The organism is Pseudomonas sp. TNT2022 ID642 (assembly GCF_028656995.1).
In the GTDB taxonomy this organism is placed as follows: Bacteria; Pseudomonadota; Gammaproteobacteria; order Pseudomonadales; family Pseudomonadaceae; genus Aquipseudomonas.
Genome location: NZ_JAMDGW010000012.1, coordinates 55,776 through 171,118, shown reverse-complemented (window position 1 = coordinate 171,118; position 115,343 = coordinate 55,776). Strand labels below are relative to the sequence as shown.

Genomic DNA, 115,343 nt, shown 5'->3' with positions numbered 1-115,343 from the left:
TCGAGCATGGCGACGATTTGCTCGCGAGAGGCCTTTTCCAGCGGAGTCAGGATTTCCCGGCCCAGATCGGTTAAGTGCAATTGCGCAGCGCGGGCATCCGTGGGCGACGGGACTTTCTGAATCAGGCCACGCTTCTCGAAACCACTGATGATGCGACTCATGTAGCCAGCGTCGAGGCCGAGCATCTGGCGCAGATCGGCGCTGGTCAGGTCACCGCGCGAGGCCAATTCATACAAGATGCGCAGCTCGGTCAGCGAGTAGTCGCTTTGCAGCAAATGCTCCTGCAATACGCCGATCTGATGGGTGTAAAAACGATTGAAGCCGCGCACGATGTCGGCTTGCTCAAGAAGATGGTTGCTGGACATGGCGAATGCTCAGATGGTTGCCTAAGGCAACTATATATTTGCCTCAAGCAACCATGTCAATAGAAAGCTATCGGCACTTCGCCAACACCACCTGACAGGTATCCGGCGTCCCCCCGGAGCGACCGGCATAACGAATACAGTTGTTCATCGACTTCTGTCGGGCCATGTTCAGACTGGAGCCCCAGGCCAGACCGCCCTCGCCGACCGACGGCAAGGCTTTCGCGTAGCAGGCATCGCCCACACTCGACGGTGGATAGTGTTTTCGGCTGGAGCAGCCTGCGGTCAGCGCCAGGCTTAGGCCGATCAAGGTGAGCACGCCCCAGAGCGAGCATCGGTTGAGCATCGTATTTCACCTGCCGCCAAAGGGATCGTGACCTACAGAGTCTAGCCCCCTCAACTGCACAAATCTTCTAAACGCCCTTCACCGTTGCGCGGTATTTTATGGGGCCGCACCTTTCATTGGCGAACTCTGGAGCCTTCGTGGATAAACGCAACTGGATCGAGCTGTCCCAGGATGTCGACACCGGGATTGAGTCGATTCGCGCTCACTTCGAGGGCCATGCCTACGATCCGCACTGGCATGACAGTTTTCTCGTCGGCGTCACCGAGCAAGGTGTTCAGCAGTTCAATTGCCGCCGCATGCGCCATCGCAGTACGCCGGGCAACGTGTTCCTGCTGGAGCCGGGGGAAATCCACGATGGGCAAGCCCCGACCGAGGAGGGTTTTACCTATTCGATGCTCTACCTCGATCCGCATTGGCTTGAGCGTGAAATGCATGCGCTGTTCGAAGACGCACCGTCCGACAGCCAGCCCGGTTTTGCCGACACGCTGAGTCAGGATCCGCGTTTGGCTACTGCGATCAGTCACGCTTTCCATGCGTTGCATGACGGTGATCTGCGCATCGTCCGGCAGACCGCCGTCGATGGCTTGCTGAGCTCGCTCACGCGCCATCTCGACTGGCGTAAGCGCCAGGCTTTCGATCCGCGCCTGCCGTTGGTGGCGCAACTGGCGCGGGATTATCTCCACGCGCACACCTATGAAGATATCGGTCTCGATGATCTCGCGCGGGTCTGCGGAGTGGACCGTTTTCGTCTCAGCCGCGCCTTCAAGTCTGCTTTTGGCCTGGCGCCGCACGCGTACCTGATCCAGCTGCGCTTGGCCAAGGCGCGGCAGTTACTGGCTCGGGGTGAAACGCCGGCGCAGGTCGCCAGCGTGCTCGGTTTTGCTGATCAGAGTCACCTTGGGCGCTGGTTCCGCCGGGCCTACCAACTCACTCCCGCCGACTACCGCAAGCGCTGCTCAAACCTTCCAGACTGACGCACGTCAACTGGCGATCATGGATGCCTGTTTTCATTTTCAGGGAATCCGGATCATGGCGTCATTACTGCCCTTTCTGCTGTTTGCTTTCGTTGCCTCGATCACGCCGGGGCCGACCAATATTCTGGTGTTGAGCCACAGTTCGCGCCAAGGCCTGCTCGCCACGTTGCCGATCATTTTTGGCGCCTGCGCGGCGGCGGCACTGATTGTATTGGTGGTCGGCCTCGGTGCCGGCGAAACCTTGCTGCGCTACCCGCGCGTGCAGCAAGCCATGGCCTGGGGCGGTGTGCTCTGGTTGAGCTGGCTGGCGTGGCAGATCTTTCGCGGCGCGCCGCCATCGCTGAATCCGGACGATGCACAGGAGGAAGGTTTCAGCGTGCTGGGCGCGGCCATGTTGCAACTGGTCAACCCCAAGGTGTGGATGATGGCCGTGGCGGTGGTCAGCGTGTTTGTCGGCGGTGATGACAAGACCTTGCGGCTGCTGGTGCTGTCGCTGGCGTTTTTGCTGGTGTCATTGCCGTGCATGACGTTGTGGGCGTTGCTGGGTGTGGGCAGTGCGCGGTTGATGGGATCGCCAAAGGCGTTCAAGCGGATGAACGCAGTACTCGCGCTGTTGTTACTGCTCTCGGCATGGCTGACTGTCCTGAAGTAACTCCACTGTAGGAGCTGCCGAAGGCTGCGATCTGTTGATCTTGATCTTAAAAAACAGAATCAAAAGATCGCAGCCTTCGGCAGCTCCTATATAGCGCTTCAATACCATTTCATCAGGGTGAGGTGGCCTGCCGATACTCACGCGGAGTAAACCCGGTAGACGCCTTGAACTGGCGGGTAAAAGCGCTGTGATCGGTGTAGCCGCATTGCAGCGCCACATCGGTAATCGGCAGGTCGGTGTGCAGCAAGCGGTGCGCGTGTTCGAGGCGTACTTTCTGGATCATCTGCCGTGGTGTCAGGTGGAACACGCGTTTGCAGTAACGCTCCAGTTGCGCGACTGAAATACCGGCGATGCGGGTCAGTTCACCGAGGGTGACGCGTCGATTGAAATTCGCGCGGATGTGCTCATCGACTGCCGCCAGCCGCTCGAACGCCGGATGGGTTTCACTGGCCGATTGCAGGTCCACCGAAATGCCCGCCAGACCAATGATCACCCCGTCACGGTTGTACAGCGGCTGCTTGTGCGTCAAGCACCAACCCGGTTCGCGACTGCCATACAGATGCAGTTCGAGCTGATCCTCCAGCACAAAGCCCTCCTCCAGCACCTTGCGATCCTGCTCGGTGTAGCCCGGCCCGAGTTGCGCCGGGAACACCTGCGCGCTGGTCTTGCCCAGTAACGGACGCAAATCCTTCAAGCCACAGCGCTGCACCAGCGTGCGATTCGCGAGCACGTAACGGGCCTGCACATCCTTGATGAAAATCGCCGCGTTGGGGATCACATCGAGCATCGGCAACAACAGCGCCGCACCGGCCAACAACTCCTCCAGCGTCTGCGGACGATGCCCATCAATGCCTTGAGACAGGATCGAGAACGCCTGTTGCATCAAACAATCCCCTCGTAACGTGAATGGACGAAGCGCCCGCCATGGGGCCTTCGCGTGCAGATTGCAGCATCGCTCAAGACCTGTCGAGGGCCACGTTTCGCCAGCGCTATTGTGCTGATTTCGTCATCGAAGCCACCACAAAACATCAATCGCCACACCGTTGATGAGTTCAAAGTCTGGCCGTCCGAGTGACACAACTGCCTATCCAATAACTCACAAGAAGGCGATGCCATGTCAGGCCAAGGCAAGTTCAAAAAACAGCTTTCACTGATCGACCTCACATTTATCGGGCTGGGGGCAATCTTCGGTTCCGGCTGGTTGTTCGCGGCCAGTCATGTGTCCGCCATCGCCGGGCCGGCGGGAATTTTTTCCTGGCTGCTGGGCGGTTTTGCCGTGTTGTTGCTGGGCATCGTCTATTGCGAGCTGGGCGCTGCATTGCCGCGAGCCGGCGGTGTGGTGCGCTATCCGGTTTACTCCCACGGGCCGCTGCTCGGCTACTTGATGGGCTTCATTACCCTGATTGCGTTTTCCAGCCTGGTGGCGATCGAAGTGGTTGCCTCACGCCAATACGCAGCAGCGTGGTTTCCCGAGCTGACCAAAGCTGGCAGCGGCGATCCGACGATTCTCGGCTGGCTGGTGCAGTTCGGCCTTCTGTGCGTGTTTTTCCTGCTCAACTACCGCAGCGTGAAGACCTTCGCCAAGGCGAATAATCTGGTCAGCGTATTCAAATTCATCGTGCCGTTGCTGGTGATCGGTGTGCTGTTCAGCTTCTTCAAACCGGCCAACTTCCACGTGCAGGGTTTCGCCCCGTTCGGCTTGTCCGGTATCGAAATGGCAGTGTCGGCGGGCGGCGTGATTTTCGCTTACCTGGGGCTGACGCCGATCATCTCGGTGGCCAGTGAAGTGAAGAATCCACAGCGCACCATTCCCATCGCACTGATCCTCTCGGTGCTGCTGTCGACGCTGATTTATGTACTGCTGCAAATGGCCTTTCTCGGCAGCATCCCGACGGAAATGCTCGCCAATGGCTGGGCCGGTATCAGCAAGGAATTTTCCCTGCCGTACCGCGACATCGCACTGGCACTGGGTGTGGGTTGGCTGGCCTGGCTGGTGGTCGCCGATGCGGTGATCTCGCCGAGCGGCTGCGGCAACATCTACATGAACGCCACCCCCCGCGTGATCTACGGCTGGGCGCAGACCGGCACCTTCTTCAAGGTCTTCACCCACATCGATGAAAAGTCCGGCATCCCGCGCCCGGCGCTGTGGCTGACTTTCGCCCTGTCGGTGTTCTGGACCTTGCCGTTCCCGTCGTGGGAAGCGCTGATCAATGTGGTTTCCGCTGCGCTGGTGTTGAGCTACGCCGTGGCACCCGTGTCGGTGGCCGCGCTGCGCCGCAATGCGCCAGACATGCCGCGCCCGTTCCGGGTCAAGTGCATGGGTCTGCTCGGGCCGGTGTCGTTCATCATCGCCGCGCTGATCGTCTACTGGTCGGGCTGGAACACCGTGTCGTGGCTGCTCGGCCTGCAAATCCTGATGTTCGTCGTCTATCTGCTGTGCGGCCGTTTCGTGCCGACCGCTCACCTCAATCTGGCCAGCCAAGTGCGCTCCTCGGCGTGGTTGATCGCCTTCTACGCGGTGACCATCGTGCTGTCGAAACTCGGCACCTTTGGTGGCCTGGGCATCCTCGCTCATCCGTTCGACACCATCGTCGTCGCTGCTTGCGCCACCGGCATTTATTACTGGGGCGCAGCGACCGGTGTACCGGCGCATCTGCTGCGTCTTGAAGAGGACGATGAGGAAAGCGAAGTCGCCGCCCCCGCCTCGACCGTGGCTGCGCGCCCTGCCGGCGCCTACTGAAATCATCCAAAGGGACATGTTCATGAAACGAGTACACGTGATTGATTCCCACACCGGCGGTGAACCGACACGCCTGGTGATGAACGGCTTCCCCGAGCTGCCCGGCAACAGCATGGTAGAAAAACGCGATGCCCTGCGCACTCAGCATGATCAATGGCGCCGCGCCTGCCTGCTGGAACCGCGCGGCAACGATGTGCTGGTCGGCGCCCTGTATTGCGAGCCGGTCTCAGCGGATGCCACCTGCGGGGTGATCTTCTTCAACAACGCCGGTTATCTGGGCATGTGCGGCCACGGCACCATCGGCCTGATCAATTCGTTGCATTACCTGGGGCGAATCGAACCGGGCGTGCACAAGATCGACACGCCCGTCGGCCCGGTCAGCGCCACGCTGCATGAGGACGGATCGGTGACTTTAGGCAACGTACCCGCCTACCGCCATCGCAAACAAGTGCCGGTGGATGTCCCGGGTTACGGCCGCTTATTGGGCGATATCGCCTACGGCGGCAACTGGTTTTTCCTCGTCTCCGAGCACGGCCAGACGCTGACCATGGACAACGTCGAACACCTCACCGCTTACACCTGGGCGATGCTCAAAGCCCTCGAAGACCAAGGCATTTTCGGCGAAGACGGTGCCGTTATCGATCACATCGAACTGTTCGCCGATGACGATCAGGCCGACAGCCGCAACTTCGTCATGTGCCCCGGCAAAGCCTACGACCGCTCCCCGTGCGGCACCGGCACCAGCGCCAAACTCGCCTGCCTCGCGGCCGACGACAAGCTGCAACCCGGCGCCACCTGGGTGCAGGCGAGCATCACCGGCAGCCAGTTCGAAGGCCGCTTCGAATGGGACGGCGAGCGAATCCGCCCGTTCATCACCGGCCGCGCTTACATGACCGCCGACAGCACCTTGCTGATCGACGAAGCAGACCCGTTCGCCTGGGGCATTTGAGCCACCGCGCTGACTTTTCACCTCAATTTGAATGATGTGCCAAGGAGTTAAAACAATGAGCGACAACATCTTCACCGGTTGCATGCCGGCCCTGATGACCCCGTGCACCGCCCAGCGCAAACCGGACTTCGACGCGTTGGTGGCCAAAGGACGCGAGCTGATCGATATCGGCATGAGCGCCGTGGTTTATTGCGGCTCGATGGGCGACTGGCCGTTGCTCACCGAGGCTGAGCGTCAGGAAGGCGTGGCGCGTCTGGTGGCCGCCGGAATTCCAACCATCGTCGGCACCGGCGCGGTGAACTCACGCGAAGCGGTTTCCCATGCGGCGCACGCAGCGAAAGTCGGCGCGCAGGGTTTGATGGTGATTCCGCGCGTACTGTCCCGTGGTGCTTCGGCGACTGCGCAAAAAGCCCACTTCGCCGCGATTCTGCAAGCCGCACCGAACCTTCCAGCAGTGATCTACAACAGCCCTTACTACGGCTTCGCCACCCGCGCCGACCTGTTCTTCGAACTGCGCCGCGAGCACCCGAACCTGATCGGCTTCAAGGAGTTCGGCGGTGGGGCTGACCTGCGTTACGCCGCCGAAAACATCACCTCCAAGGACGATGACGTGACCTTGATGGTCGGCGTCGACACGCAAGTGGTGCACGGTTTCGTCAACTGCAACGCCACCGGCGCGATCACCGGTATCGGCAACGCCCTGCCCCGCGAAGTGCTGCAATTGGTGGCGCTGAGCAAGAAGGCCGCACAAGGAGATGCCAAGGCCCGTCGTCAGGCGCGGGAGCTGGAATCGGCACTGGCGGTGTTGTCGTCGTTCGATGAAGGCTGCGATCTGGTGCTGTATTACAAACACCTGATGGTGCTCAACGGCGACAAGGAATACACCCTGCACTTCAACGAAACCGATGCGTTGAGCGATTCGCAACGGCGCTATGCCGAGAAGCAGTATTCGCTGTTCCGTCACTGGTACGAGAACTGGTCGGCGGAACAGAACTTCGCCTGACACCTCAGCCTCACCTGCCGCGATGCGTAGTGCTACGCGGCAGGCATTTCCCTTTTCATCAGGAAGACACCATGACTCTGACGGGCCACATGCTGATCGGGCAGCACTCGGTTGCGGGTAATCGCGAGGCTATTCGCGGGATCAATCCGGCCACGAATGAAGCGCTGGAACCGGCGTATGCCGGAGGATCGACGGAGCATGTCGAACAGGCCTGCGCGCTGGCTTGGGCAGCGTTCGATGTTTATCGCGAAACTACCCTGAGTGTCCGCGCCGAATTTATTGAAAGCATTGCCAAGGAAATCGAAGCCCTCGGCGATGAACTGATTGACCGTGCCCATGCCGAAAGCGGTCTGCCGCATGCACGGTTACTGGGCGAACGCGGGCGTACGTGCCAACAATTAAGAATGTTCGCCCGCACGGTTCGCGCCGGTGAATGGCTGGACGTGCGCGTCGATAGCGCGCAGCCGCAGCGCCAACCGCTGCCGCGCGCGGATCTGCGTCAACGGCAGATTGCCCTAGGGCCGGTCGCGGTATTTGGTGCGAGCAATTTTCCGCTGGCGTTTTCAGTAGCGGGCGGTGACACCGCATCGGCACTGGCCGCCGGTTGTCCGGTGATCGTCAAGGCGCACAGTGCCCATCCCGGCACCAGCGAACTGGTCGGCCGCGCGGTCGCTCGGGCGGTAAAAGCCTGTGGCTTGCCGGACGGTGTGTTTTCCTTGTTGTACGGTTCTGGCCGTGAAGTGGGCATTGCGCTGGTCACGAATCCACGGATCAAAGCAGTGGGCTTCACCGGTTCGCGCAGCGGTGGTCTGGCGTTGATTCAAGCGGCGCAGGCCAGACCCGAACCGATTCCGGTGTATGCGGAAATGAGCTCGATCAACCCGGTGCTGCTGTTTCCGACGGCGCTGGATAATCGCACGCAGGCGCTGGCTGAAGGGTTTGTGGCGTCGCTGACACTGGGCGCAGGTCAGTTCTGCACCAATCCGGGCTTGGTGATTGCCTTGAAAGGACCGGCGCTGGACAAGTTTATCGCCGCCACCACCGAACTCATTCAACGCAGTCCGGCGCAGACGATGCTGACACCGGGCATCTTCAGTGCTTACGAGTCTGCCGTGAATGCACTGGCCGAGAATGCCAGCGCGAACATCGCCGGTGTTGGTCAGAGCGGCAACGGCCCGAACCAATGTCAGGCCCGTGTATTCGTGACCGAAGCCGCCGACTTTCTCGCCGATCACCGCCTGCAAGCCGAAGCCTTCGGTGCAGCTGCGCTGATCGTGCAATGCCGCAGTGAGGCTGAAATCCACCAGGTCACCGAACATCTGGAAGGCCAGTTGGCCGCGACATTGCATCTGGATGACCAAGACCTGGAACAGGCGCGTACATTGCTGCCGACGCTCGAGCGCAGGGCCGGTCGCTTGCTGGTCAACGGCTGGCCCACCGGGGTCGAGGTGTGTGACGCGATGGTGCATGGCGGGCCCTTCCCGGCCACGTCCGACTCGCGCACGACATCCGTCGGTACAGCGGCGATCCTGCGTTTTCTGCGCCCGGTGTGCTATCAGGATTTCCCCGACAGCTTGTTGCCTGACGCACTGAAACACGGCAATCCGCTGCAATTGCGGCGTCTGCTCGATGGGCAAAGGGAAGCGCAGCACCATGACCAATAACGTCTCCCACGACATCGCTGTAGTCGGCGCCGGCATCATCGGCGTCGCCTGCGCACTGCGCCTGGCTCGCCAAGGGTTGCGCGTGGTCGTCATCGATCAGCAGCAACCCGGCCATGGCGCCTCGTTCGGTAACGCCGGGCATCTGGCGACCGAGCAGGTGTTTCCGATTGCAGACGCGTCCATCCTCAAGCGCCTGCCGGCCATGCTGATGGATCCGATGGGACCACTGAGGCTGGACTGGAAATACCTGCCGCGCGCCCTGCCATGGTTTACGCGGTTGCTGCTGAATCTGCGCCCGGCGCCTTTTCAGAACACCGTAGCAGGCTTGCGTGCGCTCAATGAAAGCAGTCTTGAGGCCTGGCAGCGCCTGCTCGCCGACATCCAGCGGCCGGACTTGCTGAAGATCGATGGCTCGTTGCTGGTGTTCGAACGGCCGGAGTCGCGTCAGGCGATCCAGGCATTACAGGCCCGAATGCATCACCAGCAAGTGCCGGTCGACCTCTGGCAGGCCGGTGCCATACGCGACACGGCGCCGCAACTCAGCGAACAGATTCAGGGCGGCCTGTTCTTCCCGCGCACCGGGCATTTCATCGATCCGTATCGCGTGGTGTGGGAACTAGTCGAAGCGGCGAAGTCCAGTGGTGTGAGCTTTGTCCAGCAACAGGTTCAGGGCGGCTACGTGCAGGAGCACGGCGTCACGCTGACCACTGGCAATGGCGCTCTGACTGCAAGTCGCGTGCTGATCGCCTGCGGCGCACACTCGGCGAAACTCACCGCCGCCCTCACCGGCAAAAAAGTACCGCTGGACACTGAGCGCGGTTACCACCTGATGCTGCCGCAGGAACACGACCGACTGCCCTTCCCCGTCACCTCGCTGGAACGCAAGTTCATCATGACGCCGATGTCCGAAGGCTTGCGCCTGGCCGGCACCGTCGAGTTCGCCGGACTGGAAAAGCCACCGAGCATGGAACGCGCGTGGCAACTGCACCGGTTGAGTCAGGGCTTGTTTCGCAAGGATCTGAGTGCTGAAGCGGCGACGCCGTGGATGGGTTTTCGACCGTCGTTGCCGGATTCATTGCCGGTGATTGATCAGGTTTGTGAAGGCAAGGTGTTGCTTGCGTTTGGGCATCAGCATCTGGGGCTGACGCAGGCAGCGGTGACGGCGGAGATGGTGGTGCGGATGGCTTTGCCTGCGGCGGCAAAAGAGGCCTGCAGGCTACCACTCAACGAACATTACAGGCTCGATCGTTTCTGAAAGGAAGTCTCTGACCCACAAGCCTGCATTCCGGCGCAGGCTTGCAGCCGTGCACTGGCAGAACGAAAGACGTTACAAAGGCATTAACCAGTGTCGCTCAGTGGTCCATCCTAGAAAAACCCTTGCCCCCTCATCTTTCTGGCGACTCAGGGTCAGCCGATGCCCGGCCGCGGCAACACGCAAGCCAATCATGACAGGCAGAAACCTTTCGCGGAATTCGCTGGACTGCGCTGCGAAATGCGACTCGAGGCTGTCGAGCGCAGCACGCAACAACTCGCCATCCAGCATCGACAAGTAAAACATCATCTGACGCCAGGCATACGCCGTGTTCTTTAACATCACCAGACGTGCATGGTAATGCGTGATGTGCATTTGTTGCCGCTTGCAAATCCACTCGAAGCACGCCTGCGCCAGCGCGCTCAAACGATGATGCAGCAGTGTTTTCAGGTTCAAATCGCCGAACAGGAGCGCGAGGTTTTGCGTCGTCAGAATCTGCTGCTGTTCGAGGATCGTACCGTTGACCGCTGGCCGCCACGTGCCAAAGGTGGCGTTTGCCCGCTGTGCGCACAGCGTCGCCAACGCATCACGGCTGTTGCTTCTGCGCCGAGATCGGCGCTGATCGGGAAGGCCTGCCAGGCCATCCGTATCAATGTCGTAATAACGAGCGTAAAGCGTCCCGGCCATAAATCTGGCCGATTGCCTGGCCGCTCTCGCGAACTTGTTGGAGAACGCGCCCATGAAAATGTCAGCCGCCACCTCATCGACGAAAGGAAGATCCAGCTTCGCCGTTTCAGCCAGTGAAACAAACTCCTGCAGAAGCTTGTTCGGAAGAATGGCCTGCGGAAACGCCGACAGGGTCATTGCAGAGGCCTCGACCAACGCCTGCCTGGCACCCGTGGCGGAAATAGCACTCGCCTCACGCTCACCCTCTAAAGCCGCGACCCACGGCAGCTCGGCAATTTTGACCTGACTTTGCAGGTTAAGCAGCAGCAACGAGCGCCGACGACGGAAGGCGCGATACGTCGCCCCCGCCAACGACTGCAGCATCCCGTCCCGGTATACGCTGCTACAGATTTGCGCTGTCATTGCAGGCAGAACCTGCGCCACGGTATCGGCGGATGAGATCAAGCCATGATCAATCAACTCGGCGATGGTTCCCTTGCGGCAACGCTCAAGGCGTCGGCGAACAGCAGGCGGAATTATCACCCCAAGGGGCAGCCGGTGACGATTCGCCTCCTCATCGGTGATCGGTTCAAGCAACGGCGAAAAGTCACTGATGCCGTCCGAACCCGGGTAATTTGCCAGACGTGCCGAGACAGCCCGGGCGATCAAATGATGCCCGGGGGCCGCCACATGTTGGCGCTGCTCTGCTCGTTTAAGGGAATGTGCGGCGGACTCGGGATGCCCGTGTTTGGCCACAAAGTCATCAACAATGCGCCGGATGCGACCGACCTGGCGGCCCGTCAATGATGCTTGATCACGCAAACACTGACCGAGCAACGCAAACAGTTCCGCGGCCCGGGTCTTGAAGGGACCGTTGCTGCGGTATTCAGCACTACAGGTCCGATCGATCTGCGCGCCGAGTGCCGTTGCGCGTTCGAACCAGCCTTCAGGAAAATGTCTGCAAGGCCAGCCATCCTGACAGGTCAAAAGAAACAGTGAGACTGCAGCGTCGTAGAGAGGCAGACGATTTTCAACTACATGCTTCTGGACGGCCAGACGCGGTTGAGCCAGTTGCCGGTTCAGCCGCTGCCTGACACTGGCACTATCAAAAACATGCACCTCAGCCGTGGAAATCGGCGGCTCGTCAACGGCAGTCGGGAAGAAACGCAGGCGATCGAAGAAAGGCGCGATCTGCTCGATCAGCGTTCGCGCCTCGTCAGTACGCTGATGCCGCAAAAACCATGACACTGTCAGCAGCGCGGCTTCCTCCGCAACATCAATCTGATAGGTGCCTTTCGCCAAACGCTCTTGCAGCGTTGCGACGCCCACATCGGAGAGGTGCCAGACGTTGAGATCGAACCTTTCATGCCCGGCACGAATGCCGGGGATCGACACGGCTAACTGGCGCTCATAGGCAGTCAAAGCGCCACCGGCCAGAAGTTGCCCGGTGGCAAATCCACCCGTCGCCACGTCCAGCGTGACCCACGGCGGCAAATCGGCGAACGGCACGCGTGAACCGTATTGTGCGCTGCCCTGCATAAGGTGTTCGACCACCCGCTGCCAGCGCTCCACTCGCTTGCGTGCCTGAGGGTCAGCGTCGCGCTGTGTAGCAATCAACGCTCGTGAGAGCTGGAACACCGCATAACCGGCATTCACGCCATCTTGCTCGCCGAGCTCACCTTCGTCCCTGGACATACTTCCTTGTGACCCTGCAATGCAATGGGTCCGGGGGCTGGATTCGAACCAGCGCCCACCCGGTTAAGAGCCGAGTGTTCCACCGCTGAACTACCCCGGAACAGAGCGCGCATTGTCGACCAGCCACGAAGGAATGTGAAGCCCGGTGTCTGTTGCGAGACAATTCGCGCACAGGCTGAAACGCGCACTTCGTTACAGGCTTTGATTAATCGTAAAACGCCTCAACCAACACCCGACTACCGACAAAAAAACTGTCCGCCACCAACCGCAACGGCTGCACATCCAGGTCACTGGCCTTGTCGCCAATCAACTGCTGAAAATGCCGATACACCGCTGCGTACTCACCCTCCTCCGACACCGCCTGGCGCACACCGTCAATGCTCAACAGCGCACCACCGTTATCCAGGCGCAACACGCCTTCAGCGCAACGCACCTCGATACTCCACAGCTCATCATGGCCATGGTCGAAGTCGAACTCCGCACGCACATCGAGTTGATGCGCATCAGCCATTTTGATCGACGCAGCGATTGGCGATTGGCAGTTGTTCGGTACGCGCAGTTCAGCGGATTCGACAAACAGCGGCAGCTTCAGCAGATGGGTGACGATCGACAAGGCATTGATGCCCGGGTCGAATACGCCGAGGCCGCCGGGTTGCCAGATCCAGGTCTGCCCGGGGTGCCATTTGCGTACATCTTCTTTCCAGTCGATCTGCACGCTTTGCAGCGTGCGCGAGGCGAGCCAGTCGCGGGCCGCTTCGATACCGGGTGCATAGCGTGAATGCCAGGCAAACAAAGCACTGACGCCCTGCTCGGCAGCCTGATCGACCAAGGCCAGCGCTTCGCCCAAGGTGGCACACGGCGGCTTTTCCACCAGTACGTGTTTGCCGGCAGCCAGTGCTTGCTGCACCAGGGCGAAGCGTCCTTGCGGCGGTGTGCAAAAGGCAATCGCGTCAACCGGCGGGCCGTTTTCCAGCAATTCATTTAAGGATTGGAAGTTTTCCACGCCTGCGCAAGGCTTGCCTTGGGTAGCGACGGAAACCAAGTGGAAGGCGGGATTGGCGAGGATTGCCGGGACGTGTTGATCCTGGGCAATCTTGCCGTAGCCCACCAGACCGAGACGGATTGGTTGCATCAATGACTCCTGTTTTGATTTTGTTGTCGTCAGTGAACCGGGAGATTACCTGCAAACGCCACGAGCGTCTGTCCGCGCAATGTCACAACAACGCACAGGATCAGGCAAGGATTGCACAGGAATGCGCTAGTGCCCGCAGCGTTGGAAAAGAAACAATGCCTTACGACAAACCGATCGAGGATGTTCCCATGCTTGTACAAGCCTACGGTGCCCACGCGGGCGACAAACCCCTTGAGCCGATGCAGATCACGCGCCGCGCGCCGGCCGCTCATGATGTGCAGATCGACATCGCGTTCTGTGGCATCTGCCATTCCGATCTGCACCAGGTGCGCGCGGAATGGGCCGGCACGCAATTCCCGTGCGTACCGGGGCACGAAATCGTCGGCCGCGTTTCCGCCGTCGGCGCACATGTGTCGGACTACAAGGTCGGTGATCTGGTCGGCGTTGGTTGCATCGTCGACAGCTGCAAACATTGCGATGACTGCGAAACCGGGCTGGAAAACTACTGCGACGGCATGATCGGCACCTACAACTTCCCGACTCCGGATGCACCGGGCTGGACGCTGGGCGGCTATTCGCAAAACATCGTCGTGCATGAACGCTACGTCCTGCGTATTCGCCATCCCGAAGCGCAACTGGCCGCGGTCGCGCCGCTGCTGTGTGCCGGCATCACCACTTACTCGCCGCTACGTCACTGGAACGCCGGTCCAGGGAAGAAAGTCGGCGTGGTCGGCATCGGTGGCCTTGGCCACATGGGCATCAAACTGGCCCACGCCTTGGGCGCCCACGTGGTGGCGTTCACCACCTCTGAATCCAAACGCGAAGCGGCCAAAGCGCTGGGTGCCGATGAAGTGGTGGTGTCGCGCAATGCCGAAGAAATGGCCGCGCACGCCAAGAGTTTCGACCTGATCCTCAACACCGTCGCGGCGCCGCACGATCTCGATGCATTCCTGGTGCTGCTCAAGCGCGATGGTGCCTTGACGCTGGTCGGTGCGCCGGCCACGTCGCATCCTTCGCCGAACGTGTTCAACCTGATCATGAAGCGCCGCACGATTGCCGGTTCGATGATCGGCGGCATCCCTGAGACCCAGGAAATGCTCGACTTCTGCGCCGAGCACGGCATCGTTTCCGATATCGAACTGATCCGCGCCGACCAGATCAACGATGCCTACGAGCGCATGCTCAAGGGCGACGTGAAGTATCGCTTCGTGATCGACAACGCAACGTTGGCCGGCTAAGCGCAAACGCCGATTGGCAGCCTGGTGTTGCCAATCGGTTATTCAATTCCGTCGCCGGGATTTGACAGGCCCGGCGTTGCTCGCCAGAGTCGCACCCCTTTGCCTGCCATCAAGGGGTTGCCGTTGAACGAACAGACATTGTCCATGCGCCTCGAGCGGGTGGCTGCCCACGTACCTGCCGGTGCGCGACTGGCGGATATCGGCTCGGATCACGGCTATCTGCCGGTGGCCCTGATGCGCCGAGGTTTGATCAGTGCCGCGGTGGCTGGCGAGGTTGCGGCGACGCCGTTCCACGCGGCTGAACGCACTGTGCGCGAAAACGATTTGCAGCAGCACATCTGTGTGCGCAGGGCCGATGGTCTGGCAGCAATCAAACCTGAAGACGGCATCACCGCCATCACGATCTGCGGCATGGGCGGTGAAACCATCCGCGACATCCTCGACAACGGCAAGGCTCACCTCAGCGGCCAGGAACGTCTGATCCTGCAACCCAACGGCGGTGAACAACCCTTGCGCCAGTGGCTGATGGAAAACGGCTACCGCATCCTCAGCGAAGAGCTGCTGCGGGAAAACCGTTTCGACTACGAAATCATCGTGGCCGAAAGCGCTGAACCAGTGACCTATACCGACAAGGAACTGTACTTCGGCCCCTTGCAGATGCAGGCCCGCAGCCCCGAGTTTCTGCGCAAATGGCAGCACAAACTTCACCATAAGCAGAAGACACTGAGCCAGCTCGCTCATGCGCAACAAAGCCTGCCAGAGCAAAAGCTGCAAGACCTCAAACAACAGACACGCTGGATTACCGAGCTGCTGGCCTGAGCGCCAGCGTTTCTCACTGAGACAGCGCGTGCACAGGATGACTACTCGCGCGCCCTCATTTGATACACCGCATCACAAATGATGTACCTCAAGCCCCATTTATCAATTCCCGCCTGCCTCTTAAAGTCCTCTCCAACAGCTGCCCATCACTCCGACGGGCCAGCGACTGGAGATAGCCCAAATGCCTTTCATCAGCGTACGCATCACCCGTGACGGCGTGACCCGGGAACAGAAAGCCCAGGTCATCAAGGAAATCACCGAAACGATGCAGCGGGTGCTGCACAAGGACCCGAAACTCACCCACATCGTGATTGAGGAAGTCGACACCGATAACTGGGGTTATGCCGGTATCACCACCACCGAATATCGCCAACAGTTGGCGGACTCGCAGTCATGAGCCGGGCCGTGAAAATCGATTTCGTCTCGGATGTGGTTTGCCCCTGGTGCGCGTTGGGCGCCACCGCTCTGGAGCAAGCGATCAAGAATCTGGCGGACGAAGTCGATGTGGAACTGACCTACAAACCGTTCGAACTGAACCCCGACATGCCCGCCGAAGGTGAACACGCCATCGAGCACATGATGCGCAAATACGGGCGCAGCGCTGAGCAAGTGGCGGATCGCAACGCGATGATCATCGAACGCGGCGAGCAGATCGGTTTTCACTTCGACCTGGAAAAACGCAGCCATTTCCACAACACCTTCGATGCCCATCGACTGCTGTTCTGGGCCGCCACACAAGGACGTCAGCGTGAGTTGAAGCAAGCCTTGCTCAAGGCCTACTTCACTGACGGCAAGAACCCGAATGACCACGCCACGCTGGTGACACTGGCAGGCGCAGTCGGGCTCGACAGTCAGCGTGCGCAAGAGGTTCTGGCCAACGCAGAGTTCAGCCAGGCCGTGCGCGAACTTGAACGGTTTTACCAGCAGCGCGGCATCGATTCGGTTCCGGCCATGGTCCTTGATGACAAACAGGTCATCCCCGGTTCCCAGTCCGTCGCTTATTACGAGCAAGCGTTACGTCAAGCCGCGCAGATTGCGGCTCACGCCTGACACCCGAACTTCGTTTTTTCAAACCATTCAGATTGCATGAGGAAACATCATGAGCACGTCCAAAAAAGTTGTAGTGATCACCGGCGCCTCGCAAGGCATTGGCGCAGGCCTGGTCAAGGGTTTCCGTGAGCGCGGCTATCAGGTTGTCGCGACCTCGCGCTCGATCAAACCGTCCACTGACCCGGATATTCTCGCCGTCGTCGGAGACATCGCCGACCCGCAGACCGCCGAGCGCGTGATTCGCGAAGCCGTTGCACGTTTCGGACGTATCGACACGCTGGTCAACAACGCCGGGATTTTCGTCGCCAAACCCTTCACCGAGTACAGCCAGGCAGACTACGCACAAGTGGTGGCGACCAACATGAGCGGCTTCTTCCACATCTCGCAATTGGCTATTGCCGAAATGGAGAAAAACGCCAGCGGCCATATCGTCAGCGTCACCACCAGTTTGGTCGATCATGCGATTGATGGCGTGCCGTCGGTGCTCGCTTCGCTGACCAAGGGTGGCATCAACGCGGCAACCAAGTCGCTGGCCATCGAGTATGCCAAGCGCGGCATTCGGGTCAACGCGGTGTCGCCGGGCATCATCAAAACGCCGATGCACGGCGAAGAGACTCACGCCGCCCTCGGCAGCCTGCACCCGGTTGGGCATATGGGCGAAATCGATGACATCGTGCAGGCGATCCTCTACCTGGACGGCGCGAACTTCGTGACCGGCGAAATCCTCCATGTCGACGGTGGTCAAAGCGCTGGCCATTGATACCTCTCCACAGCACTGCCGGTGTGTACCGGTGGTGCCGCTTCATGAGATAAGCCTGAGAATGAACCGTCAGTTGATCCTCAGGCTTATTCCATGAAGCGCCACTTTGAAGACTTGCAGTTAGGCAGCATCGAACTCTTTTGCCTCGCCGCCGAGGCCGGCAGTTTCACCGCCGCCGCGCAACTCGCGGGGGTGACACCCGCAGCGGTGAGCCGGTCGATTCTTCGCCTCGAAAAGAGATTGGGTTCACGCTTGTTTGCCCGAACCACGCGCAGCATTCGCTTGACCGAGGCCGGCAGAAACTTTTTCGTCCAGTGCAGCCAGGCCCTGACCCAACTGGTCGAAGCGCAACAAGAGGTCATGGGCGCACAGACCTCACCGTCCGGTCAGTTGCGCATCAGCCTTCCCACCACTTACGGGCATCACCGCATCCTGCCGCTGCTTCCCAAATTCCGTGCGCTCTATCCCGACGTGACTGTCGACATCCACTTGGGCAACCGCAATATCGACTTTGTCGGCGAAGGCTACGATCTGGCGATCCGCGTCCGCGCCCAACCGGACTCGACCATGGTCGCGCGGCTGCTGGAGGATGCAAAACTGGTGGTGGTCGCCTCCCCCGACTATCTGAAAAAGGCTGGCACACCAAAGACGCTTGAGGATCTGGTGCAACACGAATGCATTCAGTTCGAACTGCCGAGCAGCGGGCGGCGGATTTCCTGGCTTTTTCAGGAAAATGGCCACGATCGTGAAGTGTTTTCCGACGGTGGTTATTCCTGCTCAGATGACGTGCTCGGCGGCGTCACCCTGGCCAAACATGGTGCCGGGGTATTCCAGACGTACAAGTTCATTGTCGAAAAAGAGCTGGCAGACGGCAGCTTGGTCGAGGTTCTTCAGCCGTACGCCGGGCGCTCGCGACCTTACACTTTGCTCTACCCGCACGGCCGCTATGTGCCGCAACGGGTGCGGGCGTTTGTCGATTTTCTGTTGCAGTTTCGTGATGAGTGGGCGCAGGTGTAACCCTGAACAAGGAGTAAATCGGTTGAAAGGCGTTTCGCAGCCAACCCGAACAACGCAACGTTCGTGCCGACAGCCGGAGGCTGCTGGGAAATTTACAGAGCCAGCGCCATGCTCTGCTCTGAGGGAGAAAACGAGGGTTTCAAATGACTAGTCCAGCCACTGGCGGCGTTGCGAACGAAGTCCGCAAACTCGCCCAAAAGCATAAGGTTACCGCTGAGCGTGACAGCATGAGCTGCATGGCCGCGACCATTACTCGCCTTGCAGGTGATGCTGTCGAGCTGGATGGCATTGAGCAATTGCTCGTCAATCTCAAGCGTAAAGGTGTTCTGAACAAAGCAGAAATCATGGCCCTGCAAGGGCGCTATCTCCAGGAAAAAAGGCGTTGCAAGAGGCAACTTAGCGCATGACTTTCGACCCCTTCGGCGATTTCGAGACTGAAGGTTATCTTCAAAACTCGCTCAAACTGAAAGACCCTCTTGAAGTCAAAGAGTCCGAGCATCTCTCCTTCGAAGCCAGTAGCGAAGATGCCCTTGCCTATCTCGCCAAGCAAAAACCCATCGACTACAAAGCGGTCCTCAAGACCCACGAAATCCTGTTCTCCGGTTTTTATCCGTGGGCAGGAAAAGACAGAAATGAACTGGTCCCCCACCTCGCAGTATTCAAAGGGTCGAAAGATGATCCGCATCACACGATATTCGAACGTCCTGACCTGATCAAAAGATCCGTGGAATACGCCTTCGAACTCGCAGCAAACAAAAAACGCTTTCGTCAGCGCCCCGGCGAAGTAATGGGCCAGTTGGCGTCCGCCTACCCGTTTCTGGATGGCAATGGCCGCACAATCCTGCTCATCTACATGGAGTTGTGCTATCGGACCCGGTTCGCCATTGACTGGCCAAAAACCAACAAAGACGACTACCTGCGAGCACTCGCCGACGAAATTCGAGAGCCTTTCGCAGGTCATCTGGATGGTTATCTGGTCCCCTTCGTCATCGATATTTCCAGCCGCGATGAATGGCCGGCAATGATTGGCGGAATAAAGGGTCTGGATGGACTGGACAAGGAAGGGATTACGTATGAAAGCCTGGATGATCCCGAGGTCCAGCGACTTTATAAAGCGTATCGAGCAACGCTTCTTGAATGATCCGCGCTCGCCGTGGTGTCGCTGTTGAATTCCGGGGTCTGACTCCGCGATGAACAAAAAGCCTGCTTTTCATGGCAGGCTTTCGTTTGAATCGCGTCGGCTTACTTCTGCTGTGCGGTCAGCGCCGAGTAGCTGTTCATCAGATTGCGGTAGTTGGGGATTCGCTGCGATAGCAAGTTACCCAGCCCTTCAATGTCGTTGCGCCAGTCGCGGTGCAGCTCACACGCCACCGAGAACCAGTTCATCATCTGCGCACCGGCCTGAGTCATACGGCTCCACGCGGCTTGTTGCACAGTGGTGTTGAAGGTGCCGGATGCGTCAGTCACCACAAACACCTCAAACCCTTCCGCCAGCGCCGACAAGGTCGGGAACGCTACGCAGACATCCGTGACCACACCGGCAATGATGATTTGCTTGCGACCGGTGGCTTTGATCGCCTTCACAAAATCTTCGTTGTCCCATGCGTTGATCTGACCAGGACGAGCGATGTACGGCGCATCCGGGAACATTTCTTTCAACTCTGGCACCAACGGGCCGTTCGGGCCTTGTTCGAAACTGGTGGTGAGGATGGTTGGCAGTTCGAAGAACTTGGCCAGATCGGCCAAGGCCAGCACGTTGTTCTTGAACTCGTTTGGCGAGAAGTCCTGCACCAGAGAAATCAGGCCGGTCTGGTGGTCGACCAGCAGCACGATGGCGTCGTCTTTGTTGAGGCGGTTGTAGGTTGGAGTGGTCATGGTCTGCTTCTCTTTTGAGTTTTTGAATTTGTTGTTGCGTTCAAGTTGGGTACAGATTACTGACGCACAGGGACGGGATAAATCGGCTGAAAAGCGTTTCACCGTCAACTCAAAAAGGACAATACCGATCAACCAGCCACTTCTGCACTGTCGGCAGATATCAGCAATGACGCGGTCATTTCAGCGTGGCATACCGCGAGTATTTCATCGGCCAGGGCAGAATCATCCGGGCAGGCCCGCGACAGGATAATCGCGCCCACCGCGCGCGCCAGCATGTCGATCATTTTCACTCGCCCCGCGTCAGGCGCCGCGTCTGGACCTGTCGGGTACTTGTCGCCGAACGTCTGCAGCGTGCGCTCGATGCCGTCGGCAAACGCCGTTTTCACGTCGTCAGACTGGCGCGCGGCGTCGCCGCACAAAGCAGCCATGGTGCAGCCGCTGCCCCGCCCGTCCCGATGGTCTTTCGACACATAAGCGTCGATGAAGCCTTGAACATCGAGCGTTTCGGCACTGACCAACGAGCGCGCGAGGCTGTTGGCCGAGGCTTCGGACATCAGGTCGGCCTTCGAGCCGAAGTGTTTGTAGAAACCGCCGTGGGTAAATCCGGCTGCCGCCATGAGGTCCGCGACGCCGACACCGTCAAAACCTCGCTCACGAAACAGCACCGAGGCGGTCTCGACGATGTGCTCGCGGTTGGCCTGTGCCTGGGCTTTGGTGACTCTCACGTGCAATACCTCCGCTGAAATTCATGCGCCGATGATACATAGATGTCAGCCATAATCAAAACCGTTGACAGTTTAGATTTCGATCATCATCCTAATTACAGACATTATCGCTGCTCATTCACAGGCACGGATCAAACCCCATGACCGATCAAAATCTATTCACGCCGTACACGCTTGGCTCCCTGACACTGGCGAATCGAATTGTTCTCGCACCGTTGACTCGCAATCGAGCGGGCGAAGGCTTTGTGCCCAGTGAGTTCGCGGCCACCTATTACAGTCAACGCGCCTCCGCTGGCCTGCTGATTTCTGAAGCGACGCAGATCTCCCGACAAGGCCAGGGCTATCAGGACACCCCGGGGATTTACACACAGGCGCAGATCGATGGCTGGCGCAAGGTGACCGCTGCGGTGCACGAAAAAGGCGCGAAGATCTTTCTGCAACTGTGGCATGTCGGTCGTGTTTCTCACGTTGATCTGCAGGAAAACGCTGCTGCGCCGGTTGCCCCTTCCGCGATACGCCCGGCGACCAAAGTGTTCGTCAACAACCGCTTTGAAGACGTTTCCGCGCCGCGAGCACTGGACATCAGCGAACTCCCGGGGATCGTCAACGATTTCCGCCAGGCAGCGGTCAACGCTATCGCCGCTGGGTTTGATGGTGTGGAAATCCACGGCGCCAACGGCTATTTGCTCGATCAATTCATCAAGGATGGCGCCAACGTGCGCACCGATGCCTACGGCGGCTCGATTGAAAATCGTGCGCGCTTGTTGCTGGAAGTGACGGCAGCAGTCGTCGCCGAGATTGGCGCAGATCGCACCGGTATTCGCCTCTCGCCGGTGTCGCCGGCCAACGGTGTTTCGAGCAGCGATCCGCAAGGGCAATTCGATTACATCGTCGAGCAACTCGATGCGCTGGGCATCGTTTATCTGCACGTGGTCGAAGGCGCTACCGGCGGGCCGCGCGATGTCGCGCCGTTCGATTTCGGCGCTCTGCGCCAGCGTTTCAAAAACACCTACATCGCCAACAACGGCTACGACCTCGACCTCGCGAACGCGCGGATTTCCGAAGACCACGCCGACCTGATCGCCTTCGGTCGCCCGTTCATTGGCAATCCCGATCTGGTCGAGCGCCTGGCGGCCGGTGCGCCGTTGGCCGGTTTCAACCCAGCCACCCTGTATGGCGGTGGTGCAGAAGGCTACATCGACTACCCGACCCTGGCTGAATGGAGCGCTTCTGCCCAGTAAGCCGAGCCCCAGCGCATTTACTGCCTCTCCTTAATCGTTTTTTTGAAAAGAGATAACCATATGAACGCCCACCCTACTGTTCTTATCACTGGCGCCTCGACCGGCATCGGCGCGGTTTACGCCGAACGTTTCGCCCAACGCGGGCATGATCTGGTGCTGGTCGCCCGCGATCTTCAGCGCCTAGAAACACTCGCAGCGAAGTTGCGCAGCGAACACAGCGTTGCCATTGATGTGCTGCAGGCCGACCTGACCCAACTCAGCGATCTGCACACCGTCGAAACGCGCCTGCGCGACGATGCGCGCATTGGCATCCTCGTCAATAACGCGGGCGCCGCGCAGTCCGGCAACTTCATCGAGCAGAGCACCGACAAAGTGGCCAATCTGGTCGCCCTCAACACCACGGCATTGGTACGGCTCGCCAGCGCCATCGCTCCCCGTCTGGCGAAGGCCGGTGACGGCGCGATTATCAACATCGGCTCGGTGGTCGGTCTGGCCCCGGAGTTCGGCATGTCGGTGTACGGCGCAACCAAGGCATTTGTCCTGTTCCTGTCTCAGGGCCTGAGCCTGGAACTGTCGCCACTGGGCGTTTACGTGCAAGCCGTGCTGCCAGCTGCGACCCGCACGGAGATCTGGGATCGCGCGGGCATCGACATCAACACCTTGAGCGAGATCATGGAGGTCACCGATCTGGTCGATGCGGCGCTGGTCGGTTTCGATCGTCGCGAACCGGTGACCATTCCGCCGCTGCATGAAGGTGAGCGCTGGGATGCCTTGCAAACCGCGCGGCAGGGCCTGCTGGCGCAGATTCGCCAGTCGGCAGTCGCCCAGCGCTATCTGGCGTGAGTCCAATGGAGCCAATGCCTTTCGTCAAAGCCGCCAACCAATCGATCAGGGTTGGCGGCACGGCTTTCGCCTATCGAGACCTCGGCCTGAAATCGGCGGTGCCGCTGATCCTGCTCAATCATTGGGGCGCGGCACTTGACGACTTCGACCCGCGAATCGTCGATGGTCTGGCGCGAACCCGGCGCGTGCTCGCCATTGACTATCGCGGTGTCGGTGGCTCAGGCGGCATAGCGCCCCTGACCGTCGCGCAGATGGCCGACGACGTCATCAGCCTGATCGCTGCGCTGGAATTCACCAGCGTCGATCTGCTGGGTTTTTCCCTTGGTGGGTTCGTTGCTCAGGACATCGCGCTCAAAGATCCAGCCTTGGTGCGGCGCCTGATTCTGACCGGCACCGGACCTGCGGGCGGAGTCGGTATCGCCAAGGTCGGTGCGGTTTCCTGGCCACTGATGTTCAAGGGCTTGCTGACCCTGCGCGATCCCAAATTCCATCTGTTTTTCACCACAACCGCCAACGGACGGCGGGCCGCGACAGACTTTCTGCAACGTTTGAAAGAACGCCGCAAAGATCGCGACAAGCGCCCGACACCCAGCGCTTTTCTACGGCAGTTGAAAGCCATCAAGGCATGGGGAGAACAGATGCCGCAGAACCTTGGCAGCCTGCAAATTCCGACGCTGGTGGTCAACGGTGACAGCGACATCATGGTGCCCACGGTCAACTCAATTGACCTGGCGAACCGTATTCCCTACGCGCAATTGATCATTTATGAAGACGCCGGACACGGCGCGATTTTCCAGAACTACGCTGACTTTGTCAGCAAGACGCAGGCGTTTCTCGACAGCTGAACCCATCTGCTCAGGCAACCCTGCCCTCCCCCAGAACCGTGAGAGCCGTCCCCACCATGAAAGCTTATTTTATCGATCGCTACGGCAAGCAGAACGGGCGTATGGGCGATGTCTCCGAGCCTGTACCCGGCGCCCATGACGTGCTGATTGATGTACATGCTGCCAGCGTCAACGTGCTCGATTCAAAGATTCGCAGCGGCGAATTCAAACTGATTCTGCCGTACTCATTCCCCTTGGTGCTGGGCAACGATTGTGCCGGTGTGGTGATTGAGGTTGGTGCAGCGGTCAAGGGTTTCAAGCCCGGCGACGCGGTGTATGCGCGCGTGCCCGATCAACGAATCGGCACGTTCGCCGAGCGAATCGCCGTCGAGCAAAACGCCGTGGCGTTGAAGCCTGCCAACCTCAGCATGGAACAAGCCGCAGCCGTGCCTTTGGTCGCCCTGACAGCCTGGCAAGCGCTGGTCGACATCGCCTGTTTGCAAAAGGGTCAGAAGGTCCTGATTCACGCCGGTTCCGGCGGTGTCGGAACAATTGCCATTCAACTGGCCAAGCACCTCGGCGCTGTTGTCGCGACCACCACCAGCACCGCGAATATCGAGTGGGTGAAGGCGTTGGGCGCAGACGTGGTGATTGATTACAAACAGCAGCGCTTCGAGCAGGAACTGCGCGACTACGACGTGGTGCTGAACAGCCTCGGCACCGACGTTCTGGAAAACTCGCTCAAGGTACTCAAACCGGGTGGTCAGCTGATTTCCATTTCAGGCCCGCCAACTGCCGAGTTCGCCAAGGCGCAAGGCCTGGCGTGGCCGCTGCGGCAAGTCATGCGCTTGTTGAGCCTGAGTATTCGGCGCAAGGCGCGCAAGCAGGACGTCCGTTACAGCTTCCTGTTTATGCGGGCCAACGGCGCACAACTGCAAAAAATCACCTCCCTGATTGAAGCCGGTGTAATAAGGCCCGTGCTGGATCGCACCTTCACCTTCGAGTCAGCGGGCGAAGCCCTGACTTACGTCGAACAGGGCCGTGCGAAAGGCAAGGTAATCGTGCAGATCAAATAGTTGCCTGCCTGTAATCATCTGGCGAAAGACCCATGGATAACGTTGCCTGCGACACCGAAAAGCCCCCCGCCGACGAACCGCAAGACACGGAGAACAAACACTCACCTGAATCTGCGAACCACGAGACGCCCGACCCCAAGCAGCACAACGCGATACTTGGAGTTGCTCCGATCGTATGGCGGCCCTTGATGCTTGAGCCCTAAATGTTCAACGCGCATGAGTTTGCTGGAAAAACACCGGAAGGTAGTGTCACTGGCTAAGTGGCGAGGGCCGAAACAGCTGCCCTCACCCTAGCCCTCTCCCTTAGGAGAGGGAACCGATTGGGGGATATTGGCGATGAACGCCGACGTGCAATAGCGCCTGTGAATCCAATATCGCCAAGCATTGCGGATGAACCCGTCATCGACGCGATGCATAGGCTCCCTCTCCCCCAAGGAGAGGGAACCGATTGGGGAATATTGGCGATGAGCGCCGACGTGCAATAACGGCTGTGAATCCAATACCACCAAGCATTGCGGATGGACCCATAATCGACGCGATCTGTCAGGTCGATGCATAGCGCAAGACACCTCGGTCGGCTCCCTCTCCCCCGGGCGGTCCGACGTTTCGGGAGGGCTGGGGTGAGGGGCCGCCTTTGCACTGACTTACAACGTGTAGGAAATCCCCACCTGCACCGTTCTCGGCGCACCCGGATAGGCGTAGACATTACCAAACGCGCCCTCTTCATAATCCCGGTCAAACAGATTCTTCACGTCAAGATTGAGCCGCACTTTCTCGTTGACCTTATAGAAGCCGAGCAAATCGACAACGGTGTAGCTGTCCATCGAGAACGCGGTATTGGCGGTTTGTCCGGCGCGTTCGTCGACGTATTTGAGTCCGGTGCCCAGGCCCAGACCTTTGAGCGTGCCGTCCTGAAACTCATAGACGTTGAGCAGACTGAAGCTGTTTTGCGGAATGTTCATCAACCGTGTACCCGAGCGGATCACATTGTCCTTGGTCACTTCGGCATCCACGTAGGCGTAGCCGCCGATGACGCGCCATTCGGGGGTCAGGTTGCCGGCGACGTTCAGGTCGAAACCACGGCTGCGCACTTCCCCGGCCGCCACACTGAAGGTCGAGTCCACCGGGTCGGTGGTCAGTACGTTGCGTTTTTCGATCTGATAGATCGCTGCGTCGACGCTCAACTGATGGTCCAGCGCTTCCCACTTAACGCCCATTTCGTAGGACTTGCCCTTCTCCGGTGCGAAGCCTCCGCCCACGCGGCTCGCGCCGGTGTTGGGCTTGAACGAGCGCGCGGTGTCGGCATAGATCGCCAGGGTATCGGTCAGGTCGTAGGTCACGCCGAGGCGCGGGGTCACCGCGTTGTCGCTGGCCTGCCAGTTTTTGCCGCCCGGCACGTAGGTTTCATAGTCGTGCTCGAAACGCTCGAAACGCGCCCCGGCCAATACCTTCAGACGCTCGGTCAACGCCACCTGATCCTGGACGAACGCGGCATAGGTCTTGAGGTTTTCCTTGTCGTGGGTCGGCGTGCGAGTCAGCGCCGGACGCGGCTGGCCGTAAACCGGATCGAAGATGTCGATCGGGTAAGCGCCGACCGCGCCGCTGGAACGCTGAATGATCGACTTGTAATCGTAATCTTCGTATTCGATGCCGGTCAGCAAGGTGTGCTGCAAGCCACCGGTGCTGAAATGCCCGGTGAGATTGAGTTGAGTGTCCTTGTCGGTCCACTCCAGTTTGCGGTAGTTGAAGTTACGCCCCAGGGTTCGACCGTCATCGGCAATGCCGTTGGCTTCGATCGCATTGCCCTCAAGCGAGCCGTCGAGCCACTGGAAGCCACCGCCCAGCGTCCAGTCATCATTGAGCAGATGTTCGAAACGCAGTTGCGCCATGTTGTTGTCGTTGTGCAATTTGCCGGCGTCTTTCTCGCCAAAGAACGTGTCCCGCGAGGCGGTGCCGATCTGTTTGGCGTAACGCGTCACGCCACGATCCAGCGGGTGATTGTTGCGCATGAAATCACCCTCGAAGATCACCCGCGTGGCATCGCTGGCCTGCCAGGTCAGCACCGGCGTCACGCCGTAGCGCTCGGTCTCGACGTGATCGCGAAAGGTATCGCCGCCCTCACCCACCACGTTCAATCGATAGGCCAGGCGCCCCTCTTCATCCAGCGGGCCGGAGGCGTCCAGCGTGCCGCGCTTCATGCCTTGATCATTCAACTGACTGCCCAGCGTGACCGTGCGCTCGGCCAACGGCTGCTTGGAAACAACGTTGAAGGTGCCGCCGGGATCGCCACGACCGTAGAGCATTGTTGCCGGCCCACGCAGCACTTCCAGACGCTCGATGGTGTTGGCGTCGGGCATGTTCGGGTAGCCGCGATTGATCGGGAAACCGTTGCGGTAGAACTCGCCAGTGGTGAAGCCGCGCACGGTGAATGTGGTCAGCCCCTGCCCGCCGAAATTGTTCGCGCGGCCCACGCCGCCGGCGTAATCCAGTGCGTCCTGCAGACGCGTGGCGCCGAGGTCTTCGACCGCATCTTTGGTCACTACGCTGATCGATTGCGGGGTTTCATGGATTGAGGTGTCGGTGCGCGTGGCGCTGGCAGAACGTGTAGCGCGATAACCCTGCACCGGACCGTCGGCCCGTTCGTAATCCGCCGTGCCGACCACGTCGGTCGCCTCCAGCTCTAGCGCTGAGGATGTTGATTCGGCCTGTTCGGCCCATGAGGAAGAAGACAACGCCTGCAGCACGCAAATTGAAAGCAGAGTACGACGCATGAAATGAAAACCTTACGAATAGGCCAGAACGAGGGGTAAAACCGCCAGCAAAGCGCCGCGGATGGTATACCAAGCGTTCCGTTATTGAAACTTATTCCCATTCGTATGTTTGAGCCGACCGCGTGCCAGTACGCGTGTCATCCATTGCATCGCACAAAAAAAACCTGGTCAAACGTGCAAAAGCTGTTTCGTCATTGCCATCGAAGTATCCAGGGATTGCCCGGTACGCTGCAGCTTGTTCAGCAAACTGGCGCCCAACCACAGCTGATACAGGGTTTCCGCCAGATGCCGGGCATCGCCTTGGGGCAGACTGTTTTCAGCCTGACCCTGCTCGATACACAGGGTGATGCGCGCCACCACCTGCTCGGCGCCATCGCGCAAGGTCAGGCGCATCGACTCCGACAGGTCGGCGACTTCGGCACTGAGCTTCACCACCAGACACTCATCGCCATGCCCTTCGAGGGTGCAGCGATTCTGCCAGCCCTGCCAGTAATCCATCAGCCGCTCATAAGCGCTCAGGCCGGGCAGCGTCAGACGTCGCTCCATGTCGGCGAGGTAGCCGACGAAGTAATCCGCCAGCAACGCCTGACCGTACAACTCTTTGGATTTGAAGTAGTGATAGAACGAACCCTTGGGCACACCGGCGGTTTGCAGGATTTCGTTTAGGCCGACACTGGTGAAGCCCTTCTCGGCCATCATCCGGTGGCCGGTGTCGAGCAAGTGTTGGCGGGTGTCGTCGTAGGTCGCTTTCATCGGGCGCACATTACCAGGCAATAGACCAGTCGTATATTTCGAGGAACGGAAGTTTGCCATACCTGTCGATGAAAAACCGCAGGATAAAAAATTACTAGACGACTGGTCTAATTGGAATCTATGCTGCGCCCCGACAAACGTTTTCTGACCGGTGTGGCCGATGTGCGAATCCTTCGCTCAATCGAAGACACCTGATCGACTCAAGGTGCTCTATGAAAATCCTGATGGTTTTGACTTCCCACGATCAACTCGGCAACACCGGCAAGAAAACCGGCTTCTGGCTGGAAGAGTTCGCCGCGCCCTACTACGCCTTCAAGGACGCCGGCGTCGACGTCACGTTGGTCTCGCCGGCCGGTGGACAGCCGCCGCTGGACCCGAAAAGCGATGAGCCCGATGCGCAGACTGCCGAGACTGATCGCTTCCGCAAAGACTCCGCCGCGCAGCAGGCACTGGCCAATACCGGGCGCTTGGCCGACGTCAGCGCTGAGGATTTCGATGCGGTGTTTTACCCGGGCGGCCACGGCCCACTGTGGGACCTGGCCGAAGACAAGCAGTCGATCGCGTTGATCGAAGCGTTTGACCGCGCCAACAAACCCCACGGTTTTGTCTGCCATGCGCCGGGTGTGTTGCGTCACGCCCTCACCGCTGACGGCAAACCGCTGGTGCAGCATCGCCAGGTCACCGGTTTCACCAACTCCGAAGAAGAAGCAGTTGGCCTGACGGATGTGGTGCCGTTCCTGATTGAGGACGAGTTCCAGCGTCTCGGCGGCCATTATTCGAAAGTGGCTGACTGGCAGGTTCATGTGGTCGCCGACGGGCAGCTGGTCACTGGCCAGAACCCTGCCAGCTCGGCCGCTGTCGCCGAGAAACTGCTGAAGATGTTGGGCTAAAACCTCGCTTCCAACCTTCCTAACGCCGAGTGCGTCTTGCTCGGCGTTATTTTTTCAACCGATCAATAGTCGACTGGTCTAATAAACGCCAAGACAAGGTAATCCATGAATAGCAGCACGTTCTTCACACCCGCCAAACTCGGCAACCACACCCTGAAAAACCGTATCGTCCTGCCGCCCCTCACCCGCCAGCGCAGCACCCAACCGGGCAACATCGCCAATGAACTGATGGCCGAGTATTACCAACAGCGCGCCGGCGCCGGTTTGCTGGTCACCGAAGGCACGCAGATTGAACCGCGTGGCCAGGGTTACGCGTGGACGCCGGGCATTCATACGCCTGAACAAATCGCCGGTTGGCGCAAAGTCACCGACGCCGTGCATGCCGTGGACGGGGTGATTTTTGCCCAGTTGTGGCACGTCGGCCGTGTCTCCCACACCGCGCTGCAACCCGACGGCGCAGCGCCGGTTTCGGCCTCCGCCGTGGCTACCGATCGGGTCAGCGTGTTTATCGAAACCGCGCCCGGTGCCGGTGAACTGGTGCCACCGTCGGCACCGCGTGCACTGAGCACCGACGAAGTGCAGGAACTGGTTCAGCTGTACATCCAGGCCGCACGCAACGCCATGGACGCCGGTTTCGACGGCATCGAATTGCATTGCGCCAACGGTTATCTGGTGAACCAGTTCATCTCCGCCCACAGCAATTTGCGCGACGATCAGTACGGTGGCTCGCTGCACAACCGCCTGCGCTTTCTCAAGGAAGTGGTCGGCGGCGTCGCCGAGTGCATCGGCAAGGAAAAAGTCGGCGTGCGCTTCGCCCCGCTGTTCACTACCACCGATGAAGCGCGTACCTATTTGGGCATGGTCGAGGAAAACCCGCACACCACCTACATCGAAGCGATCAAAGTGCTGCAGGACGTGGGCATCGCCTATCTGTCGATCGCCGAAGCCGATTGGGACAACGCGCCGGCGATGCCACAAACGTTCCGTCAGGCGGTGCGCGACACCTTCAGCGGCGCGATCATTTATGCCGGGCGTTACACCGCGGAATCCGGCGCGCAACTGCTCGATTCCGGGCTGGCAGACTTCGTCGCTTTCGGCCGCCCGTTCATGGCCAACCCCGATCTGCCGGCGCGGATTGCCAATGACTGGCCGTTGAATGCGTTGAATCCGGCGACGGTGTATGGCGGCAACGCCGAGGGCTACACCGACTACCCCGTTTATCCCGGCTAAGCCTTTCCACGCGGCGTCAAGCGCTCCCGCAACAGCGGGAGCGTTCATCCGAGTCGGAGTGCAAGCCCTTGTGGGAGCGAGCCTGCTCGCGAAAGCGGCGGGTCAGTTACTCACAATGTTGAATGTGACGACGCCTTCGCGAGCAGGCTCGCTCCCGCAGGGGGGATGTGAATATTCGCCGCACAAAAACCTATACACAGACTACAATCTGTACAACTATCTGGACTTAACATGTAAACGTCCATTCGGCAGCTCGCTGCTCACTACGCTGAATCCGTGAAATGAACAAAACCCATCGGCTGTGCCTCGTTCTGGGTGACCAGTTATCGTTTGATCTGGCTTCATTGGCAGGTCTGGATCGCAAACAGGATCGTGTGCTGCTGGTCGAGGTCATGGAAGAAGCCAGCCACGTTGCTCATCATCCGCAAAAGATCGCCTTGATCTTCAGCGCCATGCGTCACTTCGCTCAGGCGCTGGAGAACCAGGGCTTCCAGGTGCAGTACGTGACCCTCGACGACCCGCACAACAGCGGCTCGGTGCCCGGCGAATTAAAGCGCTGGCAGGCGCTGCTGCAAGCGAACGAGGTGCACCTGACCGAATGCGGCGACTGGCGTCTGGAGCAATCACTGAAGGATTGTGGCTTGCCAATCCACTGGCATGCCGACAGCCGCTTCCTGTGCAGCCGCGACGAATTCCGCGCGTGGGCCGCGGGCAAGAAGCAGTTGCGCATGGAGTTTTTCTATCGCGAGATGCGCCGCAAAAGTCGTCTGTTGCTCAATGGTGACGGTACGCCGGTCGGTGGCGCCTGGAACTTTGATGCCGACAACCGCAAACCCTTGCCCAAGACGGTAAAGGCGCCCTACCCGGCGGGTTTTACCAACGATGCAATCACCCTCGAAGTTCTCGCACTGGTCAAAGATCGCTTCGCCAGTCACTACGGCAGCCTCGATGATTTCAACTATCCGGTGACCCATGCCGATGCCCAGGCACTCTGGGCCTGGTTTCTCGATTACGCCCTGGCCGGCTTCGGCGATTATCAGGACGCCATGGCCAGCAACGAGCCGTTTCTGTTCCATGCGCGTATCAGCGCTGCACTGAACATTGGCTTGCTCGATCTGCGTCAACTCTGCAGTGACGTGGAGTCGGCCTATTGGTCAGGCAACATTGCCCTGAATGCCGCCGAAGGTTTCATTCGTCAATTGATCGGCTGGCGCGAATATGTCCGGGGCGTTTACTGGCTGCACATGCCCGAGTACGCCGAGGGCAATGCCTTCGGTAACACGCGGCGCCTGCCAGAGTTTTACTGGACCGGCGACACAAAGATGAACTGCATGCGCCAGGCCATCGGCCAAAGCCTCAAACACGCCTACGCCCATCACATTCAGCGCCTGATGGTCACCGGCAATTTCGCCCTGCTCGCCGGCATCGCGCCAAGCCAGATCTGTGAGTGGTATCTGGCGATTTACATGGACGCTTTCGATTGGGTCGAGCTGCCCAACACCCTCGGCATGGTCATGCACGCCGACGGCGGTTACCTCGGTTCCAAGCCTTATTGCGCCAGCGGCCAGTACATCAACCGGATGTCCGACTACTGTCGCGACTGTGCCTACTCGGTGCGCGAAACCACGGCCGACAACGCTTGCCCGTTCAATGCGTTGTACTGGCATTTTCTGATGCGCCACGGTGACCTTCTGCGCGGCAATCAGCGCATGGGCATGATGTACAAAAACCTTGATCGCATGTCGCCGCAAAAGCAGGAGGCTTTGTGGCAACGCGGGCAAGGGCTGCTCGACAGGCTGGATCGCGGCGAATCGCTATGAAAACGCGTGAGCCTTGATCCCCGTGCAACTAAAACATGAGGCCCCGGGTCAATGGCTCACAAACCTTGTGAAGCAGATGGCTTGAACACGCCAATTGAACGCAGACCAACAATCAACGCATGAAGGGTGAATATCCTGAAACAGCTTACTCGCGAGGAGCTTGAGTCTGAGGTCACGCGCCTGCGCCTGGCTGTCAAGGCAACCTGCGACGCCGTCTGGGACTGGGATCTGCAAACCAACCAAGTCATCTGGAACGACTCGCTGCAACAGGCGTATGGCTACGCATCAACCGCCATAGAACCGACGTGTGACTGGCGCTTTTCGCAGATTCACACGCAGGATCGCTCGCGCGTGACAACCTCGATTCGCTCAGCGATTGACGGCTCTGGCACGACCTGGAGCGCTGAGTACCGCTTCCTCTGCCACGATGGTTCATACGCCGAAGTGCTTGATCGCGGACACCTGATCCGCAATGCCGATGGCAAAGCCGAACGCATGATCGGGGCGATGCTCGACCTGACTCGCTCGCGCAGCGCCGAAACCGCACTGCGCCAGAGTGAAGAGCGCTTCAGCACCATTCTGGAAACCATCGAGGCGGCGTTCGCCATCGTCAAAGTCAAATTCGACGCCGACGACCAACCCATCGACTATTTCTTTGTCGAGGCCAACCCGGCGTTCGAGCGTCAGGCCGGGGTCAACCTGCGGGGCAAGTGGGTCACCGAGTTTGCGCCCAACCTGGAGAAATTCTGGTTCGAGACCTACGGCCATGTGGCCAAGACCGGCGAGCCAGCCAACTTCGAGAACTACGCCAATACTTTCGAACGCTGGTTCGACGTGCGCGCCGTGCGCGTCGGCGACCCGGCCGATCGGCAGATTGCGATCTTCTTCAGCGATGTCACCGAGCGCCGCGACGCGCAAGAACGCTTACGCATCAGCGAAGCCGTCGCTCGGGAAAACATCGAACGAGTCCAGCTCGCCCTGGCCGCCGGCGCCATTATCGGCACCTGGCACTGGCACCTGCCCAGCGATCGCTTCAGCGTCGATGAGGCCTTTGCCCGGGTTCTCAACCTCGATCCGGCGTGGGGCCTCGACGGTCTGAGCCTGGAACAAGTAGTGATGACCGTGCACCCCGACGACAGGGAAGGACTCACAACCGCGATCAACGAAGTCATTGCCCGTGGAGGTGCCTATTCGCACCAATACCGAGTGCGCGGTGCGGATGGCAAATACACCTGGATTGAAGCCAACGGACGCGTCGAATGCGCCGAAGACGGCACGCCTTTACGCTTTCCCGGCGTGCTCATCGATGTCGAAGACCGGCGCAACGTCGAAGCCGAGCGCGACCGGGTCACCGCCGCGTTAAAGACGCTCAACGACACATTGGAACAACGGGTCTCGGCGCGCACCGCAGAGCTGATGCAGGCCGAGGAGAAGCTGCGGCAATCGCAGAAAATGGAAGCGGTCGGGCAACTCACCGGCGGCCTGGCCCATGACTTCAACAACCTGTTGGCCGGCATTTGCGCCGCCCTTGAACTGATGGAAAAACGCATTGCCCAAGGCCGTCTGAACGACATCGACAAATACATGCTGATCGCCCAGGACGCGGCCAAACGCGCGACGGCCCTGACCCACCGCCTGCTGGCCTTCTCCCGGCGACAGACCCTCGATCCTCGGCCAACAGAAGTCAACGCACTGATTGCCGGCATGAGCGAACTGATCCAGCGCACCGTCGGCCCGAGCATTCGTCTGAAGACGGTCGTCGCTGCCGATTTGTGGCCGGCGCTGGTCGATGCCAGCCAACTGGAAAACGCCCTGCTCAACCTGTGCATCAACGCTCGCGACGCGATGCCCGATGGCGGCAGCATCACCGTCGAAACCGCCAATCGAACCCTGGATGCTGAATCAGCGCGCATACGGGAAATGCCCGAAGGGCAATACCTGTGCCTGTCAGTCGCCGACACCGGTACCGGTATGAGCGCTGAAGTGATCGCCAAGGCCTTCGACCCGTTTTTCACCACCAAACCGCTGGGCCAGGGCACCGGGCTCGGGCTGTCGATGATCTACGGTTTTACCAAGCAATCAGGCGGACAGGTGCGGGTGCAATCGACCGTGGGTCAAGGCACGACCATGTGCGTTTACCTGCCGCGCTATGTCGGCGAAACGCAACGCAATCACGATGACACGCAAAGCTCCGCAACGCCTCATGCCAAGGCCGGCGAAACCATCCTGATTGTTGACGACGAACCCAGCGTTCGCACGCTGCTCAAGGACGTGCTGAACGACCTCGGCTACAACCTGCTCGAAGCGGCCGACAGCGTTGAAGGTCTGGAAGTCCTGCGTTCCAGCGCGCACATCGATTTGCTCATCACCGATGTCGGCTTGCCCGGCGGCATGAACGGCCGGCAGATGGCCGATGCGGGCAGGCAAATCAGGCCGAAACTGAAGACTTTGTTCATTACCGGGTATGCGGAAAACTCGGTGATCGGTAACGGTCAACTCGGCCCGGGCATGCAGGTGCTGACCAAGCCCTTTGCTGTCGACACCCTGGTTTCACGGGTCACTGGCCTGCTGTGCATCAACCTCGAATAAGGGTTGCACAGGGGACGTCATGAATCTGTTGCGCCCCGCCATCTTCGCTTGATACAGCGCCTGATCGGCGCACTCGATCAGGCCGTGCACCGGGTCCAGGTGCACACCGCGCGCGGTAGCGATGCCGATGCTCAGGCTCACGCGCGTCACGGGGCTGGCGGGATGGGCAATATCTGCTTGCTGCAAGCGCTCGATAATCAACTGCGCCACTACCGCAGCGCCGCCAATGTCGGTATCGGGCATGATCACGGCGAACTCTTCGCCACCGTAGCGCGCCACCAGATCCGACGGCCGCCGCACACACGCATCCAGCACATTAGCGACAGCCTGCAGACAGGCGTCACCGGCAACGTGGCCAAGCGCATCATTGAAGCGTTTGAAATAGTCGATATCGATCATCAGCAAGGCCAGCGACGATCCGGCGCGCTGTGCCCGCCGCGCCTCTGAAGCCAGGGTTTGATCAAAGCAGCGCCGATTCGCCAGCCCGGTCAGCGCATCCTTCATCGCCAACAGTTCCAGCTGTCGATTGGAACCGAGCAACTGCTGCTGAGCGATGCGCAGTTCGCCTTCCACCTGGGTCCGGCGCCGAATATCGAGGATCAAGCACCAGCCGATCAGACCGGTGAGCCCCAACAGCCCCGCCACCACCACAGCTGACAACAACGCTTCCGTGCGCCACGCCGTGAGCGCTTCACGCTTGCCGATGGCGACCGTGGTGATCAGCGGCAATTTCTCGCTTTTGCGGAAGGCGTAGAGGCGCTCGACACCATCCAGGCTGGAGGTATAAGACGCGGTGCCGACCGATTGATCGACCAGGTACTTGGCGTAAATCGGCGACTTGGAAAAGTTGCGGCCCATGTCCTGGTCGCGGAAAGGGTAGCGAACCAGCAACGTGCCGTCGGTATAGGACAAGCCGATGGCGCCGTCCTGGCCGATGTCGAGTTTGCCGAACAGGCGCAGGAAGTTTTCCACGCCCAAGGTCACGGCCACGACCCCGGCAAACTCGCCGCGATCATCATTGAAACGGCGGCTGACGGTGATCACCCATTCCTGATTGGAACGGCTACGGATGGGTGGCCCGATAAAAGGTTCGCGGCTCGGGTCGTCACGATGATGAATGAAGTAGACCCGATCACTGCTGTTGGCCCCCGCCGGGATCGGTCGATTGGACGACATCAGCCAATGACCCTGACGGTCATAGATGGTGATCCCGCTCATTTGTGGCATCAACGGCTGCTGGCGGTTGATCAGCGCACCCAAGCGCTGGATCTGCGCGGGGCCACTGCCTTCGGTTTCCAGGCGTTCGACCAGCCCGAGCAACAGCAGCGAACTTTGCCGGACAATGCCCTCGGAATAGGTCTCCAGTGCCTGGGTCAGGTTCAACCCGTGCACGTTGACTTCCTCCAGCGCGCGATCGCGCGAGGACAGCACTTTCCAGATGGTCAGCGACGCCAGAGAGCAGCCGATGACCAGCAGCAAGAGGATGACGAGGTGGGTATCACGCTTCACGAAAGTACCTAATGGAAAGTCCGGTTTCCGGTTCCGGCCGTTACTGATTCAAGGCAATAACAGCGGTCGTATGTCCTCGACCGGCGCAAGGATACAAGTAGCGCGCCGAACGTGCAGCAACCGTATGACGGAACGTCGTTTTCAGCCCCTTGGCGTTGTTTCGCAACGACACGGCGGCGGCCTGCAACTTATATTCGTGGCCGCTGGTCATTAGGCTTGCTGAGGTTGAATCCATCCGCAAACCTCAAGTATTGAAGATACCGCCGTGGCCGCTGACCTCGATCGCCGCAACAACCTGTCACTGGACAGCCTGAACTTTTTCCTTGCCGACGTGCGCGACGGTCTCGGCCCCTATCTGGCCATTTACCTGTTGGCGGTGCATCACTGGGAGCCGGCGAGCATTGGCCTGGTGATGACCATCGCCGGGGTCGCCGCACTGATCACCCAGACACCCGCCGGCGCCTGGGTCGACAACAGCCGGCGCAAGCGTGCGCTGATTGCGATCGCCGCGCTGCTGGTAACCGGCAGTTGCCTGCTGCTGCCGTTCGTGACGTCGTTCACGTGGGTGGCGTTGACGCAAACCCTGAGTGCGATGGCCGCGTCGATATTCGCCCCGGCCATTTGCGCAATCACCTTGGGCATGACCGGGCCACGAGCGTTTACGCGCCGAACCGGGCGCAACGAAACCTTCAATCATGCCGGCAATGCCTGCGCCGCCCTCCTCGCCGGCGTGTTCGCGTATCTGTTCGGCCCGGTGGCGGTGTTCTACCTGATGGCGGCCATGGCGCTGGCCAGTGTCATCGCTATCGCCTGCGTTTCGCCAGCAGCCATAGACCATGATCTGGCACGCGGACTGGATCCGGCCGACGCCGGGCATCGCCAGCCTTCCGGTTTGTCGGTGCTACTGAGCAACCGGCCGCTATTGCTGTTCGCCATTTGCTGTGCGCTGTTCCACCTCGCCAACGCGGCGATGTTGCCGCTGGTGAGTCAAAAACTCGCGCAAGCCAATTTGCAGATGGCCACCCCGCTGACCTCGGCCTGCATCGTCGCCGCGCAACTGGTGATGGTGCCGGCGGCATTACTGGTCGGGGCGAAAGCTGATGTGTGGGGACGCAAACCGCTGCTGCTGGCCGGTTTTCTGATCCTGCCCTTGCGCGGTGTGCTCTATACGCTGTCGGACGATGCTTACTGGCTGGTCGCGGTGCAGCTGCTCGACGGCGTCGGCGCCGGTCTGTTTGGCGCCTTGTTTCCGATCATGGTCAAGGACCTCACCCAGGGCACCGGCCACTTCAACGTCAGCCTCGGCGCACTGACGACAGCCTTCGGACTCGGTGCGGCACTGAGCAACGGCCTCGCCGGATTCGTCGTGCAAGAGGCTGGTTACAGCGCGGCGTTTCTGACCCTGGCTGGGATTGCGGCGGTGGCGGTTGTGTTGCTTGGGGTCGGGGTGCCGGAAACCCAGCGCAACGCTCGTCAGGCTGAAAGCGGTGTGATTGAGGCCAGCGCTGAATCCTGAGCGTAATCCATAGCCGTCCCTGCCCTCTCATCGCTGCCATATCGCGTCTGCGCGGCGTTAAAAATCCAGATTCAGTGGATCAGGCAAGCAATCCAGAGGAATGCACTTCGGCGCTGAGGCGCTGATCGAGAGAATGTTCGTGCACAGGCTCAGACGAATAAACCCTCAATCGCAAGGACATTCCAGTGAAAGGTTTTTGCTTGGCCTTCGGGCTGCTCTTCAGTACTTTTTCAGCCATGGGAGCCGATATGTCGAACGGCGCAGACAACTTCTACACCAGCAATAAAGTGACCGTGGAAAAGGTCACCTTCAAGAACCAGTACGGAATGAAGGTCGCAGGCAATCTGTTCAGCCTGAAGAACCTCGACCCACAGTCAAAAAATGCCGCGATCATCGTCGGCCACCCGATGGGCGCAGTGAAGGAGCAAAGTGCCAATCTCTACGCGACCAAAATGGCCGAACAAGGCTTTGTCACGCTGTCGTTCGACTTGTCCTTCTGGGGCGAAAGCGAGGGCCTGCCACGCCAGTCGGTTGCGCCGGACATTTACGCCGAAGACTTCAGCGCGGCGGTGGACTTTCTCGGCACTCGCCCACTGGTCGATCGCGAGCGTATCGGCGTCATCGGTATTTGCGGCAGCGGCAGCTTCGCCATCAGTGCCGCCAAGATCGACCCACGTTTGAAGGCGATTGCCACCGTCAGCATGTACGACATGGGCGCCGCCAACCGTAACGGCCTCAAGCATTCGCTCACGCCAGCGCAACGCCAATCGATCATTGAACAGGCGGCGCAGCAGCGCAACGCGCAGGCCTGGGGCGGCCCGGTCCGCTACACCGGCGGCACACCGCTGAAACTCACCGGCAACGCGGTGGGTGACGAGTTCTACGATTTCTACCGCACCCCGCGTGGCCAGGTCACCCCGACCGGCGCTTCGCCGCAGACCACCACCATGCCGACGCTGGTCAGCAATGTGAAGTTCATGAACTTCTACCCGTTCAATGACATCGAGAGCATCTCCCCGCGCCCGCTGCTGTTCATCGCCGGTGCTCAGGCGCACTCCCGCGAGTTCAGTGAAGACGCGTACCAGCGCGCAGCCGAGCCCAAAGAGCTGCTGATCATTCCAGGGGCCGGCCATGTCGACTTGTACGACCGGGTCAACCTGATTCCCTTCGCCAAATTGACCACGTTTTTCAGCCATAACCTGAAGTAACGTCATCGCAACGCTGCCAGCGCTTTAAAGCGCAGACACGACAAAGCCTGCTTTTCAGGGCAGGCTTTTCGTTTGCAGCACGTCAGCTTACTTCTGCTGAGCCGTCAGCGCCGAGTAGCTGTTCATCAGGTTGCGGTAGTTAGGGATCCGCTGCGACAGCAGATTGCCCAAGCCTTCAATGTCGTTGCGCCAGTCGCGGTGCAGCTCACAGGCCACCGAGAACCAGTTCATCATCTGTGCGCCAGCCTGGGTCATGCGGCTCCACGCGGCTTGTTGCACGGTGGTGTTGAAGGTGCCGGACGCATCAGTCACCACAAACACATCAAACCCCTCCGCCAGCGCCGACAAGGTCGGGAACGCTACGCAGACATCCGTGACCACACCGGCAATGATGATCTGCTTGCGCCCGGTAGCTTTGATCGCCTTCACAAAATCTTCGTTGTCCCACGCGTTGATCTGACCTGGACGAGCAATGTATGGCGCATCCGGGAACATCTCTTTCAGTTCCGGCACCAGCGGGCCGTTCGGGCCTTGTTCGAAACTGGTGGTGAGGATGGTCGGCAGTTCGAAGAACTTGGCCAGATCGGCCAGGGCCAGCACGTTGTTCTTGAATTCGTTGGGCGAGAAGTCCTGCACCAGAGAAATCAGGCCGGTCTGGTGGTCGACCAGCAGCACGATGGCGTCGTCTTTGTTGAGGCGGTTGTAGGTTGGAGTGGTCATGGTGGGCGTCCCTTTTCAATGTTGGAAAGTTGTTGTTGCGTTCAAGTTGTGTACAGGTTACTGACGCATCGAAAAGGGATAAATCGGTTGAAACGCGTTTCACCGTCAACCTGAACAGGACAATTCAGTCACAGGACCCTCAGCGTTTTCATCCTCAAGCCAACAGAGCCGCGGTTATTAGCTAATAACACCTTCATTAAACCGTCGCTCAAACGTTGTACTAGGATAGGATCCAAGTCTGCCGTATTTCGTCGACCAAGGAGATAGTCGACAGGGCGGCAGATGTTTATGAATTAACGTCTCTCAGGGATGACACGCATATGAATTCACACTTGTTCCCCCACATCGGCAAGGTCATCGCCAGCACCGGCAGCCGGCACTTTCCGCGCATGCTGCATGACCTGATCCTGACGCAACTGGCGGTGGACGCCACGCATATCCGGCAGATGCGCGTCGAACCGGTGAGCCGCGCGTCGAGCCGCAGTGAGCCGGAGCCGCTGAAAGAGCCGGCCCTGCTCGCCGAAACGGTGTTTTCCGAACACAGTGCGGCGGCCCACCATTTACAGAGTCCGCCGGCCGCGACCAGCGCGGACGCCTCGCAACTGCACCTGACCCGGCGCAAGGACGGCTACCGCTACGTGATTTCGGTGTACCGCAACGGCGAGTCGCAGCGTTTTTCCGCGCAGGAGCGCAGCCTGTTGCAGGACATTTCTCCGGTGCTGTTGCCAATGGTGGAAAAACACATCAACGCCCTGCAACCGGCCAGCCTTGAACCACAAACCCCGTCCGAAGCAGCCGAAGGCAGCGGCCTGGAAACCTTGCGCCTGCGCTTTGACGAGCGCCTGGTGCAGTTGGGGCTGAGCCTGTCGAACCGCGAAACCGAAGTCTGTGTCGGCCTGCTCGCCGGGCGCACGGCGCCGGAGCTGGCTGAACAATTGGCGTTGAAGGTCAACACCGTGGAGAGCTACTTGAAACGGGCGGCGATCAAATTGGGCATCAGCGGGCGGCATTCGTTGATGCGCTGGATGTATTCGCCGTTGGAGACGTTGGCGTCGAGTGCGGCTTGATACACCGGGATTGAGGGTTTCGGTTTTTTGGGTGTGTCAGTGAGATTTCCCCCCTCACCCCAGCCCTCTCCCCCAAAGGGGGCGAGGGGGAAGGGAGCCGATCTCGGTTGAATTCGAAACTGAGTTCGACTTTTGAGCCGATCTTTGTGCTGTTCAAAACCTGAGTTCGACGCGATATTTCAGGTCGGCGTAGCTCGAAAGAACATCTCGGTCAGTCCCCTCTCCCTCTGGGAGAGGGTTAGGGTGAGGGCACTCCCGCGACGTGCTCCAAAGCCTAACCGGCGGATCGGATGTCTTGGACATAAGCTCAAACTCCTTCTGCGCAGCGAGGGAGCAGGCTCCATCGCGCGGCAGTTTCGCAATTAGTTGGGCAAGCGCTGATTGTCGAGGACGCGACTCACCACCAATTCACTCAACATGATCACCTGCTGCAGGATCAGCATCTTTTTGCGGTGAGGACTGTCGACCAAGTCGGCAAGGTCGCGGGCCATGTCACTGGCCGATGACAACGATTCGTAGGCTTCAACGAGCAGGGTTTCGTCGTCGATGGTGGGGTCGATCAGGTAGATCTTGCCGGTTTTGCGAGTGGGTTTTGAGGTTTTGAGCGCGGAAGGGTTGAGGTAGAAATTGATCGCCCGCTCTGTAGCCTCTTTGATGTTTTGAGGTTCGAGCGCGGCGTCGTAGGGGATTGGATCGGTATCTGGTGGGTTGGGTGTGGCTTTGAACATAGATAAAGTCTCGTATCGAAATTAACCGGAGCCATCACTTTCGCTACCAAACGAAGGTGGCGGCCATGCGCGGGTTGGTAGACCGGTCGATACGGAAACCCGGCGCTCATGAATGAGCCCCACGCATGTCCACCATATAAAACGCAGCCGCAAAAAGAGACTGCATCAGGTGGCGCCATACGGCGGTACCGAAGCGGGCTACCAAACCCGATCACTGATTTGCAGTGACAGGCAAACGATATATCCCGACCCATAGCCGCGTAAGCCGGCGGATTCTGGCGTACGCGTAGGTAACGACGCAAGGTGTTGTAGGCGGCATGACGTAACGGGTCGTGTAATTTAAACGCGCTCACGGCGTGGCGTTTATTGATGGAAAAACTGGATGGTGGTGGTTTCAGGTGTTGCGGTGTGTCAGTGGGATTCCCCCCCTCACCCCAGCCCTCTCCCCCAAGAGGGGCGAGGGGGAAAGGGAGCAGATTTGTGTAGTTTTCGAGCCTGAGTTCGACGCGATATTTCAGGTCGGAGCCGATCTCGGTGCGCTTCAAATTCTGAGTTCGACTCGGTATCTCACGTCGGTGTACCTCGAAAGAACACCGAGATCAGTCCCCTCTCCCTCTGGGAGAGGGTTAGGGTGAGGGCAATTCCCTCAACATCAAGACCTGTGCAATGCCCAGCAGGTTTGATGAGGGTCCGCTTTTAATCCCGAGCCAACGCCTCAATCGGATCAAGCCGCGAAGCATTCCGTGCCGGCACAAAGCCGAACACAATCCCGATCAACGTCGAGCACACCACCGCCGTAAGCACCGACGCCAGCGAAAACACCATCTCCCACTCCTTGATAAACACCGAAAACAAATGCCCGATCGCATACGACAGGGAAATCCCGATCGCCCCGCCCAACAGACACACCATCACCGCCTCCACCAGAAACTGCTGACGAATGTCCGACTGCCGCGCGCCCACTGCCATACGAATACCAATCTCGCGGGTCCGTTCGGTCACCGACACCAGCATGATATTCATAACCCCGATGCCGCCCACCACCAAAGAAATCACCGCAATCAGCGACAGCAACAACGCCAGCGAGCGGCTGGTTTTCTGCACGGTCTGCAAGACGCTGTCGAGGTTGTTGGTGAAAAAATCCTTGGTGCCGTGACGTTGCAGCAACAGTTGGGTGACGTGCTCTTCCACCACTTTACTTGGTTGGCCGTCCTTCATGCGCACGCTGATGCTGTCCAGATAACGCTGGCCCAACACCCGCCCGGCGGCGGTTTCGTAGGGCACCCAGACGTTGAGGGTTTTGCCCGAAGCGAAGAGGCTTTTATCCTGCGCGGCCACGCCGATCACTGTGCACGGCAGGTTGCCGATCAAAATCACCTGGCCTAACGGGTCAACATCCTGCCCGAACAGACGCTGACGGGTGTTGTGATCGATGACCACCACCTGTGCCTGGCGTCGCGCATCGTTCTCGCTGAACGGGATCCCGGCGGCCATCTTGATCCCGCGCACCTTGAAGTATTGGTCGCTGACGCCGTTGACCTGCGCATCCAGGTCGATATTGCGATAACGCAGCAACAGGCTGCGGCCAATCATCGGCGTGGCGCTGTCGACGTAGTACAGCTGATTCAGGGCGGTGACATCGGCAGGCGTCAGGGTTTCGATGGCCGCCGCACGTTTGTCGCCGTAACTGCTGCCGGGATAGACATCGATGGTGTTGCTGCCAATCGCCGCGATGTCCTTGAGCACGTAGTTCTTCGCGCCCTCCCCAACTGCGGAAATCGACACCACCGAGGTGATGCCAATGACAATGCCAAGCATGGTCAGCAAGGTGCGCATGCGGTGGGAAATCAACGCCACCCAGGCCATGGCGAACGCTTCTTTGAACAGCCCGAGACTGGCCACCAACCGCCGTGAAGCTGTGGCTTTCGGGGCTACCGGTTCTTCGCTGAGCAGGTGCGTGGTGTCGCGCTCGTTGGCGCGGTCGCTGAGGATTTCGCCGTCACTTACTTCAATGATGCGCTCGGCATTGGCCGCGACTTTCGGGTCGTGAGTCACCAGAATCACCGTGTGCCCTGCCGCGTGCAGCTCCAGCAGGATACGCATCACCTCTTTGCCGCTGGCAGTGTCGAGGGCGCCCGTCGGCTCGTCGGCGAGGATCACTTCGCCGCCATTCATCAAGGCCCGGGCGATACTCACCCGCTGCTGCTGGCCGCCGGAGAGCTGGCTCGGCCGATGCGTCAAATGCCCTTCCAGGCCCAGCCGCGCCAGCAACTCGCGGGCACGGGCATGGCGCTGAAGCTGCGGCGTCCCGGCGTAAATCGCCGGCATCTCGACGTTGTGCATCGCGCTCAAATGCGGCAGCAAGTGGTAGCGCTGAAAGATGAAACCGAAGTAGTCGCGGCGCAGTTCGGCCAGGGCCTGATTGTCGAGATCGCGGGTTTCCTGGCCGTTGATCTTGTAGCTGCCGGCGGTGGCGTAATCGAGGCAACCGAGGATGTTCATCAGCGTCGATTTGCCCGAGCCAGAGGCGCCAATGATCGCGACCATTTCCCCGGCATTGATCGTCAGGTTGATGTTCTTCAGCGCGAGAAACTCGCGGTCGCCAGCGGTGAAACTGCGGGTGATTCCGGTCAGTTGTAGCAGTGGCTCAGTCATACTCAGGCCCCCGCGACATTGGTCAGCGGATCACCGATGACCACGCGATCACCTTCCGCCAAGCCATCATTGATCTGCACTTTGACGTTGTTGTTGATCCCGGTCTGCACATTGCGCGACTGCGCGTGGCCCTTGGCGTCCAGCACCCGTACCGGAAAACTGCCATCGGCATTGCGCGGCCCGAGCGCCGCGACCGGCACGGTCAGCACCGACTTGGCGGTGTCGAGGATAATGCGCACCTGCGCGGTCATCGAAATGCGCAAACGATGGTCAGGGTTCGGCACCTCGAACAAGGCGTTGTAGAACACCGCGCTGCTTTGCTTCGGCGTACCGGCGGGCGGCGTTTCAAGAAAGTTCTGTGGCGCCGGGTCCGTGCCGCGCAATTTCGCGTAGTAACGTTTGTCCTCGCCGAGAATGGTGAAATACACCTCTTGCCCCGGCGCAATGTGAATCACATCGGCTTCGGACACCTGCGCTTTCACCGTCATGGTGTCCAGATCCGCCAGTTTCAGCAGGACCGGCGCCAGTTGGCTGGCGATCACCGTTTGCCCTTCTTGAGTGACCACGCCGACCACGTCGCCATCGATCGGCGCAACGATGCGCGTATACGCCAGATTGACCTTGGCCGTGTCGATCTGGATGTGCGCGCTTTTGATCTGCGCATCCAGTGACATCAGGTTGGCCTGTTGTACCTGATAGTTCGACTCGGCGTTTTCGAAATCCTGGCGCGAAATCGACGCGTCGTTCTGCAGGTTCTTGTAGCGCTCGTAAATCGCTTTGGTCTGCCTTAGTTGAGCCTGCGTGGCGCGTTTTTGTGCCTGCAGGTTTTCCTCATCAACCTGGGCCTGACGCAGGGTGTTCTGCAATACCAACGGGTCGATTTCCGCCAGCCACTGGCCCTTCTTCACCTTGTCGCCGACCTTGACCTTGAGCGACTTCAATTGCCCTGACACTTGCGCACCGACGTCAACTTGTTTGATGCCTTCAAGCAACCCGGTGGCCAGCACCGCGTTTTCAATATCACTGCGTTCAACCGGCGCGGTCAGGTATTGCGGCGCCTCGGCCGGTGCCTGCACCGCGTAGAACGCCAATCCCGCCACTGCCACCAACGCCAAACCCATACCGACTTTGCGCAACTTCGACTTTTCCATAAATAACCACAAGTCCGTTCAGGGGTGAGCCCGGCCAGCGGCCGGGCTCTGTTAGATAAACAACAATCAGGAAACCACTTGGCCGGCCGGCACCTTCAGGCCGTCATGCCACCACGCCGCAAGACTGAAGACGTTGGGCGCCTTGAGAATCGTGAAGTGGTTGCCCGGCCCGTACCACACCGCCAGATCGGCAACCTGGCGCTGCCAGCCTTCGACCATCGCCGCTTGCTCGCGCTGATTGCCCCAGGCATCCAGCGTCGGGTCATCGACCAGCGCCAGCCGCACTGGGCCGGTGTAGGCCCGTTGCGGTTGATAAACCGTGCGCAGAGCTGTGGCGAAGGTGCGGACCGGGCCGTGCATCGCATCCGCCGCGGCGCGCTCCGACAGCACGCCAGCGCGCACCATCCCGGCATGCAGCAAGCGCATTTGCGTGGCGTCATCAGCGTCGGCGAACACCTGCGGATCAATCTCCAGCGACTTGCCACTGGACAGTTGCAGGGTGTCGATCAAGCGCTCCAGCGCCGCCGTGCCGGTGTACGGTTTGCCCGCCGTACCGTTGCCGCCCGGCGCTTCGCTGTCGATCAACGTCAGCGATGCCACCTCGCGCCCGGCCGCTTGCAACTGCGCCGCCATGGCATGCGCCACCCAACCGCCAAAGGAATGGCCGATCAGGTGCACCGGGCCTTGCGGGTAAAGCTGCGCGATGGCTTGCAGGTAGAACGCAGCTGCAGCTTCAACCTGACTGTGCGGCACACTGCTGCCGTCCAGCCCGCGCGGTTGCAGGCCGATGATCGGCCACTCCGGCCCGATCGCTTCGGTCAGGTGAATGAACCCGGTGACGCTGTCACCTGCACCCGGCACACAGAAAATCGGCGCATGCCCCAAGTTTCCGCTCTGGATCGTCAGCAGCGGCTGATACACCGCCGTGGCGGGCGCGACTACCGCCTCAAGTGCCTGAGTGATGGCCTGCCCCAATGCCTGAATATGCGGATTTTTCATCATGCTGCGATGATCCCCGGGGATATCAATGCACTGCAACAGACGACTGTCGAAGCGCTCCTCCCAACCGCGTGTCGGGCTTGGCACAGACTGCCCGTCCATTAACGCCTGAGCGCGGAACAGATGGATCGTCTGGCTCGCCGGGCTGACCCGGTAATGCGCCAAGGCCAAGCGATGCGCCGCCTCGCGATCGAAGTAATGCCAGGCATCCGCTGCGCTGACCGTGGCCAGTTCCGGATCGGTCAGTTGCTGCACCTGGCAACGCTGGAACAGCGCGTGGAAATCCAACTGCTCCATCTCGGCTTCCAGAGCCTCGACCGACGCCAACGCGGCGGCGCCATCGGCACCGAGCATCAGCGCACGCCCCCGGCAATGCCCAAGCAACTGGCGCTTGTCGAGATCCTTGCCGCTCCACATCGCCTTGTCCTGGGCCAGCGAGTTGGGCGCGTAGCTGTCGAGCATGCCGATGAACTCCACCGGTTGATCCTGGCCAAGCAATTGTTGAGCGACCTCATGGGCCAGCACCCCGCCGAACGACCAGCCCGCCAGACGATACGGCCCGTGTGGCTGCACCGAACGGATGATCCCGGCCATCCGCGTGGCCATGCATTCGATTGTGCGTAGCTGTGGCTGACCCAGCGGCACGCCGGGCAGGCCATAAATCGCAAACTCGCCGCCAATGTGCTGCGCCAGCGTCGGGAAATACACGTCGCGGCCACTGAATTCATGCACCAGGAACAGCGGCGTACCGATATCCCCGGCACGAACTACGACCAGACCCTCGGGTTGCCCGGCCATTTCGTCCTGAGCGAGCAACGCCGCAGCCGACTCGATGCTCGGGTGCTGGAACACTTCGGCCAGCGACACTTGCAGTCCGCCGCGTTGCAGCAGATTGACCAGCCGCACCGCGAGCAACGAATGCCCACCCAATTCGAAGAAGTTATCGTGACGACCGACCTGCTCGACGCCGAGCACGTCCGCCCAGATCCGCGCCATCGCGGTTTCCACCTCGCCTTGCGGCGCCGCATAAGGACGGTTGATCACTGCGTCTGCGCCCGGCTCCGGCAATGCCTTGCGATCGACCTTGTCGTTGGGGGTCAGCGGCAATGCGTCGAGTAGCACATAGGCGCCGGGCACCATGTATTCCGGCAAACGCTCCAGCACATGAGCGCGCAAGACGTCCAGGCCTGGCGCCTGCACCCCGGCGCGCAGGGTGTACCAGGCGACCAGACGCTCGTCGCGCACCATTACCACTGCTTCGCGGATCGCCGGATGTTCGATCAGCCGCGCTTCGATTTCACCCGGCTCCAGACGCAAGCCGCGCAGCTTGATCTGGAAGTCGTTACGTCCGAGGAACTCCAGATCACCGTCGTTGTTGTAGCGCGCCAGATCGCCGGTGCGGTACAGCCGATCACCGGCCACGAACGGGCTGTCGATGAAACGCTCTGCCTGCATCTGCGGCAATCGGTGATAACCGCGTGCCACACCCACGCCGCCAATGTGCAACTGGCCGCTGACACCCTGCGGCACCGGTTGATCGTAAGCATCGAGGACGTACAAACGCGTGTTACTCAGCGCCTGGCCGATCGGCACCGCGTTGTGCGGTACCGGCTGATCCGGTTCAAGGGTCCAGCCGGTGCTGTCGACCGTGGTTTCGGTCGGGCCGTAAACGTTGTGCAACCGCACCCACGGCAGGCGATCGCGCACCTGCCGCGCCAGCGCCGCGCTGAGTTCGCCACCACCGTTGAGCACATCAGTGAGGCTGGTGCACTGGCTGACGTCGGCCTGCTCAATGAAGTCCTGCAGCAGCGCCGGCACGAACTTGACCACCGTCACTTGCTGCTCGCGAATCGCCTGCACCACATAAGCCGAATCGCGGTTGCCATCGGGCCGTGCCAGCACCAGACGCAGGCCGGAGCACAGTGGCCAGAAGATCTCCCACACCGAACTGTCGAAGCTGAACGGGGCCTTTTGCAGCAAAGCACCATGTTCGGTCGGCGCACTGATCTGCGAGCCCCAATGCACCATGTTGCAGGCGCTGCGGTGCTCGATCATCACGCCTTTCGGCAGGCCGGTGGAGCCTGAGGTGTAGATCATATAGGCGAGGTTCGCGGCACTCAGGCCGTGCACCTGCGGATCATGATCAGGCAGCTGTTGCCAGTGACCTTGGTCGAGGTCGATCAAGTTCGTTGCAGGCGCGGCGAACAGCGCACGCGTCGCCGCTTGCACCAGCAGCGCGACCGGTGCGCTGTCCTCGAGCATGTAGGCCAGACGTTCCGCCGGATACCCCGGATCCAGCGGCACATAGGCCCCGCCGGCCTTCAGAATGCCGAGCAGACCAACCACCAGATCCAGCCCGCGCTCGACGCAAATCGCCACGCGTGAATCCGGCTGCACGCCCTGTTCGCGCAAGTGATGAGCCAGTTGATTGGCCCGTGCATTGAGTTCGCGATAGGTGAGGCACCCGGATTCGGACTGCACGGCGATGGCCTCGGGTTTAACCCGCACCTGCGCTTCAAACAAGCAGTGCAACGGCTGTTCCAGCGGGCAGTCGACTTCGCTCGCGTTGAAGTCGTGCAACAGGCGCTGACGTTCGTCCTGCGCCAGCAACGGCACCTGCTCCAGCAGCGTTTGTTCATCGCTCACCAGCGCAGCGAGCAAGCGCTGGAAGTAACCGACAAAACGCCGCACCGTCGATTCATCGAACAACGCCGTGGCATAACGCAGCGAGCCGCGAACGCCATCGGCGCTATCGCCGAGACTCAGCGACAGGTCGAACTTCACAAAGTGGCTTTCCCCCGGCACGCCTTCCAGCGTCAGGTCGCCAAGTTGCAGGCTCGGGCCGTCATTGTTGTCCCAGCTCAACAGTGTCTGGAACAACGCGCTGTGGGCCAGACTGCGCAGCGGTTTGCTGATGTCCACCACGTGTTCGAACGGCAGATCCTGATGCGCCTGCGCCGCGAGGGTTTGCGCCTTGACCCGCGCCAGCAACGCTTCGCCGCTGAGTGCGCCAGAGGTGTCGATGCGCAGGGCCAGGGTGTTGACGAACATACCGATCAAGCCTTCGATCTCGGCGCGGGTGCGGTTGGCCACCGGCGAGCCGATGACCACGTCGGTCTGGCCGGACAAGCGACTGAGCAACATCGCCCAGGCGCTGAGGATCACCATGTACGGCGTCACAGCGCGACGTTGGCACAGCGCTTTCAGTCCACGACTCAGCGGCGCGCCCAGCACCACGTCGACATGGCTGCCGGCAAAGTCCTGTTGCGCCGGACGCGGACGATCGGTCGGCAGCGTCAGCAACGCCGGAGCACCGGCCAGGGTCTGCTGCCAGTAATCGCTCTGCCGTTGCAGCACCTCGCCACTGAGCCAACGGCGTTGCCACACCGCGTAATCGCTGTACTGCAGCGCCAGCGCTGGCAACGGGTCTTGCTGGTCATGGCTGAAGGCTTGATACAGCGCCGCCAACTCGCGGGTCAGCACAGCCATCGACCAGCCATCGGAGATGATGTGATGCAGCGTCAGCAACAGCACATGGTGATCGTCGGCCAGACGCACCAGACGTCCGCGAATCAGCGAATCGCGAGCAAGATTGAACGGTGCGCCGGCTTGCTCCTCGATCAGCCCACGCAAGGCGTTATCGGCCTGCGGGTGCTGGCGCAAATCTTCAACTTGCAGCAACAGCGCGGCCTCGGCCGGCACGATCAGCACCTGCGCTTGATCGTCGACCTGGGTGAAGCGGCTGCGCAGGGTTTCGTGGCGCTCGACAATACGCGCCAGTGCCCGTTGCAGCGCGTCTTCATCCAGCCGCCCGCGCAGACGCAGGCCCAGCGGAATGTTGTACGCCGTGTTGCCACCGTCCATTTGCGCCAGGAACCACAGACGCTGTTGCGCAAACGACAGCGGCAGCACTTGATCACGCGCTGCGGGCACAATCTCCGGCAACGTGCTGCGCGCAGCCCGGCTTAACACTTGCGCCACGGCCGCCAACTCGGGATTGGCGAACAGCTCGGCCAGGGTCAGCTCCACATCCAGCTGTTGGCGAACCTGCGACAGCATGCGCATCGCCAGCAACGAATGCCCGCCTAGCTCAAAGAAATTGTCGTGTCGTCCCACCTGCTCGACCTGCAACAATCCGGCCCAGATGCGCGCTAGGTTTTCCTCCAGCGCCGTGGTCGGTGCCATATAGACCCGGCTGAGCATGGCGGCCTGGGTCGGTGCCGGCAGCGCCTTGCGGTCGATCTTGCCGTTGTTATTCAGCGGCAACGCCTCCAGTTGCACCCAGGCCGTCGGCAGCATGTACTCCGGCAAGCGCGCCGACAGTTCGGCGTGCAGCTCAACGCTGTCGAGTTGTCCCTCTTGCGCGGTGAAATAGGCGACCAGACGCGTGGCGTCCTGAGCGTCGCGGCGCGCCAGCACCACGGCTTCCTTGATCCCCGCGCAGTTCAGCAGGCGGTTTTCGATTTCACCCAATTCGATGCGGAAACCACGGATTTTCACCTGATCGTCGTTGCGCCCGACGCAATCGAGTTGCCCCGGCGCCAGCCAGCGCGCGAGGTCACCGGTGCGATACAGCAACGCACCGGGTTTATCGCTGAACGGATCGCGGAGGAATTTCTCGGCGGTCAGATCCGCCCGGTTCAGATAACCCAGCGCCACGCCCTGCCCGCCGATATACAGCTCACCGGTCACGCCCATCGGCACTGGTTGCTGATGCGCATCGAGCACATAGACCTGGGTATTGGAAATCGGTCCACCGATCGGCACGCTCTCGGCATTTTCCGCCACCTCCCGCACTTCGAACGTCGTGGCGTAGGTGGTGGTTTCGGTCGGTCCGTAGCAATGCACGATGCGCAGTTGCGGCGCTTCGGCCAGCAGCGTGCGGAACGCCGCCGGATCACCGCGCTCGCCACCACAGAGCAGAATGCGCAGGCCTTTGAGCGTATGCGGGATGAGTTGCACGTACTGGTTGAACAACGCCGTGGTGACGAACAGGATCGTCGCGCCACTGCCACTCAGTTCACGGCCAAAGGCCTGCGGATCCAGCAGGGTCTGATGGTCGATGATCACCACGCGACCACCGTTGAGCAACGGCCCCCAGATGTCCATGGTGCTGGCGTCGAACGCCGGGTTCGAGGCGAACACCACGCGATCCTGCGCATTGAAATCGGCGTAACCGTTATTGAGCACCAAGCGGCCGATGCCACGGTGCGGCACCATCACGCCTTTCGGCGTGCCGGTGGAGCCGGAGGTGTACATGATGTACGCCAGCGACTCGGAAGACTGCACCAGGTTAGGGTTGTGTGTCGGTTGATCGCTGAGTTTCAGCCTGTCCAGATCGATACGCGGCGCGGCGTAATCGATGACTTCGCCGCTCAGGGTCAGCAGCGCGGCCGCCCGACAGTCCTCGACCATGAACGCCTGACGTTCGCTCGGTGCATGGATATCGAGCGGCACATAGGCCGCCGCGCACTTGGCAATCGCCAGTTGCGCTACCAGCAGTTCCAGCGAACGTGGCAGCAGAATCGCCACGTGATCCCCCGGTTGCACGCCTTGGCCGATCAGGTGATGAGCCAGGCGATTGGCCTGCGCGTTCAGTTCGAAATAACTCAGCGATTGTGCGCCATGCACCGCCGCCACAGCCTTTGGATGCGCCGCCGCTTGTTGCTGGAAAATCCCGTGCACGGTCAGAGTCTGCGGGTAATCGCGCGCGGTGGCGTTGAACTCGACGAGCAAGCGCTGACGTTCCTCCGCCGCCAGTAACGGCACATGTTCGAGCACCGCGCGATCATCGCTGACCATCGCCTGCAACAGCCGCTGGAAATAGCCGACAAAGCGGCGGATGGTCGATTCGTCGAACAGCGCCGTGGCGTAGTTCAGCGAGCCGCGAATCACCCCGTTGACCTCGCCCAGGGTCAGCGTCAGGTCGAACTTGGCGACCTCGTCCGCGCCGGCCACCGCTTCCAGTGTCAGCTCGCCCAGCGCCAGTTGCGGCCCAATGTGACTGTCCCAGCTCAATGTGGTCTGGAACAGCGGACTGTGCGCCAGGCTGCGCGACGGTCGGGTGATTTCCACCACTTGCTCGAACGGCAAGTCCTGATGCGCCTGCGCTTCCAGTGTCCGCGCCTTGACCCGGGCCAGCAGCGTTTCGACACTCGGCTCGCCCGAAGTATCGATGCGCAGCGCCAGGGTGTTGACGAACATGCCGATCAACCCTTCGATTTCAGCGCGGGTACGGTTGGCCACCGGCGAGCCGATCACCACATCGGCCTGCCCGGACAGACGACTCATCAGCAATGCCCAGGCACTCGTCAGGGTCATGAACAGGGTCACGCCATGCCGCTGGCTCAGGGCTTTGAGTGCGGCGCTCAGGTGTTGCTCCAGCACCACTTCGAGGTTGCTGCCGGCATAATCCTGATGCGCCGGGCGCGGACGATCGGTGGGCAGCGTCAACAGCGCCGGAGCACCGTCGAGGGTTTGTTGCCAGTAATCACTTTGCCGTTGCAGCACTTCACCACTGAGCCAGCGTCGTTGCCACACCGCGTAATCGCCGTATTGCAACGTCAGCGCCGGCAGCGGATCAGGCTGGCGCTGGCTGAACGCCTGATACAACGCCATCAACTCGCGGGTCAGCACGCCCATCGACCAACCGTCGGCGACGATGTGGTGCACGGTCAGCAACAGCACATTGTGGTCGTCGGCCAGATGCAGCAACTGTCCGCGAATCAACGGGTCGTTCTGCAGATCAAACGCCGTAGAGGCCTCCTTCGCCATCAACCTGTGCAAGGTGTCCTCGGCCTGATGCTCTTGGCGCAAATCTTCCACACGCAGCAGCAGGCCGCTGTCGACTGGCGCAATCGTCACCTGCGCAGTGTCATCGCGACTGATGAAACGGCTGCGCAGGGTTTCGTGGCGGGCCACGATGCGCGCGAGCGCCGCTTGCAGCGCATCGATGTCGAGTCGACCGCGCAGGCGCAGGGCGATGGGGATGTTGTACGCCGAGTTGCCGCCCGCCATTTGCGCGAGGAACCACAGGCGTTGCTGGGCGAAGGACAAGGTGCCGTCACGCGTAACCGGGACAATCGACGGCTGGGTGCTGCGCTCGGCACCCGCCAGGCACTCAGCGACCGCCGCCAGTTCGGCTTTGGCGAACAGATCCGCCAACGCCAGCTCCAGCCCCAACCGTTGCCGGACTTGCGCAACCATGCGCATCGCCAGCAACGAATGCCCGCCGAGTTCGAAGAAATGATCATGGCGCCCTACCCGTTCGACCTGCAGCACCTCGGCCCAGATCTGCGCCAGGGTTGTTTCGGTCTCGCCCTGCGGCGCGGCGTAGTCGCGGGTGAACAGCGCGCTCAGCTCCGGTTTCGGCAATGCCTTGCGGTCGACTTTGCCGTTGGCCGTCAGAGGTAAAGCGTCAAGCCGCACGAAAGCCGCCGGCACCATGTACTCCGGCAGTTGCCCCAGCAGATGCGCACGCAACTCGCCGACGTTCAGCGCTTCGCCTAGCGCGGCTTCGGTGAAATACGCCACCAGTCGCGGCTGGCCGGGCTGATCTTCACGGGCCAGCAGCACGGCGTCCTGAATCCCCGGCAACTGATTAAGGCAGGTCTCGATTTCGCCGAGCTCGATGCGCACGCCACGGATTTTCACCTGATCGTCATTGCGCCCCAGGTATTCCAGCGTGCCGTCTTCGCGCCAGCGCGCAAGGTCACCGGTGCGGTACATCCGCGCGTTCGGCAAACGGCTGAACGGGTCGCGCAGAAAACGTTCGGCGGTCATTTGCGGGCGATTCAAATAGCCACGGGCGACGCCGGCACCGCCAACGTACAACTCGCCCATCACCCCCAGTGGCACCGGACGCTGCTGCTCATCGAGCAGGTAGACACTGGCATTGCTCAGCGGTTTGCCGATGTGCAGCACCTGCCCCGCCTTGATCAACCCGGACGTGGCAACCACCGTGGCCTCGGTCGGGCCGTAGTTGTTGATCACTTGAAAAGGCTGTGCACGGCTGAACTGGCGCAGCCGGTCACCGCCGATCAGCAGGGTTTTAAGGGTTGGATGCGCCTGCTCCTGGCTGAAGGCGTACTCGGCCACCGGGGTTGGCAGGAAGCTCACGTCCAGCGGCTGTGCGCGCCACCAGTCGAGCATTGCATCGATGTCTTCGTTGCCATCGTGGGCCGGCGCCAGATGCAGGGTCGCGCCGACGCACAACGCCGGCCAGACTTCCCAGGCCATGGCGTCGAAACCGAAGCCGGCGAGGCTTGAAGTGTGGCTGCCGGCGCGCAGATCGAACGCCGCACAATGCCAGTCGACCAGGTTGCTCAGGGTGCGGTGCTCGACCATCACACCTTTCGGCAGCCCGGTGGAGCCAGAGGTGTAGATCACATACGCCAGGTGTTGCGGTGTCAGCGCCAGCACTGACGGAGTGTCGATTCTGCTGCTTGGCCACTGGCGCAGATCGAGATCGATCACCGGCACTCGCAGCACCGGCAGGCGTGCGCGCAGTTCGCTCTGGGTCAACACCGCAACCGGCGCGCTGTCCTCCAGCAGATAGTTCAGCCGCTCCGTTGGATGCGTCGGGTCCACCGGTACATAACCGGCGCCCGCCTTGAGAATCGCTACCAGTCCGACCAGCGTATCGAGCCCGCGACGGCCAACGATGGCCACACGATCATCAGGCCGCACACCCGCTTCGATCAGGTGATGCGCCAAAGCGTTGGCCTGCTGGTCGAGTTCGGCGTAACTCAAGCTCGCGCCAGCGAAAATCGCCGCCAGCGCGTGCGGTCGCGCAGCCACTTGCTGCTCGAAACGCTGGCCGATCGTCAGCCCCTGAGGGAAATCGGCGCGGGTGGCGTTAAAGCCGATCAATAGCTGCTCGCGCTCAGCGGCCGACAGGATCGACAAGCGTTCGAAGCCTTGATGCGGTGCCTGTTCCAGCGCTTGCACAAGGCTGTGCAAGGCACATTGCAGATAGTCGCAAGTACGCCGCGCGTCGATGCCGGCGCCGGCCAATGCGCTGAGGCTGAAGCCTTCGCCGAGGTCGTCGACGCTAAGGGTCAGGCGATAGTTGCTGTGCTCCTCGGCTTCCAGCAATTGCATGCCGTGCCAGGCCGCCGCAGCCTCGGCCGAACTCGACGACGCCGCAGCCCCGTGGCGATAGTTGAACAGGGTGCTGAACAGCGGCGTGGTCGGCGCCATCGCACTGCAATGCTGGATGCGCGCCAGCTGCGCGTGTTCGTGCTGGAGCAATTGGCTCAGCCGTTGATGGGTAGCCAAAGCCGCGCCTTTGACACTGTGCGCGGTCAGATCGATGCGCAGCGGCAAGGTATTGATAAACACCCCGAGGGCACGCTCGGCGCCCTCGCCGCCGTGCAAGCGCCCGAGCAATACCGTGCCGAACACCACATCATCGCGGCCCGACAACTGTCCGAGCACCTGCGCCCAGGCCAGGTGCATCAGGCTCGCGGCGCTGACGCCCAGACGCCGTGCCTGCTGGCGGATGTCGCGGCTCAGACCGAGGTCGAGGGTCAACCGCGCCTGCTCAGCCAGCCCTTCCTGTGCCGGGGCCTGGCCGTAAGGCAAGGTTGGCTCGTCAACGTCGCCGAGCATGTCGCGGAAGAAGCTTTCATGCTGCTCATCGCTCATTCCGGCCAAGGTCTGCGCCACGTAGTTTCGATATGGCACCGGCTCGGCGAGACGTTGTGGCTGGCCGCTGAGGAAGGCCTGCATTTCGTGTTGCAGCACTTCCAGCGCGACGTGATCCATCACCAGATGATGGAACAGCAGCAACGCGACAACCCGCTGATTGACCGCGTCCCATGAGTGGACCACGCGCATCAGCGGCGCCTGATTGACGGCCATGCGGTAATGGCCGGCATCGAAGCGAGCGCGCAACTGCGCCAGTGCATCGCCGTTCATGTCCTCCAGCGCCATACCTTCGCGGGCCAGTGACGCCTGGCGCCAAACCACTTGCACCGGGTCTTCGAGGCCTTCCCAGAACAGCGAGGTGCGCAGAATGTCGTGGCGCTGGATGACGCTCTGCAAGGCCTCGGTGAAGGTGTTCAGGCGCTGTTCATCGGCGAACGCAAACTGTGCCTGCAACACGTAGGGGTCACCCTGAGCGGCCGCCAGATGATGGAACAGAATGCCCGTCTGCAGCGGCGCCAGCGGGTAAATGTCCTGCACATTGGCCGCGCCGCCCGGGATGCTGGCAACGATGCGGTCAAGGCTCGCTTGATCGAGCATCACCAGTGGCAGCAGTTCCGGCGTGATACGCGTGCAGTCCGGCGTAATGCGGTTGGCCGGGACCTCGGCTTGCGGTTCGCCACCGACGGCCGCCGCCAACGCGGCGAGCGTCGGCTGGTTGAACAGCACGCGAATGTCGGCGCTGAGGCCGGCACGACGCATTTTCGCCAGCAGATTCACCGCCATCAACGAGTGCCCACCCAACTCGAAGAAGTGGTCGTGACGCCCTACCCGTTCGACGTTGAGCAACTCGGCCCAGAGCGCGGCGAGCAGGGTTTCCACTTCGCCGACCGGCGCCTCGTATTCACGCGCGACCAATGCCGTCAGATCCGGCGCTGGCAATGCCTTGCGATCGAGTTTGCCGTTCGGGCTCAGTGGCAGCACATCGAGGTGCACGAACACCACAGGCACCATGTAGTCCGGCAGATGCTCCAGCAAATGGCTGCGCAGCGTTTCGATGTCCGACCGCTCCCCGGTGTAATAGGCGATCAGACGCTTGTCGCCGGGCACGTCTTCGCGGGCCAGCACCACCGCTTCCTGCACCCCCTCGATCTGGGTCAGGCGTGCCTGGATTTCACCCAGTTCGATGCGCAAGCCACGGATTTTCACCTGGTCGTCGTTGCGGCCCAGGTATTCGATGTTGCCGTCGGCCAGATAGCGGGCGACGTCGCCGGTGCGGTACATGCGGCCATTGGCCTGGAACGGATCATCGAGGAAGCGTTCCGCGCTCAGTTCTGGTCGGTTGAGGTAACCACGGGCCACCTGCACGCCACCGATGTACAGCTCACCGACAACACCTTGCGGCACCGGTTGTTTTTGGCTATCGAGGATGTACATGCGGGTGTTGGCGATCGGTTTGCCGATCGGCGTGTTGTCCGGGGTTTGCTCCAGCGGCCCGGCGCAATTCCACGCGGTCACGTCGACGGCGGCTTCGGTCGGGCCATAGAGGTTGTGCAACGCACTGCCCGGCAATTGCCGTTTGAACCACCGCACCAGACCGCCCGGCAATGCTTCGCCGCTGCACATCACCTGACGCAGTCCCGAGCAACGCGCGCTGTCGCCATGGGCAAGGAACACGTCGAGCATCGATGGCACGAAGTGCAGCGTGGTAATCCGTTCTTGCTCGATGATTTCGCTGAGATACAGCGGATCCTTGTGACCACCGGGCTGCGCCATGACCAGACGTGCACCGGTCATCAGCGGCCAGAAAAACTCCCACACCGACACGTCAAAACTGAACGGCGTCTTCTGCAACACCGTGTCCGCTGCTGTCAGTGGGTAGGCGTCCTGCATCCACAGCAAGCGGTTGACTACCCCGGTGTGTTCGTTGATCACGCCTTTTGGCTGGCCGGTCGAACCGGAGGTGTAGATCACGTACGCCATGTGTTGCGGGGTCAGCTCGGCGGTCGGCAGAGGGTCGCTCGGCAGCGACTGCCAGTGCGCTTGATCGAGATCAATCACAGGCAGGGTGACGTCACCGAGCAGCCCGCGAGTGGAACCTTGTACCAGCACCGCCAGCGGCGCGCTGTCGTCCAGCATGTAGGCCAGACGTTCCCGCGGATACGCCGGGTCCAGCGGCACATAACCGCCGCCAGACTTGAGGATCGCCAGCAGGCCGACAACCATGTCCAGACCGCGCTCGACGCAAATCGCCACCCGCGAATCCGCCTGCACACCCAAGCTACGCAGGTGCCGCGCCAGTTGGTTGGCCTTGGCGTCCAGCTCGGCATAGGTCAGGCGCTGCTCACCGGCGACTACCGCCGGCGCCTGTGGCGTGCGCACCACTTGCGCCTCGAACAGACCGTGGAGGGTCTGCTCAAGGTTGTAATCCACTGCCGTGGCATTGAAATCATTCAGCAGCCGCTGTTGTTCGTCCTCTGCCAATAGCGGTGCGTGTTCCAGCACCGTTTGATCATTGGCGACCATCGCCTGCAACAGGCGCTGGAAATAGCCGGCAAAACGCAGCACCGTCGCCTCGTCGAACAGCGCCGTGGCGTACTCCAGCGAACCACGAATTACACCGTTGGACTCGCTCAGGTTCAGCGACACATCAAACTTGGCGAAGTGACTCGGCTCCGCCACGCCTTCCAGGGTCAAATCACCGAGGGCCAGCGCCGGGCCTTGCAGACCGTCCCAACTGAGCAACGTCTGGAACACCGGACTGTGCGCCAGACTGCGCAGTGGACGAGCAACTTCCACCACCTGCTCGAACGGCAGATCCTGATGCGCCTGCGCCGCCAGCGTCAGCGCCTTGACTCGGGCCAGCAGCGCTTCGACGCTGAGTTCGCCCGAGGTGTCGATGCGCAACGCCAGGGTGTTGACGAACATGCCGATCAAGCCTTCGATCTCGGCACGACTGCGGTTGGCCACAGGCGAGCCGATCACTACCTCAGACTGACCGGACAAACGACTGAGCAGCATCGCCCAGGCGCTCATCAGCGTCATGTACAGCGTCACGCCATGACGCTGACCCAGCGCCCTGAGGCCGGCACTCAAACGTTCATCGAGCACGACTTCGACGCTGCTGCCGGCGTAATCCTGCTGCGCCGGTCGTGCACGATCGGTCGGTAAGAGCAACAGCGCCGGCGCGCCCGCCAGCGTCTGCTGCCAGTATTCGCTCTGGCGCTGCAGCACCTCGCCGCTCAGCCAGCGCCGCTGCCACACCGCGTAATCGGTGTATTGCAGCGCCAGCGGCGGCAGTGGATCCGCCTGCCCCTGACTGAACGCCTGATACAGCGCCATCAGTTCGCGGGTCAAAACGCCCATCGACCAACCATCAGAAATGATGTGGTGCATCGTCAGCAACAGCACATGATGATCGTCGGCGAGGCGCACCAACCGGCCGCGAATCAGCGCATCGTCCTGCAAATCGAACGGCCCGGACGCTTCGCCCTGAATCAGCGCCTGCAAGGTTTCGTCGGCTTGCGGATGCTGGCGCAGATCTTCGACGCGCAGCAACAGGCCGCTGTCGACCGGCGCGATCAGCACCTGTGCCTGATCATTGAACTGGGCGAAACGGCTGCGCAGGGTTTCATGGCGGGCAACGATCCGCGCCAGTGCACGATGTAGCGCAGCGTCGTCGAGGCGGCCACGCAAACGCAGGGCCACAGGAATGTTGTACGCGGTATTGGCGCCTTCCATTTGCGCCAGAAACCACAGGCGTTGCTGGGCGAATGACAACGGCAAGGCGCCGCCACGCGGCACCGGCACAATCTCTGGTTGCATGCAGCGCCCAGCCTCGCTCAGTACCGCAGCGACCGCCGCCAGTTCGGCGTTGGCGAACAGCTCAGCCAGTGCCAGTTCGACGCCCAGCCGTTGGCGCACTTGCGAGACCATGCGCATCGCCAGCAGCGAATGGCCGCCGAGTTCGAAAAAGTGATCCTGACGCCCGACCCGTTCAACCTGCAGCACATCGGCCCAGATCTGCGCCAGCGCGGTTTCCACCTCGCCTTCGGGCGCCACGTATTCGCGGGTGAACAGCGCCGACAGCTCAGGTGCCGGCAAGGCCTTGCGGTCGACCTTGCCATTGGCGGTCAACGGCAGTGCGGCGAGTTTGACGAAGGCCACCGGCACCATGTACTCCGGCAAGCGGCTCAGCAGTTGCGCGCGCAACTCGCCGACCGGCAGCGCTTCAACCTGTGCTTGTTCGGTGAAATACGCCACCAGTCGTGGCTGGCCGGGCTGATCTTCGCGGGCCAGCAGCACGGCTTCCTGAATCCCCGGCAACTGATTGAGGCAGGTTTCGATTTCCCCCAGTTCGATGCGCACGCCACGGATTTTCACCTGATCGTCATTGCGCCCCAGGTATTCGAGCGTGCCGTCCTCGCGCCAGCGCGCAAGGTCACCGGTGCGGTACATGCGCGCGTTCGACAAGCGGCTGAACGGGTCACGCAGAAAACGCTCGGCGGTCATTTCCGCTCGATTGAGGTAACCACGAGCGACACCCGCACCGCCGACGTACAGCTCGCCCGCCACGCCTATCGGCACCGGGCGTTGCTGTTCATCAAGCAGGTACACCGTGGCGTTGCTCATTGGTTTACCGATGTGCAACGCATCGCCGCTGTCGACCCGTCCCGATGTCGCGACCACCGTGGCCTCGGTCGGGCCATAGTTGTTGATCACGTCGAAATGCTGGTTGCGATTGAACTGGCGCAAGCGGTCACCGCCGATCAGCAGCGTGCGCAGGGTCGGATGTTCGAGGTTCTGGCTGAAAGCGTATTCGGCCACTGGCGTCGGCAGAAAGCTCACGTCCAGCGGTTGCGCCTGCCACCACGCCAATAGCGCGTCGATGTCTTCATTGCCATTGTGGGTCGGCGCCAAGTGCAAGGTCGCGCCTGCGCACAGGGCCGGCCAGACTTCCCAAGCCATCGCGTCGAAACCGAAACCGGCGAGGCTTGAAGTGTGGCGACCGGCGCACAGGTCGAATGCCGTGCAGTGCCAATCGACCAGATTGTTCAAGGTGTGATGCTCGACCATCACGCCTTTGGGCAGGCCGGTGGAACCGGAGGTGTAGATCACATACGCGAGGTGTGACACGGTCAGGCCCGGCACCTGCGGGTCGAGCGTGCAGGTCAGTGGCCAGGTGCAGCGATAAAGGTCGATCACCGGCACGTCCAGCGCCGGCAAGCGCTCACGCAGATCGGTTTGGGTGAGGACGACCACCGGCGCGCTGTCGCCGAGCAGATAGTTCAAGCGCTCGGCCGGGTGTGCCGGATCGACCGGCACGTAACCGGCGCCGGCCTTGAGAATCGCGACGAGCCCGATCAGCGTATCGAGCCCCCGGCGGGCGACGATGGCCACGCGGTCGTCGGGTTTGACGCCGCGTTCGATCAGGTGATGCGCCAAGGCATTGGCGTGGCGGTTCAACTCGGCGTAAGTCAATTGCGCGTCGGCAAACACTGCTGCCAGCGCTTCCGGCCGCTCGGCAACCTGCGCTTCAAAGCGTTGCTGAAGGGTCTGGGCCGGCGGGAAACTCATTTGCGTAGCGTTGAAGCCGACCAGTACTTGCTCAAGCTCCGCTGCCGGCAGAACCGGCAGTTGATTGACCGGTGTTTGCGGCGCCTGCTCCAGTGCCAGCAGCAGATTTCCCAGCGCGCAGTGCATGTAGGCGCAGATCCGCTGCGGGTCGATTTGCGTGCTCGCCAGCAAGGTCAGACTGAACGCGTCGCCGAAGTCATCGACGCTCAGGGTCAGCGGATAATTGGTGCGTTCCTCGGAGTGCAGGGTGGCAATGCCCTCCCACGCTGCGAGCGTTTCAGCGCTGGCCGAGGTGACGTTGTGGCTGTGACGGTAATTGAGCAGCGTGCTGAACAGCGGCGTCGGTGCGACCACGTTGCTGCAGCGCTGGGCCAAGGCCAGCGGCGCGTATTCATGGCGCATCAGCGAGGTCAACCGCGCATGGGTCGCGTTGACGGCGGCACGCACGTCGGCGCTGTCGACATTCACCCGCAACGGCAAAGTGTTGATGAAGATCCCCAGCGCGCGGTCAACGGCTTCGGCGCCCTGCATGCGCCCCATCAGCACCGTGCCAAACACCACCTGCTGCTTGCCGGTCAACGCTGCCAGCACCTGCGCCCAACCGAGGTGAAACAGGCTCGCGGCACTCACCCCGAGCTGGCGTGCCTGGGCGCGCAAGCGCTGGCCCAGCAGCGGCTCGATCGGCTGGCTCAATTCGGTGATCTCGCTGCCGTCACCCTGCACGTCTTGCAAACCGTACGGCAACGTCGGCTCGTCGATGTCGCTGAGCATGTCGCGGAAAAAAGCCTCATGCTCGGCTTCGCTGACACCCAGACGCGCCTGCGCCACGTAATTGCGAAACGGCACCGGCCGCCCGAGCAACTCGCTCTGCCCGCTGAGGCAGGCGCGCATTTCATGCCGCACCACGTCGAGGGCAGAGTGGTCGAGAGCCATGTGGTGGAACAGCAGGGTCGCAATCACCCGTTGCCCGGCTTCGTCCCAGGCATGGGCCAGGCGCATGAGCGGCGCGCAGCTGACGTCGAGGCGAAAGTGTCGGGCGTCGAAACGCGCGTGCAGGTAGGCCAGCACATCGCTGTCACCGTCAGGCACCACGACCTCTTCCACGGGCAGTTCGACGCGGCGCCAGACCACTTGCACCGGCGCGTCCAGGCCTTGCCAGTGCACCGAAGTGCGCAGAATGTCGTGGCGATCGATCACCGTTTGCAAGGCTTGCGCGAACGCCTGAAAACGTTCGCGGCTGGCGAAGGCGAATTGCGACTGCATGACATACGGATCGCCTTCACCGCCACTGACGTGGTGATAAAGAATGCCTTCCTGTAACGGCGCCAGCGGGTAGATATCCTGCACATTCGCCGCGCCGCCGGGCACTTGCGCCACGAGGAGATCGATGCTGGCCTGATCCAGCTCGACCAGGGTCAGCATCGACGGGCTGATCTGCGTGGCGTCGGCAGCGATGCCGTTGACCGGCACCTCGACCTGACCGGCCTTGGTGGCCGAGTATTGCCCGGCCTTGATCAGTTCGATCAGCGCCGGTTTGTGCTCGCGCAACGCGGCCAGCAGCGCCGGATCGCTCAACGCCTGTTTGTTGCCGTTGACGCGCAATTGCTCATCGGTCACCGCCAACTGAATGTCTTTTGTCTTCAGGGTTGCCAACAGTTCGAGCACATTCACAGGACGATCTCCATTCTTTCCGTAATTGCGGCGTAGCCGGCCAGGGTCGGTTGTTCGAACAACGCCCTGACATCGGCTTCCATGCCTTCCTGACGTAACCGGCCGATCAGACTGACCGCCAGCAGCGAGTGACCACCCAGTTCAAAGAAGTGATCGTGGCGCCCTACCCGTTCGACGTTGAGCAGTTCAGCCCACAGCCGTGCGAGGGTGATTTCCACTTCGCCGACCGGGGCTTCGTATTCGCGGGTTTTCAGCGATTGCTGATCCGGCGCCGGCAAGGCCTTGCGGTCGAGTTTGCCGTTGGGGCTCAGTGGCAAAGCGTCGAGATGCACGAACACAGAGGGCACCATGTAGTCCGGTAAATGCTCGAGCAAATGACTGCGCAGCAGGTCGATTTCCAAACGCTCACCGGTGTAATAGGCGACCAGACGTTTGTCGCCCGGTACGTCTTCTCGGGCGACCACCACGGCTTCCTGCACACCGTCGATCTGGGCAAGCCGCGCCTGAATTTCGCCCAGCTCAATACGCAGACCGCGGATCTTCACCTGATCATCGTTACGTCCCAAGTACTCGATATTGCCGTCTGGCCGATACCGCGCGACGTCGCCGGTGCGGTACATGCGCCCGCCAGGCTGGAACGGATCGTTGAGGAAGCGCTCGGCACTCAGCTCAGGCCGGTTCAGATAGCCGCGCGCCACCTGCACGCCAGCGATGTACAACTCGCCGATCACGCCTTGCGGCACCGGTTGCTGTTGCGCATCGAGGATGTACAGGCGGGTGTTGGCGATCGGTTTGCCGATCGGGGTGTTGTCCGGCGTCTGCTCGATGGAGCCGGCGCAATCCCACGCCGTTACGTCGACGGCCGCTTCGGTCGGGCCGTAGAGGTTATGCAACGCGCTGCCCGGTAATTGCAGTTTGAAGCGCCGCACCAGACTGCCCGGCAACGCCTCGCCGCTGCACATCACCTGCCGCACGCAGTCGCAGCGTGTGGTGTCGCTGTTGGCGAGGAACACGTCGAGCATCGATGGCACAAAGTGCAGCGTGGTGATGTGTTCGCGCTCGATCACTTCGCTCAGGTATTGCGGATCCTTGTGCCCGTCCGGTCGTGCCATGACCAGTCGCGCACCGGTCATCAGCGGCCAGAAGAACTCCCACACCGACACGTCGAAGCTGAACGGGGTTTTCTGCAATACCGAATCGGCATCCGTCAGTTGGTAAGCGTCCTGCATCCACAGCAAGCGGTTGACTACACCGGCATGCTCGTTGACCACGCCTTTCGGCTGGCCGGTGGAGCCCGAGGTGTAGATCACGTACGCGCTGTGCTGGTGTGTCAGCGCCGGGATTTGCGGATTGTCTGCGGACAAGGATTGCCAGGTGTTCTGGTCAAGGTCGATTACCGGTGCAGACAGGTCTCCCAGGAGTGCGCGGGTCGCCCCGTGCACCAGCACCACGGCCGGCGCGCTGTCCTTGAGCATGTAAGCGAGGCGCTCCGGCGGATAGGCCGGGTCCAGCGGTACATACGCGGCGCCGGCCTTGTTGATCGCCAGCAGACCGATGACCATTTCCAGACTGCGTTCGACGCAGATCGCCACCCGCGAATCCACTTGCACGCCAAGGCTGATCAAATGCCCGGCCAAGCGGTTGGCGTGTTCGTTCAGCTGCGCGTAGCTCAATGCCTGCTCACCGGCGACGACGGCGACAGCCTGTGGCGTACGCCGCACCTGCGCTTCGAACAAGCCGTGCAGCGTCTGCTGCAAATCGTAATCGACGTCGGTGTCGTTGAGGCCAAACAACAACGCCTGCCGCTCCTCGTCCGCCAACACCGTCAGGCGGTTCAACGGTTGCTGTGGTGTGTGCTCCAAGGCTTCAACCAGTGCGATCAGCGCGTTGTGCATGTACTGACCAACGCGTGCCGCACCAATGCGCGACGGCGTCATCACTGTCAGTTGGAAGCCGTTGCCGAGATCGTCGACGTTGAGGGTCAACGGGTAATTGGTGCGCTCCTCGCCGGCAAGGGATTCGATGCCCTGCCAAGCCTCACGCTTGGTAGTTTGCTGAGTTTCGCTGTCGCTATGGCGGTAATTGAGCATCGCGCTGAACAGCGGCGACGGCGCCGCGACACCGCTGCAACGCTGGGCCAACGCCAGCGAGGCATGTTCGTGGGCCAACAGCGCACTGAGCCGCGCATGGGTCGCCTTGACCCCGGCGCGCACGTCGCTTTCGTCAACATCCACGCGCAATGGCAAGGTGTTGATGAACATGCCCAGCCCACGATCCGCGCCCGCCCCGCCCTGCATGCGGCCGAGCAACACCGTGCCGAAGACCACGCGCTCCTGAGCGGACGTTGCCGCCAGCACCCGCGCCCAGGCGAGATGGAACAGGCTGGCGACGCTGACGCCGAGCAATCGCGCCTGACGGCGCAAACGCTGCGCCACCACGGCAGGCAGTGGCTGGCAGACTTCCTCGATGTCATTGCCGTCGCCATGCACATCCTGCAAACCGAACGGCAGCGTCGGTTCGTCGATGTCGCCGAGCATCTCGCGGAAGAATATTTCGTGCTCTTGTTCACTGACACCAAGACGGGTCTGCGCGACATAATTGCGGTATGGCACAGCGGGCGCCGGCAATCGCTCATCGCCGCGCAAAATCGCCTGCATTTCTTCGCTGACCACCGCCAGCGCGGTGTGGTCCATGGCGATGTGATGGAACAACAGCATGGCGACGACGCGCTGATGGTCTGCGTCGAGGGCATATACCAGACGCAGCAGCGGTGCCTGATCAAGTTCCAGACGGCAATGCCGTGCATCGAAGCGCGCCCGCAACTGATCGATGGCTTCGCCCTGCGCCGGCTCCAGCGCCACGGCTTGGACCGGTAGCTCCGCATGCCGCCAGACCACTTGCACCGGCGCCGGCAGGCCTTGCCAGACTATCGAAGTACGCAGGATATCGTGGCGGGTCATGACTTGACGCAGCGCCGCCGCGAACGCTTGAACACGCTCGACGCTGTCGAACGCCAGACACGATTGCAGCAGGTACGGATCGCCTTTCACGGCGCTGAGGTGGTGATAAAGAATCCCTTCCTGCAACGGCGCCAGCGGATAAATGTCCTGCACGTTGGCAGCGCCACCCGGCACCGTGGCGACGATGCGCTCGAGGCTGGCCTGATCCAGTTGCACCAGCGTCAACATGTCCGGGTTGATCTGTGTGCAATCGGCGGGAATCAGATTGTCCGGCACTGCAACCTCGCGGCCGCTGCCCACCGCCGCCGCCAGCGCGGCCAGGGTCGGTTGGCTGAACAGCACGCGCACGTCGGTGCTCAGATCGACCTGGCGCATGCGCTCGATCAGCGTCACCGCCAGCAGGGAATGCCCGCCCAGTTCGAAGAAGTTGTCGTGACGGCCGACCTGTTCAACGTTGAGGACTTCGGACCAGATCTGTGCCAGCACGATTTCCACCGAACCTTGCGGCGCTTCATATTCGCGGCTCAGCCACGCCGTTTGATCCGGCTCCGGCAACGCCTTGCGGTCAAGTTTGCCGTTGGCGGTCAGCGGCAGTGCTTGCAGACGCACGTAAGCAGCGGGCACCAGCGCTTGCGGCAACTGCGCTTGCAGATGACTGCGCAAGTCCTCGATGTCGACGTTCAGCCGTTCGGTAAACCACGCCAGCAACTGCCCGTCGCGCACCAGCACCACGCAATCCTGCACGGCCGGGTGAGCGCTCAACGCCGCTTCGATTTCACCCAACTCGATGCGCACGCCGCGCAGTTTGACCTGATCATCGTTGCGCCCCAGGTATTCGACACTGCCGTCGGCGAGCCAGCGTGCGAGGTCGCCGGTGCGATACATGCGCGCCTGCGGTTCGTCGCTGAACGGGTCGTCGAGGAAGCGTTCGGCCGTCAGCTCGGGGCGATGCAGATAACCGCGCGCCACACCGGCACCGCCGACATACAACTCGCCGGCGACGCCGACCGGCACGGGGCGCTGCTGGTCGTCGAGCAGATAAATTTTCGCGTTGGCCATCGGTCGACCGATGTGCAGCACCTGCCCGGCCTCGACCGCGCCGGAGGTGGCAACCACCGTGGCTTCGGTCGGGCCGTAGTTATTGATCACCGCGAAGGTCTGCTGACGGGGGAACTGCCGCAGCTTGTCGCCACCGATCAACAGCGTGCGCAAGGTCGGGTGGCCGAGGTCGCGACTGAACGCATATTCGGCGATCGGCGTCGGCAGGAAACTCACCTGCAATGGCTGCGCACGCCACCATGCCAGCAACTCATCGAGGTGCTCATTGCTCACCGACTCCGGCGGCAGATGCAGGGTCGCGCCCACGCACAGCGCCGGCCAGACCTCCCACGCCATGGCGTCGAAACCGAAGCCGGCGACGCTCGACGTGTGGCTACCGGCGCGCAGGTCGAAGGCCTCGCAGTGCCAGTGCACGAGGTTTTCCAGCGTCGCGTGTTCGACCATCACGCCCTTCGGCTGGCCGGTGGAGCCGGAGGTGTAAATCACGTAGGCCAGATGCGCCGGGGTCAGCGCCGGCAATTGTGGGTTGCTCTCGGGCAGCTGTTGCCAGGCGGGATTGTCCAGATCAATCAGCGGCACGGCGCCAAGCAAATCAGCCGTCGACGCCTGCGCCAGCACCGCTATCGGCGCGCTGTCCTGCAACAGATAGGCGATGCGTTCTGCCGGGTACGCCGGATCGACCGGCACATAACCGGCGCCGGCCTTGAGGATCGCCAGCAACGCGACGAGCATGTCCGGGCCACGGCGCAGGCACACGGCGATACGGTCATCGGGCTGCACGCCGAGGCCGAGCAAGTGATGGGCCAGGCGATTGGCACGCTGATTGAGCTGCGCGTAGTTCAGTTGCTGTGCGCCCTGAACCACTGCCAGCGCATCCGGCCGCTGCTCGGCCTGAACCTCAACCAGACGGTGAATCGTCGAGCCACGCGGATAGGCCGCGGAGTGCTGGTTGAAGCCGAGCAGCAAGTGCTCGTATTCCGCCACCGAAAGCATCGGCAATCGGTTGAGCGGACGCTGCGGCGTCTCTTCCAGTGCCGTCACCAGATGTTCCAGTGCGGTGTGCATGTAACTGCAAATCCGTTGCGCGCCGATCTCCGCAACCGCCAGCACATCCAGGGCAAAACCTTCGCCCAGATCATCCACCGACAAGGTAAGCGGATAATTGCTGCGCTCCTCGCCGCCGAGCATGCGCACGCCTTGCCAGATACCTTGGTCATCACGCGGCTGTTGTGCGGCGGCGCTGTGCCGGTAATTGAGCAAGGCGCTGAACAACGGTGCGGAGCCGGCCATGGCCGTGCAACGTTGGGCCAGCGCCAACGAAGCGTGCTCATGACCGAGCAGCGCCGTCAGCCGTGCATGGGTGGTTTTCACCCCGGCGCGCACGCCTTCAGCGAGATCGACGCGCAGCGGCAAGGTGTTGATGAACACCCCCAACGTGCGGTCGGCGCCCTCGCCGCCCTGCATGCGCCCCATCAACACCGTGCCGAAGACCACGTCGCGGCGCCCGGAGACCACGCCCAGCACCTGCGCCCAGGCCATGTGCATCAGGCTCGCGGGGCTAACACCCAACTGCCGCGCCTGTTCACGCAGGCGCAAATTGAGAGCGGCATCCACCGGTTGCAGCGCTTCTTCGATGCCACGTCCGTCGCCTTGGACATCCTGCAGACCGAAGGGCAAGGTCGGCTCGTCGATATCGCCGAGCATCTCGCGGAAGAACGCTTCATGTTCCTGCTCATCGGCACCCAAGCAGGCCTGCGCCACGTAATTGCGATACGGCATCGGCGGCGTCAGTGTGTCGAGCTGATCGAACATCAACGCGTGCATTTCCCGACCGATCACGTCCATGGCGGTGTGGTCAAGAATCGAGTGATGGAACAGCACGATCGCGACCACTTGCTGGTGCAACGGATCCTCGGCGTAGACCATGCGGATCAGCGGTGCCTGATTCAAGTCGAGGCGGAAATGCCGGGCATCGAAACGCGCGTGCAACTGCTCGAGAATGTCGCCGTCCTGTGCATCAAGCGACACTTGCTGCACGACCATCTGCGCCTCGCGCCAGACCACTTGTTGTGGGTTGGGCAAGCCTTGCCAGACCACGCTGGTGCGCAGAATGTCGTGGCGGGCGATGACCTGCTGCAAGTGTTCGGCGAAGGTCTGCAAACGTTGGAGGCTGTCGAAGGCCAGACGCGATTGCAGCAGGTACGGATCGCCCTGCTCGGCACTCAGGTGGTGATAAAGAATGCCTTCCTGCAGCGGTGCCAGCGGATAGATGTCCTGCACATTGGCAGCGCCGCCCGGCACCGTGGCGACGATACGATCGATACTGGCCTGATCCAGCGTGGTCAGGGTCAGCATGTCCGGAGTGATGTGCGTGCAATCGGCCGCAATCAGATTGGCCGGCACTGCGATTTCCCGGCCACTGCCCAAGGCCCGCGCCAGGGCGGCCAGGTTCGGCTGGTTGAACAGCACGCGCACATCGGCGCTCAGACCGGCCTGACGCATGCGTTCGATCAGGCTCACCGCCAACAGCGAATGGCCGCCGAGTTCGAAGAAGTTATCGTGACGGCCGATCTGTTCGATGTTGAGTACGTCGGCCCAGATCTGCGCCAACGCCGTTTCGACCGGGCCTTGCGGTGCTTCGTATTCACGACTGAGCCACGCGTCCTGATCCGGCTCGGGCAAAGCCTTACGGTCAAGTTTGCCGTGGGCGGTCAGCGGCAGGCTGTCCAGGCGCACGTAAGCGGCCGGTACCAAAGTGTCGGGCAGTCGTGCTTGCAGATGCTGGTGCAAGTCGCCGATCTCGACAGATTCGCTTGCGGTGAACCAGGCGACCAGACGCCCGTCACGCACCAGTACCACGCATTCGCGAACCGCGTCGTGGGCGCTCAGCGCCGCCTCGATTTCGCCCAGCTCAATCCGTACACCGCGCAGTTTCACCTGATCGTCGTTACGTCCCAGGTATTCGATATTGCCGTCGTCCAGCCAGCGCGCGAGGTCGCCGGTGCGGTACATGCGTGCGTGCGGCTCGTCGCTGAACGGGTCGTCGAGAAATTGTGCAGCGGTCAGTTCCGGACGATTAAGATAGCCGCGCGCTACCCCGGCGCCACCGACATACAACTCGCCCTGCACACCGGTTGGCACGGGCTGTTGCTGACGGTCCAACAGATAGACTTTGGCATTGGCAATCGGCCGGCCAATGTGCAGAACCCGCCCGGGCTCGATGCGCCCGGAAGTCGCGACCACCGTGGCTTCGGTCGGGCCGTAGTTGTTGATTACGTCGAAGGTCTGATCACGCGGAAACTGGCGCAACTTGTCGCCACCGATCAGCAACGTGCGCAGGGTCGGATGACCCAGCCCGCGACTGAACGCGTATTCGGCCACCGGGGTCGGCAGAAAGCTCACTTGCAACGGCTGCGCGCGCCACCATTCGAGCAATTCATCGAGGTGTTCGTTGCCGATCGACACCGGCGGCAGATGCACCGTCGCGCCGACGCACAGCGCTGGCCAGACCTCCCACGCCATGGCATCGAAGCCGCAACCGGCGACGCTGGCAGTGTGGCTGCCGGCGTGCAGGTCGAAGGCTTCGGCGTGCCAGTGCACGAGGTTTTCCAGGGTACGGTGCTCGACCATCACGCCTTTCGGTTGCCCGGTAGAACCCGAGGTGTAGATCACGTAAGCCAGGTTTTCCGGAGTCAGCCCCGGCCGTTGCGGATTATCGTCAGGCAGGTGGCGCCAGTCGCTGGCGTGCAAATCAATCACCGGGACGGCGCCGAGCAGGTCGCGCGTCGAGGCCTGCGCCAGCACCGCGATCGGGTCGCTGTCCTGCAACAGGTAGGCGATGCGTTCAGCCGGGTAATCGGGGTCAATCGGCACGTAACCGGCGCCGGCCTTGAGAATCGCCAGCAGCGCAACGAGCATGTCCGGGCCACGACGCAGGCACAGCGCAACACGGTCATCGACTTGCACGCCGAGGCCGATCAGGTGATGGGCGAGGCGATTGGCGCGCTGATTCAGTTCGCGGTAGCTGAACTGTTGCTCGCCCTGCACCACCGCCAGCGCCTCGGGGTGCGCCAGGACTTGCGCTTCAAAGAGACGCGGCACGGTCTGCGCGGGCGGGTATTCACGACCGCTGATGTTGAAGCCGACCAGCACCCGTTGCCGCTCGCTTGGCGACACGATCGACAGCTGCTGCAACGGCGCCTGCGGTGTGTACTCCAGCGCCGTGACCAGGCTGTGCAACGCGGTTTGCAAGAAATCGCAGACCCGCGCACCGTCCACCTGCGGCACCGCTTGCACGCTCAAGCGGAAACCTTCGCCGAGGTCATCGACACTGATCACCAGCGGATAGTTACTGCGCTCGCGGGAGCTGAGAATCTGCACGCCATCCCACGCTACGGCGGCCGACTCGGGCGCACTGTGGCGGTAGTTGAGCAAGGTGCTGAACAGCACCTGCGAACCGGCGACACCACTGCAACGCTGAGCCAGTGCCAGCGAGGCTTGCTCATGGCCGAGCAACTGCGCCAGGCGTGCATGGGTGGCACGCACGCCGCTCTCTACCGAATCCGTACCGACGCTGACGCGCAACGGCAAGGTGTTGATGAACATGCCCAGCGCCCGATCAGCGCCCTCTCCACCTTGCATGCGCCCGAGCAAAACGGTGCCGAACACCACGTCTTGCTGGCCGGAAACCTGCGCCAACACCTGAGCCCAAGCCTGATGCACCAGGCTGGCAACGCTGACACCCATCCGCCGCGCCTGCTCGCGCAGACGTTGGCCGAGGCCGGCGTCCAGCTCGGCATGACTGTCGAGGATGGCGCTGCCGTCGCCGTGCACGTCCTGCAAACCGAAGGCCACGGTCGGCTCGTCAATGTCGGCGAGCATCTCGCGAAAGAACGCTTCGTGGGCCCGATCATCGGCGCCGAGCCGCGCCTGTGCGACGAAGTGGCGGTACTGCACCGGCGGCGGCAGATCGACGCTATGGCCGAGCATTACATCGCTCATTTCCGCGACCAGCACTTCCAGTGCGGTGTGATCGAGGACGATATGGTGCATCAGGAGGATGCCGATCCAACGGTTGTGCGACTGATCTTCGGTGTAGACAAAGCGCATCAGCGGCGCGCGATCAAGGTCGAGACGATAGTGGCGTGGATCGAAACGCGCCTGCATCTGCTCCAGCACGTCGCCGTCGAGTTCATCGGCATCGACGCGCTCCAGCGCCAGTGGCGCCTCACGGCAGACCACTTGCACCGCCTCTTCCAGTCCTTCCCAGACGATGCCGGTGCGCAGAATGTCATGACGTTTGATCACGCCGTTCAAGACTCGGACAAACTCTTTGATCTGCGCCAGACCGTCGAAGGCGAATTGCGTCTGCAACACATACGGATCGCCAGCACTGGTCGCCAGATGGTGATAGAGAATCCCCGCCTGCAACGGCGCCAACCCATAGATGTCCTGCACATTGGCGATGCCGCCCGGCACAGTTGCAACGACACGATCGATTGCGGTTTGATCGAGATTGGCCAGCGGCAGCATCGCCGGAGTAATGCGCGTGCAACCCGGTTCGATCTGGTTGTCGGGAACGACGACGACGCGTTCGCTGCTCAGAGTCGCCGCCAGCGCTGCCACGCTAGGCTGACCGAACAGCACGCGCACATCACAGTGCAGGTCCTGTTGGCGCATGCGTTCGATCAGCTTCACTGCCAACAGCGAATGACCACCGAGTTCGAAAAAGTTGTCATGGCGGCCGACCTGCTCGACACCCAGCAACGTCTGCCAGAGCCCGGCGATCAGGTTTTCCACGGCGCCGACTGGCGCTTCAAAACCACGACGGGCGAAGGCTTCGCTGTCCGGCGCAGGCAGGGCTTTGCGGTCGAGCTTGCCGTTGGCGGTCAGCGGCAAAGCGTCGAGACGCACGAAGGCGCTCGGCACCATGTACTCAGCCAGCGAAGCCAGCAGTTGATCGCGCAATTGCGCCACATCCGGCGCGACGCCTTCGTCGGCCAGCCAGTACGCGACCAGACGCTGATCGCCGGGGCTGTCTTCGCGGGCGATCACCACGGCTTCGCGCACGCCTGCGCAGGCAGACAGGCGTGCTTCGATTTCGCCCAGTTCAATGCGGAAACCGCGAATTTTCACCTGATCGTCGTTGCGCCCCAGGTACTCGAGGTTGCCGTCAGCGGCCCAGCGCGCCAGGTCGCCGGTTTTGTACAAGCGCGCCTCGGCGTTTTCGCCGAACGGATCATTGATAAAGCGTTCGGCGGTCAGCGCTTCGCGATTCAGATAACCGCGCGCCACGCCCGCGCCACCGACGTACAACTCGCCAATCACGCCGACCGGAACCGGTTCACGCTGCGCATCGAGGACATACAGTTGCAGGTCGGGAATGCGCACGCCTATCGGGCTGACGCCAAGCAATTGCGCGTCGGCAGCTTGCAGCGGCCGATAGGTCACGTGCACCGTGGTTTCGGTGATGCCGTACATGTTGACCAGTCGTGTGCCGGCATTGCCGACCCGCGCATACCACGGTTTGAGCAGACCCGGCTCCAGCGCTTCGCCGCCGAAAATCACTTCCCGCAACGAGTGCTGCAACGTGCTGCGGCCCTGCGCGGCGATCAGTTGGCGGAAGGCGCTCGGCGTCTGGTTGAGCACGGTCACGCCGGTTTCGCAGAGCAATGCATAGCAGTCGTCCGGCGAACGGCTGAGAGCTTGCGGGACCAGCAGCAATTGCCCGCCGAAAGCCAATGCGCCCCAGATTTCCCACACCGAAAAGTCGAAGGCGAAGGAATGGAACAGCGCCCAGGTGTCCTGCTGATTGAACTGGAACCAGTCGTGGGTAGCAGAAAACAGCCGCGTCACGTTGCGGTGCTCGACCATCACGCCTTTGGGCAGACCGGTGGAGCCGGAGGTGTAGATCACGTACGCCAGATGCGCCGGGGTCAGTTCGGGGATCTGCGGATTGCTGTCGAGTTCGGCCTTGAGGTGAGCGCTGTCGAGGTCAATCTGCGGCACCTCGAGAGCGGCCACGCGATCGCGCGTCGCGGACTGCATCAGCACCGCTGCCGGGGCGCTGTCTTGCATGGTGAAACTGATTCTGTCGAGCGGATAGGCCGGATCGATCGGCACATAACCGGCGCCCGCCTTGAGCACAGCGAGCAGGCCGATGAGCATTTGCGGGCCGCGTTCCACGCAGATTGCCACGCGGTCATCGGGACGAATGTTCAGGGCCAACAGATGATGCGCTACCTGGTTGGCGCGACGATTGAGTTCGCCATAGCAGAGCGTTTGCCCTTCAAAAATCAGCGCCGTGGCGTCTGGTCGGGCCTGCGCGTGAGCTTCGAACTGTTGGTGGATCAGTGGTGTTTCGGGGAACTGCGCCAACGGAGAGTTAACGCCGAGCAGCAGTTGTTCGCGTTCGCGGGCGGGTAGGATTTGCAGCGTGTGCATCGGGGCGTCGGGAGCGTCTTGCAAGGCTGCGGCCAGGCGTTCCAGCGCCGTATTCAGATAAGTCGTCATGCGCTCGGCACCGAGCACGGAATCTGCCAGCGCAGTGAGGCGCAAGTCTTCGCCGAGATCATCGATATTGATGGTCAGCGGATAGTTGGTGCGCCCGCGCACGCCCACCATTTGCACACCGGGGGCAATGTTGACGACGTCAGCGACGGCTTCGACGCTGTTGTGCCGGTAATTGAGGATCGCACTGAACAGCGGCGTCGGCACTGCCACCGCGCTGCAGCGTTGCGCCAGCGCCAGCGAGGCTTGCTCATGGGCCAACAACGCGGTCAGGCGCCGATGGGTCGCCAGCACGCCAGCACGCACGCTTTGCTCGCCAACATCGACCCGCAGCGGCAACGTGTTGATGAACATCCCCAACGCCTGTTCACCCCCCTCGCCTGCGTCCATCCGCCCCAAAAGCACTGTGCCGAACACTACCGAAGTGCGCCCGGACAATTGCCCCAGCACCCGCGCCAGTGCCAAGTGCGTCAGGCTTGCAACACTTACGCCCAACTGCCGGGCCTGCTCGCGCAACTGCCGGATCAAGCGACCGTCGAGCATCAACGAGGCTTGCTCGATGGTGTGGCCGTCGCCCTGTATATCCTGCAAACTGCACGGCAGCGTTGGCTCGTCGATGTCGGCGAGCATCTCGCGGAAAAACCCTTCCTGCGCCTGCTCGTTGCCAGCATTGCGTGCCCTGGCCAAATGATCGCGATACGGCACCGCCGCAGACACGTGCGCGGTCTGCCCGAGCAGATATGCCTGAATTTCCCGGCGCATCACATCGAGCGCCACGTGATCAATGATCATGTGATGAAACAGCAACAGCGCGACCACGCGGCCCTCGGCGGGATCCTGCGCATAGACGATGCGCAGCAGCGGCGCTTGCTGCAGGTCGAGACAGAAGTTCTGTGGCTCATGACGTTCGAGCAGTTGCGCCAAAACGTCGGTGCCGCTGTTCACGGTGATTTCCTGACACACCAGCGGCGCCTCGCGCCAGACCACTTGCACGGCCTCGTCGAGGTATTCCCATACGAACGAGGTGCGCAGGATGTCGTGACGTTTGACCACCCAACGCAGCGCCTGCGCGAACGCATCAAGCCGTTCCTGGCTGGCGAATACGAAAAGCGCCTGAGAGCTGTAGGGGTCACCGGCAACCGCCGAGAGATGGTGATAAAGCATGCCTTCCTGCAACGCGGACAACGGATAAATGTCCTGTACGTTGGCGGCGCCACCCGGCACCGTGGCGACGATGCGGTCGAGGGCATCCTGCTGCAGATTCACCAGCGGCAGCATGTCAGGGGTGATGCGAAAGGCCGGGCTCAGCCAATCACCGCCGTGTTCGGCGACCAGTTCCAGCAATTGCGCCTTGTGCGCCGCGAGGCTGTCCCACAACGCGTCATCCAGCGCGTCGTCGCTGCCCAGAATGACCAGGTCTTCATCTTCCTGTTGAAGGCGGATCGCATGGGTGGAAATAACAGCCATCAGTTCGCTGAAATGCATGAGGTAACCTGCTGTAAATACGGAAAAAAGGAGCGCGCAGCAGCGAGTCCGTGCAGACGGCGCGCAGCTTGGAAAAACTAAAACATCGGGGCGTGGGTGTCTGACATGGGAAGCGGGGACAAGCCGCCCTGCCCGCTGTTCGCCTCTGTAGAAGCTGCCGAAGGCTGCGATCTTTTGATTTTGCTTTTAAAAACAAGATCAACAGATCGCAGCCTTCGGCAGCTCCTACAGGTTTTGTGTGCGCCGTCAGAGGCGGCGCTTGCGGTTGAGGTTGGGGATGGTGGTCTGGGCAATCTCGACCTGCTTGGCCTGCCGCGAGGTCTGTGCCGCCAGCGCCGCCAGTGTCGGCTGGCTGAACAGCGTCCGCGCGTCGACATGCAGGCCGGCCAGACGCATGCGCGCGACCAGACTGACCGCCAGCAACGAATGCCCGCCCAGCTCGAAGAAGTTGTCGTGGCGCCCGACCTGCTCGACCTTGAGCACCTGAGCCCAGATCTGCGCCAAGGCTACTTCCACGTCGCCTTCCGGGGCCTCGTAAGGCCGGCTGAGCAACGCCTCCGCTCCCGGCTCCGGCAACGCCTTGCGGTCGATTTTGTCGTTGGGCGTCAACGGCAATGCCGCCAGCATCACGTAAGCGCCAGGCACCATGAATTCCGGCAACTGCGCCAACACATGCGCTCGCAATGCTTCCAGCGTCGGTGCAGCCTGCTCGGCACGTACGCTGTAATAAGCCACCAGCCGCTCATCGCGCACCAGCACCACCGCTTCGCGAATGGCCGGATGTTCGAGCAGCCGCGCTTCAATCTCGCCCAGCTCAAGACGCACCCCGCGCAGCTTGACCTGGAAGTCGTTGCGCCCGAGGAATTCGAGGTTGCCATCGGCGCCGTAACGCACCAGATCACCGGTGCGATACAAACGATCACCGGCCACGAACGGACTGTCGATAAAGCGCTCGGCCTGCAATTGCGGCAGTCCCAGATAGCCGCGCGCCACGCCCACTCCACCAATGTGCAAATGCCCACTGACGCCAAGCGGCACCGGTTGATCGCAGGCATCGAGGACATACAGCCGCGTGTTGCTCAGCGCCTTGCCGATCGGCACCAGTGTCCGCGGCACCGGTTTGCCGGGTTGCAGCGTCCAGCCGCTGCTGTCGACGGTGGTTTCGGTCGGCCCGTAGACGTTGTGCAGACGCACCCACGGCAGGCGCTCGCGCACTTGCCGGGCCAGCGCGACGGTCAACTCGCCGCCACCGTTGAGCACATCGGTAAGGCTGGTGCACTGGCTGACATCGTCCTGTTCGATGAACTGCTGCAACAACGCCGGCACGAACTTCACCACAGTGATGTTCTGTTCGCGGATGACTTGTGTGACATAGGCAGAATCACGGTTGCCGTCGGCCCGCGCCAGCACCAGACGCATGCCCGAGCAAAGCGGCCAGAAGATCTCCCACACCGAACTGTCGAAACTGTACGGCGCCTTTTGCAGCAACGCCCCGTGTTCGCCGGGTGGCGCCAACTCCGAGCCCCAGTGCACCATGTTGCAGGCGCTACGGTGTTCGATCATCACGCCTTTGGGTGTGCCGGTGGAGCCGGAGGTGTAGATCATGTAGGCCAGATTCGTCGCGCCGAGACCGGGCACCTGCGGATTGTCGTGCGGCTGGTCCTGCCAAGTGCCGAGATCGAGATCGATTAGCGGCACGCCGGGTTCGTCGAGCAGATCGCGCGTCGCCGCGTGCACCAGCAGCGCAACCGGTGCGCTGTCCTGCAACATGTAGTTGAGCCGTTGCAGCGGATAATCCGGATCGAGCGGCACATAAGCACCGCCCGCCTTGAGAATGCCCAGCAGGCCGATCACCAGTTCCGGCCCGCGCTCGACGCAGATTGCGACTCGCGAATCCGGTTTTACACCCAGCCCGCGCAAATGATGAGCCAAGCGATTGGCCTGCTCGTTCAACTCGCGATAGGTCAGGCTTTGCCCGGCGAATTGCACGGCGACGGCATTCGGTTTGCACTGCACCTGTTGTTCGAACAGCGCCTGAAGTGGCTGGTCCATCGGGCAGTCGACTGCCGTATCGTTGAACTCGATCAGCAGCCGTTGCAGCTCTTCCTGCGGTAACAACGGCAGGCTGTTCAGCGGCCGCTGCGGCGTGGTCTCCAGCGCTTCGACCAAACCGTTCAGCGCCGACTGCACATAACTGCAAATCCGTTGCGCGCCGATGTTCGACAACGTTCGGGTGGTCAGGCGCAAACCTGTGCCGAGGTCATCGACGCTCAGGGTAAACGGGTAATTGGTGCGTTCCTCGTTGGCCAGGGTTTCGATGCCTTGCCAGGTTTGCCGGGAGGTTTTTTGCTCGACATCATCGCTGTGCCGATAGTTGAGCAAAGCGCTGAACAGCGGCGCCGGCGCAGCGACGCCACTGCACCGCTGGGCCAGCGCCAGGGAGGCGTGTTCATGGGCGAGCAACGCAGTCAGGCGGGCATGGGTGGACTTCACCGCCGCGCGCGCGCCTTCACCGACATCGACGCGCAGCGGCAAGGTGTTGATGAACACCCCCAACGCCCGGTCGGCCCCCGCGCCGCCCTGCATGCGCCCCATCAGCACCGTGCCGAACACCACACTTTGCTGCCCGGATGTTGCCGCCAACACTTGCGCCCAGGCGAGGTGGATCAGGCTGGCGACGCTGACGCCGGCCAGACGCGCCTGCTGTTGCAGACGTTGATACAGATCGCTCGTCAGCGTTTGCTCGGCCTCCTCGATGTTGCTGCCATCGCCCTGTACGTTCTGCAAAGCGAACGGCAAGGTCGGCTCATCGATGTCGGCGAGCATCTGACGAAAGAACGCTTCATGCTCCTGCTCGCTGACGCCCAGTCGCGTCTGCGCCACATAGTTGCGATATGGCACCGGCGCCGCCAGCGGTTCGGCGCTCCCGGACAGGCAGGCGTGAATTTCTTCGCGCATCGCCTCCAGCGCAATGTGATCCATCGCCAAATGATGGAACAGCAAGATGCCGACCACCCGGTTATGCACTGGATCACGTGCATACATAAGGCGCAGCAGCGGTGCCTGACTGACGTCGAGGCGATAGCGCCGCGCGTCGAAGCGTTCGTGCAATTGATCGATGACTGCGCCGCCAGCAGGGTCAAGTTCGACTTCCTGCACCGGCAAAATGGTCTCGCGCCAAACGACCTGAACCGGTGACGTCAGCCCTTCCCAAACCACCGCCGTACGCAGGATATCGTGCCGTGCGATGACCTCGCGCAGCGCAGCGGCGAAGGCCTCGACCCGTTCGAGACTGTCGAACGCCAGCAGCGATTGCAGCAAATACGGATCGCCCTGCGCAGCGGTGATGTGGTGATAGAGAATGCCTTCCTGCAACGGCGCCAACGGGTAGATGTCCTGCACATTGGCGGCACCGCCCGGCACTGTTGCGACGATACGCTCGATCATCGCCTGATCCAGTTGCACCAGCGGCAGCAGGTCAGGCGTGATGTGCGTGCAATCGGCGGCAATGCGGTTGGCCGGTACCTCGACTTCGCGACCGCTGCCCTCCGCCGCAGCCAACGCGGCCAGTGTCGGCTGGCTGAACAGCACGCGAACATCGCTGCTCATGCCAATCTGGCGCATACGCTCGATCAGGCCCACGGCCAACAAGGAGTGGCCGCCCAGCTCGAAGAAATGGTCGTGACGCCCTACCCGTTCGACCTGCAAGACCTCGGCCCAGATCTGCGCCAGGGCGATTTCGACGTCACCTTGGGGCGCCTCGTACTGCCGACGAATCAGCGCTTCCGGCCCCGGCGCCGGCAAGGCCTGGCGATCGAGCTTGCCGTTGGCGGTCAGCGGCAACGTCGCCAGGCGGATGTAGGCGGCCGGCAGCATGGCGGCTGGCAAACGCGAGGTCAGGTGCGCGTGCATTTGCAGGATGTCCAGCGTTTCACGCTCGGTGAACCACGCCAACAGCTGACCGTCGCGCACCAGCACCACGGCTTCCTGCACCGCGTCATGGCTGGCCAGTGCCGCTTCGATTTCGCCCAGTTCGACACGCACACCGCGGACTTTCACCTGGTCATCATTGCGACCGATGTACTCAAGATTACCGTCAGCACGCCAACGGGCAAGGTCGCCGGTGCGGTACATGCGCGCATCCGGCTGCGCACTGAACGGGTCGTCGAGAAAGCGTTCGGCGGTCAATTCCGGGCGATTCAAATAACCTCGGGCAACCCCGGCACCACCGACATACAGCTCACCGATGATGCCGATCGGCACCGGGCGCTGCTGATCATCGAGCAGGTAAGCCGTGGCATTGCTCACGGGTTTGCCAATGTGCAACGCCTGCCCTGGGGTGATCAGCCCCGAGGTAGCAACCACCGTGGCTTCGGTGGGGCCGTAGTTGTTGACCACCGCAAAAGACTGCGCGCGATTGAACTGGCGCAGGCGATCGCCGCCGATCAGCAAGGTGCGCAAGGTCGGATGATCGAGTTGTTTGCTGAAGGCATATTCGGCAATCGGCGTTGGCAGAAAGCTGACGTCCAGCGGCTGCGCCCGCCACCAGGCGAGCAGCGCATCAATGTCTTCACTGCCTTCACTTGCGGGCGATAAATGCAGCGTTGCCCCGGCACACAGCGCCGGCCAGACCTCCCACGCCATCGCGTCAAAACCGAAACCGGCCAGACTCGAGGTGTGCTGCCCGGGACCAAGCCCGAATGCCTCGCAGTGCCAGTCGAGCAGATTGCCCAGCGTGCGGTGTTCGACCATCACGCCTTTGGGCAAACCGGTTGAGCCGGAGGTGTAAATCACATAGGCGAGGTTGGCCGTGTTCAGCCCCGGCACCTCGGGATTGTTCACGTTGTCGAGCGCCCCTTGGCGCCGATCCAGCTCGATCACGGGCAGCGCTGTGGCGGGCAAGCGCTCGCGTAAATCACTTTGCGTCAACAGCGCCACCGGAGCACTGTCGCTGAGCAGATAACTCAGGCGCTCGGGTGGATGCGTCGGGTCAATCGGCACATAAGCGGCGCCGGCCTTGAGAATCGCCAGCAGCCCGACCAATGTCTCCAGGCTTCTGCGCGCGACAATTGCGACCCGGTCATCGGGCCGCACACCGAGGCCCAGCAGATGATGGGCCAACGCATTGGCTTGCCGATTCAGTTCGGCATAACTGAGGGTTCGTCCCTGATACGTCGCGACCACGGCGTTCGGCTGTTCGGTCACCCGCGACTCGAATCGCTGATGAATCAGCTGCCCCTGCGGATAACTGACGCGGGTGTCGTTCCACTCATTGAGCAGAGCCAGCTCTGACGGACTATTGAGGTCGAAATCAGCGATGGACAGCTGCGGACGTTCCAGACCTTGCTCCAGAATCAGCAACAAACGCTCGGTGAACGCCGCGATCTCATCGGCCGCGAAATAGCCCGGCGAGTACACCAGATGCAGCCAGGCCTTGTCGTTGAAACGATTGCTGCGCAGGTGGATGGCCAGCGGTGTCGCCTCGTGTTGGTTGGAGACCTTGACCGAGTGTCCCGACGCCTCACCGTAACGGTAGTCATGGTCGTCCTGTTCGTAGGACACCGACAGCTCGAACAGTTGCGCGCGGTCTTCACGCAACAGGCCCAGCGCGCGGTTCATCTCGCTAAGCGGGTAGCGTTGGTGGCGAAAATCCTGTTTCAGGCTATCGCCGATCGCCGTGATCAATTCGCCAAATGACAGCGCCCGGCCAAAACCCATGCGCATCGCACTGACCTGGGTGAACAAGCCCAAGGTGCCTTTGAAGCGGGCACAGGAGCGATTGAGAATCGGCAAGCCGACCACCCACTCATCACGCTGCGCGGTACGACTGAAATACACATGCAGCGCCGCCAGCAACACATGAAAGGCCGAACCACCGAGGTGCCGCGCGGCGTCTTTCATGCGCTCGTGCAACAACGCAGGAAAAGCCTCGACGTGGATGCGACTGGGCGCCGCTTCAGGCTCAAGGGGTTCGCGATGACGGGGAATCAACAAGGGTTCAGGCAGGCTGCGGTACTTGTCCAGCCAATAGCGTTGATCACGTTCATAGCGGGGTGATTGATGGTAGCGCGCGTCATCTTCGATAAAGCCGACATAGGACGGTGCCTCCATACGCGGAGGCTCGCCACGGCACAACGCGGTGTAGATGTCGCCCACCGACTTGAACAGCAGCGCGAAAGCCCAGCCATCGATAATCAAGTGGTGGGCCTGCGCCGCCAGCCAGTGGCGGTGCTGATCGAGGCGAATCAGACAGAAGCGGAACAACGCTTGCCCGCTCAACACAAAGGCCTGCGCCATCTGCTCTTCGACCAGCGCCCGAGCCGCCGACTGGGGGTCGGGATGCCCGCTGAAATCAAACAGCGGCATGGCCACCGGCAGCGTCTGTGCGAACCCTTGCAACGGCAGCCCGTCGTGACCGACGTCCGCCAGCAGCACAATGCGCAAGGCGTCGTTCGCTGCCACCAGAGCTTCAAGTGCCGATTGCAGCAATGCCGGATCCAGCGGCCCGCTCAGCTCGACGTAACCGCCGATGTTGTACAGCGGCGAATCTCCGCGACTCAGTTGGTCCAGCCAGATATCCCGCTGGGCGGCAGTCAGCGCGAATGTCTCGACAGGCACGGACAGATCGCCCGCCACGTTGGCAGAAGTAGGCTGCATAAGATCCTTCTCATGAAATTTTGCCGGTATTCAAGCATCGGCCCCGCCACCGACATGACACCTGAAACCCGGACAACCACCACCCAGATACGCGCCACGGGCGTGCTCATCGCAGGCAAGGTCTAAAAATTCGGAGAGGAAATACTGAAAAGCTTGTAGGAAAACAACCACACACCAGCGCCGCCATTTGCCCGAGCGCTGGCGGTCAAAATTGACCATCGCCCGAGTTTCCGGGGCTTGAGCGTGACCGAGCAGTCACTCACGTCGATCCGCCTGTGTTCAGCGCCGTCAGAACCCCGGCGCCAACAATCAGAAATGGTGGCACTTTGTGTCCCTGTTTTCCCCTACAGACGTAGGACAAATCCATAGGCTTAAATCCCGCTCCAGATCGTGCTCAAGGAGAAATGACGGCGTGGGTGGTTTTTGCATAGACGGCAGACGATTCAGTGAAGGTTCTGAACCAGGGATGACAAGGATATGAATCTGACCGGCAGTATTCGCAATATGGAAAACCCGCATTTCTACTGGCAACTGGGTGAGCTGATTGCAAGCACGGGCAATGATCACTTTGCCACGAACATGTTCCAGTTGGTCGACACGCTGGTGCCGGTCAACCGGCTGGATCTCAGCGAGTGGACGCTGGATGAGCGACAGGCCAGCGTGGTCGAGATCAAACCGTTGGGCAGTGCTGGTCTGACGCAGACCTGTGCACCGGCCGATCCGTTGGAAAGCCCCGACGATCATCCGCTGTTGCAGAAGATGATCGAGATGAACGACTCGCTGCTGATTCAACTGAAAGCCTCGCTCCAGCCTCGCCACCCGCAACACAGCGCCCATCAATGCAATCTGGTCTCGCGCACCTCCAACCGGCGTTGCGTCATTTCGTTTTACCGACCGCACACCCAGCGGGTGTTTTCCCTGCCTGAGCTGTCGTTTCTCAAGCGCCTGTCCGACACCTTGCTGCCGCTGATCGAACGCCATGCGCAGATCAGTCGGCAAATCCTCGCCCGGCAACCGCGCCAACCCTTGGCCGAACTGGATCAGGCGCCGCTGGCGCAGGTGTTCGATGAGCGGCTGGCGATCAGCGACATCGCCCTGTCGGTGCGCGAGAAAGAAGTCTGCCTCGGTTTGTTGACCGGCGGCACCGTGCCGCAAATGGCCGAAAAGCTGCGGGTCAAGAACAGTTCGATCGAGACGTACCTGAAACGCGCCACGGCCAAACTCGGGGTCAGTGGTCGCCATGGTCTGGCGAAATGGATGGCCGGGGCCTGAGCACAACGCTCTTTACATGCATGAGGCAGTTCGATGTTGACGTTGCGACTTTCCCTGCTGTCCATCGCGGTGCTGATGGGCGGTTGTTCATTGATTCCCGAGTATCAGCGCCCCGCTTCACCCACCGCTGCGCAGTATCCGACAGCGACACAGGCTGCAACGAGCAGCGAGGACTGGCGCACGCTGTTCACTGATCCGGCGTTGCAGCAACTGATCGAAAGCGCGCTGGTCAACAACCGCGACCTGCGCGTGGCGGCATTGAATGTCGAAGCGTTCCAGGCGCAATACCGCATTCAGCGCGCCGACCTGCTGCCGGCGGTGTCGGTCAATGCCAATGAGCTGCGCCAGCGTATGCCGCCGAGCGTGACCCAAGGCAAAGCATTGATCAATTCGACGTACTCGGTCAACCTCGGCATCAGCGCCTATGAGCTGGATTTCTTCGGCCGCGTGCGCAGCCTCAGTGAGCAGGCGTTGCAGACCTGGCTCTCGACTGAAGAGGCACGGCGCAGTGCCGAGCTGAGTCTGGTGGCCAACGTTGCCAACGCCTACCTGACCTGGCGCGCCGATCAGGAGCTGCTAGTTCTCACTCGCGAGACCCTCGCCGCCGATGAACAGAGCCTGCACCTGACCACGCGCAACCGTGAAGCCGGCAAATCGTCGGCGCTGGAACAGGCGCAAGCGAAGACCAGCGTCGACAGCTCACGGGCCAATCTGGCGCGCTATCAGCGTCAGGTCGCTCAGGACCTGAACAGCCTGACCTTGCTGGTTGGCGCACCGGTGCCCGAAGCCCTGCCCGCCCGACCACTGGCCAGCGATCTGGTGCAACAACTGCCGGCCGGGCTGCCATCGGATCTGCTGCAACGGCGTCCGGACATTCTTCAAGCGGAGTACAAACTGAAAGCGGCCAACGCCAATATCGGCGCAGCGCGCGCGGCGTTTTTCCCCAGCGTCAGCCTGACGGCGAATGCCGGCACCTCCAGTCGAGACCTTTCCGGCTTGTTCGGCGCAGGTTCCGGGGCCTGGACCTTTCAGCCGCAGATCAGCCTGCCGATTTTCAATGCCGGCAGCCTGCGCGCGAGTCTGGATTATTCAAAGTTGCAGAAAGATGTGGCGGTGGCCGAATACGAAAAATCGATTCAAACCGCGTTTCAGGAAGTCGCCGACGGCCTCGCCGCGCGCAGCACCTATCAGCAACAATTGCAGGCGCAGCGCGATCTGGTCGCGGCCACCCAGACTTACTACAACCTGGCGCAGAACCGTTATCAGAATGGCGTCGACAGCAGCCTGACATTCCTCGATGCGCAGCGTTCGCTGTTCAGTTCGCAGCAAGGCCTGATCACTGATCGCCTCGCGCAACTGGTCGCCGAGGTCAATCTGTACACCGCGCTGGGCGGCGGCTGGAGCGTTGAAGAGTCGCGCGTGCAGTGAGGCTGCCGTCACTTTTTCTTACACCTTTTGTCGCTCGATCCTGCACCGTGCGGCGATCCGTGGCCGGCCTCTGCCCTCAGTTTGGTATCATGCGCCGCTTTTACGGTTAACCCCCCGCCAGTCCTGCTGACTGACGGGCTGCAAAAGGCGGTATTAGATGACGGCTTTGTTGACTCGCCGCAAGGTGCTTGCGGGAATGGGCGTGCTCGGGCTAGGCCTGCTCGCCGGCTGCGACACCCGCGGCCAACTGTCGTACAAGTACGGCAAGGATCTGAGTAACAAGATCATGGGGCGCACCTTCAAACTGAAGAACACCGATGGCGAAACCATGACGCTGTCGAGCTTTCGCGGCATGATGCCGATGGTCTTCTTCGGCTTTACCCAGTGCCCGGCAGTCTGCCCGACCACTCTGGCCCGCGCGGCAAAAATCAAGAAGCTGATGGGCGCCGATGGCGATCGTTTGCAGGTGATTTTCATCAGCCTCGATCCCGAACGCGACACGCCGGAAATCCTCGACGCCTACATGAAGGCGTTCGACCCGACCTTCGTTGCGCTGTACGGCACGCTTGAGGAAACCGCGGCCACCGCCAAGGAATTCGACGTGTTCTACGAGAAAGTCCCGGCCGGCGACACGTACACCATCTCGCACACCGCCACCAGTTACGTTTACGACTCCAACGGCGGCTTGCGCCTGGGTCTGTCCACCTCGCTTTCGGCAGAACAATGCACGGAAGATTTGCTTACTGTTATGGAGGTTTGCTGATGCAACCTGTTTTGAACCACATCAAACGCGCCGTACTCGCTCTGTCCCTGCTTGGCCTGGCCTCGCAGGTCTCGGCGCAGACCAAAGTCGACGATGCCTGGGTCCGTGCCACCGTGCCGACCCAGTCCGCCAGCGGCGCGTTCATGACCCTCACCGCCGACAGCGACAGCAAGTTGCTCAGCGTCGCCACATCCGTGGCCAAAATCGTGCAGATCCACGAAATGACCATGAACGGCGATGTAATGAAAATGGGCGAAGTGAAATCAGTCGACCTGCCGGCCGGCAAAGCCGTCAAGCTTGATCCGAACGGCTACCACGTGATGCTGATGGGCCTGACCGCTCAGTTGAAGGAAGGCGAAACAGTGCCGTTGACCCTGACCGTGGAAAACGCCAAGGGCGAGAAAGAAACCATCGAAGTCAAAGCGCCGGTTCGCGCGCTGACCAACATGGAAGGTCACGATCACAGCAAAATGCACTGATCTGACTGAGCGGCAATAAAAAGGGGCGGCCTGATCGATGATCAGGCCGCCCCTTTTTTGTTTTTGATGTGTGCCGAATTAACGCTTGCGGGCCAATGCCCTGCGCACACTTTCCCGTGACATCCGCGAGCCGGAACGGGGCACGGCTTCAACGACGGTTGCCTTGGCCAACTGTTCCTTGCGCTTTTCCACCTCACGCCACTGGTAACCGAGATATCCGCCTGCCGCCACAATCCCCAGCCAACCGAACACCGAACTGACGAAGAACCACAGCCCGAGGGTGATCCATACGTTTTTCGAGGTGAATAACTTCAAGCTGTCATCGACAGGCAGCGGTTCCTCCGGTTCAACCGCTGCCTTTGTCACCGGCATTCTATGCACCCCGTCCAGATCAATGCGCCAAGCGAAGTCCGCCCCGGCCACCGGAATGTCTAGCTGATTGCCTTCAGCACGATGCACCCGAATTTCGCCATCGACGACCGACGTGGAGCTGAAACTGATCTGGGCTTCGTAGTGAATCTCGCCGTTGACCTGGGTCACGACCGTTCGTTTTTGGTCAATGGGGGTGTCGCGCATGTCGATTCCTTGAGCGTTCCACGTCGGACGACGTGCGAAGGGATAATCCGTTGGAGTCGAATGCTACTGAGTGGTTATTACGCTGTCCAGAAAGCGTGCCCCTTAGCTGCAGACCTAGGCGAAAATCCTCCGGCATGAGTCTGCTCGAGGCTACCAGCCTTGATGGAAAGCGTGCTTTACATCGGATAAATCTTCGGCGACCATGTAAAGGGTCTTTTACATAGGAAGTAAAGAATGAACCGGTACTACCTCGAACTGGGTGCAGCGTTAATCATCTACATGCTGGTCCTGACAGCCTCATTGATTGCCTCGCAATACCTGATGGACGCCCCCATCGTGCTGCGCTCGGCCGTCGCACTGACGCCGGTCATTCCGGCGGGACTGATGTGCTGGGCCATTGTGCGCAATATGCGACGCATGGACGAAATGCATCTGCGCATCCAGTTCGAAGCGCTGGGCTTCGCCTTCGCCGCCTCGGCACTGTTGACCTTCAGCTACGGTTTTCTGGAAAACGTCGGCGCTTCGCACATTCCGTGGACGTGTGTGTGGCCGGTGATGGGGCTGATGTGGATTGTCGGCCTGCAAATTGCGCGACGCCGCTACCAATGAAAAACCGCCTCAAGGAATTGCGCGCCGAGCGCAAATGGTCGCAGGTCGATCTGGCCGAACGCCTGCACGTGTCGCGCCAGACCATCAACGCCATCGAAAACGAACGCTACGACCCGAGCCTGCCACTGGCCTTTCAGATTGCCCGGGCGTTCGAGATGCCGATTGAAAGCATTTTTGATGATGGCGAACCTTGAATGAAAAAAGGGGCAACACACGTTGCCCCCTGTTGTATCAACTCCCCGCGCCACCATGCGCCTCTTCAAAGAAATAATCCTTCCAGCTATCCGCCTTGTTCTTCAATACACCCAGCTCCTGCAACTTCTCGGCATAGATAAAGGTGCGCTGCGGCACCACAGTGAAATCGATTTCCGGGTCTTTGACGATTTGCTCGACCAAGGCCAGCGGCAACTTCGACTGTTCGACACGAATGTACGCCTGAGCCGCCGCCGGCTTATCAGCCTTGATGATTTTCTCGGCCTCGGCCAACGCGTCGTAGAACGCCTTGTAGGTTTTCGGGTTTTCGTCGTGGAATTTTTCCGTGGTGTACAGCACGTTGAATGTCGCCTGACCGCCGAGCACATCATAAGAGCTCAGCACTTTGTGCACGTTGGGATTCTGCAACGCCTGGTACTGGAACGGCGGGCTGGAGAAGTGCGAGTTGATTTCCGAGCCGCCGGCGATCAGCGCGGCCGTTGCGTCGGGGTGCGGCAGGCTGACTGAGATGTCGTCGAATTTCTTGTATTGGGCGTCGCCGAATTCCTTGGCGGTTTCGATCTGCAAGGTGCGCGACTGGAAGCCCACGCCGGCGGCAGGCACGGCAATCCGGTCCTTGTCGGTGAAGTCCTTGAGAGTCTTGATGTTCGGGTTATTGGTCAACAAATAGTTGGGCATCGAGCCCAGTGCGGCGATGGCTTTGACGTTCTGTTTGCCTTTGGTGCGATCCCATACGGTGAGCATCGGCGGCACGCCTGCCGAGACCACATCGAGCGAACCGGTCAGCAGCGCTTCGTTCATCGCGGTGGCGCCAGAAATGCTGTTCCAGTCGACCTTGATGTCGAGGCCCTGCGCTTTACCGTGTTTTTCGATGAGGTTCTGGTCGCGCACCACATCGAGAATCAGGTAACCGATGCCGAATTGCTGGGCAATGCTGATCTTGCCCTCAGCTTGAGCGCCGGTGCTGAACAACGCACTCGCGGCCAGGGAAGCGGCCAACAGAGTCAGTGCGGAACGTTTGAACGGTGTGGCCATGACAACCTCGCAGCAGGGGGTGGTTTGCTGAAAGGCCTGACTTTATAGATATAAAAAATAGAAATTAAATATCTTTATTGCATATCGATAGCACGGGTTGTTGAGCGAAGGGAAGCTGCGATCTTTTGATTCCGGGTTTCGATAACAAGATCAAAAGATCGCAGTGTGCCGCAACTCCTACATTGGAATTCGGTGGCGGCTCGCCTGCTTAAACAGCCTGAAACAATAAATCCACCAGCCTCAATATCGTCGATTGCCATGCCACGCGAGGGCCGGTCAGGCCCGCCACCACTCCATCACCTTCAGAGGACACCGCACCAACACATCAGCTAAGCGTTTAAAAGGGCGATCAGACAGCCCACCCTTGGTATCATCGCGCACACTTTTATGACGATTTAATGGCTGGAAGGTCTTTTTTGTGAGCGCTCTTTTTAACCGGTTGCGGCAGCCGCATGCCCGCCTCTTTTCGCTGATCTTTCTCGTGCTGATTGTGCCGGTGTGCCTGCGTGCGGCACTCGGCTGGTCGGCACCGTTGAGCTATTTGTCGGACCTGGCCATTGGCAGTCTGTTGGTGGTTTTGCTGCATCGCCGGGCGTGGTGGCTGGCTTTGCCGGTGCTGGTGTTCTGGGGCTTGCTGGCCGTGGCGACGGCTGAACTGGTCAGCGCCGTCGGGCGTCTGCCGACGCCTTCGGATATTCATTACCTGATCGACCCGCAGTTCGTCGAGAACTCCACCGGTGGCGGGCTGGCGCACCCTGCGCTGGGTATCACTTTGCTGCTGGCCTTGGTGTTCTGGCTGCTGACCCAATTTGCTGGCCGTGGCATGCCGCGCCCGTCACTGCCCCGCGCAGTCTGGAGCGCGCCGCTGGTATTGTTCGCCGCGCACTGGGGTGCGCAGAATCTGTGGCCGAGCGAAGCGGATCCATGGCGCCAGTACAACCTGCCGCACCAGTTGCTGGCCAGCGAGGCCGCTGACCTGCAGATTCAGGCCGAGGAATGGCTGGACGGTGATGTCGAAGAACCCGCGCCGGCCATGGCCGGGCTCACCGACGTCGACCTCAATGGGCAGAAACTGTTGGCCGCACCGGGGCAAGCGCGCAACGTACTGATCATCGCCCTGGAAGGCATTCCCGGCGCCTACATCCGCGCCAACCGCGAGGCGATTGGCAGCCACTATCAGGAAGACCTGATGCCCAACCTCAGCCGCTGGGCGGAGCGCGGCATGAACACCCCGGATTACGTGCTGCATACCCACCAGACCATTCGCGGTCTGTACGCGATGCTCTGCGGCGATTACGACAAGCTCAACAACGGCACGCCCAAAGGCGTGGAGATGCTCACCCTCAACGAGCGCAATCAGGCCTGCCTGCCGGCGCAACTGCGTGAACACGGTTTCAGCACGCACTATCTGCAAGGTGCCGGGCTGCGTTTCATGGCCAAAGACAAGATCATGCCGCACATCGGTTTCGATGCGACTCATGGTCTGGAATGGTTCAGCAACAGCAACTATCTGGAGTTCCCGTGGGGCAAGGATGACAAGGCGTTTTTCGAAGGTGCGCTGGACTATGTCGGCCAACTGAAAAAGCAGAAAAAACCGTGGATGCTGACATTGCTGACCGTCGGCACCCACCAACCCTACTCCGCACCCGAGGAATATCTGGAGCGCTACGAAACGCCGAAACAGGCCGCCGTCGGTTATCTCGACGATGCGCTGGAACAGTTTCTCAACGGCCTCGAACGCCAGGGCGTTCTGAAAGACACGCTGGTGGTGATCACCTCGGACGAATCCCACGGCATCGACGGCGTGCGCCTGGCCTCTTCGTGGGGCTTCAATCTGACCCTGGCGCCGGAGCAGGAACACCTGCCACGACTGAACAAAGGCGTCTACGGTCACGTCGATCTGAGCACCTCGATTCTCGATTACTTCGACTTGCCGGTGCCTTCCGCCCTGAGCGGTCGCTCACTGTTTCGCGACTACGACAGCGGCCGCGAAATCATGTCATTCACCAACGGCAAGCTGCGCTATCACAACGGTCAGGGGATCTTCTCCGAGTGCGACATGCCGCGTCGCTGCCGCTACTACGAAAGCGCCGGGTTCATCGCCGAAAGTGCCACCTATAAAGGCAACTACAGCGGCCATCCGGCCCGGCAGATCGCTGCCCGCGCCAATGCCCTCGATCTGTCGTTGCTGCGCACACCGCTCAATCACCGCTATCAATTCGGCAGCACCAACGTCATCCCGCTGCAAGCGCAGATCAAGGATGACTGGGCCGATAACCTGATCGGCGCGCAATACCTGGAAATGCCCAAAGGCTCGCACACCCGCGTGCGCCTGACCGTGCGTTCAGTCGATCCGCAGCAGGCGGCGTACATTCAGCTCAAGGCCAAGGAGTTTGAACAGGACGTGCAGATCGGTCTGCCACAGGAGATGGTGGCAACCGCCGACCAGCCACTGGAAATGAACTTCAGCTTCGACAACCCGCAAGAGCGCAAAGCGTTTTCCTTCCATTTGCTGGGGTATGGATTGGGTGCGGTTGAAGTGACGGATTTCAGTGTGATCACTGAATTGCCGGGGCAAGAGGATATTCTCGACGACGTGCCGGATGACGACACGGCCCAATCCACCTGACCAAGATTCTATACGGGCGAGCGCGCAGTAAAAGGTTCTGACTATCAATGTCCAATAGTCGGCCTATTAGCTGACTTGCCCAGTCGGGTCTAGCCTTACTAGTCCGAAGTCGGCACGAGCCGGCCGTAGCAGACCTGATAAGGACCCGAACATGGCAAACGAATCGAAATGCCCGTTCAACCACGCCGCCGGTGGTGGTACGACGAACCGTGACTGGTGGCCGAATCAACTCAACCTGAAAATTCTGAGTCAGCACTCGCCCAAGTCCGATCCGTTGAGCAAGGACTTCGACTACGCCAAAGCCTTCAAAAGCCTGGATTTTCAGGCACTGAAACAAGACCTCACGGCACTGATGACCGACTCCCAGGACTGGTGGCCGGCCGACTTCGGCCATTACGGCCCCCTCTTCATCCGCATGGCCTGGCACAGCGCCGGCACCTATCGCACCGCCGATGGCCGTGGTGGCGCCGGCTCTGGTCAGCAACGTTTCGCGCCGCTGAACAGTTGGCCGGACAACGTCAGTCTCGACAAGGCCCGGCGCCTGCTGTGGCCAATCAAGCAGAAATATGGCCGCAACATTTCCTGGGCCGACCTGATTGTTCTCACCGGTAACGTCGCGCTGGAATCCATGGGTTTCAAGACCTTCGGTTTCTCCGGTGGCCGTCCCGATGTGTGGGAACCGGACGAAGACGTCTATTGGGGTTCGGAACACGAATGGCTGGGCGGCGACAGCCGTTACGGCAAGAGCAAGGAACCCATGCAGGAACCGGGTGACGGCACGCTGGTTGCCGAGCCGGATCTGCACGGCAAAGAAGAGAGCCGCACCGATCAGGGCGAACGCAATCTGGAAAACCCGCTCGCCGCCGTGCAAATGGGCCTGATCTACGTGAACCCTGAAGGCCCGGAAGGCAACCCGGATCCGGTCGCTTCAGCCCACGATATCCGCGAAACCTTTGGCCGCATGGCCATGAACGATGAAGAAACCGTGGCATTGATCGCTGGCGGTCACGCCTTTGGTAAAACCCACGGCGCCGGCCCTGCCGATAACGTCGGGCCAGAACCGGAAGCGGCCGGCCTCGAAGAACAGGGCCTCGGCTGGCGCAACGCGTTCGGCACCGGCAAGGGTGGCGACACCATCACCAGTGGCCTGGAAGTCACCTGGACCACCACGCCGACAAAATGGAGCAACAACTACCTGGAGAACCTGTTCGGCTTCGAGTGGGAATTGACCAAGAGCCCGGCAGGTGCGCATCAGTGGATTCCGAAAAACGGCGCCGGTGCCGGCACCGTTCCCCACGCCCATGATCCGAACAAGAAGCTCTCGCCAACCATGCTCACCTCCGACCTGGCGCTGCGTTTCGACCCGGCCTACGAGCAGATCTCCCGGCGTTTCCTCGCCAACCCGGATCAATTGGCCGACGCCTTCGCCCGCGCCTGGTACAAACTGATCCACCGCGACATGGGCCCGCTCTCACGCTACCTTGGCCCGGAACTGCCGAACGAAGAACTGCTGTGGCAGGATCCTATTCCTGAGGTCACTCACCCGTTGATCGACGACAGCGACGCAGCTGCGCTGAAAGGCAAAATCCTCGCGTCGGGTTTGTCGGTGTCGCAACTGGTCTCGACCACATGGGCGGCCGTATCGACGTTCCGTGGTTCAGACAAGCGCGGCGGCGCCAACGGTGGTCGTCTGCGTCTGGCACCGCAGAAGTTCTGGCAGGCCAACCAGCCTGAGCAACTGGCCAAAGTGCTGCAAACCCTTGAGGGCATTCAGGGCGAGTTCAATGGCGGCGCCGCTGGCAAGAAAGTCTCGCTGGCGGACCTGATCGTATTGGCGGGTAATGCCGGGGTCGAACAAGCGGCGAAAAACGCCGGCCATTCGGTCACGGTGCCGTTCACGCCGGGACGCACGGATGCCTCGCAAGAGCAAACCGACGTTGATTCCTTTGGCTTCCTTGAGCCGATTGCCGATGGCTTTCGCAACTACAGCAAAGGCAAATACACCGTCTCGGCCGAGGCGCTGCTGATCGACAAGGCGCAATTGCTGACCCTCACCGCGCCGGAAATGACTGTGTTGCTGGGTGGTTTGCGGGTGCTGAATACCAACGTCGGGCAGACCCGGCATGGCGTATTCACCTCGCAGACCGAGGCGCTGACCAATGACTTCTTCACTAACCTGCTGGACATGGGTGTGGAGTGGAAGCCGACTTCAAGGGATGCGGATGAGTTCGAGGGGCGCGACCGTAAAACCGGCAGCGTGAAGTGGACGGCGACGCGGGTGGATCTGGTGTTTGGTTCCAACGCGCAATTAAGGGCGTTGGCTGAGGTGTATGCCAGTTCGGATGCCAAGGAGCAGTTTGTTAAGGACTTTGTGGCGGCCTGGACGAAGGTCACCAACCTGGATCGTTTCGACCTGAAGTAACTTTCAGTCAATAAAAACGCCGCATTGATTAATGCGGCGTTTTTTTGTGCGTACGGTTTGGATTTTATGGTGATGCGTAAATCCTACCCCCTCACCCCAGCCCTCTCCCCCAGAGGGCGAGGGGGAAAGGGAGCCGATCTTCGTGCTTTTCAAGTCCTGAGTTCGACTCCTGACTTTCAGGTCGGCGTGACTCAACCATCCACCTCGGTCAGTCCCCTCTCCCACTGGGAGAGGGTTAGGGTGAGGGGCTTTTGATCTGTTTCAGAATCTGAGTTCGACTCCGGACTTTCAGGTCGGTGTAACTCAAACATCCACCTCGGTCAGTCCCCTCTCCCACTGGGAGAGGGTTAGGGTGAGGGGCTTTTGATCTGTTTCAGAATCTGAGTTCGACTCCGGATTTTCAGGTCGGTGTAACTCAAACATCCACCTCGGTCAGTCCCCTCTCCCACTGGGAGAGGGTTAGGGTGAGGGCCGATCCACCGTTGGAACACCGACTCCAACACACCATCAAGCCAGACTTTTGCTCACCACCTCATACACATCACTCGACAACTGCCCCGACGCCCGAATCCGCTCCAGCTCGCCTTTCATCAAGGCCTGACGCGCATCGTCATATTTACGCCAGCGAGTCAGCGGCGCCAGTTGCCGCGATGCAATCTGCGGGTTAAAGCCGTTCAGCTCGATCACCAGATCCGCGAGGAAGCGATAACCCGAGCCATCGGCCGCATGGAAGTTGATCAGGTTCTGCCCGGCAAACGCGCCGACCAGCGCGCGCACCTTGTTTGGGTTCTTGATGTTGAACGCCGGGTGCTGCATCAACGCTTTCACCCGCTCCAGACCTCCCGGCAAGGTGCTGCCGGCCTGCACGCTGAACCACTGATCCATGACCAGCGGGTTGTCCTTGAAGTGCTCGGCGAAACTGGCCAGTGCCAGCGCTTTCTGCTCTTCGAACGGCGAGTTGACCAACACCGCCAGCGCGGTCAGGCGTTCGGTCATGTTGTCGGCGCTTTCGAATTGCTCCAGCGCCGCTGCCAGTACTTCCGGCTTGCCGCTGAGCATCAGGTACGACAGCGCAATGTTCTGTAGCGCGCGACGGGCAAAGTGCTCGGCTTCAGCCACGTACGGGGTTTGCTTCGACAGGTCACGGTTGGCCTGATAACGCAGCCACAGCGCCTCGAACAAACCTTCGGCCAATTGCTTGCGCGCGAACTCACGGGCGATATGGATCGCATCGACATCAGCCACTTCGCTGATTTCAGTGAGGTACGCCTCACCCGGCAGCGAGAGCATTTCGGCGACCATCGCTTGATCCAGCGATTCGTCCGACAGCACCGTGCGCAGCGCCGACACCAGACGCGGATCAAGCTTCAGGCTCTCGCCCTTCTGCTGCTGGCCAATCAGTTCTTGCAGCACTTGCACCGACAGTTGCTGACCGGCATCCCAGCGGTTGAAACCGTCGCTGTCGTGCTGCATCAGGAACATCAACTGATCGCGGTTGTACGGGAAGCTCAGTTTCACCGGCGCCGAGAAGCCGCGCAGCAGCGATGGCAGCGGTTGTTCGGCGATGTCGACGAAGGTAAAAGTCTGCTCGGCCTCGGTCACCGAGATCACGCGGGTGGTGCCTTGCGCTGCGGCTTCACCGCTCAGACGCAGGGCAATCTCGTTGCCTTGGCTGTCCAGCAGGCCCAACTCGACCGGAATCACGAACGGCAGTTTTTCAACTTTGTCCGGGGTTTCCGGGCAGCTCTGGCGGAAGGTCAGGCTGTAGGTTTTTGCGGCAGCGTCGTACGACTCGCTCACCGCCAGACGTGGCGTGCCAGCCTGGCTGTACCAGCGTTTAAACTGGGTCAGGTCGACGCCGTTGGCATCTTCCATGGCTTTGATGAAGTCATCGCAGGTCACGGCTTGGCCGTCATGGCGATCGAAGTACAGATCGCTGCCCTTACGGAAGCCTTCGGCACCCAGCAAGGTATGGATCATGCCAACCACTTCCGAGCCCTTTTCGTACACGGTCAGGGTGTAGAAGTTGGAGATTTCGATGAAGCTGTCCGGGCGCACGGCGTGAGCCATGGGACCTGCATCTTCGGCGAACTGGTGAGTCCGCAGGTACGCCACATCCTGAATACGCTTGACCGTGGCCGAGTTCATGTCGGCGGAGAAGCCGGAATCACGGAACACGGTGAAGCCTTCCTTCAGCGACAGCTGGAACCAGTCGCGGCAGGTCACGCGGTTGCCCGACCAGTTGTGGAAGTATTCGTGGGCGACAATCGCTTCAACGCGCTGATGCGCGGCATCCGTGGCGGTTTCGGCGCGAGCGAGCACGGCGCTGGAGTTGAAGATGTTGAGGCCCTTGTTCTCCATCGCGCCCATGTTGAAGTCGTTGACCGCGACGATCATGAAGATGTCCAGATCGTACTCGCGACCGTAAACCTCTTCGTCCCAGCGCATCGACTTCTTCAGGCTGGTCATCGCGTGCTGGCACTTGTCGATGTTTTCCGGCTCGACGTAGATGCGCAGCGCGACATCGCGGTTGGTCATGGTGGTGAAGCTGTCTTCAACGCACCACAAGTCACCGGCCACCAGCGCGAACAGGTACGCCGGTTTCATGAACGGGTCTTCCCAGGTTGCCCAGTGCCGGCCGTCTTCGCCCGGGCCCGAGGCAATCGGGTTGCCGTTGGAGAGCAGCACCGGATAGCTGTGCTGTTCGGCGACCACGGTGGTGGTGAACTTGCTCATCACGTCCGGGCGGTCGAGGTAGTAAGTGATCTTGCGGAAACCTTCGGCTTCGCACTGGGTGCAGAACATCGTGCCGGACTTGTACAGGCCTTCCAGCGCGGTGTTGGTTTCCGGGTGGATCTTGACGCTGGTGTCGACCGTGAAGGTTTCGCTGGTCGGCTGCAGCGTGAGGTGGTTTTCGGACAACTGATAGTCAGCGGCACCCAGCTCTTGATCGGCCAGCGTCACCGAGAGCAGTTCCAGTTGCTGGCCGTCGAGCACCAGCGGCGGCAGGCCCGGGCCACGCGCCGGGTTGCGGCGCATGACCAACTGCGCGTGCACCAGGCTGTGATCCTCGAACAACTCGAAGGTCAGGTGTGTTTCATCGATCAGGTACTCGGGCGCCTGATAGTCCTTCAGGTAAATCATCTTCGGTTGTTCGGTGCGCATGCTGGAGTCCTTATTGATGCACGGCGAGCTGATAGGCCGTGTACTTGCGAATATTGATCACGCCGGTATCGAAGATCAGGTACTGGCCCTTGATCCCCAACAACGTGCCTTCGGCAATCGGGTTCTTGTCCAGGTTGAAGCTGACGATTTTCGCCGGGTATTGCTCGACCGGATAGCGGATTTCGAGAGGTTCTACATCGGCAATCGTCTGAATAGCCTGTAGGCCGAATCGCTCCTGCAAACCTTGCAGGCCTTCGGCGCAGCTTTCGAATAACTGGTCACGTACCTGCGCCAGATCGACCGCTGCCGCGTCGCCCTTGAGCAGCGCGCGCCAGTTGGTTTTATCCGCGACCTGACTGCGGAACAGGTCTTCGACGAAGCCCGACTGCTGCCGCGTCGACACGCGCATGATTGGCAATGCCTGGCACGCACCCTGATCGATCCAGCGAGTCGGCAGTTGCGTAGCACGAGTGATGCCAACCTTGATGCCCGACGAATTGGACAGGTAAACCACATGATCGGTCATGCAGAACTGCTCGCCCCACGCAGGGTCGCGACAGGTGCCGGCGTCATAGTGGCAACGCTCCGGGCTCATGATGCACAGGTCGCACTGCGCCAGTTTGGTCATGCACGGATAGCAGTAACCCTGGCTGAAACTGGTTTTGGTCTTGCGCCCGCAATGGGTGCAGTGGATCGCCCCCAGGTACTCCAGACGCACCGTGCTGCCGATCAACGGGTTGACCGGAATCTCGACGTCATCCAGACGAAACGCGTATTGCACATTCGGCCCGTCCAGGCGCGCCGACATTTTGCTGATTGCACCGCGGCCAATCTCGATCAATGGATGGCATCCGACTTGAACAGGATGTTCGGCACTTCGATCGATTTCGACGCACATTCCTGCGGGCCCATGTAACCGGTGCGCTGGTCTTCAGGCAGGTTCTGGATTTCCCAGGCGATCATCGCCTGCAACGACAGCTCGCGCTGCTCGGCGGTGAGTTTGCCACCGTCCGACCACTTGCCGATTTCCACGGCCAGCTTCAGGCTCTCGTAGATGTCCGGGGTAATGTTGTTGATCATGTCGTTAAAAGAGGACATCAGGGTCTCCGTGCTCTTTATCTACAGAAAATTTTAGGCGGCCAGTTTACGGCGGTTATACAAACCACCCAACAAACCGGTGAAGCATCCGATGAGTAACCCGCCGACGTGGGCGGCATTGGCGATTTCGCCGAAACCGATCATCGAGATCAGCCCGGACATGCACACCAGCAACCACACCAGCATCATCACCAGCACGCCACGCGGCAGACGATAGGCCGGGTTCGGCGCCAGCAGCTGGAAGATCCAGCAATGCCCGAGCAAGCCGTAAAGTACGCCGGACAGCCCGCCAAACAAGGTCGCGCCGCTCCAGACAAACTGCGCGTAGTTGGAAACGAGGCTGAACAGCAGCGTCAGGCCGATCAGGTTAATGCTGCCTTGGCGCGACTCGATACGCCGCCCCAGTTCCCAGTACCACATGCCGTTCATGGCCAGGTGGAGGATGCCGAAGTGGATCAGCATCGGCGTGACCAGCCGCCACCACTGCCCCGCCGCCAGACTGTCGGCCAACGGTGTGAAATGGATGTACTCGCCGACTACCTGAAAATCGAGGAAAGTCAGCCAGCGCAGGGTTTGCAGGTTCTCACCGAGGTACGTCAGTCCGCCAACGATCAGGCACAACAACAGGATGAACCCGGTGGCCTTGGCGTACTTCAGTTGCTCGGCAAAGCTCGGACGCTTGAAAGTCTGCGCAACGGGAATGTCCAGCGTTTGCTCAGGATCCCCCGCCGGGAAGCGTTCGTACAAGGAGCGCACGTCTTCGCTGATTTCCGCCGGCGCCCACAACACTTGCTCGCCCGCCTCCTCGCTGACGCGATGCGGGACCTGCATGCGTTGCAGCAGTTTGACGAAACCGCTCAAGTCCACCGCCAACGGCAGACGCAATACCGCTACCGCACTCATTGCAGCACCTCCGGCCGCTCGACATCGACCCAGACAAATTTATGCGGATCCAGACGTGTTTCCTGATCCAGACGATAGGCGACCAGTTTGCCGTAGAGCACCGCGCTGTAATCCAAGCACGCGAGGTTCGGGCGGATCGGCGCCGGTTTGCCGCTGCGCCAGTAGTGGCCGACGAAGAGCAACGGCTCGTCGACGCCGTAGCGCAGCAAATTGTTTTTTTCACTGGAGGTCAGCGGCTTCTGCGCCACCGGATCTGGCAGAGCATCAGGCTGGAAAACGATATCGCCGTAGGTTTTCGGATCGTCTTCCCAGAACTTGGTGCGGAAGAACGAGCGCACCAGACCATCGCCGCTGGTCATGGTCAGGCCATCCGGCAGGCGCATGTCGGTGCCGCGCAGCAGACGGTCGAACACGGTGCAGGCGAAGCTATCCGGCACGGCCGAGGCCTGCAGGAAGTGTTCATCGATGCAGCCATTGGGGAACAGCGCGCGCAGCGGTTCGATCAGGCCGGCATCCCAACAGGCATGCACAACCCGGAAGCGTCCGGCGTCGACAAACAGCGGCAGCTCATAGAACCAGCGCTGGAAATCATGCCAGTCGCCGGGATGATCTTCGAACTGGGTCAGGGTTTCGTGCAGCAGGCGTGCGTGGCGCGGCGTGTGTTCGCGCACGAACTGCTTGCCGCTGCCCGGTAGCGCCGGCGTGCTCCAGCCCAGAGCATTGAATTCGTGGTTGCCCATGATGCACAAGGCCTGACCGGCCTCGACCATATCGTGGACGATGTGCAGCGCCTCGCGAATGCGCGGGCCACGGTCGATGATGTCGCCGACGAACACGGCCATGCGCGATGGATGCCGCCAGACCCCGCCCTGCTTGTGGTAACCGAGTCGGTCAAGCAAGTGTTCGAGGGTCAGGGCGCATCCGTGCACGTCACCGATCAGGTCATAACTGCGCGCGGGATCGAGCATCAGTCGCCTCCACCACCCAGCTTGCTGCCCCAGCCAAGTTTGGTCCGGCAGACTTCGTAGTAGTTGTGATCGAGCGGATGAATCAGCCGCAGCTTCTGTGCTTTCTTGCTGACGGTGATGGTATCGCCCGGCGCGCAGGTGAAATGGTTCTGCCCGTCACAGGAGACTTGCGGGTAAATCTGCATGTTTTTCGACACGACGATTTTCAGCTCACTGTTGCCATCGACCACAATTGGCCGGCTCGACAACATATGGGGGTACATCGGCACGATCACAATGGCATCGAGCTTGGGATGCATGATCGGTCCGCCGGCTGACAGTGCGTACGCGGTGGAACCGGTTGGCGTTGCAACGATCAGGCCGTCGGCCTTCTGGCTGCAGACAAACTGGCCGTCGATGTACAACTCGAACTCGATCATCCGCGTCGATTTGCCCGGGTGCAGCACCACGTCGTTGAGCGCATCGCCCTGACCGATCGCCTCAGCGTGGCGACGAACTTCGGCTTGCAGCAGGAAGCGGTTTTCCACCAGATAGTGGCCGTCGAGCACCTTGGCGACTTCGACTTCCAGCTCGTCCGGGCGAATATCGGTGAGGAACCCGAGGCTGCCACGGTTGATCCCCAGCACCGGAATATTGTGTTTGGCCAGCGCCCGCGCGGCGCCGAGCAGGCTGCCGTCACCGCCGACGACGATGACCATGTCGCAGACTTCGCCGAGCATCTTGCGCGACGAAGTTTGCAGGCCGTGGCCCGGCAGGACTTCGGCGATGGTGTCTTCGAGGATCACATGCAGGTGACGATCGAGCAGAAACCGTTTCAGTCGGCGGACGGTATCCAGCACCTGGGAACTGCCCAGGCGACCGATGATGCCGATATTACGAAATTGCTCCATGGGACCTCTGCGGACAATCGAAAACGCGAAAAGCACGATTATGGGCGAAAGCCTGCGATAGACAAAATCCTTTCAGCCTCAAGGGTGTGCTCGTGTTTGCGGCTATGCTCGCAAGATGATCCTATTTCCTGACTTGCTGCAGTTGCCCCACCAATTACGCCACCCGGAAGTGCGTGATCTGGCGTGGGTGATCCTCGCCCCGCCGATGCTCGCCACCACACCGTGGCCGCAGCGTCATCCGCTGGCGGGCAGCGACTGGGTGCAGGATCCAGAAGGACTGGAGCACTGGTTGCGTCAGCTCGACCGCGACAGCTATGGCTTGCTGCATTGGCTGTCGCAGGCTCGTACACGGCGTCTGGGCTTGTATTACGAGCGCTTGTGGCAATTTGCAGTTCAGCATGCGCCAGGGATCGAACTGATTGCCGCCAACCTGCCGATCCGCCGCGAGGGCCACACCCTCGGCGAACTGGACATGCTGCTGCGTGACCGCGATGGCGTGCATCACCTGGAACTGGCGATCAAGCTCTACCTCGGCCCGCAGAATGGCGACGGTCGTGATCCGGCGCAGTGGCTGGGGCCGGGTTGTCACGATCGGCTGGACCGCAAACTGGCGCATCTGGCCGAGCACCAACTGCCAATCTCCGCGCGCCCGGAAAGCCGTGAAGTGCTGGCGGCGCTGGATATCGAGGTGTTCAGCGCGCAACTGTGGCTGGGCGGTTATTTGTTGTATCCGTGGCCCGGACAGGCTGAATCACCGAGCGGCGCACATCCGCAGCATTTGCGCGGTAGCTGGTTGCATCAGAAGGATTGGCCGGCGTTCGTCGCACAACGTCCGGCGGGACGCTGGCAACCCCTGCCCCGGCATGCCTGGCTGGCGCCGGCGCATTACCCGGCGGATCAGACGTGGACTTTGGAGCATTTACGGATGTGGCTGGAGGATCTTGAGCCGCTGGCACCGGCACAGCTGATGGTGCGCCTGACCGAGAATGCGCGGGGGGAATGGGAGGAGGCAGAGCGCTTGTTTCTGGTATCGGATCTTTGGCCGAATGTCCCCGGCCAGGCCTGATTTTCTTGTGTCGCCTGTACCGGCCCTATCGCTGGCAAGCCAGCTCCCACAGGTTTTGTGGTGTGGCCCAGATAGTGAACACACCACAAAGCTAATGGGAGCTGGCTTTGTGGAGTGGCTCAGGTAGTGAGCACACCACAAAGTTAATAGGAGCTGGCTTTGTGGTGTGACTCAGGTAGTGAGCACACCACAAAGTTAATAGGAGCTGGCTTTGTGGTGTGACTCAGGTAGTGAGCACACAGAAGATCCCTGTGGGAGCTGGCTTGCCAGCGATTGCGGCCGACTCGGTCTAAATGGACAGCCGCACAGCCAAAGCCGCCAACGTCACCAACAACACCGGCAGCGTCAACACAATCCCGACCCGGAAGTAATAGCCCCAGCCAATGTGAATGCCCTTGCGCTCCAGCACATGCAGCCACAACAACGTGGCCAGACTGCCAATCGGGGTAATCTTCGGCCCCAGATCACTGCCAATCACGTTGGCGTAAATCATCGCCTCCTTGATCACCCCGCTCGCCTGACTCGCATCGATCGACAACAAACCAATCAACACCGTCGGCAAGTTATTCATGATCGACGACAGCAACGCCGTCAGCACACCGGTGCCCATCGCCGCGCCCCACACGCCATGACCGGCGAAAACATCCAGCCAACCGGCCAGATACCCGGTCAGCCCGGCATTGCGCAGGCCATACACCACCAGATACATGCCCAACGAGAAAATCACGATCTGCCACGGCGCTTCTTTCATCACCTTGCGCGTGGAAATCTTGTGGCCACGGGCGGCAATGCCCAACAACAGCGCGGCGCACACGGCGGAAATCGCACTGATCGGAATACCCAGCGGCTCCAGCGCAAAGCAACCGATCAGCAGAATCACCAACACCGCCCAACCAGCGTAGAACGTGGCTTTGTCGTGAATCGCGGTGTCGGGATGTTCGAGTTGCTCAGGGTCGTACGACGCTGGAATGTCGCGACGGAAAAACCACAGCAACATACCCAGCGTTGCCGCGACGCTGACGAAGTTCACCGGCACCATCACCGCTGCGTAGCGGTTGAAGCCGATGTGAAAGAAGTCCGCCGAAACAATGTTGACCAGGTTCGATACCACCAGCGGCAGGCTCGCCGTGTCAGCAATAAAACCTGCGCCCATGACAAAGGCCAGGGTCGCGGCCGGAGAAAAGCGCAGTGCCAGCAACATCGAAATCACGATCGGTGTGAGGATCAGCGCCGCACCGTCATTGGCGAACAACGCCGACACCAACGCGCCGAGCAGCACCATAAAGGCAAACAGCTTGCGCCCACTGCCCCGCCCCCAGCGCGCCACGTGCAATGCAGCCCAATTGAAAAAACCGGCTTCGTCGAGCAGCAGGCTGATGATGATCAGCGCGACAAAAGTACCGGTGGCGTTCCAGATGATCTGCCACACCAGCGGAATGTCGCTGAGGTGGACGACGCCGAAGATCAGCGCCAACACGGCGCCAAGCGTCGCACTCCAGCCGACGCCGAGGCCTTTGGGTTGCCAGATGACAAGGGTAATGGTCAGCAGGAAAATCAGTGACGCAGCGAGCATCCGCAACAGCCTTCAAAGAGTGAGGTAAAAAGGCCACGACGAGTGCCGAGCCAGAAAGATAACCTGTGGGAGCGAGCCTGCTCGCGAAAGCGCACGGTCAGTCGCCATTGATGCAACGGCGGACGACGCCTTCGCGAGCAGGCTCGCTCCCACAGGGGATTCGGTGAAGTTACTTCTTGTGTTGCTCTACGAATTGACCGTAGGCATTGATAAAACTTTGCAGAAAAGGTTTCACCGATTCGCTCAACTTGCCCGCCTCATCAAACGCCGAACCCGCGCCACCCAGATACGCTTCCGGCTGCTGCATGCACGGCACATTGAGAAACACGAACGACTGGCGCAGATGCTGGTTCGCGCCGAAACCACCGATGGCGCCGGGCGATACACTGATCACCGCCCCCGGCTTGCCACTCCAGACAGCTTTGCCATAAGGCCGCGAACCGACGTCAATGGCGTTCTTCAACGGCGCCGGCACCGAACGGTTGTATTCAGGCGTGACAAACAGCACCGCGTCGGATGAACCCACTTTTTCCCGGAAAGTGCTGTAGGCTGCCGGCGGTGAATCACCGTCGATGTCTTCGTTATAAAGTGGCAGATCGCCAATTTCGACAATCTCAAGCTTGAGATTCGCCGGGGCCAGCTCAGCCAGTGCCAGGGCGACTTTGCGATTGATCGATGCTTTGCGCAGGCTACCGACCACTACGGCGACGTTGTAGACATTGCTCATGGAAGACTCTCGATTGTCCGTGGGAGGAGCGAGTAGTTATAGATGATCCGGTGACGATTCCACCAGCACCCGAGGTAAATTCCCGCGTGTTGATTATTTTTTTCCTGTAGGAAAACTTACAGGCCTTGATGGCGGTCTACCAAGCCGCAAATCAAGCGTTTTATCTCCAGAGGTTCTAAGCAGATGGCAGCAGTACTCGTCGGTCAGTTCCATGCAAGAGATGCGGAAGGCCGCGTTTATTCCGTGCATGAGTTCCAGGAATCCAACCCGTCGGCAGACGGTCTCGCTGGCATGGAGCCTGTCACCACCTACAAACTGGCCATTGGCGATCGCATCAACAAGATCGACGACACTCAATTCGAGCTGGTTCAATCGGGCGTCATGCTGACTCGCGAACCCGAGCCAACCGTCGCTTCATAACTGGCCGTTATGAGCAGAAGTCATATGCGCAGACTTGGGGTAGGATTCAGCCACTGACCCCACCTGCTGAACATGGACTTCACGCATGCGTTTACGTCATATCGAAGTGATTCAGGCGCTCTTGCAGACCGGTCACCTGGGCACCGCCGCCGAATGGCTGCAGTTGCCGGTGGCCGAGGTCGAAGAGCGTTTGCGCGAAGCCGAGAGTCAGTTGGGGTTCATGCTGTTCGCCAGCATGCGCGGGCGCTTGCAGTCGACCCCCGAGGCGCGGGCATTGCAAGTGGAAATCGCCCACGTTTATGAAGCGCTGGAGCCAGTGCAACGTCTGGCCAGCAGCCTCAAGCAATACCTCGCTCCACCCTTGCGCATCATCGGCACCCCGCCACTGGCGCAACAATTATTGCCCCAAAGCCTCGCGGCCCTGCGCCGACGCCTGCCGGATGCACCGTGCAGCCTGCTCAGTGCGCCGACCCGCGATATCGTTCGCAGCCTGTTGTTGCGCGAAAGTGATCTCGGTCTAAGCCTGCACGACCCCGAACATCCCGACATTGATTGCCAGCCACTGGCCCAGGGCAAGCTGCAACTGCTCGCGCCCCACGGCTGGCTGCAACCGAAACAGAAATACATTTCCCTGCAGGATCTCGCGGGCCAGGCCATGGTCGGCCTCGAAGGCCAGGACCCGTTGAGCCCGGCGCTGGAAAACAAACTTCAGGCGCTGCGCCCGGCACCGAGCATCCAGACCCGGGTGCAAACCCATCAGATGATGCGCAGCATGGTCGAGGCCGGCGAAGGCCTGGCCATCGTCGACCCGTTCACTGCACTGGGCGCCCGCGCCGCCGGGCTGGATGTCTGCCCGCTGTCGCCGGCCGTGCCGATCAGTCTCTACGCGCTGACCTTCAAGCACGCCGCGCCGTCGGCGGCGATTCAGACGTTACTGGCGATCATCACGGAACAAGCCGAGGCGATGCTGGCGAGCTGAGCGAGTTCTCCAGCGGATTATCGAACAATCGATACCAGAACAACGCCACTTCGGCGGTGTTCGGATCAATGCCGCGATAGCGCAACTGGTCCACGCCACCAATCACGTAGCCGCAACGCTCATACAATCGACAGGCGCCGAGGTTGTTGTTCTGGGTTTCGAGCATGATCCCCGGCAGCTTTTTCTTGCGACTCCAGAACTGCGCGACATCGAGCAGCGCTTTTGCCACACCATGGCGCCGGGCCGGCGCATGCACCGCCAGTTCATCGATATGCGCGAAGCCGTTCCAGTTGGTGCTGATCACCAGATGGCCAACCGGCTCATCATCCAGATAGGCCATGAAAATCGCGCTATCGGCCGCGTTGTGGAAAGCGCTGAACTCCTCCGGATCGATGCCGTAGCACTTGCGGTACGGCACGATCGGCGTCACCCGCCATTGCTCGACAGGCTGGCCAATCACGGCTGAGCCATAGGCGGCGACCTCGAAACTGAAGTCGCTGCCCCAGATATACGGCGCAAAGCCTTCGTCGGCGACGCGCACCGACAGCCCTGGGTATTTCGGATTCATGACCGGTTGCATACTGGGAAAAGTCCTCATTCCTTGACGCAATCGACGGTGTACTGCCGTCCATTGCCTTCATCTTCGTGCTGCAATCCATGCACATCCGCGACGAAACCGGGGAAGCTGCTATCGAACGTGCGAGCAAATTTCAGGTAATCAATAATCGAGCGGGTCGACTCGGTAAAGCGTTCGCCGGGCATGATCAGCGGAATCCCCGGCGGATACGGCACCAGCATCACCGCGGCGATGCGCCCTTCCAACTCATCGATGGGCACTGCCTCGACTTCGCCGCGCACCAGATGATCGTAAGCGTGAGCAGGTTTCATGGCAATTTCCGGGAGCACGGTGTACATGCGTTTGAGGTGTCTGGCCGTGGCGTTGCTGCGATAACAGGCGTGCAATTGATCGCACAAATCGCGCAGACCCATGCCGCGATAACGTGCGGTGTCTTCTTGTGCCACACACGGCAGGCAAGTTTCCAGACGCACATTGGCGTCGTAACTGCGTTTGAATTCCAGCAACTCGGTGAGCAGCGTGCTCCATTTGCCTTTGGTAATGCCCATCGAGAACAGCACCAGAAATGAATACAGCCCGGTCTTCTCCACCACCAGGCCGCGCTCCCAGAGGAATTTGCTGACCACCGCCGCCGGGATGCCCTTCTCGCTCAGCGCACCGCCGGCGTTCAGCCCCGGCATCACCAACGTGACTTTGATCGGGTCGAGCAAGACGTAATCGTCACTGACCTCGCCGAAGCCATGCCATTCGGCGTCCGGTTGCAATAACCAGTCTTCGGTCTGCACGCGGTCGATGCCCTCGACACCCGGTGGCTGCCAGATCGAAAACCACCAGTCATCGGCGGCGATGTGCTGACGCAGATTGGCCAGCGCGCGGCGAAAGCTCAGGGCTTCGTCAAAGGTTTCCTGCAACAGTGAACGCCCGGCCGGGCCCTCCATCATCGCCGACGCCACGTCCAGCGAGGCGATGATGCTGTACTGCGGCGAGGTCGAGATGTGCATCATGAACGCTTCATTGAAACGGTCGCGATCGAGTTGCCGCGCGCCGCCGTCCTGTACATGAATCATCGACGCCTGACTGAACGCAGCGAGCAGCTTGTGCGTGGAATGCGTGGTGAAAACCAGCGGGCTGTCTTCGCTGCGCGAAGTGGCCATGCCGTAGCGCCCGGCGAAGAATTCATGAAACGCCGCATAGGCGTACCAGGCCTCATCGAAATGCAGCACTTCGACGCTGTTGCCAAGACTTTGCTTGATCAGCTCGGCGTTGTAACAGAGGCCGTCGTAGGTCGAGTTGGTGACCACGGCGAGTTTGACTTTCGGTGCGCGGCCCTTGGTCAGCGGGCTGGCATCGATCTTCGCCTGAATCGACTCGCGGCTGAATTCGCTCAGCGGAATCGGCCCGATAATTCCCAGCTCGTTACGCTCTGGGCACAAGTACAGGGGAATCGCGCCGGTCATGATGATCGCGTGCAAAACAGACTTGTGGCAGTTGCGATCGACCAGCACCAGATCATCGCGCGCGACCATCGAGTGCCAGACAATCTTGTTGGCGGTCGAGGTGCCATTGATCACGAAAAAGGTGTGATCGGCGCCGAAATTGCGCGCTGCACGCGCTTCCGCTTCAGCGAGCGGCCCGGTGTGATCGAGCAGCGAACCAAGCTCTGGCACCGACACCGACAGGTCCGAACGCAGGGTGTTTTCACCGAAGAACTGGTGAAATGCCTGACCCACCGGACTTTTGTGATAAGCCACGCCGCCGCCATGGCCGGGGGTGTGCCAGGAATAATTGGAATCGGCGGTGTGCTGCACCAGCGCCTTGAAAAACGGTGGCAGCAAGCCGTCCAGATACTTGCGCGCCGCCCGCGCGACCTGCCGGGCCAGAAACGGCACGGTGTCTTCGAACAGATAGAGAATGCCACGCAGTTGATTGAGCTCGGCCATGGCATCCGCCGGAGCATTTTCCAGAGTGACTTGCTCGCCGAGGGCGAAGATCGGCAGATCCGGCGCACGCACCCGCGCCAGGCCGATCAGTTCGGCCATGTTCTGCAAAAGATGCGAATTGGTGCTGGCGTCCTCGGCGGCAATCAACATGCACGCGAGGCCGTGGTGGGTCGACGCCACCAACCGCCCTTCGGCGTAGTCGATGGCCGAAACGATACTGAACCCTTCTTGCTCCAACTCCCGGGCGATGCCACGGATACGATCACCGGCGACCGTGTCGGCCTTGATGTCGCGATGAACGATCAACACCGGAAACTTCAAATCTTTGTACATGAGGCTCAGTGTCCTGAGGCGGCAGGTTTGAATCTGCCAATGCACTCAGGGTAGAGGGTTGCAGCGAATGTGGCGAGGGTGGCCAGTTGTCAGTATTTCCAGAAACAAAAAGATCGCAGCCTCCGGCAGCTCCTACATTGGAATGTGATCCCCTGTAGGAGCTGCCGAAGGCTGCGATCTTTTGATCTTTCAGGCCTGAGCGTCGGCCTCGGCGATTTGCGTCCACATCGCAGGGCCGCCCGCCGATTTGGCAATAATTTCCAACCGCACCAGATGCGCCGCCAATTCATCTTCAGTCGCACGAATGATCCGCGCAGGCTGACGATCCGCCGGCAAGCGCCGAATCTCGGTGGCCGAGTTGTCCGCGCCATCGCCCGTGCCATTGCCATCAGACGCATTACCCGCCAGCGACAGACTGGTCTGGCCGCCGGTCATGGTCAGGTAGACGTCGGCGAGAATCTCCGAGTCGAGCAAGGCGCCGTGCAGTTCACGGCCGGAGTTGTCGACGCCATAACGTTTGCACAACGCATCGAGGCTGTTGCGCTGCCCCGGGTGACGTTCCCGGGCCATCATCAGGGTGTCGAGGATCGAGCAGTGCTGGGTGATGTCAGCGCGATCGTGCTGGCCCATCAAGGCGAATTCGTTGTTGATGAAGCCAACGTCGAACGCCGCGTTGTGGATGATCAGCTGCGCGCCTTTGATGAACTCGAAGAACTCGTCGGCAACTTCGGCAAAGCGTGGCTTGCCGACGAGGAATTCGTTGGTGATGCCGTGGACGCCGATGGCGCCTTCATCACTCTCGCGATCCGGTTGCAGGTAAACGTGAAAGTGCCGGCCCGTGAGGCGCCGACCGATCAGTTCGACACAACCGATTTCAATGATCCGGTGACCATCGGTCACCGGCATGCCGGTGGTTTCGGTATCGAGTACAACGGATCTGGTGGCCATCAGTGTTCAGCTCTCAGCGGGTCGATCTTGCAAAAAACGCGGATATTAGCACGCTCACGGTTCGCATCGCGCGCCGGCTTGAATGACAACCCACCAACCTGCGGCAGCTCCTACAGGGGGTATGTATTGGGAATCAGGTCTGCTTGTAACCACGCACTTCGTCGACACCACGGTTCGCCAACTGGTCCGCCCGCTCGTTACCGTGATGACCAATGTGCCCACGCACCCATTTCCAGGTGACCTTGTGGCGGTTGACCTGCTCATCCAGTTCTTTCCACAGATCGGCGTTTTTTACCGGTTCTTTGGCCGCAGTCTTCCAACCGCGTTTCTTCCAGTTGGCCATCCACTCGTTGATGCCCTTCATCACGTATTGCGAGTCGGTCACCAGCAGCACTTCGCACGGGCGCTTCAAGGCTTCGAGGCCGCGAATCGCGCCGAGCAACTCCATGCGGTTGTTGGTGGTGTTGGCTTCGCCGCCCCACAGTTCCTTTTCGACGCCCTTGCACACCAGCAAGGCGCCCCAGCCGCCCGGGCCGGGATTACCCTTGCAGGCGCCGTCAGTGAACAGCTCTACGGTGTCGACGCTTTCAACGCTTTCGCTCATGCCACTCTATCCAGAAAAATGCGTGTCTTGCCGATCACGGATCGACAATGACCGAGGCCGGGACAAACCCGGCCAAAAATAAAATAAGTTTTATGGTTCGATGCGGCGGCGGTTGACCTTGGCCATCGGCAGCGGAATCAGCTTGCCCATCGGCTCGCGACGTTCCTGACGCAACGGCCTGAGCCCAACCACAATCTTGCGCGCGACCAATAAGTAGAAGCCGCCACCCGACAGCTGCCAGTCACCGGCCTTGCGTTCCCAGCCAGCCAGACGGGCTTGCCACTTGGGTGACGCGAGCGGCGGACGATAGCACCCGAAGCGGCGTTTCTCCAGCGCAAAGCCGAGCAGATTGAGCCAGTCGGCAACCCGCGACGGCGAGATGCAGCGCGCCTTTCGCAGGGCGTCGTGGGCAAATACATGACGCAGGCCCCAAGTGCTCCACGGGTTGATGCCGATGATCAGCAAATGCCCGCCGGGGCGCACGCTGCTCGCCGCTTCACGCAGCAATCCGTGGGGCGACAGGCAGAAATCCAGACCGTGCTGCATCACCACCACATCGGCAGCATGCTCGCTAAGCGGCCAGGCCTGCTCTTCGCAGACGATTTCGACGCCCGGCAACGGCGCACCGAGGCGCACATTGCGCTGCACTTGCGGCGCCGCCGGCGGGGTCTCGGCCGATGGCCCGTAGTGCACCAGATAACCGCCAAAGAACCGGCCCAACTCGTCTTCGAGCATGCGCCGCTCTTCATCGAGCAGAAATTGCCCGAGCGGGCCGGACAGCCATTCACGGGCTGCACCGATCAGGGCCAGCCAGTCAGGATCAGCCTGTGCGAACGCTTTATCACTCATCGCATTCTCCAAAGCGCCAGGAACTACTAAGATGCGCCAATGTTTTCCGCTTGGCGAATTCCGACGATGATACAGATCAGTGCCCTGCCCGCGTTCACCGATAACTACATCTGGTTGTTACAGGATCACCGCTCCCAGCGCTGCGCGGTGGTCGACCCGGGCGATGCCGCGCCGGTGCAGGCGTGGCTCGAAGCGCATTCGGGCTGGGTGTTGAGCGATATCCTGATCACCCACCACCATCATGATCACGTTGGCGGCGTCGAACGCCTGAAAGCGCTGAGCGGTGCGAAAGTCTACGGCCCGGCCAGCGAAAGCATTCCGGGGCGCGATGTGGCGCTCAAGGACAACGACACAGTCAGCGTGCTCGGCTGGGACTTCGACGTCTATGCGGTGCCCGGTCACACCCTGGGACACATTGCCTACTACCACCACGGCCTGCTGTTCTGCGGTGACACCCTGTTCGCGGCCGGTTGCGGCCGTTTGTTCGAAGGCACACCGGAGCAAATGCACCATTCGCTCACCCGCCTCGCCGCGTTACCGGAAGATACGCTGGTCTACTGCACCCATGAATACACCCTGAGCAATCTGAAGTTTGCCGCCGCCGTCGAGCCAAGCAATCCGCACATTGCCGCCCGTCTGGAAAAAGTCACCCAGCAGCGGCAAAACGGCGTGATGACCCTGCCCTCGACCCTGGCTCTGGAAAAGCTCACAAATCCGTTTTTGCGCACCACTGAAACATTAGTTACACAAAAAGTGGACGAACGGGCAGGCGCTCAAAACCGGGCGCCGAGTGAGGTATTTGCGGCTCTGCGGGCCTGGAAAGATAAGTTCTAAGTGCCCCGCCACTTGGTACAAAAATTCTGAATGGTTGACCTAGGGGGGTGCGCTTTCTAGAATCGCCCGACATTTTTGCCCGGAACTTACTTCCAGCCAATGTCGTCATCCATACGTAAGTCCGTCAATTCAGACGCATTGACCCGCCTGGCGCAAGCCATCGCGGTGGCTGTGTCCGCCACGCTGGCGGGCTGTTCCAGCCATGCTCCGCAGACTGAAGCGACCCATACGCCGAACATTGCTGCGCGAGCCAAGCAGAAGCCGATCTGGCTGACCGAAAAGCCTAGCCCACAGGTTCCCCAGGACATCTGGGAACGCATGCGCCAGGGCTTTCAGCTGCAGGAAGGCCTCGGCGTCAACCCGCGCATCGAGCAACAGCGCCTGTGGTTCGCCAGCAATCCCTCTTTTCTCGAGAATGCCGGCGAACGCGGCAGTCTCTATATTCACTACATCGTCGAACGCCTCGAAGAACGCAACATGCCGCTGGAACTGGCCCTGTTGCCAGTGATTGAAAGCGCCTACAACCCGATGGCCTATTCCCGGGCCGATGCAGTCGGGCTGTGGCAATTCATTCCTTCCACCGGGCGTTACTTCAACCTGCGTCAGACCCGCTTCTATGATGGCCGGCGCGACATCACCGCCTCGACCACGGCAGCGATGGATTACCTGACCCGTCTGCACGACATGTTCAACGGCGACTGGTTGCTGGCCCTGGCGGCATATAACGCCGGTGAAGGCACGGTCAGCCGCGCGATCGAACGCAACGAAAAGCTTGGCCTGCCAACCGACTACTGGAACCTGCCGCTGCCGGCGGAAACCCAGGCCTACGTGCCGAAGCTGCTGGCATTGTCGCAAGTGGTACTGGCGCCGGAAGCCTACGGCGTCAACCTCAACCCGATCGCCAACGAACCGTACTTCCAGGTCGTCGAAATCAACCAGCGCATGGACCTGTCGAAGGTTGCTGCGGTGGCCAACATCGACGAAGACGAACTGTTCCAGCTCAACCCGGCCTTCAAGCAACGCACCACCATCGACGGCCCCCAGCATTTGCTGGTGCCAACGTCGAAGGCGCAATTGCTGACCGCCAGTTTGCAGACCATGCGACCTGACGAGCTGATAAGCCCGCGTTCGCTGAAACCGGTGTTCGAGGGTGCTGACCCGTCGGAAGTCGCCAAGCTCAAGCGTGCTTATCGCGTGAAGCGTGGCGACAACCTCGGCTCCATCGCCAAGGCCAACAAGGTCGAAGTCAAGGATCTGCAACGCTGGAACAAGCTGACCGGCAAGAACCTCAAGGTTGGCCAGACGTTGGTGATGCAAGACACCACCAAGCGCGCTCCGGCACGCAAGTCTGGGCGCGTCAATACAGTGATTGCGGCCAACAGCAAGACCAAAGGCAAGGACGACAGCGCGCAGCAGACCCAGTACAAGGTCAAACGCGGCGATACGCTGTATGTCGTGGCCAAGCGCTTCAACGTTGAGATGCAGCATCTCAAGCGCTGGAACCCGGGTGCGGGCAAGGCGTTGAAGCCTGGGCAGATGCTCACGGTTTATCAGCCGCACTGATGAAGAGCCCCTGAGATTTCAGGGGCTTTTTTTTGGATCACGTTTTTGTGTTGCTCTTAAGATCCATCCCCCTCACCCCAGCCCTCTCCCCCAAGGGGGCGAGCGGAAAAGGGAGCCGATCTCCGTGTTGTTCAAAATCCGAGTTCGGCTCGGTATCGCACGTCAGTGCAGCTCTCGCAAACACCACGGTCAGTCCCCTCTCCCCCTGGGAGAGGGTTAGGGTGAGGGGCTCTTCAAAACGTGAGTTCGACTCGGTGCAGCACGTCGGTGCCATTCGCCCAAACACCACGATCAGTCCCCTCTCCCCCCGGGAGAGGGTTAGGGTGAGGGGCTTTGCAAAACGTGAGTTCGGCTCGGTATCGCACGTCGGCGTAGCTCGAAGAAACAACTCGGTCAGTCCCCTCTCCCTCTGGGAGAGGGTTAGGGTGAGGGCCTCTTCGCGCAAACGATTAACCGCGCATTAACCGACATCTTTTTCCTGTCCAGACAAGCTGTTACTGTACGGCCCACTAAGCCCAAGCCGCCTGGATCGGATCTGACTTGAAGCGTCCCCTCCTCCTGCTCCTGATCAGCCTGGCCTTGAGCTCAACCGCAAGCGCGACGATTACCGAAAGTCACGGTTATGCGCAGTTCGGCACGCTCAAGTACCCGGCCAGATTTACCCACTTCGACTGGGTCAACCCGCAAGCGCCCAAGGGCGGTACGTTGCGGGTGATGGCGTTCGGCACCTTCGATACGGTCAATCCGTACACGTTCAAGGGCACCAGCCCGGTCACCACAGCGAATTTCCTCCAGTACGGCATCAATGAGCTGAACGAGCCGCTGATGGTCGGCACCGGCCAGTACTCGCCTTCCGGTGACGAGCCCGCGTCGAGTTACGGCTTGATCGCGCAATCGGTGGAGTACAGCGAAGATCGCAGCTGGGTCGTCTTTAACCTGCGTCCCGAGGCGCGTTTTCACGACGGCACGCCGATCACCGCTTATGACGTAGCTTTCTCCTATCGAACGCTGCTCAAGGACGGTCACCCGCTGTACCGCACCGCCCTGCAGGAAGTGCTGCGCGTCGACATTCTCAACAAACAGCGCATCCGCTTCGTGCTCAAGCGCTCGGGCAATCCGCTGTTGATCCTGCGCCTCGGCGAATTGCCGGTGCTGCCGCAGCATTACTGGAAAGACCGCGACTTCAAAGCCACCACCTTCGAACCGCCACTGGGCAGCGGCCCGTATCGCATCACTTCGGTGACGCCGGGCCGGCAGCTGATCTTTGAACGGGTCAAGGATTACTGGGGCAAGGACCTGCCGGTCAATCGCGGCAAGTACAACTTCGATCGCATGGAAGTCGAGTTCTACCGCGACAGCGATGTGGCCTTCGAAGCGTTCAAGGCTGGCGAATTCGACATCTACA

At 60.9% G+C, this 115,343-nt stretch carries 72 protein-coding genes and 1 tRNA gene (2 of these 73 cut by a window edge); 40 read left to right on the top strand and 33 right to left on the bottom strand.

Going from position 1 to position 115,343, the window contains the following annotated elements; translation table 11 throughout:
* Together M5G26_RS13015 and M5G26_RS13010 are read right to left on the bottom strand one after the other, a co-directional pair.
* A protein-coding gene (locus M5G26_RS13015) for a bifunctional helix-turn-helix transcriptional regulator/GNAT family N-acetyltransferase (RefSeq protein WP_273915610.1) crosses the window boundary here: on the bottom strand, positions 1–365 show its 5' end (the start). 559 nt of this gene lie to the left of the window's left edge; 365 of the gene's 924 nt are visible here — the first part of the coding sequence; its start codon is at positions 363–365; its stop codon lies beyond the left edge, outside the window.
* A 67-nt stretch (positions 366–432) separates the two neighbouring features.
* Entirely contained in the window at positions 433–708 is a 276-nt protein-coding gene (locus tag M5G26_RS13010; protein WP_273915608.1) for a hypothetical protein, read from the bottom strand.
* A gap of 137 nt (positions 709–845) precedes the next feature.
* Between M5G26_RS13010 and M5G26_RS13005 the strand changes: the two genes are divergently transcribed.
* A complete protein-coding gene (locus M5G26_RS13005; protein WP_273915606.1) occupies positions 846–1,682 on the top strand; it encodes an AraC family transcriptional regulator in 837 nt (278 codons plus the stop codon).
* Positions 1,683–1,737: 55 nt separating this feature from the next.
* On the top strand, positions 1,738–2,334 hold the full coding sequence (locus M5G26_RS13000; protein ID WP_273915605.1) for a LysE family translocator: 597 nt from the start codon (positions 1,738–1,740) through the stop codon (positions 2,332–2,334).
* Positions 2,335–2,446: 112 nt separating this feature from the next.
* Here the strand turns inward: M5G26_RS13000 and M5G26_RS12995 are convergent, their stop codons facing one another.
* Positions 2,447–3,217, bottom strand: coding sequence for an AraC family transcriptional regulator (locus M5G26_RS12995; RefSeq protein WP_123593317.1), 771 nt, complete (start codon positions 3,215–3,217; stop codon positions 2,447–2,449).
* Positions 3,218–3,448: 231 nt separating this feature from the next.
* On the opposite strand from M5G26_RS12995, the gene M5G26_RS12990 reads away from it, so the two are divergent.
* The 5 genes from M5G26_RS12990 (at position 3,449) to M5G26_RS12970 (ending at position 9,945) form a co-directional block, all read left to right on the top strand.
* Positions 3,449–5,074 carry an APC family permease gene (locus M5G26_RS12990; RefSeq protein ID WP_273915604.1) on the top strand — a complete coding sequence of 542 codons (1,626 nt, stop codon included), beginning with the start codon at positions 3,449–3,451 and terminating at the stop codon, positions 5,072–5,074.
* A 22-nt stretch (positions 5,075–5,096) separates the two neighbouring features.
* A complete protein-coding gene (locus M5G26_RS12985) occupies positions 5,097–6,023 on the top strand; it encodes a 4-hydroxyproline epimerase (protein WP_273915603.1) in 927 nt (308 codons plus the stop codon).
* Between the two features lie 55 nt (positions 6,024–6,078).
* Positions 6,079–7,026: a dihydrodipicolinate synthase family protein gene (locus tag M5G26_RS12980; protein ID WP_273915602.1), complete on the top strand. Its 948-nt coding sequence runs from the start codon at positions 6,079–6,081 to the stop codon at positions 7,024–7,026.
* A gap of 71 nt (positions 7,027–7,097) precedes the next feature.
* Positions 7,098–8,690 carry an aldehyde dehydrogenase (NADP(+)) gene (locus tag M5G26_RS12975; protein ID WP_273915601.1) on the top strand — a complete coding sequence of 531 codons (1,593 nt, stop codon included), beginning with the start codon at positions 7,098–7,100 and terminating at the stop codon, positions 8,688–8,690.
* Positions 8,680–9,945 carry an NAD(P)/FAD-dependent oxidoreductase gene (locus M5G26_RS12970; RefSeq protein WP_273915600.1) on the top strand — a complete coding sequence of 422 codons (1,266 nt, stop codon included), beginning with the start codon at positions 8,680–8,682 and terminating at the stop codon, positions 9,943–9,945. The genes M5G26_RS12975 and M5G26_RS12970 overlap by 11 nt, the downstream gene beginning before the upstream one ends.
* Before the next feature lie 72 nt (positions 9,946–10,017).
* On the opposite strand, the gene M5G26_RS12965 is transcribed toward M5G26_RS12970, so the two are convergent.
* From M5G26_RS12965 to M5G26_RS12955, 3 genes are all read right to left on the bottom strand, one after another.
* Positions 10,018–12,303 (bottom strand): hypothetical protein, encoded by a 2,286-nt coding sequence (locus tag M5G26_RS12965; protein WP_273915599.1) that lies wholly within the window; start codon positions 12,301–12,303, stop codon positions 10,018–10,020.
* A 25-nt stretch (positions 12,304–12,328) separates the two neighbouring features.
* Positions 12,329–12,403, bottom strand: a tRNA-Lys gene (locus M5G26_RS12960).
* 105 nt (positions 12,404–12,508) lie between these two features.
* Complete coding sequence (locus M5G26_RS12955) at positions 12,509–13,435, bottom strand: Gfo/Idh/MocA family protein (protein WP_273915598.1); 927 nt, start codon at positions 13,433–13,435, stop codon at positions 12,509–12,511.
* A 188-nt stretch (positions 13,436–13,623) separates the two neighbouring features.
* On the opposite strand from M5G26_RS12955, the gene M5G26_RS12950 reads away from it, so the two are divergent.
* From M5G26_RS12950 to M5G26_RS12915, 8 genes are all read left to right on the top strand, one after another.
* A complete protein-coding gene (locus tag M5G26_RS12950) occupies positions 13,624–14,673 on the top strand; it encodes an NAD(P)-dependent alcohol dehydrogenase (RefSeq protein WP_273915596.1) in 1,050 nt (349 codons plus the stop codon).
* Between the two features lie 123 nt (positions 14,674–14,796).
* Positions 14,797–15,492 carry a tRNA (adenine(22)-N(1))-methyltransferase gene (locus tag M5G26_RS12945; protein WP_337993669.1) on the top strand — a complete coding sequence of 232 codons (696 nt, stop codon included), beginning with the start codon at positions 14,797–14,799 and terminating at the stop codon, positions 15,490–15,492.
* A 181-nt stretch (positions 15,493–15,673) separates the two neighbouring features.
* Positions 15,674–15,889, top strand: coding sequence for a tautomerase family protein (locus M5G26_RS12940; protein WP_016987787.1), 216 nt, complete (start codon positions 15,674–15,676; stop codon positions 15,887–15,889).
* Positions 15,886–16,542 carry a DsbA family oxidoreductase gene (locus M5G26_RS12935; RefSeq protein ID WP_273915594.1) on the top strand — a complete coding sequence of 219 codons (657 nt, stop codon included), beginning with the start codon at positions 15,886–15,888 and terminating at the stop codon, positions 16,540–16,542. Before M5G26_RS12940 ends, M5G26_RS12935 begins: the two co-directional genes overlap by 4 nt.
* 49 nt (positions 16,543–16,591) lie before the next feature.
* Positions 16,592–17,302 (top strand): SDR family NAD(P)-dependent oxidoreductase, encoded by a 711-nt coding sequence (locus tag M5G26_RS12930; RefSeq protein ID WP_273915592.1) that lies wholly within the window; start codon positions 16,592–16,594, stop codon positions 17,300–17,302.
* A gap of 93 nt (positions 17,303–17,395) precedes the next feature.
* Positions 17,396–18,319: a LysR family transcriptional regulator gene (locus tag M5G26_RS12925; protein ID WP_273915590.1), complete on the top strand. Its 924-nt coding sequence runs from the start codon at positions 17,396–17,398 to the stop codon at positions 18,317–18,319.
* A 143-nt stretch (positions 18,320–18,462) separates the two neighbouring features.
* Positions 18,463–18,726: a hypothetical protein gene (locus tag M5G26_RS12920; protein WP_007916021.1), complete on the top strand. Its 264-nt coding sequence runs from the start codon at positions 18,463–18,465 to the stop codon at positions 18,724–18,726.
* Positions 18,723–19,460, top strand: coding sequence for a Fic family protein (locus M5G26_RS12915; protein WP_273915587.1), 738 nt, complete (start codon positions 18,723–18,725; stop codon positions 19,458–19,460). Before M5G26_RS12920 ends, M5G26_RS12915 begins: the two co-directional genes overlap by 4 nt.
* 101 nt (positions 19,461–19,561) lie before the next feature.
* On the opposite strand, the gene ycaC (M5G26_RS12910) is transcribed toward M5G26_RS12915, so the two are convergent.
* Both ycaC (M5G26_RS12910) and M5G26_RS12905 read right to left on the bottom strand, forming a co-directional pair.
* Positions 19,562–20,194, bottom strand: a complete 633-nt coding sequence (ycaC, locus tag M5G26_RS12910; protein ID WP_007915995.1) for an isochorismate family cysteine hydrolase YcaC — start codon at positions 20,192–20,194, stop codon at positions 19,562–19,564.
* A gap of 128 nt (positions 20,195–20,322) precedes the next feature.
* On the bottom strand, positions 20,323–20,919 hold the full coding sequence (locus M5G26_RS12905; RefSeq protein ID WP_273915585.1) for a TetR family transcriptional regulator: 597 nt from the start codon (positions 20,917–20,919) through the stop codon (positions 20,323–20,325).
* A 140-nt stretch (positions 20,920–21,059) separates the two neighbouring features.
* Here M5G26_RS12905 and M5G26_RS12900 point away from each other — a divergent pair, with 140 nt between their 5' ends.
* The 4 genes from M5G26_RS12900 to M5G26_RS12885 are packed head-to-tail and all read left to right on the top strand — an operon-like array spanning position 21,060 to position 24,903.
* The gene (locus tag M5G26_RS12900; protein ID WP_273915583.1) at positions 21,060–22,160 is read left to right on the top strand and encodes an alkene reductase; all 1,101 of its coding nucleotides are present in this window, start codon (positions 21,060–21,062) and stop codon (positions 22,158–22,160) included.
* 60 nt (positions 22,161–22,220) lie between these two features.
* On the top strand, positions 22,221–23,003 hold the full coding sequence (locus M5G26_RS12895) for an SDR family NAD(P)-dependent oxidoreductase (protein WP_095111885.1): 783 nt from the start codon (positions 22,221–22,223) through the stop codon (positions 23,001–23,003).
* Between the two features lie 5 nt (positions 23,004–23,008).
* On the top strand, positions 23,009–23,848 hold the full coding sequence (locus M5G26_RS12890) for an alpha/beta fold hydrolase (protein WP_273915580.1): 840 nt from the start codon (positions 23,009–23,011) through the stop codon (positions 23,846–23,848).
* A 56-nt stretch (positions 23,849–23,904) separates the two neighbouring features.
* On the top strand, positions 23,905–24,903 hold the full coding sequence (locus M5G26_RS12885) for an NADP-dependent oxidoreductase (protein ID WP_273915579.1): 999 nt from the start codon (positions 23,905–23,907) through the stop codon (positions 24,901–24,903).
* Positions 24,904–25,547: 644 nt separating this feature from the next.
* Here the strand turns inward: M5G26_RS12885 and M5G26_RS12880 are convergent.
* Both M5G26_RS12880 and M5G26_RS12875 read right to left on the bottom strand, forming a co-directional pair.
* On the bottom strand, positions 25,548–27,674 hold the full coding sequence (locus M5G26_RS12880; RefSeq protein WP_273915578.1) for a TonB-dependent siderophore receptor: 2,127 nt from the start codon (positions 27,672–27,674) through the stop codon (positions 25,548–25,550).
* A gap of 168 nt (positions 27,675–27,842) precedes the next feature.
* Positions 27,843–28,427, bottom strand: coding sequence for a TetR/AcrR family transcriptional regulator (locus M5G26_RS12875; protein WP_127928499.1), 585 nt, complete (start codon positions 28,425–28,427; stop codon positions 27,843–27,845).
* Positions 28,428–28,639: 212 nt separating this feature from the next.
* On the opposite strand from M5G26_RS12875, the gene M5G26_RS12870 reads away from it, so the two are divergent.
* From M5G26_RS12870 to M5G26_RS12855, 4 genes are all read left to right on the top strand, one after another.
* Positions 28,640–29,317: a type 1 glutamine amidotransferase domain-containing protein gene (locus M5G26_RS12870; protein WP_273915577.1), complete on the top strand. Its 678-nt coding sequence runs from the start codon at positions 28,640–28,642 to the stop codon at positions 29,315–29,317.
* A gap of 105 nt (positions 29,318–29,422) precedes the next feature.
* Positions 29,423–30,547 carry an alkene reductase gene (locus tag M5G26_RS12865; protein WP_273915576.1) on the top strand — a complete coding sequence of 375 codons (1,125 nt, stop codon included), beginning with the start codon at positions 29,423–29,425 and terminating at the stop codon, positions 30,545–30,547.
* A gap of 281 nt (positions 30,548–30,828) precedes the next feature.
* On the top strand, positions 30,829–32,367 hold the full coding sequence (locus M5G26_RS12860; protein WP_273915574.1) for a cryptochrome/photolyase family protein: 1,539 nt from the start codon (positions 30,829–30,831) through the stop codon (positions 32,365–32,367).
* A gap of 126 nt (positions 32,368–32,493) precedes the next feature.
* Positions 32,494–34,956: a PAS domain-containing protein gene (locus M5G26_RS12855; protein ID WP_273915572.1), complete on the top strand. Its 2,463-nt coding sequence runs from the start codon at positions 32,494–32,496 to the stop codon at positions 34,954–34,956.
* Here M5G26_RS12855 and M5G26_RS12850 read toward each other — a convergent pair.
* The gene (locus M5G26_RS12850; protein ID WP_134177819.1) at positions 34,918–36,465 is read right to left on the bottom strand and encodes a sensor domain-containing diguanylate cyclase; all 1,548 of its coding nucleotides are present in this window, start codon (positions 36,463–36,465) and stop codon (positions 34,918–34,920) included. The genes M5G26_RS12855 and M5G26_RS12850 overlap by 39 nt on opposite strands.
* A gap of 265 nt (positions 36,466–36,730) precedes the next feature.
* Here M5G26_RS12850 and M5G26_RS12845 point away from each other — a divergent pair, with 265 nt between their 5' ends.
* Together M5G26_RS12845 and M5G26_RS12840 are read left to right on the top strand one after the other, a co-directional pair.
* Entirely contained in the window at positions 36,731–37,981 is a 1,251-nt protein-coding gene (locus M5G26_RS12845; protein ID WP_273915571.1) for an MFS transporter, read from the top strand.
* Positions 37,982–38,166: 185 nt separating this feature from the next.
* Complete coding sequence (locus tag M5G26_RS12840) at positions 38,167–39,189, top strand: alpha/beta hydrolase (protein WP_273915570.1); 1,023 nt, start codon at positions 38,167–38,169, stop codon at positions 39,187–39,189.
* 87 nt (positions 39,190–39,276) lie between these two features.
* Here the strand turns inward: M5G26_RS12840 and ycaC (M5G26_RS12835) are convergent, their stop codons facing one another.
* Positions 39,277–39,909 (bottom strand): isochorismate family cysteine hydrolase YcaC, encoded by a 633-nt coding sequence (ycaC, locus tag M5G26_RS12835; RefSeq protein ID WP_007916011.1) that lies wholly within the window; start codon positions 39,907–39,909, stop codon positions 39,277–39,279.
* Positions 39,910–40,229: 320 nt separating this feature from the next.
* Here ycaC (M5G26_RS12835) and M5G26_RS12830 point away from each other — a divergent pair, with 320 nt between their 5' ends.
* Positions 40,230–40,976, top strand: coding sequence for a helix-turn-helix domain-containing protein (locus M5G26_RS12830; protein WP_273915569.1), 747 nt, complete (start codon positions 40,230–40,232; stop codon positions 40,974–40,976).
* 362 nt (positions 40,977–41,338) lie between these two features.
* Here the strand turns inward: M5G26_RS12830 and M5G26_RS12825 are convergent, their stop codons facing one another.
* The 6 genes from M5G26_RS12825 to M5G26_RS12800 form a co-directional block, all read right to left on the bottom strand.
* On the bottom strand, positions 41,339–41,704 hold the full coding sequence (locus tag M5G26_RS12825) for a DUF6124 family protein (protein ID WP_095118446.1): 366 nt from the start codon (positions 41,702–41,704) through the stop codon (positions 41,339–41,341).
* Between the two features lie 696 nt (positions 41,705–42,400).
* A complete protein-coding gene (locus tag M5G26_RS12820; protein WP_273915568.1) occupies positions 42,401–44,359 on the bottom strand; it encodes a MacB family efflux pump subunit in 1,959 nt (652 codons plus the stop codon).
* Between the two features lie 2 nt (positions 44,360–44,361).
* The gene (gene macA, locus M5G26_RS12815) at positions 44,362–45,510 is read right to left on the bottom strand and encodes a macrolide transporter subunit MacA (protein ID WP_273915567.1); all 1,149 of its coding nucleotides are present in this window, start codon (positions 45,508–45,510) and stop codon (positions 44,362–44,364) included.
* 66 nt (positions 45,511–45,576) lie between these two features.
* Entirely contained in the window at positions 45,577–63,405 is a 17,829-nt protein-coding gene (locus M5G26_RS12810) for a non-ribosomal peptide synthase/polyketide synthase (protein WP_273915566.1), read from the bottom strand.
* Complete coding sequence (locus M5G26_RS12805) at positions 63,402–76,418, bottom strand: non-ribosomal peptide synthetase (RefSeq protein WP_273915565.1); 13,017 nt, start codon at positions 76,416–76,418, stop codon at positions 63,402–63,404. The genes M5G26_RS12810 and M5G26_RS12805 overlap by 4 nt, the downstream gene beginning before the upstream one ends.
* Before the next feature lie 246 nt (positions 76,419–76,664).
* On the bottom strand, positions 76,665–83,075 hold the full coding sequence (locus M5G26_RS12800; RefSeq protein ID WP_273915564.1) for a non-ribosomal peptide synthetase: 6,411 nt from the start codon (positions 83,073–83,075) through the stop codon (positions 76,665–76,667).
* Positions 83,076–83,552: 477 nt separating this feature from the next.
* On the opposite strand from M5G26_RS12800, the gene M5G26_RS12795 reads away from it, so the two are divergent.
* From M5G26_RS12795 to M5G26_RS12780, 4 genes are all read left to right on the top strand, one after another.
* On the top strand, positions 83,553–84,347 hold the full coding sequence (locus M5G26_RS12795; protein WP_134178132.1) for a helix-turn-helix transcriptional regulator: 795 nt from the start codon (positions 83,553–83,555) through the stop codon (positions 84,345–84,347).
* A 33-nt stretch (positions 84,348–84,380) separates the two neighbouring features.
* Complete coding sequence (locus tag M5G26_RS12790) at positions 84,381–85,775, top strand: efflux transporter outer membrane subunit (RefSeq protein ID WP_273915563.1); 1,395 nt, start codon at positions 84,381–84,383, stop codon at positions 85,773–85,775.
* 157 nt (positions 85,776–85,932) lie between these two features.
* Positions 85,933–86,538 carry an SCO family protein gene (locus M5G26_RS12785; protein WP_008079652.1) on the top strand — a complete coding sequence of 202 codons (606 nt, stop codon included), beginning with the start codon at positions 85,933–85,935 and terminating at the stop codon, positions 86,536–86,538.
* Positions 86,538–87,017, top strand: coding sequence for a copper chaperone PCu(A)C (locus tag M5G26_RS12780; RefSeq protein ID WP_150694932.1), 480 nt, complete (start codon positions 86,538–86,540; stop codon positions 87,015–87,017). The genes M5G26_RS12785 and M5G26_RS12780 overlap by 1 nt, the downstream gene beginning before the upstream one ends.
* A 78-nt stretch (positions 87,018–87,095) precedes the next feature.
* On the opposite strand, the gene M5G26_RS12775 is transcribed toward M5G26_RS12780, so the two are convergent.
* A complete protein-coding gene (locus tag M5G26_RS12775; protein ID WP_150694931.1) occupies positions 87,096–87,593 on the bottom strand; it encodes a hypothetical protein in 498 nt (165 codons plus the stop codon).
* A 234-nt stretch (positions 87,594–87,827) separates the two neighbouring features.
* Between M5G26_RS12775 and M5G26_RS12770 the strand changes: the two genes are divergently transcribed.
* Positions 87,828–88,202 (top strand): hypothetical protein, encoded by a 375-nt coding sequence (locus tag M5G26_RS12770; protein ID WP_273915562.1) that lies wholly within the window; start codon positions 87,828–87,830, stop codon positions 88,200–88,202.
* Positions 88,199–88,396 (top strand): helix-turn-helix transcriptional regulator, encoded by a 198-nt coding sequence (locus M5G26_RS12765; RefSeq protein ID WP_150694930.1) that lies wholly within the window; start codon positions 88,199–88,201, stop codon positions 88,394–88,396. Before M5G26_RS12770 ends, M5G26_RS12765 begins: the two co-directional genes overlap by 4 nt.
* 37 nt (positions 88,397–88,433) lie before the next feature.
* Here the strand turns inward: M5G26_RS12765 and M5G26_RS12760 are convergent, their stop codons facing one another.
* On the bottom strand, positions 88,434–89,450 hold the full coding sequence (locus tag M5G26_RS12760; protein WP_038365959.1) for an ABC transporter substrate-binding protein: 1,017 nt from the start codon (positions 89,448–89,450) through the stop codon (positions 88,434–88,436).
* A 418-nt stretch (positions 89,451–89,868) separates the two neighbouring features.
* On the opposite strand from M5G26_RS12760, the gene M5G26_RS12755 reads away from it, so the two are divergent.
* Positions 89,869–92,079: an LTA synthase family protein gene (locus M5G26_RS12755; protein ID WP_273915560.1), complete on the top strand. Its 2,211-nt coding sequence runs from the start codon at positions 89,869–89,871 to the stop codon at positions 92,077–92,079.
* A gap of 151 nt (positions 92,080–92,230) precedes the next feature.
* On the top strand, positions 92,231–94,501 hold the full coding sequence (katG, locus tag M5G26_RS12750) for a catalase/peroxidase HPI (protein WP_273915558.1): 2,271 nt from the start codon (positions 92,231–92,233) through the stop codon (positions 94,499–94,501).
* Between the two features lie 507 nt (positions 94,502–95,008).
* On the opposite strand, the gene pepN is transcribed toward katG, so the two are convergent.
* From pepN to M5G26_RS12720, 6 genes are read right to left on the bottom strand one after another with little or no spacing between them, the layout of a single operon-like run.
* Positions 95,009–97,666, bottom strand: a complete 2,658-nt coding sequence (gene pepN / locus M5G26_RS12745) for an aminopeptidase N (RefSeq protein ID WP_273915557.1) — start codon at positions 97,664–97,666, stop codon at positions 95,009–95,011.
* Positions 97,667–97,676: 10 nt separating this feature from the next.
* A complete protein-coding gene (locus tag M5G26_RS12740; RefSeq protein WP_273915556.1) occupies positions 97,677–98,507 on the bottom strand; it encodes a DUF2797 domain-containing protein in 831 nt (276 codons plus the stop codon).
* Positions 98,504–98,764: a YeaC family protein gene (locus M5G26_RS12735; RefSeq protein ID WP_007919229.1), complete on the bottom strand. Its 261-nt coding sequence runs from the start codon at positions 98,762–98,764 to the stop codon at positions 98,504–98,506. Before M5G26_RS12735 ends, M5G26_RS12740 begins: the two co-directional genes overlap by 4 nt.
* A gap of 33 nt (positions 98,765–98,797) precedes the next feature.
* A complete protein-coding gene (locus M5G26_RS12730; protein WP_134178147.1) occupies positions 98,798–99,667 on the bottom strand; it encodes a rhomboid family intramembrane serine protease in 870 nt (289 codons plus the stop codon).
* The gene (locus tag M5G26_RS12725) at positions 99,664–100,635 is read right to left on the bottom strand and encodes a metallophosphoesterase (protein ID WP_007919225.1); all 972 of its coding nucleotides are present in this window, start codon (positions 100,633–100,635) and stop codon (positions 99,664–99,666) included. Before M5G26_RS12725 ends, M5G26_RS12730 begins: the two co-directional genes overlap by 4 nt.
* Positions 100,635–101,525: an NAD(+) kinase gene (locus M5G26_RS12720; protein WP_003224174.1), complete on the bottom strand. Its 891-nt coding sequence runs from the start codon at positions 101,523–101,525 to the stop codon at positions 100,635–100,637. Before M5G26_RS12720 ends, M5G26_RS12725 begins: the two co-directional genes overlap by 1 nt.
* Positions 101,526–101,640: 115 nt before the next feature.
* Between M5G26_RS12720 and M5G26_RS12715 the strand changes: the two genes are divergently transcribed.
* Entirely contained in the window at positions 101,641–102,591 is a 951-nt protein-coding gene (locus tag M5G26_RS12715; RefSeq protein ID WP_273915555.1) for a DUF1853 family protein, read from the top strand.
* A gap of 289 nt (positions 102,592–102,880) precedes the next feature.
* Here the strand turns inward: M5G26_RS12715 and M5G26_RS12710 are convergent, their stop codons facing one another.
* Positions 102,881–104,164, bottom strand: coding sequence for an arsenic transporter (locus M5G26_RS12710; protein ID WP_273915553.1), 1,284 nt, complete (start codon positions 104,162–104,164; stop codon positions 102,881–102,883).
* A gap of 169 nt (positions 104,165–104,333) precedes the next feature.
* Complete coding sequence (locus M5G26_RS12705) at positions 104,334–104,891, bottom strand: NADPH-dependent FMN reductase (RefSeq protein ID WP_007910565.1); 558 nt, start codon at positions 104,889–104,891, stop codon at positions 104,334–104,336.
* Positions 104,892–105,074: 183 nt separating this feature from the next.
* Between M5G26_RS12705 and M5G26_RS12700 the strand changes: the two genes are divergently transcribed.
* Together M5G26_RS12700 and M5G26_RS12695 are read left to right on the top strand one after the other, a co-directional pair.
* The gene (locus M5G26_RS12700; protein ID WP_150694917.1) at positions 105,075–105,311 is read left to right on the top strand and encodes a hypothetical protein; all 237 of its coding nucleotides are present in this window, start codon (positions 105,075–105,077) and stop codon (positions 105,309–105,311) included.
* A gap of 85 nt (positions 105,312–105,396) precedes the next feature.
* Positions 105,397–106,290 (top strand): LysR family transcriptional regulator, encoded by an 894-nt coding sequence (locus M5G26_RS12695; protein ID WP_273915551.1) that lies wholly within the window; start codon positions 105,397–105,399, stop codon positions 106,288–106,290.
* Here M5G26_RS12695 and M5G26_RS12690 read toward each other — a convergent pair.
* The 5 genes from M5G26_RS12690 to M5G26_RS12670 all read right to left on the bottom strand — a co-directional run bounded on the left by M5G26_RS12690 (position 106,256) and on the right by M5G26_RS12670 (position 111,541).
* Complete coding sequence (locus tag M5G26_RS12690; RefSeq protein WP_273915550.1) at positions 106,256–106,870, bottom strand: GNAT family N-acetyltransferase; 615 nt, start codon at positions 106,868–106,870, stop codon at positions 106,256–106,258. The genes M5G26_RS12695 and M5G26_RS12690 overlap by 35 nt on opposite strands.
* Before the next feature lie 14 nt (positions 106,871–106,884).
* Complete coding sequence (locus tag M5G26_RS12685; protein ID WP_150694915.1) at positions 106,885–109,140, bottom strand: Orn/Lys/Arg decarboxylase N-terminal domain-containing protein; 2,256 nt, start codon at positions 109,138–109,140, stop codon at positions 106,885–106,887.
* A 189-nt stretch (positions 109,141–109,329) separates the two neighbouring features.
* Positions 109,330–110,088 carry a DNA polymerase III subunit epsilon gene (gene dnaQ, locus M5G26_RS12680; RefSeq protein WP_122844425.1) on the bottom strand — a complete coding sequence of 253 codons (759 nt, stop codon included), beginning with the start codon at positions 110,086–110,088 and terminating at the stop codon, positions 109,330–109,332.
* A gap of 133 nt (positions 110,089–110,221) precedes the next feature.
* Complete coding sequence (gene rnhA / locus M5G26_RS12675) at positions 110,222–110,692, bottom strand: ribonuclease HI (protein ID WP_064390484.1); 471 nt, start codon at positions 110,690–110,692, stop codon at positions 110,222–110,224.
* A gap of 90 nt (positions 110,693–110,782) precedes the next feature.
* Positions 110,783–111,541, bottom strand: a complete 759-nt coding sequence (locus M5G26_RS12670; RefSeq protein ID WP_038366031.1) for a class I SAM-dependent methyltransferase — start codon at positions 111,539–111,541, stop codon at positions 110,783–110,785.
* Positions 111,542–111,607: 66 nt separating this feature from the next.
* On the opposite strand from M5G26_RS12670, the gene gloB reads away from it, so the two are divergent.
* From gloB to M5G26_RS12655, 3 genes are all read left to right on the top strand, one after another.
* Positions 111,608–112,375, top strand: a complete 768-nt coding sequence (gloB, locus tag M5G26_RS12665; RefSeq protein ID WP_273915547.1) for a hydroxyacylglutathione hydrolase — start codon at positions 111,608–111,610, stop codon at positions 112,373–112,375.
* A 99-nt stretch (positions 112,376–112,474) separates the two neighbouring features.
* A complete protein-coding gene (locus tag M5G26_RS12660) occupies positions 112,475–113,938 on the top strand; it encodes a transglycosylase SLT domain-containing protein (protein ID WP_134178184.1) in 1,464 nt (487 codons plus the stop codon).
* Positions 113,939–114,478: 540 nt separating this feature from the next.
* Positions 114,479–115,343, top strand: the 5' portion of a protein-coding gene (locus M5G26_RS12655) for an extracellular solute-binding protein (RefSeq protein WP_273915545.1). The gene runs 968 nt beyond the window's last position; 865 of the gene's 1,833 nt are visible here — the first part of the coding sequence; its start codon is at positions 114,479–114,481; the stop codon falls past the right edge of the window.

Bases quoted from the DNA above. Each gene is read 5' to 3' on its own strand.
- M5G26_RS12785 (WP_008079652.1), top strand. From the start codon at position 85,933: ATGACGGCTTTGTTGACTCGCCGCAAGGTGCTTGCGGGAATGGGCGTG.
- M5G26_RS12800 (WP_273915564.1), bottom strand. From the start codon at position 83,075: ATGCAGCCTACTTCTGCCAACGTGGCGGGCGATCTGTCCGTGCCTGTC.
- M5G26_RS12825 (WP_095118446.1), bottom strand. From the start codon at position 41,704: ATGTTCAAAGCCACACCCAACCCACCAGATACCGATCCAATCCCCTAC.
- M5G26_RS12805 (WP_273915565.1), bottom strand. From the start codon at position 76,418: ATGCATTTCAGCGAACTGATGGCTGTTATTTCCACCCATGCGATCCGC.
- M5G26_RS12915 (WP_273915587.1), top strand. From the start codon at position 18,723: ATGACTTTCGACCCCTTCGGCGATTTCGAGACTGAAGGTTATCTTCAA.
- M5G26_RS12930 (WP_273915592.1), top strand. From the start codon at position 16,592: ATGAGCACGTCCAAAAAAGTTGTAGTGATCACCGGCGCCTCGCAAGGC.
- M5G26_RS12660 (WP_134178184.1), top strand. From the start codon at position 112,475: ATGTCGTCATCCATACGTAAGTCCGTCAATTCAGACGCATTGACCCGC.
- M5G26_RS12820 (WP_273915568.1), bottom strand. From the start codon at position 44,359: ATGACTGAGCCACTGCTACAACTGACCGGAATCACCCGCAGTTTCACC.
- M5G26_RS12925 (WP_273915590.1), top strand. From the start codon at position 17,396: ATGAAGCGCCACTTTGAAGACTTGCAGTTAGGCAGCATCGAACTCTTT.
- M5G26_RS12860 (WP_273915574.1), top strand. From the start codon at position 30,829: ATGAACAAAACCCATCGGCTGTGCCTCGTTCTGGGTGACCAGTTATCG.
- M5G26_RS12725 (WP_007919225.1), bottom strand. From the start codon at position 100,635: ATGCTCGATCCCGCGCGCAGTTATGACCTGATCGGTGACGTGCACGGA.
- M5G26_RS13010 (WP_273915608.1), bottom strand. From the start codon at position 708: ATGCTCAACCGATGCTCGCTCTGGGGCGTGCTCACCTTGATCGGCCTA.
- M5G26_RS12765 (WP_150694930.1), top strand. From the start codon at position 88,199: ATGAAAAACCGCCTCAAGGAATTGCGCGCCGAGCGCAAATGGTCGCAG.
- M5G26_RS12730 (WP_134178147.1), bottom strand. From the start codon at position 99,667: ATGAGTGCGGTAGCGGTATTGCGTCTGCCGTTGGCGGTGGACTTGAGC.
- M5G26_RS12795 (WP_134178132.1), top strand. From the start codon at position 83,553: ATGAATCTGACCGGCAGTATTCGCAATATGGAAAACCCGCATTTCTAC.
- M5G26_RS12770 (WP_273915562.1), top strand. From the start codon at position 87,828: ATGAACCGGTACTACCTCGAACTGGGTGCAGCGTTAATCATCTACATG.
- M5G26_RS12890 (WP_273915580.1), top strand. From the start codon at position 23,009: ATGGAGCCAATGCCTTTCGTCAAAGCCGCCAACCAATCGATCAGGGTT.
- M5G26_RS12990 (WP_273915604.1), top strand. From the start codon at position 3,449: ATGTCAGGCCAAGGCAAGTTCAAAAAACAGCTTTCACTGATCGACCTC.
- M5G26_RS12880 (WP_273915578.1), bottom strand. From the start codon at position 27,674: ATGCGTCGTACTCTGCTTTCAATTTGCGTGCTGCAGGCGTTGTCTTCT.
- M5G26_RS12790 (WP_273915563.1), top strand. From the start codon at position 84,381: ATGTTGACGTTGCGACTTTCCCTGCTGTCCATCGCGGTGCTGATGGGC.
- M5G26_RS12865 (WP_273915576.1), top strand. From the start codon at position 29,423: ATGAATAGCAGCACGTTCTTCACACCCGCCAAACTCGGCAACCACACC.
- ycaC (WP_007915995.1), bottom strand. From the start codon at position 20,194: ATGACCACTCCAACCTACAACCGCCTCAACAAAGACGACGCCATCGTG.
- M5G26_RS12775 (WP_150694931.1), bottom strand. From the start codon at position 87,593: ATGCGCGACACCCCCATTGACCAAAAACGAACGGTCGTGACCCAGGTC.
- dnaQ (WP_122844425.1), bottom strand. From the start codon at position 110,088: ATGGCCACCAGATCCGTTGTACTCGATACCGAAACCACCGGCATGCCG.
- M5G26_RS12895 (WP_095111885.1), top strand. From the start codon at position 22,221: ATGAACGCCCACCCTACTGTTCTTATCACTGGCGCCTCGACCGGCATC.
- M5G26_RS12685 (WP_150694915.1), bottom strand. From the start codon at position 109,140: ATGTACAAAGATTTGAAGTTTCCGGTGTTGATCGTTCATCGCGACATC.
- macA (WP_273915567.1), bottom strand. From the start codon at position 45,510: ATGGAAAAGTCGAAGTTGCGCAAAGTCGGTATGGGTTTGGCGTTGGTG.
- M5G26_RS12670 (WP_038366031.1), bottom strand. From the start codon at position 111,541: ATGAGTGATAAAGCGTTCGCACAGGCTGATCCTGACTGGCTGGCCCTG.
- katG (WP_273915558.1), top strand. From the start codon at position 92,231: ATGGCAAACGAATCGAAATGCCCGTTCAACCACGCCGCCGGTGGTGGT.
- M5G26_RS12985 (WP_273915603.1), top strand. From the start codon at position 5,097: ATGAAACGAGTACACGTGATTGATTCCCACACCGGCGGTGAACCGACA.
- M5G26_RS12885 (WP_273915579.1), top strand. From the start codon at position 23,905: ATGAAAGCTTATTTTATCGATCGCTACGGCAAGCAGAACGGGCGTATG.
- M5G26_RS12940 (WP_016987787.1), top strand. From the start codon at position 15,674: ATGCCTTTCATCAGCGTACGCATCACCCGTGACGGCGTGACCCGGGAA.
- M5G26_RS12720 (WP_003224174.1), bottom strand. From the start codon at position 101,525: ATGGAGCAATTTCGTAATATCGGCATCATCGGTCGCCTGGGCAGTTCC.
- ycaC (WP_007916011.1), bottom strand. From the start codon at position 39,909: ATGACCACTCCAACCTACAACCGCCTCAACAAAGACGACGCCATCGTG.
- M5G26_RS12735 (WP_007919229.1), bottom strand. From the start codon at position 98,764: ATGTCCTCTTTTAACGACATGATCAACAACATTACCCCGGACATCTAC.
- M5G26_RS12715 (WP_273915555.1), top strand. From the start codon at position 101,641: ATGATCCTATTTCCTGACTTGCTGCAGTTGCCCCACCAATTACGCCAC.
- M5G26_RS12695 (WP_273915551.1), top strand. From the start codon at position 105,397: ATGCGTTTACGTCATATCGAAGTGATTCAGGCGCTCTTGCAGACCGGT.
- M5G26_RS12980 (WP_273915602.1), top strand. From the start codon at position 6,079: ATGAGCGACAACATCTTCACCGGTTGCATGCCGGCCCTGATGACCCCG.
- M5G26_RS12870 (WP_273915577.1), top strand. From the start codon at position 28,640: ATGAAAATCCTGATGGTTTTGACTTCCCACGATCAACTCGGCAACACC.
- rnhA (WP_064390484.1), bottom strand. From the start codon at position 110,692: ATGAGCGAAAGCGTTGAAAGCGTCGACACCGTAGAGCTGTTCACTGAC.
- M5G26_RS12875 (WP_127928499.1), bottom strand. From the start codon at position 28,427: ATGAAAGCGACCTACGACGACACCCGCCAACACTTGCTCGACACCGGC.
- M5G26_RS12950 (WP_273915596.1), top strand. From the start codon at position 13,624: ATGCTTGTACAAGCCTACGGTGCCCACGCGGGCGACAAACCCCTTGAG.
- pepN (WP_273915557.1), bottom strand. From the start codon at position 97,666: ATGCGCACCGAACAACCGAAGATGATTTACCTGAAGGACTATCAGGCG.
- M5G26_RS12710 (WP_273915553.1), bottom strand. From the start codon at position 104,164: ATGCTCGCTGCGTCACTGATTTTCCTGCTGACCATTACCCTTGTCATC.
- M5G26_RS13000 (WP_273915605.1), top strand. From the start codon at position 1,738: ATGGCGTCATTACTGCCCTTTCTGCTGTTTGCTTTCGTTGCCTCGATC.
- M5G26_RS12760 (WP_038365959.1), bottom strand. From the start codon at position 89,450: ATGGCCACACCGTTCAAACGTTCCGCACTGACTCTGTTGGCCGCTTCC.
- M5G26_RS12690 (WP_273915550.1), bottom strand. From the start codon at position 106,870: ATGCAACCGGTCATGAATCCGAAATACCCAGGGCTGTCGGTGCGCGTC.
- M5G26_RS12995 (WP_123593317.1), bottom strand. From the start codon at position 3,217: ATGCAACAGGCGTTCTCGATCCTGTCTCAAGGCATTGATGGGCATCGT.
- M5G26_RS12705 (WP_007910565.1), bottom strand. From the start codon at position 104,891: ATGAGCAATGTCTACAACGTCGCCGTAGTGGTCGGTAGCCTGCGCAAA.
- M5G26_RS12920 (WP_007916021.1), top strand. From the start codon at position 18,463: ATGACTAGTCCAGCCACTGGCGGCGTTGCGAACGAAGTCCGCAAACTC.
- M5G26_RS12955 (WP_273915598.1), bottom strand. From the start codon at position 13,435: ATGCAACCAATCCGTCTCGGTCTGGTGGGCTACGGCAAGATTGCCCAG.
- M5G26_RS12780 (WP_150694932.1), top strand. From the start codon at position 86,538: ATGCAACCTGTTTTGAACCACATCAAACGCGCCGTACTCGCTCTGTCC.
- M5G26_RS12700 (WP_150694917.1), top strand. From the start codon at position 105,075: ATGGCAGCAGTACTCGTCGGTCAGTTCCATGCAAGAGATGCGGAAGGC.
- M5G26_RS12900 (WP_273915583.1), top strand. From the start codon at position 21,060: ATGACCGATCAAAATCTATTCACGCCGTACACGCTTGGCTCCCTGACA.
- M5G26_RS12965 (WP_273915599.1), bottom strand. From the start codon at position 12,303: ATGTCCAGGGACGAAGGTGAGCTCGGCGAGCAAGATGGCGTGAATGCC.
- M5G26_RS12830 (WP_273915569.1), top strand. From the start codon at position 40,230: ATGAATTCACACTTGTTCCCCCACATCGGCAAGGTCATCGCCAGCACC.
- M5G26_RS12935 (WP_273915594.1), top strand. From the start codon at position 15,886: ATGAGCCGGGCCGTGAAAATCGATTTCGTCTCGGATGTGGTTTGCCCC.
- M5G26_RS12970 (WP_273915600.1), top strand. From the start codon at position 8,680: ATGACCAATAACGTCTCCCACGACATCGCTGTAGTCGGCGCCGGCATC.
- M5G26_RS12975 (WP_273915601.1), top strand. From the start codon at position 7,098: ATGACTCTGACGGGCCACATGCTGATCGGGCAGCACTCGGTTGCGGGT.
- gloB (WP_273915547.1), top strand. From the start codon at position 111,608: ATGATACAGATCAGTGCCCTGCCCGCGTTCACCGATAACTACATCTGG.